General features: G+C 64.3%; 120 protein-coding genes, 1 tRNA gene, 1 pseudogene and 1 riboswitch (1 of these 123 only partly in view). Of the genes and pseudogenes, 47 read left to right on the top strand and 75 right to left on the bottom strand.

Annotation, left to right across the window (positions count from 1 at the left end; all coding sequences use genetic code 11):
* Window positions 1-20: 20 nt before the first annotated feature.
* The 13 genes from LB564_RS26635 to LB564_RS26695 all read left to right on the top strand — a co-directional run bounded on the left by LB564_RS26635 (window position 21) and on the right by LB564_RS26695 (window position 12,068).
* Window positions 21-764, top strand: coding sequence for an ATP-binding cassette domain-containing protein (locus tag LB564_RS26635; RefSeq protein ID WP_027047043.1), 744 nt, complete (start codon window positions 21-23; stop codon window positions 762-764).
* Window positions 765-825: 61 nt separating this feature from the next.
* A complete protein-coding gene (locus LB564_RS26640; RefSeq protein WP_140702014.1) occupies window positions 826-1,824 on the top strand; it encodes an ABC transporter permease in 999 nt (332 codons plus the stop codon).
* Between the two features lie 169 nt (window positions 1,825-1,993).
* Window positions 1,994-2,821 (top strand): AraC family transcriptional regulator, encoded by an 828-nt coding sequence (locus LB564_RS26645; RefSeq protein ID WP_224542163.1) that lies wholly within the window; start codon window positions 1,994-1,996, stop codon window positions 2,819-2,821.
* A gap of 114 nt (window positions 2,822-2,935) precedes the next feature.
* Window positions 2,936-3,379, top strand: coding sequence for an SRPBCC family protein (locus tag LB564_RS26650; protein ID WP_224542165.1), 444 nt, complete (start codon window positions 2,936-2,938; stop codon window positions 3,377-3,379).
* A gap of 11 nt (window positions 3,380-3,390) precedes the next feature.
* Complete coding sequence (locus LB564_RS26655; protein WP_224542168.1) at window positions 3,391-4,191, top strand: FAD binding domain-containing protein; 801 nt, start codon at window positions 3,391-3,393, stop codon at window positions 4,189-4,191.
* 55 nt (window positions 4,192-4,246) lie between these two features.
* Window positions 4,247-4,729 carry a (2Fe-2S)-binding protein gene (locus LB564_RS26660; RefSeq protein ID WP_140702018.1) on the top strand — a complete coding sequence of 161 codons (483 nt, stop codon included), beginning with the start codon at window positions 4,247-4,249 and terminating at the stop codon, window positions 4,727-4,729.
* A gap of 101 nt (window positions 4,730-4,830) precedes the next feature.
* Window positions 4,831-6,198 carry a xanthine dehydrogenase family protein molybdopterin-binding subunit gene (locus LB564_RS31565; protein WP_140702019.1) on the top strand — a complete coding sequence of 456 codons (1,368 nt, stop codon included), beginning with the start codon at window positions 4,831-4,833 and terminating at the stop codon, window positions 6,196-6,198.
* 1 nt (window position 6,199) lies between these two features.
* Window positions 6,200-7,201, top strand: a complete 1,002-nt coding sequence (locus LB564_RS31570; protein WP_135919316.1) for a xanthine dehydrogenase family protein molybdopterin-binding subunit — start codon at window positions 6,200-6,202, stop codon at window positions 7,199-7,201.
* A gap of 9 nt (window positions 7,202-7,210) precedes the next feature.
* Window positions 7,211-8,089 (top strand): AAA family ATPase, encoded by an 879-nt coding sequence (locus LB564_RS26675; RefSeq protein WP_224542170.1) that lies wholly within the window; start codon window positions 7,211-7,213, stop codon window positions 8,087-8,089.
* 199 nt (window positions 8,090-8,288) lie between these two features.
* Window positions 8,289-9,425, top strand: a complete 1,137-nt coding sequence (locus tag LB564_RS26680) for a vWA domain-containing protein (RefSeq protein WP_224542172.1) — start codon at window positions 8,289-8,291, stop codon at window positions 9,423-9,425.
* Complete coding sequence (locus LB564_RS26685; protein ID WP_224542174.1) at window positions 9,425-10,309, top strand: amidohydrolase family protein; 885 nt, start codon at window positions 9,425-9,427, stop codon at window positions 10,307-10,309. The genes LB564_RS26680 and LB564_RS26685 overlap by 1 nt, the downstream gene beginning before the upstream one ends.
* Window positions 10,310-10,443: 134 nt before the next feature.
* Window positions 10,444-10,788 carry a helix-turn-helix domain-containing protein gene (locus LB564_RS26690; protein ID WP_224542175.1) on the top strand — a complete coding sequence of 115 codons (345 nt, stop codon included), beginning with the start codon at window positions 10,444-10,446 and terminating at the stop codon, window positions 10,786-10,788.
* Window positions 10,788-12,068 carry a type II toxin-antitoxin system HipA family toxin gene (locus tag LB564_RS26695; RefSeq protein ID WP_224542177.1) on the top strand — a complete coding sequence of 427 codons (1,281 nt, stop codon included), beginning with the start codon at window positions 10,788-10,790 and terminating at the stop codon, window positions 12,066-12,068. The genes LB564_RS26690 and LB564_RS26695 overlap by 1 nt, the downstream gene beginning before the upstream one ends.
* Before the next feature lie 175 nt (window positions 12,069-12,243).
* On the opposite strand, the gene LB564_RS26700 is transcribed toward LB564_RS26695, so the two are convergent.
* The 12 genes from LB564_RS26700 to LB564_RS26755 all read right to left on the bottom strand — a co-directional run bounded on the left by LB564_RS26700 (window position 12,244) and on the right by LB564_RS26755 (window position 26,923).
* The gene (locus LB564_RS26700; RefSeq protein ID WP_224542179.1) at window positions 12,244-13,509 is read right to left on the bottom strand and encodes an ABC transporter substrate-binding protein; all 1,266 of its coding nucleotides are present in this window, start codon (window positions 13,507-13,509) and stop codon (window positions 12,244-12,246) included.
* Window positions 13,510-13,580: 71 nt separating this feature from the next.
* The gene (locus LB564_RS26705; RefSeq protein ID WP_224542181.1) at window positions 13,581-14,411 is read right to left on the bottom strand and encodes a carbohydrate ABC transporter permease; all 831 of its coding nucleotides are present in this window, start codon (window positions 14,409-14,411) and stop codon (window positions 13,581-13,583) included.
* On the bottom strand, window positions 14,408-15,331 hold the full coding sequence (locus LB564_RS26710; protein ID WP_224542183.1) for a carbohydrate ABC transporter permease: 924 nt from the start codon (window positions 15,329-15,331) through the stop codon (window positions 14,408-14,410). Before LB564_RS26710 ends, LB564_RS26705 begins: the two co-directional genes overlap by 4 nt.
* Window positions 15,324-16,481: an ABC transporter ATP-binding protein gene (locus tag LB564_RS26715; RefSeq protein ID WP_224542185.1), complete on the bottom strand. Its 1,158-nt coding sequence runs from the start codon at window positions 16,479-16,481 to the stop codon at window positions 15,324-15,326. The genes LB564_RS26710 and LB564_RS26715 overlap by 8 nt, the downstream gene beginning before the upstream one ends.
* On the bottom strand, window positions 16,478-17,314 hold the full coding sequence (locus LB564_RS26720; protein WP_224542187.1) for a metallophosphoesterase family protein: 837 nt from the start codon (window positions 17,312-17,314) through the stop codon (window positions 16,478-16,480). Before LB564_RS26720 ends, LB564_RS26715 begins: the two co-directional genes overlap by 4 nt.
* Window positions 17,315-17,554: 240 nt before the next feature.
* Window positions 17,555-17,965, bottom strand: a complete 411-nt coding sequence (locus LB564_RS26725) for a carboxymuconolactone decarboxylase family protein (protein ID WP_224542189.1) — start codon at window positions 17,963-17,965, stop codon at window positions 17,555-17,557.
* Between the two features lie 396 nt (window positions 17,966-18,361).
* A complete protein-coding gene (locus tag LB564_RS26730; RefSeq protein ID WP_224542191.1) occupies window positions 18,362-19,858 on the bottom strand; it encodes a sugar ABC transporter ATP-binding protein in 1,497 nt (498 codons plus the stop codon).
* The gene (locus LB564_RS26735; protein WP_224542193.1) at window positions 19,858-20,913 is read right to left on the bottom strand and encodes an SMP-30/gluconolactonase/LRE family protein; all 1,056 of its coding nucleotides are present in this window, start codon (window positions 20,911-20,913) and stop codon (window positions 19,858-19,860) included. The genes LB564_RS26730 and LB564_RS26735 overlap by 1 nt, the downstream gene beginning before the upstream one ends.
* Window positions 20,910-23,033, bottom strand: coding sequence for an ABC transporter permease (locus tag LB564_RS26740; RefSeq protein ID WP_224542195.1), 2,124 nt, complete (start codon window positions 23,031-23,033; stop codon window positions 20,910-20,912). Before LB564_RS26740 ends, LB564_RS26735 begins: the two co-directional genes overlap by 4 nt.
* Before the next feature lie 84 nt (window positions 23,034-23,117).
* Window positions 23,118-24,143, bottom strand: a complete 1,026-nt coding sequence (locus LB564_RS26745; protein ID WP_015317085.1) for a sugar ABC transporter substrate-binding protein — start codon at window positions 24,141-24,143, stop codon at window positions 23,118-23,120.
* An 88-nt stretch (window positions 24,144-24,231) separates the two neighbouring features.
* Window positions 24,232-25,218, bottom strand: coding sequence for an ABC transporter permease (locus LB564_RS26750; RefSeq protein ID WP_224542197.1), 987 nt, complete (start codon window positions 25,216-25,218; stop codon window positions 24,232-24,234).
* Between the two features lie 271 nt (window positions 25,219-25,489).
* Window positions 25,490-26,923 (bottom strand): DHA2 family efflux MFS transporter permease subunit, encoded by a 1,434-nt coding sequence (locus LB564_RS26755; RefSeq protein ID WP_224542199.1) that lies wholly within the window; start codon window positions 26,921-26,923, stop codon window positions 25,490-25,492.
* Window positions 26,924-27,036: 113 nt separating this feature from the next.
* On the opposite strand from LB564_RS26755, the gene LB564_RS26760 reads away from it, so the two are divergent.
* On the top strand, window positions 27,037-28,038 hold the full coding sequence (locus tag LB564_RS26760; protein WP_224542201.1) for an ornithine cyclodeaminase family protein: 1,002 nt from the start codon (window positions 27,037-27,039) through the stop codon (window positions 28,036-28,038).
* Window positions 28,035-29,552, top strand: coding sequence for a histidine ammonia-lyase (gene hutH, locus LB564_RS26765; RefSeq protein ID WP_224542203.1), 1,518 nt, complete (start codon window positions 28,035-28,037; stop codon window positions 29,550-29,552). Before LB564_RS26760 ends, hutH begins: the two co-directional genes overlap by 4 nt.
* Here the strand turns inward: hutH and LB564_RS26770 are convergent.
* The 14 genes from LB564_RS26770 to LB564_RS26835 form a co-directional block, all read right to left on the bottom strand.
* Window positions 29,517-30,317, bottom strand: a complete 801-nt coding sequence (locus tag LB564_RS26770; protein ID WP_224542205.1) for a 3-methyl-2-oxobutanoate hydroxymethyltransferase — start codon at window positions 30,315-30,317, stop codon at window positions 29,517-29,519. The genes hutH and LB564_RS26770 overlap by 36 nt on opposite strands.
* A gap of 34 nt (window positions 30,318-30,351) precedes the next feature.
* Window positions 30,352-30,666: a MocE family 2Fe-2S type ferredoxin gene (locus tag LB564_RS26775; protein ID WP_224542206.1), complete on the bottom strand. Its 315-nt coding sequence runs from the start codon at window positions 30,664-30,666 to the stop codon at window positions 30,352-30,354.
* 28 nt (window positions 30,667-30,694) lie between these two features.
* Window positions 30,695-31,843 carry a fatty acid desaturase family protein gene (locus LB564_RS26780; protein WP_263491647.1) on the bottom strand — a complete coding sequence of 383 codons (1,149 nt, stop codon included), beginning with the start codon at window positions 31,841-31,843 and terminating at the stop codon, window positions 30,695-30,697.
* Between the two features lie 16 nt (window positions 31,844-31,859).
* Window positions 31,860-33,041 carry an aldose 1-epimerase family protein gene (locus LB564_RS26785; RefSeq protein WP_224542211.1) on the bottom strand — a complete coding sequence of 394 codons (1,182 nt, stop codon included), beginning with the start codon at window positions 33,039-33,041 and terminating at the stop codon, window positions 31,860-31,862.
* A gap of 10 nt (window positions 33,042-33,051) precedes the next feature.
* On the bottom strand, window positions 33,052-33,834 hold the full coding sequence (locus LB564_RS26790) for an ATP-binding cassette domain-containing protein (protein WP_224542301.1): 783 nt from the start codon (window positions 33,832-33,834) through the stop codon (window positions 33,052-33,054).
* A gap of 2 nt (window positions 33,835-33,836) precedes the next feature.
* A complete protein-coding gene (locus LB564_RS26795; protein ID WP_224542212.1) occupies window positions 33,837-34,841 on the bottom strand; it encodes an ABC transporter permease in 1,005 nt (334 codons plus the stop codon).
* Between the two features lie 58 nt (window positions 34,842-34,899).
* Entirely contained in the window at window positions 34,900-35,844 is a 945-nt protein-coding gene (locus LB564_RS26800) for a substrate-binding domain-containing protein (RefSeq protein WP_224542214.1), read from the bottom strand.
* A gap of 56 nt (window positions 35,845-35,900) precedes the next feature.
* Entirely contained in the window at window positions 35,901-36,815 is a 915-nt protein-coding gene (locus LB564_RS26805; protein ID WP_140702061.1) for a sugar phosphate isomerase/epimerase family protein, read from the bottom strand.
* Window positions 36,816-36,870: 55 nt separating this feature from the next.
* The gene (locus LB564_RS26810; protein ID WP_224542216.1) at window positions 36,871-37,956 is read right to left on the bottom strand and encodes a Gfo/Idh/MocA family protein; all 1,086 of its coding nucleotides are present in this window, start codon (window positions 37,954-37,956) and stop codon (window positions 36,871-36,873) included.
* Window positions 37,957-37,991: 35 nt separating this feature from the next.
* Window positions 37,992-39,068, bottom strand: a complete 1,077-nt coding sequence (locus tag LB564_RS26815; protein WP_224542218.1) for an ABC transporter ATP-binding protein — start codon at window positions 39,066-39,068, stop codon at window positions 37,992-37,994.
* A gap of 3 nt (window positions 39,069-39,071) precedes the next feature.
* A complete protein-coding gene (locus tag LB564_RS26820) occupies window positions 39,072-40,163 on the bottom strand; it encodes an ABC transporter ATP-binding protein (protein WP_224542221.1) in 1,092 nt (363 codons plus the stop codon).
* Window positions 40,160-41,119, bottom strand: coding sequence for a carbohydrate ABC transporter permease (locus LB564_RS26825; protein WP_224542222.1), 960 nt, complete (start codon window positions 41,117-41,119; stop codon window positions 40,160-40,162). Before LB564_RS26825 ends, LB564_RS26820 begins: the two co-directional genes overlap by 4 nt.
* A complete protein-coding gene (locus tag LB564_RS26830) occupies window positions 41,116-41,976 on the bottom strand; it encodes a carbohydrate ABC transporter permease (RefSeq protein WP_015317068.1) in 861 nt (286 codons plus the stop codon). Before LB564_RS26830 ends, LB564_RS26825 begins: the two co-directional genes overlap by 4 nt.
* A gap of 182 nt (window positions 41,977-42,158) precedes the next feature.
* Complete coding sequence (locus LB564_RS26835) at window positions 42,159-43,772, bottom strand: extracellular solute-binding protein (protein WP_224542225.1); 1,614 nt, start codon at window positions 43,770-43,772, stop codon at window positions 42,159-42,161.
* Window positions 43,773-44,128: 356 nt separating this feature from the next.
* Between LB564_RS26835 and LB564_RS26840 the strand changes: the two genes are divergently transcribed.
* Complete coding sequence (locus LB564_RS26840) at window positions 44,129-45,157, top strand: LacI family DNA-binding transcriptional regulator (protein ID WP_224542227.1); 1,029 nt, start codon at window positions 44,129-44,131, stop codon at window positions 45,155-45,157.
* 10 nt (window positions 45,158-45,167) lie between these two features.
* Here the strand turns inward: LB564_RS26840 and LB564_RS26845 are convergent, their stop codons facing one another.
* From LB564_RS26845 to LB564_RS26920, 16 genes and pseudogenes are all read right to left on the bottom strand, one after another.
* A complete protein-coding gene (locus LB564_RS26845) occupies window positions 45,168-45,602 on the bottom strand; it encodes an aconitase X swivel domain-containing protein (protein ID WP_224542229.1) in 435 nt (144 codons plus the stop codon).
* Window positions 45,599-46,848: pseudogene (locus tag LB564_RS26850) on the bottom strand (aconitase X). The gene LB564_RS26845 and the pseudogene LB564_RS26850 overlap by 4 nt, the downstream one beginning before the upstream one ends.
* Window positions 46,849-47,141: 293 nt before the next feature.
* On the bottom strand, window positions 47,142-48,206 hold the full coding sequence (locus LB564_RS26855; RefSeq protein ID WP_224542230.1) for an ABC transporter ATP-binding protein: 1,065 nt from the start codon (window positions 48,204-48,206) through the stop codon (window positions 47,142-47,144).
* On the bottom strand, window positions 48,206-48,994 hold the full coding sequence (locus LB564_RS26860; RefSeq protein WP_224542232.1) for an ABC transporter permease: 789 nt from the start codon (window positions 48,992-48,994) through the stop codon (window positions 48,206-48,208). The genes LB564_RS26855 and LB564_RS26860 overlap by 1 nt, the downstream gene beginning before the upstream one ends.
* Window positions 48,994-49,863 (bottom strand): ABC transporter permease, encoded by an 870-nt coding sequence (locus LB564_RS26865; protein ID WP_224542233.1) that lies wholly within the window; start codon window positions 49,861-49,863, stop codon window positions 48,994-48,996. The genes LB564_RS26860 and LB564_RS26865 overlap by 1 nt, the downstream gene beginning before the upstream one ends.
* 72 nt (window positions 49,864-49,935) lie before the next feature.
* Window positions 49,936-50,997, bottom strand: a complete 1,062-nt coding sequence (locus tag LB564_RS26870; RefSeq protein WP_224542234.1) for an ABC transporter substrate-binding protein — start codon at window positions 50,995-50,997, stop codon at window positions 49,936-49,938.
* A gap of 39 nt (window positions 50,998-51,036) precedes the next feature.
* The gene (locus LB564_RS26875) at window positions 51,037-52,014 is read right to left on the bottom strand and encodes a PfkB family carbohydrate kinase (protein ID WP_224542235.1); all 978 of its coding nucleotides are present in this window, start codon (window positions 52,012-52,014) and stop codon (window positions 51,037-51,039) included.
* Window positions 52,011-53,027 carry an ADP-ribosylglycohydrolase family protein gene (locus LB564_RS26880; RefSeq protein ID WP_411910222.1) on the bottom strand — a complete coding sequence of 339 codons (1,017 nt, stop codon included), beginning with the start codon at window positions 53,025-53,027 and terminating at the stop codon, window positions 52,011-52,013. Before LB564_RS26880 ends, LB564_RS26875 begins: the two co-directional genes overlap by 4 nt.
* 36 nt (window positions 53,028-53,063) lie before the next feature.
* On the bottom strand, window positions 53,064-53,789 hold the full coding sequence (locus LB564_RS26885; RefSeq protein ID WP_224542238.1) for a GntR family transcriptional regulator: 726 nt from the start codon (window positions 53,787-53,789) through the stop codon (window positions 53,064-53,066).
* 359 nt (window positions 53,790-54,148) lie between these two features.
* A complete protein-coding gene (locus tag LB564_RS26890) occupies window positions 54,149-54,313 on the bottom strand; it encodes a DUF3309 family protein (RefSeq protein WP_224542302.1) in 165 nt (54 codons plus the stop codon).
* 230 nt (window positions 54,314-54,543) lie between these two features.
* Window positions 54,544-55,194, bottom strand: a complete 651-nt coding sequence (locus LB564_RS26895; RefSeq protein WP_411961792.1) for a hypothetical protein — start codon at window positions 55,192-55,194, stop codon at window positions 54,544-54,546.
* A gap of 403 nt (window positions 55,195-55,597) precedes the next feature.
* Window positions 55,598-56,278, bottom strand: coding sequence for a methyltransferase family protein (locus LB564_RS26900; protein WP_224542241.1), 681 nt, complete (start codon window positions 56,276-56,278; stop codon window positions 55,598-55,600).
* Window positions 56,279-56,483: 205 nt separating this feature from the next.
* Window positions 56,484-57,500: an ABC transporter substrate-binding protein gene (locus tag LB564_RS26905; RefSeq protein WP_224542242.1), complete on the bottom strand. Its 1,017-nt coding sequence runs from the start codon at window positions 57,498-57,500 to the stop codon at window positions 56,484-56,486.
* Window positions 57,493-58,260, bottom strand: a complete 768-nt coding sequence (locus tag LB564_RS26910; RefSeq protein WP_224542243.1) for an ABC transporter ATP-binding protein — start codon at window positions 58,258-58,260, stop codon at window positions 57,493-57,495. The genes LB564_RS26905 and LB564_RS26910 overlap by 8 nt, the downstream gene beginning before the upstream one ends.
* Entirely contained in the window at window positions 58,257-59,009 is a 753-nt protein-coding gene (locus LB564_RS26915) for an ABC transporter permease (RefSeq protein WP_263491674.1), read from the bottom strand. Before LB564_RS26915 ends, LB564_RS26910 begins: the two co-directional genes overlap by 4 nt.
* Window positions 59,010-59,123: 114 nt before the next feature.
* Window positions 59,124-59,732: a Ykof family thiamine-binding protein gene (locus LB564_RS26920; RefSeq protein WP_224542245.1), complete on the bottom strand. Its 609-nt coding sequence runs from the start codon at window positions 59,730-59,732 to the stop codon at window positions 59,124-59,126.
* Window positions 59,723-59,836: riboswitch (TPP riboswitch) on the bottom strand. It overlaps the preceding gene by 10 nt.
* Here LB564_RS26920 and LB564_RS26925 point away from each other — a divergent pair.
* Window positions 59,831-60,427, top strand: a complete 597-nt coding sequence (locus tag LB564_RS26925) for a hypothetical protein (RefSeq protein WP_224542246.1) — start codon at window positions 59,831-59,833, stop codon at window positions 60,425-60,427. It overlaps the preceding riboswitch by 6 nt.
* A 59-nt stretch (window positions 60,428-60,486) precedes the next feature.
* On the opposite strand, the gene LB564_RS26930 is transcribed toward LB564_RS26925, so the two are convergent.
* The 4 genes from LB564_RS26930 to LB564_RS26945 all read right to left on the bottom strand — a co-directional run bounded on the left by LB564_RS26930 (window position 60,487) and on the right by LB564_RS26945 (window position 64,074).
* The gene (locus tag LB564_RS26930; protein ID WP_224542247.1) at window positions 60,487-61,473 is read right to left on the bottom strand and encodes a formyltransferase family protein; all 987 of its coding nucleotides are present in this window, start codon (window positions 61,471-61,473) and stop codon (window positions 60,487-60,489) included.
* Window positions 61,474-61,612: 139 nt separating this feature from the next.
* The gene (locus LB564_RS26935; protein ID WP_140732131.1) at window positions 61,613-61,705 is read right to left on the bottom strand and encodes a putative RiPP precursor; all 93 of its coding nucleotides are present in this window, start codon (window positions 61,703-61,705) and stop codon (window positions 61,613-61,615) included.
* Window positions 61,706-61,858: 153 nt separating this feature from the next.
* Complete coding sequence (msrA, locus tag LB564_RS26940; RefSeq protein WP_224542249.1) at window positions 61,859-62,377, bottom strand: peptide-methionine (S)-S-oxide reductase MsrA; 519 nt, start codon at window positions 62,375-62,377, stop codon at window positions 61,859-61,861.
* Window positions 62,378-62,559: 182 nt separating this feature from the next.
* Window positions 62,560-64,074 carry a glycosyltransferase family 39 protein gene (locus tag LB564_RS26945; protein WP_224542251.1) on the bottom strand — a complete coding sequence of 505 codons (1,515 nt, stop codon included), beginning with the start codon at window positions 64,072-64,074 and terminating at the stop codon, window positions 62,560-62,562.
* Between the two features lie 229 nt (window positions 64,075-64,303).
* Here LB564_RS26945 and LB564_RS26950 point away from each other — a divergent pair, with 229 nt between their 5' ends.
* Window positions 64,304-65,011, top strand: a complete 708-nt coding sequence (locus LB564_RS26950; RefSeq protein WP_224542252.1) for a hypothetical protein — start codon at window positions 64,304-64,306, stop codon at window positions 65,009-65,011.
* A gap of 138 nt (window positions 65,012-65,149) precedes the next feature.
* Here LB564_RS26950 and LB564_RS26955 read toward each other — a convergent pair whose 3' ends face one another.
* Window positions 65,150-65,476: a hypothetical protein gene (locus tag LB564_RS26955; RefSeq protein ID WP_224542254.1), complete on the bottom strand. Its 327-nt coding sequence runs from the start codon at window positions 65,474-65,476 to the stop codon at window positions 65,150-65,152.
* Entirely contained in the window at window positions 65,469-65,873 is a 405-nt protein-coding gene (locus tag LB564_RS26960; RefSeq protein ID WP_224542256.1) for a hypothetical protein, read from the bottom strand. The genes LB564_RS26955 and LB564_RS26960 overlap by 8 nt, the downstream gene beginning before the upstream one ends.
* A 486-nt stretch (window positions 65,874-66,359) precedes the next feature.
* Here LB564_RS26960 and LB564_RS26965 point away from each other — a divergent pair, with 486 nt between their 5' ends.
* Together LB564_RS26965 and LB564_RS26970 are read left to right on the top strand one after the other, a co-directional pair.
* Window positions 66,360-66,629 carry a hypothetical protein gene (locus LB564_RS26965; RefSeq protein WP_140702114.1) on the top strand — a complete coding sequence of 90 codons (270 nt, stop codon included), beginning with the start codon at window positions 66,360-66,362 and terminating at the stop codon, window positions 66,627-66,629.
* A gap of 79 nt (window positions 66,630-66,708) precedes the next feature.
* Complete coding sequence (locus LB564_RS26970; RefSeq protein WP_015317041.1) at window positions 66,709-67,014, top strand: hypothetical protein; 306 nt, start codon at window positions 66,709-66,711, stop codon at window positions 67,012-67,014.
* A gap of 97 nt (window positions 67,015-67,111) precedes the next feature.
* Here the strand turns inward: LB564_RS26970 and LB564_RS26975 are convergent, their stop codons facing one another.
* The gene (locus tag LB564_RS26975) at window positions 67,112-67,540 is read right to left on the bottom strand and encodes a DoxX family protein (RefSeq protein ID WP_224542257.1); all 429 of its coding nucleotides are present in this window, start codon (window positions 67,538-67,540) and stop codon (window positions 67,112-67,114) included.
* A gap of 2 nt (window positions 67,541-67,542) precedes the next feature.
* On the opposite strand from LB564_RS26975, the gene LB564_RS26980 reads away from it, so the two are divergent.
* The 5 genes from LB564_RS26980 to LB564_RS27000 all read left to right on the top strand — a co-directional run bounded on the left by LB564_RS26980 (window position 67,543) and on the right by LB564_RS27000 (window position 69,633).
* Entirely contained in the window at window positions 67,543-67,782 is a 240-nt protein-coding gene (locus LB564_RS26980; RefSeq protein ID WP_140702118.1) for a hypothetical protein, read from the top strand.
* 393 nt (window positions 67,783-68,175) lie between these two features.
* On the top strand, window positions 68,176-68,355 hold the full coding sequence (locus LB564_RS26985; protein ID WP_015317039.1) for a DUF3606 domain-containing protein: 180 nt from the start codon (window positions 68,176-68,178) through the stop codon (window positions 68,353-68,355).
* A gap of 225 nt (window positions 68,356-68,580) precedes the next feature.
* The gene (locus tag LB564_RS26990) at window positions 68,581-69,024 is read left to right on the top strand and encodes a GFA family protein (RefSeq protein WP_224542259.1); all 444 of its coding nucleotides are present in this window, start codon (window positions 68,581-68,583) and stop codon (window positions 69,022-69,024) included.
* A 115-nt stretch (window positions 69,025-69,139) separates the two neighbouring features.
* A complete protein-coding gene (locus LB564_RS26995; RefSeq protein ID WP_140702122.1) occupies window positions 69,140-69,376 on the top strand; it encodes a DUF982 domain-containing protein in 237 nt (78 codons plus the stop codon).
* A gap of 11 nt (window positions 69,377-69,387) precedes the next feature.
* On the top strand, window positions 69,388-69,633 hold the full coding sequence (locus tag LB564_RS27000; RefSeq protein ID WP_140702124.1) for a DUF982 domain-containing protein: 246 nt from the start codon (window positions 69,388-69,390) through the stop codon (window positions 69,631-69,633).
* A 68-nt stretch (window positions 69,634-69,701) separates the two neighbouring features.
* Here LB564_RS27000 and LB564_RS31575 read toward each other — a convergent pair whose 3' ends face one another.
* From LB564_RS31575 to LB564_RS27010, 3 genes are all read right to left on the bottom strand, one after another.
* Complete coding sequence (locus tag LB564_RS31575; protein ID WP_263491679.1) at window positions 69,702-69,836, bottom strand: hypothetical protein; 135 nt, start codon at window positions 69,834-69,836, stop codon at window positions 69,702-69,704.
* Between the two features lie 91 nt (window positions 69,837-69,927).
* Window positions 69,928-70,224 carry a hypothetical protein gene (locus LB564_RS27005; RefSeq protein WP_224542260.1) on the bottom strand — a complete coding sequence of 99 codons (297 nt, stop codon included), beginning with the start codon at window positions 70,222-70,224 and terminating at the stop codon, window positions 69,928-69,930.
* Window positions 70,225-70,331: 107 nt separating this feature from the next.
* A complete protein-coding gene (locus LB564_RS27010; protein WP_224542262.1) occupies window positions 70,332-70,859 on the bottom strand; it encodes an MgtC/SapB family protein in 528 nt (175 codons plus the stop codon).
* Between the two features lie 151 nt (window positions 70,860-71,010).
* Here LB564_RS27010 and LB564_RS27015 point away from each other — a divergent pair, with 151 nt between their 5' ends.
* From LB564_RS27015 to LB564_RS27040, 6 genes are all read left to right on the top strand, one after another.
* On the top strand, window positions 71,011-71,913 hold the full coding sequence (locus LB564_RS27015; protein ID WP_224542263.1) for an alpha/beta fold hydrolase: 903 nt from the start codon (window positions 71,011-71,013) through the stop codon (window positions 71,911-71,913).
* Between the two features lie 336 nt (window positions 71,914-72,249).
* Window positions 72,250-72,546 carry a hypothetical protein gene (locus tag LB564_RS27020; protein WP_224542264.1) on the top strand — a complete coding sequence of 99 codons (297 nt, stop codon included), beginning with the start codon at window positions 72,250-72,252 and terminating at the stop codon, window positions 72,544-72,546.
* Between the two features lie 35 nt (window positions 72,547-72,581).
* Window positions 72,582-72,655: transfer RNA gene (locus tag LB564_RS27025), tRNA-Gln, on the top strand.
* 131 nt (window positions 72,656-72,786) lie between these two features.
* Window positions 72,787-73,032, top strand: a complete 246-nt coding sequence (locus LB564_RS27030) for a hypothetical protein (RefSeq protein WP_224542265.1) — start codon at window positions 72,787-72,789, stop codon at window positions 73,030-73,032.
* 279 nt (window positions 73,033-73,311) lie between these two features.
* A complete protein-coding gene (locus LB564_RS27035) occupies window positions 73,312-73,602 on the top strand; it encodes a hypothetical protein (RefSeq protein ID WP_224542266.1) in 291 nt (96 codons plus the stop codon).
* A gap of 123 nt (window positions 73,603-73,725) precedes the next feature.
* Entirely contained in the window at window positions 73,726-73,932 is a 207-nt protein-coding gene (locus LB564_RS27040) for a hypothetical protein (RefSeq protein WP_140702136.1), read from the top strand.
* 26 nt (window positions 73,933-73,958) lie between these two features.
* Here LB564_RS27040 and LB564_RS27045 read toward each other — a convergent pair whose 3' ends face one another.
* Entirely contained in the window at window positions 73,959-75,047 is a 1,089-nt protein-coding gene (locus LB564_RS27045) for a sensor histidine kinase (protein ID WP_224542267.1), read from the bottom strand.
* 77 nt (window positions 75,048-75,124) lie between these two features.
* Entirely contained in the window at window positions 75,125-75,370 is a 246-nt protein-coding gene (locus LB564_RS27050; RefSeq protein ID WP_140702140.1) for a hypothetical protein, read from the bottom strand.
* Between the two features lie 266 nt (window positions 75,371-75,636).
* Between LB564_RS27050 and LB564_RS27055 the strand changes: the two genes are divergently transcribed.
* Window positions 75,637-75,939 carry a hypothetical protein gene (locus LB564_RS27055; protein ID WP_140702142.1) on the top strand — a complete coding sequence of 101 codons (303 nt, stop codon included), beginning with the start codon at window positions 75,637-75,639 and terminating at the stop codon, window positions 75,937-75,939.
* 322 nt (window positions 75,940-76,261) lie between these two features.
* Here the strand turns inward: LB564_RS27055 and LB564_RS27060 are convergent, their stop codons facing one another.
* The 8 genes from LB564_RS27060 to LB564_RS27095 all read right to left on the bottom strand — a co-directional run bounded on the left by LB564_RS27060 (window position 76,262) and on the right by LB564_RS27095 (window position 84,459).
* Window positions 76,262-78,256, bottom strand: coding sequence for an AI-2E family transporter (locus LB564_RS27060; RefSeq protein ID WP_411910230.1), 1,995 nt, complete (start codon window positions 78,254-78,256; stop codon window positions 76,262-76,264).
* A 94-nt stretch (window positions 78,257-78,350) separates the two neighbouring features.
* Entirely contained in the window at window positions 78,351-79,430 is a 1,080-nt protein-coding gene (locus LB564_RS27065; protein ID WP_224542269.1) for a D-alanine--D-alanine ligase family protein, read from the bottom strand.
* 22 nt (window positions 79,431-79,452) lie between these two features.
* Window positions 79,453-80,070, bottom strand: coding sequence for a C39 family peptidase (locus tag LB564_RS27070; RefSeq protein ID WP_224542270.1), 618 nt, complete (start codon window positions 80,068-80,070; stop codon window positions 79,453-79,455).
* Window positions 80,071-80,171: 101 nt separating this feature from the next.
* Window positions 80,172-80,711, bottom strand: a complete 540-nt coding sequence (locus tag LB564_RS27075) for a GNAT family N-acetyltransferase (protein WP_224542271.1) — start codon at window positions 80,709-80,711, stop codon at window positions 80,172-80,174.
* Between the two features lie 187 nt (window positions 80,712-80,898).
* Window positions 80,899-81,615, bottom strand: a complete 717-nt coding sequence (locus tag LB564_RS27080) for an outer membrane protein (protein ID WP_224542272.1) — start codon at window positions 81,613-81,615, stop codon at window positions 80,899-80,901.
* Between the two features lie 234 nt (window positions 81,616-81,849).
* Window positions 81,850-82,554 carry an outer membrane protein gene (locus LB564_RS27085; protein ID WP_224542273.1) on the bottom strand — a complete coding sequence of 235 codons (705 nt, stop codon included), beginning with the start codon at window positions 82,552-82,554 and terminating at the stop codon, window positions 81,850-81,852.
* 219 nt (window positions 82,555-82,773) lie between these two features.
* Window positions 82,774-83,733 (bottom strand): AraC family transcriptional regulator, encoded by a 960-nt coding sequence (locus LB564_RS27090; RefSeq protein WP_224542274.1) that lies wholly within the window; start codon window positions 83,731-83,733, stop codon window positions 82,774-82,776.
* Between the two features lie 297 nt (window positions 83,734-84,030).
* Window positions 84,031-84,459, bottom strand: a complete 429-nt coding sequence (locus LB564_RS27095; protein WP_224542275.1) for a VOC family protein — start codon at window positions 84,457-84,459, stop codon at window positions 84,031-84,033.
* Between the two features lie 169 nt (window positions 84,460-84,628).
* Between LB564_RS27095 and LB564_RS27100 the strand changes: the two genes are divergently transcribed.
* On the top strand, window positions 84,629-84,883 hold the full coding sequence (locus LB564_RS27100; protein WP_224542276.1) for a hypothetical protein: 255 nt from the start codon (window positions 84,629-84,631) through the stop codon (window positions 84,881-84,883).
* A 15-nt stretch (window positions 84,884-84,898) separates the two neighbouring features.
* Here the strand turns inward: LB564_RS27100 and LB564_RS27105 are convergent, their stop codons facing one another.
* The 3 genes from LB564_RS27105 to LB564_RS27115 all read right to left on the bottom strand — a co-directional run bounded on the left by LB564_RS27105 (window position 84,899) and on the right by LB564_RS27115 (window position 87,454).
* A complete protein-coding gene (locus tag LB564_RS27105) occupies window positions 84,899-86,086 on the bottom strand; it encodes a PLP-dependent aminotransferase family protein (RefSeq protein ID WP_224542303.1) in 1,188 nt (395 codons plus the stop codon).
* A 132-nt stretch (window positions 86,087-86,218) separates the two neighbouring features.
* Window positions 86,219-86,707, bottom strand: coding sequence for a GNAT family N-acetyltransferase (locus tag LB564_RS27110; protein ID WP_224542277.1), 489 nt, complete (start codon window positions 86,705-86,707; stop codon window positions 86,219-86,221).
* Window positions 86,708-86,962: 255 nt separating this feature from the next.
* A complete protein-coding gene (locus LB564_RS27115) occupies window positions 86,963-87,454 on the bottom strand; it encodes a hypothetical protein (protein WP_224542278.1) in 492 nt (163 codons plus the stop codon).
* Between the two features lie 104 nt (window positions 87,455-87,558).
* Between LB564_RS27115 and LB564_RS27120 the strand changes: the two genes are divergently transcribed.
* Entirely contained in the window at window positions 87,559-88,158 is a 600-nt protein-coding gene (locus LB564_RS27120) for a DUF922 domain-containing Zn-dependent protease (RefSeq protein ID WP_224542304.1), read from the top strand.
* Between the two features lie 300 nt (window positions 88,159-88,458).
* On the opposite strand, the gene LB564_RS27125 is transcribed toward LB564_RS27120, so the two are convergent.
* A complete protein-coding gene (locus LB564_RS27125; RefSeq protein ID WP_224542279.1) occupies window positions 88,459-89,994 on the bottom strand; it encodes an acid phosphatase in 1,536 nt (511 codons plus the stop codon).
* Between the two features lie 183 nt (window positions 89,995-90,177).
* Here LB564_RS27125 and LB564_RS27130 point away from each other — a divergent pair, with 183 nt between their 5' ends.
* Complete coding sequence (locus LB564_RS27130; protein WP_224542280.1) at window positions 90,178-91,425, top strand: cytochrome-c peroxidase; 1,248 nt, start codon at window positions 90,178-90,180, stop codon at window positions 91,423-91,425.
* Window positions 91,426-91,625: 200 nt separating this feature from the next.
* Here the strand turns inward: LB564_RS27130 and LB564_RS27135 are convergent, their stop codons facing one another.
* From LB564_RS27135 to LB564_RS27145, 3 genes are all read right to left on the bottom strand, one after another.
* Window positions 91,626-91,913, bottom strand: a complete 288-nt coding sequence (locus LB564_RS27135) for a GIY-YIG nuclease family protein (RefSeq protein WP_224542281.1) — start codon at window positions 91,911-91,913, stop codon at window positions 91,626-91,628.
* 185 nt (window positions 91,914-92,098) lie between these two features.
* The gene (locus tag LB564_RS27140) at window positions 92,099-92,803 is read right to left on the bottom strand and encodes an SDR family oxidoreductase (RefSeq protein WP_224542282.1); all 705 of its coding nucleotides are present in this window, start codon (window positions 92,801-92,803) and stop codon (window positions 92,099-92,101) included.
* A gap of 310 nt (window positions 92,804-93,113) precedes the next feature.
* The gene (locus LB564_RS27145; RefSeq protein WP_224542283.1) at window positions 93,114-93,731 is read right to left on the bottom strand and encodes a helix-turn-helix domain-containing protein; all 618 of its coding nucleotides are present in this window, start codon (window positions 93,729-93,731) and stop codon (window positions 93,114-93,116) included.
* A gap of 132 nt (window positions 93,732-93,863) precedes the next feature.
* Here LB564_RS27145 and LB564_RS27150 point away from each other — a divergent pair, with 132 nt between their 5' ends.
* The 3 genes from LB564_RS27150 to LB564_RS27160 all read left to right on the top strand — a co-directional run bounded on the left by LB564_RS27150 (window position 93,864) and on the right by LB564_RS27160 (window position 97,992).
* Window positions 93,864-94,997 carry an NAD(P)/FAD-dependent oxidoreductase gene (locus tag LB564_RS27150; RefSeq protein ID WP_224542284.1) on the top strand — a complete coding sequence of 378 codons (1,134 nt, stop codon included), beginning with the start codon at window positions 93,864-93,866 and terminating at the stop codon, window positions 94,995-94,997.
* Window positions 94,998-95,041: 44 nt separating this feature from the next.
* A complete protein-coding gene (locus LB564_RS27155; RefSeq protein ID WP_224542285.1) occupies window positions 95,042-96,655 on the top strand; it encodes an ABC transporter substrate-binding protein in 1,614 nt (537 codons plus the stop codon).
* 236 nt (window positions 96,656-96,891) lie between these two features.
* Window positions 96,892-97,992 carry a serine hydrolase domain-containing protein gene (locus LB564_RS27160; RefSeq protein ID WP_224542286.1) on the top strand — a complete coding sequence of 367 codons (1,101 nt, stop codon included), beginning with the start codon at window positions 96,892-96,894 and terminating at the stop codon, window positions 97,990-97,992.
* A 9-nt stretch (window positions 97,993-98,001) separates the two neighbouring features.
* Here the strand turns inward: LB564_RS27160 and LB564_RS27165 are convergent, their stop codons facing one another.
* The gene (locus LB564_RS27165) at window positions 98,002-98,433 is read right to left on the bottom strand and encodes a MarR family winged helix-turn-helix transcriptional regulator (RefSeq protein ID WP_224542287.1); all 432 of its coding nucleotides are present in this window, start codon (window positions 98,431-98,433) and stop codon (window positions 98,002-98,004) included.
* Between the two features lie 157 nt (window positions 98,434-98,590).
* On the opposite strand from LB564_RS27165, the gene LB564_RS27170 reads away from it, so the two are divergent.
* A complete protein-coding gene (locus tag LB564_RS27170) occupies window positions 98,591-99,406 on the top strand; it encodes a p-hydroxycinnamoyl CoA hydratase/lyase (protein ID WP_224542288.1) in 816 nt (271 codons plus the stop codon).
* Between the two features lie 26 nt (window positions 99,407-99,432).
* Window positions 99,433-100,953, top strand: a complete 1,521-nt coding sequence (locus tag LB564_RS27175) for an AMP-binding protein (RefSeq protein WP_411910231.1) — start codon at window positions 99,433-99,435, stop codon at window positions 100,951-100,953.
* Between the two features lie 18 nt (window positions 100,954-100,971).
* On the opposite strand, the gene LB564_RS27180 is transcribed toward LB564_RS27175, so the two are convergent.
* Window positions 100,972-101,691, bottom strand: a complete 720-nt coding sequence (locus tag LB564_RS27180; RefSeq protein WP_224542290.1) for a 3-keto-5-aminohexanoate cleavage protein — start codon at window positions 101,689-101,691, stop codon at window positions 100,972-100,974.
* A 211-nt stretch (window positions 101,692-101,902) separates the two neighbouring features.
* Here LB564_RS27180 and LB564_RS27185 point away from each other — a divergent pair, with 211 nt between their 5' ends.
* The gene (locus LB564_RS27185) at window positions 101,903-102,097 is read left to right on the top strand and encodes a hypothetical protein (protein WP_181173788.1); all 195 of its coding nucleotides are present in this window, start codon (window positions 101,903-101,905) and stop codon (window positions 102,095-102,097) included.
* A 100-nt stretch (window positions 102,098-102,197) separates the two neighbouring features.
* On the opposite strand, the gene LB564_RS27190 is transcribed toward LB564_RS27185, so the two are convergent.
* Window positions 102,198-104,303, bottom strand: coding sequence for an EAL domain-containing protein (locus LB564_RS27190; RefSeq protein WP_224542291.1), 2,106 nt, complete (start codon window positions 104,301-104,303; stop codon window positions 102,198-102,200).
* Between the two features lie 215 nt (window positions 104,304-104,518).
* On the opposite strand from LB564_RS27190, the gene LB564_RS27195 reads away from it, so the two are divergent.
* Window positions 104,519-104,968: an ester cyclase gene (locus LB564_RS27195; RefSeq protein WP_140708586.1), complete on the top strand. Its 450-nt coding sequence runs from the start codon at window positions 104,519-104,521 to the stop codon at window positions 104,966-104,968.
* A 60-nt stretch (window positions 104,969-105,028) separates the two neighbouring features.
* Here LB564_RS27195 and LB564_RS27200 read toward each other — a convergent pair whose 3' ends face one another.
* Window positions 105,029-105,565, bottom strand: coding sequence for a hypothetical protein (locus LB564_RS27200; protein ID WP_224542292.1), 537 nt, complete (start codon window positions 105,563-105,565; stop codon window positions 105,029-105,031).
* Window positions 105,566-105,677: 112 nt separating this feature from the next.
* Complete coding sequence (locus LB564_RS27205; protein ID WP_140708588.1) at window positions 105,678-106,004, bottom strand: DUF1330 domain-containing protein; 327 nt, start codon at window positions 106,002-106,004, stop codon at window positions 105,678-105,680.
* Window positions 106,005-106,180: 176 nt separating this feature from the next.
* Here LB564_RS27205 and LB564_RS27210 point away from each other — a divergent pair, with 176 nt between their 5' ends.
* A complete protein-coding gene (locus LB564_RS27210) occupies window positions 106,181-106,873 on the top strand; it encodes a winged helix-turn-helix transcriptional regulator (RefSeq protein ID WP_224542293.1) in 693 nt (230 codons plus the stop codon).
* A 35-nt stretch (window positions 106,874-106,908) separates the two neighbouring features.
* On the opposite strand, the gene LB564_RS27215 is transcribed toward LB564_RS27210, so the two are convergent.
* Window positions 106,909-107,307 carry a type II toxin-antitoxin system HigA family antitoxin gene (locus LB564_RS27215; protein WP_140708592.1) on the bottom strand — a complete coding sequence of 133 codons (399 nt, stop codon included), beginning with the start codon at window positions 107,305-107,307 and terminating at the stop codon, window positions 106,909-106,911.
* Between the two features lie 155 nt (window positions 107,308-107,462).
* Between LB564_RS27215 and ada the strand changes: the two genes are divergently transcribed.
* From ada to LB564_RS27235, 4 genes are all read left to right on the top strand, one after another.
* The gene (gene ada / locus LB564_RS27220; RefSeq protein ID WP_224542305.1) at window positions 107,463-108,575 is read left to right on the top strand and encodes a bifunctional DNA-binding transcriptional regulator/O6-methylguanine-DNA methyltransferase Ada; all 1,113 of its coding nucleotides are present in this window, start codon (window positions 107,463-107,465) and stop codon (window positions 108,573-108,575) included.
* A gap of 13 nt (window positions 108,576-108,588) precedes the next feature.
* Window positions 108,589-108,807: a hypothetical protein gene (locus LB564_RS27225; RefSeq protein WP_224542294.1), complete on the top strand. Its 219-nt coding sequence runs from the start codon at window positions 108,589-108,591 to the stop codon at window positions 108,805-108,807.
* A gap of 124 nt (window positions 108,808-108,931) precedes the next feature.
* Window positions 108,932-109,480, top strand: a complete 549-nt coding sequence (locus LB564_RS27230; RefSeq protein ID WP_224542295.1) for a methylated-DNA--[protein]-cysteine S-methyltransferase — start codon at window positions 108,932-108,934, stop codon at window positions 109,478-109,480.
* Window positions 109,477-109,823: the start of a 2OG-Fe(II) oxygenase gene (locus tag LB564_RS27235; protein ID WP_224542296.1), read on the top strand. It continues 397 nt past the right edge of the window; only the first 347 of its 744 coding nucleotides appear in the window; it begins with the start codon at window positions 109,477-109,479; its stop codon lies beyond the right edge, outside the window. Before LB564_RS27230 ends, LB564_RS27235 begins: the two co-directional genes overlap by 4 nt.

Below are 109,823 nucleotides of genomic sequence, written 5' to 3' on the forward strand. Positions count from 1 at the left end.
GCATGGGGAGGCAATGGCTGGTGGCGGTTCTCGAACTCACCAACATCTCGAAGCATTTTGGCGCCATCCAGGCTGTCAACGACGTGTCGCTGTCGATCGAACCCGGCCAGGTCGTCGGGCTGATGGGCGACAATGGCGCGGGCAAGTCGACGCTGGTCAAGATGATCGCCGGTAATTTCCACCCGAGCCATGGCACCATGCGCATGGACGACAAGGAATTGATCCTGAACAAGCCGGCGGAAGCCCGCCAGCACGGCATCGAGATCGTCCACCAGGATCTTGCGCTCTGCAACAATCTGACGGCCGCCGCCAATGTCTATCTCGGCCGCGAGCTGCGGCGCGGCGTCGGCCCATTCCGCATCCTCGACTATGCCGCCATGTACAAGCGGGCCGGCCAGCTCTTCGCCGAGCTGAAGTCCGAGACCCGCCCGCGCGATCTCGTCAAGCAGATGTCGGGTGGCCAGCGTCAGGCGGTTGCGATCGCCCGCACCATGCTGTCGCAGGCCAAGATCGTTCTGATGGACGAACCGACGGCGGCGATCTCGGTGAGGCAAGTGGCCGAAGTGCTCAACCTGATCCGCCATCTGCGCGACCAAGGCATAGCGGTGGTGCTGATCAGCCACCGCATGCCCGACGTGTTCGACGTCGCCGACCGCGTCATCGTCATGCGGCGGGGACGCAAGGTCGCCGACAAGGCAATCGCCTCGAGCTCGCCCGAGGAGGTCACCGGGCTCATCACCGGCGCCATCGAGCAGGTCTCGTGAGCGCGGCTAATCCGGATTTCACCAGGCTGGCGTGCCTCGCCGCCGGCAGGAAAGGTCGATAATGGCAGTCACCCTTGATCAGACGATCGCGCAGAAGCAGCATACTTTCCTGTCGCGGCTGTTCTCCACCCAGACCTTCTGGGTGGTGATCGCCGTCATCCTCGCCTGCATCTTCCTGTCGTTCGCCACCGACGCCTTCGCAACATCGAAGAACCTCTACAACATCACCCGCAACGTCACCTTCGTCGCCATCGTCGCGCTCGGCATGACTTTCGTCATCATCACCGGCGGTATCGACCTGTCGGTCGGCTCGGTGCTGTGCCTGTCGTCGATGGTGCTGGCGGTGACCATGCACGCCGGTTACTCGATCGAAATCGGCATCCTGGCCTCGATCGCCACCGCGCTCGCCATCGGCGCCTTCAACGGCATATTTATCGCCTATCTCGGCTTTCCACCCTTCGTGGTGACGCTCGGCATGCTGTCGATCGCGCGCAGCCTTGCCATGGTCGCTTCCAACAACACCGTCGTCTTCCAGTTCGGACCGGATCACCAGAAGCTTCTCGCACTCGGCGGCGGCGCCTGGGTGTTCGGCATCGCCAATCCGGTGCTCTACATGATCATCCTGGCGCTGATCACCGGCTTCATCCTGCGCTGGACCAAGTTCGGCCGGCACATCTTCGCCATTGGCGGCAATGAGCACGCGGCGACGCTGACCGGCGTCCCGGTGAAGCAGATCAAGGTCGCCGTCTACATGATCTCGGCGCTGTCGGCCGGCATTGCCGGCATCATCCAGACCGGTTGGCTCGGCGCCGTCACCACCAATCTCGGCAACGGCATGGAACTGCAGGTGATCGCCGCCACCGTCATCGGCGGCGCCGACCTCGCCGGCGGCGTCGGCACCGCCTTCGGCGCCATTGTCGGCGCGGCGTTGATCGAGGTGATCCGCAACAGCCTCGGCCTGCTCGGCATCAACGCCTTCTGGCAAGGGACTTTCATCGGCGGCGCCATCCTGCTGGCGGTATTGTTCGACCGCATCCGCAATTTCAGGCGCAGCGACTGAGAGCCCGAAGCGCTATTCGTTCTGGTTCCTATCGCTCAGTCTGAAAATCGGCTGAAGCCGAGAGCCCTGGGGACCGGCCAACGGCCTACACCTTGACGGATGCCGAAAACCGGCCGCACAATCCCCCTGCAGGCGAAGGGAGGCCAGTCGCTTGCGGGAGGATATACCCATGACGGAAGCGATCAGGCTCTACTGGGGCCGGTTCGGACATGTTTCTGTCCTGAATGTCGCGAGCGACTTCGTCACCCACGCCCATGTCGAGGCGCATCTGATCATCTGGCTCGAAGGCACCGCCGGCGAGATGACCATCGGCCGCGAGACCGTCCGGCTCGGCCCAGGTACCGCCGCCGGCATCAATTCGCTGCAGCCGCATAGCCACGTCCTGTCCCAGGACGGCCGGCCGGGTCTGTTCCTGGCCTTCTACATCGACCCGGACTGGGCCCGCCGCCGCCGCGACTTGCCATCCAGCGCGCCGTTGTTTTCGCAGGCGGCGATCGCGCTCGAGCCGTGGCTGCACCAGGCCGCGGCCAGCCTGCTCGACCATCTCACCGACAATGAAAGCGTCGACGACATCGCCAATTACGAGATCGAGCGCTTTATCGACTCCGTGCTCGATGCCGCCGACGCCTCGGCCCCGCAGGAGGCGCGCGGCCGCATCAACACCATGCAGGATTTCCGCGTCCGCAAGGCGATCCAATTGATGAAGGCCAATGTCTGCGAGCGCATCTCGTTCGACGATGTGGCGCGTGCCGTCGGCCTGTCCAGGCCGCATTTCTTCGCTTTGTTCAAGGAACAGACCAATCTGACGCCCAACGTCTACTGGAACACGCTGCGCATGGAGGAAGCGGTGCGGCAGTTGCAGTGGTCGCGGGAGCCGTTGATCTCGGTCGCCTGCAATCTCGGCTTCACCACGCAGGGCAATTTCTCGCGCTTCTTCCGCGACCATGTCGGCGTGCCGCCGACGCTCTACCGCGAGGCCGCGCGGGCAATGGCCTGAACCGGCGGCCCCTGTTTTTCAGACTGGTTGATATACGCTCAAGACGCATTGATAAGCGCCGCCCGCTCTGCCGCCCTACCCTTGCCGCAACGATCATTGGCAAGGGAACATCATATGCCCAAAGTCACCATCTCCAGCGTCATCGACGCGCCGGTCGAAAAGGTCTGGGCGCGCATACGCGACTTCAACGACCTGCCGGGATGGCATCCACGCATGGTCGAAAGCCACATCGAGGACGGCAAGGACGCCAGCACGATCGGCTGCGTGCGCAACTTCCAGCTCGCCAGTGGCGCGCGGCTGCGTGAACAACTGCTCGACTTTTCCGATGACGATTTCCTCGTCAGCTATTCCATCCTGGAAACGCCGCAGCCGCTCACCAATCACAAGGCGACGCTGCAACTGCGGCGCGTCACCGACGGCGACCGCACCTTTGCCGAATGGACCGCCAGCTTCGACGCCGCCCCCGAGGAGGCGGACAAGCTGGCCGAAGGCATGGGAACCAATGTTTTTCAAGGCGGCTTCAATGCCCTGAAAAACCATTTCGCCGGCCAGAGCTGAAGGAGCGGGCCATGGCGCTGGCACTGCAGACTTTTGCCACGGTAAAGGACGCCAATGGCGCGCTGAAGGCCGCCGGCACGCGCTATCTCGGCGGCGGTACACTCGTGGTCCGCGCGGCCAATGAAGGCGACGTCTCGGTCTCCGGGCTTGTCAGGTCGACCGACCCGGCCCTCTCGGCCATCGACGTCGGCGGCGGCAAGGTCCGCATCGGCGCTTCGGTGACCATGGCGGAGATCGCCCGCCATCCGGAGCTCGGCGCCCTTGCCAAGGCCGCGCGCGCCGTCGGCGGCCCGGCGATCCGCAACATGGCGACCGTCGGCGGCAATCTGTTCGCGCCAGCGCCCTATGGCGATTTCGCCGTCGCCCTGCTGGCGCTCGATGCAGCGGTCGGCACCGATGACGGCGAACGCCCCATCGAGACCTTCCTGGCCGGACGGGGCGACAGTCGCGCCATCGTCACATCGGTGAGCTTGACGCTTCCGAGGGCCGACAGCTTCCGCTTCCTCAAAGTGTCGCGGGTCAAGCCCAAGGGCGTCTCGGTGCTGAGCATCGCCGTCGTTCTGGAACAGGCTGGAGACGGGACCGTGTCCTCGGCGCGGATCGCGCTCGGCTGCATGGCCGATCGGCCGGTGCGCGCCAAGGCAGCGGAAAAAGCCCTGATCGGCAGGACGCTCGACCCGGATGGCATAGCACCGGCGCTGGCCGCCGCGGGTGAAGGCACCGCGCCGATCACCGATCCAATCGCCAGCGCCTGGTATCGTGCCGAAGTGCTGCCGGTCCATCTTGGCCGGCTGCTGCTTGGGTTGGCCTGAAAACACGTCGGGGGGCGCGCGCTTGCCCCGCGGGGCAGGCGCGCAAGGAGGAAGAATGGCAAAGGTCCCGGTTCAATTCACGCTCAACGGCTCTGAAAAGGCCGAATTCATCGACAGCGGCACGACACTGCTCAACGCCTTGCGCGACAAGATCGGCGACACCTCGCCGAAGGGTGGCTGCCACCAGGGAACGTGCGGCGCCTGCTCCGTCATCATCGACGGCGAACTCAGGCTGTCTTGCCTGACATTGGCCGAGACCTGCAATGGCGCCGCCATCACCACCACATCGGGCCTTGCCGAAGGCGGCGTCCTGCACCCGCTGCAACGCGCTTTTCTCGATGCATTCGCCACGCAATGCGGCTTCTGCACGCCGGGCATGATCATGGCGGCCAAGGTACTGCTCGACCATACGCCCAATCCCAGCCGCGACGAGGTCGTCGAGGCGCTGTCGGGCAACATCTGCCGTTGCACCGGTTACGAGCCGATCATCCAGGCGGTGCTCACCGCCGCCCGTGCCAACTCGCAGAACGCGGCCTAGAGCCGGATGATTTCTGGTCGAACAGACCTGAAATCTGAATCCGGCTCTAAATCAAAACGATAGAGCATGATTTCGGCATCATGCTCTGAAGGACCAAAACAATGGAACTGCGCAAGAGCTACTTCGCCGATGTCCGCAAGGACGATCTGCACGAGATCGGCCAGGCCCGGCCACGCTCGGATTCGCCTGGCCATGTCACCGGCAAGACCGCCTTTTTCGCCGACCGCAATTTCCCCGGCATGCTGCACCTGAAGATGGTGCGCAGTCCGCACCACCATGCCCGCATCCGCTCGATCGACACATCGGAGGCCGAAAAACATCCGGGCGTGGTCAAGGTGCTGACGGCCAAGGACGTGCCGCACAATGTCTACACCATCCTGATCCTGATCCAGGTCGGGCCCGAGGATGAGACGGTGCTGGCCGACGGCAAGGTGCGCTGGAGGGGCGAGGCCGTGGTGGCGGTGCTGGCCGAAACCGAGCGGGCCGCCCAGGAAGCCGCCGCCAAGGTCAAGGTCGACTACGAAGTGCTGCCGGCGGTCTTCGACATGGAGGAGGCGCTGAAGCCCGGCGCGCCGATCGTCAACGAATATCACGGCCAGAATTATTACCTCTATGACAGCGGCGAGTGCCGCAAGGTGCGCTTCGGCGATGTCGAGGCGGGCTTTGCCGAGGCCGATCACGTGCTGGAGCAAAGCTATCAATCTTCCCCCATCGAGCACGCGCCGACCGAGACCACCGGCTGTATCGTGGTGCCAGAGGGCAATGACCGCTTCACCTGCCACACCAACACGCAGGCGATGTTCTTCACCTTGGACAACACTTCGATCATCCTGCAGATGCCGGGCTCGAAGCTGCATTTCGTCGGCGGCACGGTTGGCGGCGGTTTCGGCGGCAAGGTCGATGTCATCGTCGAGCCGATCGCTATCCTCGGCGCGAAATTAACCGGACGACCGGTCTGTTTTGTCTACAGCCGCGAGGAGGAGATGCAGATTTCGTCGCCGCGCGCGGCCGAAAAGGTCGTCATCAAGGACGGCGTCATGAAGGACGGCCGCATCGTCGCCCGAAAGGTCACCGGCTATACCGATGCCGGCGCCTATTCGCGCCATTCGCCCTATGGCGCGCAGAAGGGCGCGGGCCATTATCCCGGCCCCTACACCATCCCCAATGTCTGGATCGACACCTACTGCGTCTACACCAACCGCACGCCATCCTCGGCCATGCGCGGCTTCGGCGTCACCATCGGCGACTTCGCGCTGGAGGTGCAGATGGACAAGCTGGCGCGGCTGATCGGCATGGACCCGCTCGAATTCCGCTTCATCAACGCCTATCGCGACGGCGACATGAAGGCGCATCGCCAGCCGACGGAGGGGGCAGCGCTGATCGAGTGCATGCAGGAAGCCTCGCGCGCCGCCAACTGGCCGGTGGCTGAGAAATACATGGCGATGTCCTCCTACGTGAAGGGAACCTGAGATGGCGATCAGGCGCGGACGCGGCGTTGCCGCGATCAACTATCCCACCGGCATGAACCTCGGCGGCGACCCGACCCAGGCGCTGGTGCATTCGACCCCGACCGGCAATTTCATGGTGACGCTGTCCAGTGTGGATCTCGGCCAGGGCATGAAGCAGATCATGGCGCAGATCTGCGCCGAGACGATCGGCGTGCCGACCGACCGTGTCGTCGTCGACACCGCCGACACCGATACCGGCCCGCACTGCATGGGCACTTTCGCCTCGCGCGGCACCCACCGCGCCGGCAATGCCGTCATCCAGGCCGCCAAGGAAGCGCGCCAGGTCATGCTGGAAGTGGCGGCCGAAGAGCTGGAAGTGAACGCCTCCGACCTCGAAACCGACGGCCAGGGCAACATACTGGTCAAGGGTGCGCCGCAAAAGTCGATCTCGATCTTCGACGTCGCGCTGTCGGCGCATTTCAAGCGCGGCCGCTCCATATCAGGGCGCGGCATGTTCCTGATCCCGCGCTCCTATCCGGAGAAGGAAACCGGTGCGATGAAGCCGTCGACCTGCTACGCGCATGCCTGCACGGTGGCGGAAGTCGAGGTCGACGACGAGACCGGCGAAGTGACCGTGCTCACCGTGAAGAACGTCTTCGAGATCGGCCGCGCGCTGAACCCGAAAATGGTCGAGCAACAGCTCGTCGGCGGCTCCTGGATGGGCATCAGCCACGCTCTCTACGAGACGACCGAGCCTTACTATCCCAACCGCGACCATGGCGGCACCGACTTCAACCAGTACCTGATGCCCGGCCCCGGCGACCTCGCCGAAACCGAAATCATCGTGCTGGAGCGGCCTTCGGCCGATGGACCGTATGGCGCCAAGGGTCCGGGCGAAATGTGCGCCAACCCGCAGATCCCCGCCGTCGCCAACGCCGTCTTCGACGCCGTCGGCGTGCGCATCGACACGCTGCCGATCACGCCCGAGCGTATTTTGCGCGCGCTGAAGGCGCAAGCGAACTGAGTGGCCGAAATGCCTGATGTCAACGAGGCTGTCGCGACGTCACCAGAGGCGGTGGCGCAGCATCTTGCCGCCTCGCGCTATCTCGCCGACGACAGCCTCGCCACCGCCATCTTTCTCGCCATCCGGCTGGGCAAGCCGCTGCTGCTCGAAGGCGCGCCGGGCGTCGGCAAGACGGAAGCGGCCAAGGCGATCGCCCAACTGCTCGGCCGCGATCTGGTGCGGCTGCAATGCTATGAAGGCATCGACGCCGCACACGCGCTCTACGAATGGAATTATCAGCGCCAGCTGCTCGCCATCCGCCACGCCGGCGAGCACGAGATCGACATCTATGATGACCGTTTCCTGATTGCCCGGCCGCTGCTGCAGGTGCTGAAGGCGCCGCGGCAGCGCGTGCTGCTGGTCGACGAGATCGACCGCTCGGACCATGAATTCGAGGCGCTGCTTCTCGAATTCCTCTCCGATTTCCAGATCAGCATTCCCGAGCGCGGCACGATCCGCGCCGAGGCACAGCCGATCGTCATCCTGACGTCGAACCGCACCCGCGAACTTGCCGAGGCGCTGCGCCGCCGCTGCGTCTATCACTGGATCGGCTATCCCGACGCCGAACGCGAGGCCGCGATCATCATGCTGCGCGCCGGCGATGTGGCTGAAGACACCGCGCGTGCCGTGGCGGCGGCGGTACAGACCATCCGTGCCCGCCCGCTGGCCAAGCCGCCAGGTATCGCCGAGGCGGTCGAATGGGCCAATGCCGCGACCATCCTCGAAAAAGGCGGCAGCCCCTGGCCGGAAGCCTTCCGCCGCGCCATCGGCGTGCTGATCAAGGACGAGGAAGACCTGTCCTACATCGCGCCGGAGCTTGGCCGGATTGTGGAGGAGGCGCTGGGGTGATGCGCGACCTCATTGGGCAACGCTTGCGGGACAGCGCCCCCCTCTGTCCTGCCGGACATCTCCCCCTCAAGGGGGGAGATCGGCTGTCATCCCGGCTTTCGCTAATTCGCGACATCGCGGAACCAGGCGAAGCATCGAAGCTGCCAATCTCCCCCCTAGAGGGGGAGATGTCCGGCAGGACAGAGGGGGGCGCCACGAAATGATGCGGGAAACAAGCTTGCCCCGCGCCGCGGCTCCCTTCCTCGGCTTCGCCCGGCTGCTACGCAACTATGGCTTCGCCGTCGCCCCCGAACAAGTCACCGGCTTCATGCAAGCCGTGACCCTGCTCGGCCCCCGCTCAATGGCCGATATCCGCGAGGCCGCCCTTGCCACGCTGGCGCCGCCGCCGGATCGCCGCGACGAGTTCGAGGCCCATTTCCAAAGCTATTTCCATGGCAACACGTCAGCCGTGGTCGAAGGCGAAGCCGACGAGGAAACCCGCATCAAGGATGATGGCGGCGCCGACGATGAGCGGATCGACGCCGAGCACAGTCAAGAAGGTGGCGAACTGTCCTCGGCGCTGGAGCAGTTGAGCACCCGCGACTTCCGGCGCGACGACGACAGGCTGACCGCCTTTCGCCGCCACCTGTCATCCGCCCTGCCCGCCCGCCGCTCCTTTCGTACCGTGCGCACTCATTCGCGCGGCAAGCTCGACCTGCGCCGCTCGCTGCGCGAAATCGTCAGCGCCGATGGCGATGTCCCCTCGCCGCTGCTGCGCCGCCGCCAGACCGTGCCGCGCAAGCTGCTGATCCTCATCGACGTCTCGGGCTCGATGAAGCTGCACACAGCGGACTATCTCAAGTTGGCGCATGCCGCCGTGCAGGGTGCTGACCGGGCGGAAATCTTCACCTTCGGCACGCGGCTGACACGCATCACCACGGCGTTGCGCGTCCGCGACCGGGAGCAGGCGCTGGCGCGCGCGGCCGCGCAGGTCGACGACTGGGACGGCGGCACCCGCATGGGACCGACACTGCTCGCCTTCCTCTCGGTGCCGCGCTTCTCGTCCTTCGCGCGCGGCGCCGCTGTCGTCATCCTGTCGGACGCCCTGGAGCGTGGCGGCCATGCCGAACTGGAAACGGCCATCCGCCGGCTGAGCGCCCGCGCCTTCCGGCTGTCGCTGGCGACCCCTTTGGCCGGCGACCCACGCTTCCGGCCGGAAACCGCCGCGCTCAGCGCCATCCTGCCAGTGCTCGACGATCTGGTCGACGGCTCGTCACTTGCCGGTCTCACCGATTTCATCCTGTCGCTTGCCCGCCCTGCCCCGGCGGCTGCGACACTCTGGAAAAGGGTATCCTGATGCAGAAAGCCATCGACGCGCATTTCCACATCTGGCGCCAGCAGGACCAGCCCTGGCTGGTCGGGCCGATGGTGCCGCGCATCTTCGGCCCCTACGAGCCGATCCGCCGCGATTATCCGATCGAGGAGTTTCTCGCCGACCAGCAAGGTTCTGGCGTCGAGAAGGCCGTCTATGTCCAGACCAATTGGGCCAAGGAGGATTTCGAGAAGGAAGTCGCCTTCCTGCAGAAGACGGCTGACGAAACCGGCTGGCCGCACGCCATTGTCGGCTATGCCGACATGACGGTCGACGATGTCAGGCCGCAGATCGATCGGCTGATGAAATACAGGCTGCTGCGCGGCGTGCGCATGCAACTGCACTGGCACGAGACGCCAGCCTTCCGCTTCGCTGCCTCGGCCGATCAGGTCATCGACCCCAGGGTACGCGCCAATGTCGCGCGGCTGAAGGATTACAACCTGTCCTTCGACCTGCAGCTCTTCCCTGCCCAGATGAAGGACGGGCTGACGCTGGTCGGCGAAAACCCGCAAACCAATTTCATTCTCACCCATGCCGGCATGCTGACCGGCATGGAACCGGAAACCACCGAGGCCTGGAAGGCCGGCCTGCGCATGCTGTCAGCCGCGCCCAATTTCCATGCCAAGCTCTCCGGTCTGGGCACTTTCGTCCACCGCAACGACCCGGCGCTGATCGCCTATATCGTCGACAACGCAATCGAAATATTGGGCGCCGACCACCTGATGTTCGGTTCGAATTTCCCGATCGAGAAGCTGTGGACCAGCCACGCCGAGTTGATCAAGGCGCACCGCGATGCCGTGACCAGACATGGCGCGGCCGCCGAGGCGGATATCTTCTGGAACACGGCTGAGCGGATCTACCGGCCCTGAACCGGGCTTACGGCTTTCGCTGAAGTGCGGAATTCCGCTCTTATTTCCATACAAAGCGGAATTCCGCTTGACATCTTTCTGATGATAAAATATGCGTAATTCCGCTTCTTTTCACATCAAGAGCGGAAAAGCGCATGCCCCAGTCGATTTTTCAATCCCTTGGAGCTCAAATCAAGGAAGCCAGGCAGCGTCGGCAATTAACACAACCAGCTCTTGCCGAACGACTGGGGCGGGACCGTGCACGTATTTCCGAGCTGGAACGCGATCTTGCCAAAGAGCGCATCGGACGAGACAGGCTCTCCCTGCTGGTCGATATCTGTGACGCTCTTGACCTGACGCCATTGCTTGTACCCAATTCCAAGCTTGCCGCCGCACGCGAATTGATTTCCTCCAAGAGGGTGGAGCGGGAGACATCATCCGGCCAATCCACCGCTTTCGAAGACGTGTTCGTCGACCTGTCCGATGACGGGGACAAGTAATGGAGCCAGCCGCGGTTCTGGGTGTGTATCTTTTGGATCGGCACGGCAAAAGAATCCGCGTGGGAACCCTGACGCGCGACCGCGACAGAGCCACCACCTTCGTGGTCGACGAGGCCTATCTGAGAAATCCGGATCGACCCATTCTCAGCCTCGCCTGGGTGGTGCCGGGTGACGAAGAAGCCACACGGGCACGGCTTGCGGCGCGCGGCGACAAGATAGGCCTTCACGGCTATTTGCCCCCGTGGTTTTCCGGACTGCTCCCCGAAGGGGCCCTACGCGACCTGGTTATGACTGAGATGGGACCAGGAAATCATGACCAATTCGATTTGCTGACACGACTTGGTGCGGATTTGCCAGGCGCGGTTCTAGCCACGCCGGAAACTGGGCCATCCGCTTCGGCCGGGCCGCTTCGTCTCGAAAATGCTCAAGGCATTGATCTCGTGCGCCCAGAGGGTGTTGTGAAATTCTCACTCGCTGGCGTGCAGCTGAAATTCGGCGCCCTGGCTATAGGCGACCGTCTCGCTGTCCCGGCGAGGGCCGGAGAAAGTCGCTGTATATTGAAGGTGCCTACCCCTCGATATCCTGGTTTGCCAGAGGCGGAATTTGCCGCCATGACCCTTTCCCGGATGATTGGCGTCAACACAGCGGATTGTCGCCTCATCCCAACCAGCACCATCGAATCCATTCCGGCGTCCTTTCTCGAAGGCGGCAAGCAGGCCTTCGTTGCCGATCGTTTCGACCGGCCAGGTGAAGAACAGCGCATCCATATGGAAGATGCGGCCCAGATCGTTGGGGCCACTGGAGAGCGCAAATATACGATGGCCACCTACGAAACCATCCTCAACATGATCCGCCGCTTCAGCACCGACTGGCGGGCCGACGTTATGGAGGGATTTCGCCGGATCGTTGCCGACGTCCTGATCGGAAACGGAGACGATCATCTCAAGAACTGGTCATTCTGGTTTCCCGACAATCGCGAGATAAGACTTTCGCCGGCTTACGATATTGTTCCGACCATTTTCTATGCACCCAATGACGATCTGGCACTTTGGTTTGCAGGGACACACGCATTCGCGAATGTCACCTTCAAACGGTTTCGGCGTGTTGCCGAATTCCTGAAGCTCGACCCCGACTGGATCGAGAGGGACATGAAAGCTGTCGTCAAGAAAGCTCTCGAGCTATGGCCCAGAGCATGTTTTGATCTCCTGGAGGAAACGCGGGCCAATCAAATCGTCAACCGCTTGGACACACTTGCCCTGGTGCAGGAGACAAGACGGTAGGCGCCAAATCAGCTTTTCATCTCGAATTCAGGATCGACCAGGATCTGCATCAGCCTCACCAACTGGTTGCCCTGCCATGCCAGTCCTATAATCGGCACCAGTTCGCCATACTCACGTCGGTCATGCGCTTGGGTACAGCCGCGCCGCACTGGCGCGGCCGTACCATGCCATCCCCTCACTGCGTCGGCAGCATGCCTTCGACGTCGCTTGCCGCGTCGGCGAGCGCTTCCTTGGGCGTTGCCGACTGGTCGACGATCCGCGACAGGTTGTCGACGATGGTCTGCGTCACCTTCACACCGTTGGTGCCCGGGAAGGCATACCACGGAACCATCAGCGGCATCTGGCTGAGCCCGGCCTGGAACAGCGGGTTCTTCTTGTAGAAATCGCCGAGATATTCCGGCGACTTCGCCGCCAGTTCATTGTTGGGGACATAGCCCGTGCCGGGCACAACGACAGACGCGCCATAAGGACCGGCGGCGAACTTCGCGAACTTCCAGGCGGCGTCCTGCTTGGCGGCGTCCTTGGTCAGGATGACCACGGCGTTGCCGCCGGTCGGCAGATGGCCGTTGACCGGGTCGATCAGCGGGATCTTGGCCGTGCGCAGCGTGAACTTGTCGCCGACATTCTTGATGGTGTTGACCAGCGCGCCGGTGGTCTGGAATTCGAAGCCGACCTTGCCGGCCGCGAAAGCCTGCTCGCCAGCCGGCTTGGTGAAGACCGGCATGCCGCCCTCCTTCACCATCCGCTCCAGGATCTCCATCGCTTTCTCGCCTTCCGGCCCGTTGAAGGCTACCTTGCTTTCATCCTCGTTCAGCATCTTGCCGCCGGCGCCGAACAGCAGCGCCGAAAACATCCAATCGTCGCCCTGCCACCGGAAGTCGATGCCGTCGACGCCATTGCCGAGCGCCTTGATCTTGCCGCCGAGCGCGATCACCTCGTCCCAAGTCTTGGGCGGATTGTCCGGGTCGCCGCCGGCGGCCTTCACCAGGTCGGCATTGTAATACATGATCGGGTTCGAGGTGGCGAAGGCAAGGCCGACCTGCTTGCCGTTGACCTGCGCCAGCTTCAGGATCGTGTCGGAGAAGCCGAGTTCCGCCATGTTGCCTTCCTTCTTGACCAGCGGGCCAAGGTCAACGGCAACATCGCGCTCGTTGAGCATGCGCAGGCGGTTGAGGCCGATGAAGGTGATGTCGGGCATCTCGTCGGTGCCGGCCTGGCGAAGGATGGTCTGGATGCCCTCCTCATAGGTCGCCGACGGGCTGGCGAACTGGATCTTGATGTCGGGGTTTTCTTCCATGAACTTCTTCGAGATCGTGTCCATCACGTTCTTGAAGAAGCCGGGCATGGGATAGTGGACCGTCAGCGTCGTCTCGGCATAGGCCGGAAGGGCCGCCGTAAGCGACACCGCCGCCGCGGCGAAAATCCTGGAAAAATGCTTCATTGCTCGTGCTCCTTTTTGGCCAGTCGGTTGTTGGCCCAATCAGTTGTTGGCCCAGTCAGTTGTTGGCAAGCTCAGCCTTTGAGGCCGGTCATGGTGATGCCCTCGACGAAGCGCTTCTGTGCGAACAGGAAGGCGACGACGAGTGGAAGGGTGATGATCATCGTGGCGGCCATCAGCGCGCCGTAGTCGTCGCCGGCCTCGGCGGCGCGGAAATACATCAGGCCGAGCGGCGGCGTGGCGTAGGCCTGCTTGCTGACCACGATCAGCGGCCAGTAGAGATCGTTCCAGTGCGCGACCACCGAGAAGATCGCGAAGGCGGTGACCGCCGGCCAGGCGTTGGGAACGATGACGCGGGCGACGATGCCGAGTTCGGACATGCCGTCGAGCCGCGCCGCGTGGATGAGATCGTCCGGCATGGCGCGGAAGAACTGCAGGAACATGAAGATCGCGAACACCGAAATGGTGAAGGGCGCGACCAGCGAGGTATAGCTGTTCAAGAGCGACATGCGGTCGAAGGCGACATAGAGCGGCAGCGCGGTGGCGTGGATCGGCACCAGCAGGCCGAGCATGACCAGCACCATCATCAATCGCGCGGCGCGGAATTTCAGCTTGGCCATGGCGTAGGCGCAGGGGATGGCGACCAGCACCTGAAAGAAAAAGATCAGGCCGCACACGATGACGCCGTTCCACAGCAATGTTGCCATCGGCACCTTGGCAAACGCCTTGGCAAAATTCTCGGCGAAGTAGAAGTGCTCGGGGATGAGCGACAGCGACGAGGTGAAGATGTCGCTCTGCGTCTTGCCCGCCGTGGAGATCATGAAGATGTAGGGCGCGAGGATCATCAGCGCGCCGAGCGAAAGCAGGGCGAAGCGGATGATGCGGCCGGCAGGCAGGCTGGTCATGTGTAATGCACCCGCCGGTCGAGCACGCGGTATTGGAGAAGCATCAGCACGACCAGGATCGCCAGGAAGACGACCGTCATCGCCGAGGCATAGCCGACGCGCAGATAGACGAAGCCTTCCTGGTAGATGGTGAACAGCAGCACTTCGGAGGCCTTGTTGGGGCCGCCATCGGTCAGCATCTTCACCGTCTCGAAAACCTTAACCGCATTGGTGATGCTGATGGTGACGACGAACAACGTCGTCGGCCCGAGCATCGGCCAGGTGACCAGGAAGAACCGGTCGAGCGCCGATTTCGCCCCGTCGACATGAGCGGCGGCGTAAAGTTCGCGCGGGATCGCCGTCAGGCCGGCCAGGAACAGCACCATGTTGAAACCGACCGACTGCCAGACGCCGATGATCGACAGGCTGTAAAGCACGGTGTTCGAGGCGCCGAGCCAGTTCGGGCCGGGAATGCCGACCAGCGCAAGCAACTCGTTGATCGGCCCGATCGTCGGATGGAAGAGATATTGCCAGACGGTCGCCATGGCGACGATCAGCGACGCCACCGGCAGGAAATAGACGGTGCGGAAGAAGCCGCGCGCACGCGGTTCGCCTTCGATCAGCAGGGCGACGCCGAGACCGAGGATGATCGAGACCGGTGCGACGATCGCCGTATAGACCGATGTGTTCCACAATGATTTGCGAAAGGTTCGATCGGTGATCAGATGGGCGTAGTTCTCGAAGCCGACCAGGCGGAATTTGCCGTAGCCGAGTTCGAAATCGGTGAAGCCGAGGAAGATGACGGCAGCCACCGGCAGCAGCACGAACAGCAGCAACAGCACGATCGCCGGAGCCGCCAGCAACCAGGCGGTACGGTCCTCGCTGCGCCGATGAAATGCCGCGGCAATCGAGACATTGCCCGCCAGCGCGATGCTAGACATAGGCCGGCTCCTGCCGTGCCGGCGCGGCACTTGCCGTACGCAGCCGCCGTCCCTCCGGCCCGAAGACCATGGCCTGTTCAGGGGACAGAAGGATACCCACCGGCATTCCCGCAATCAGGTCCCTCGCCTCATGCGGTGCGAGCTTGGCGATGACGGTGTCGCCGGACGCGTCGAGCCGGCAATGGGCAATGACTTCCGACCCGAGGAATTCGAGGCGCTCCAGCCGCCCGGCAAGACCGCTCCGCCCGCTGGGCGACAGCTTGACGAATTCAGGCCGGATGCCGAGGCTGACCGGGCCATTCGCCACCTTCTCCAGCAGGGCAAGCCGGATGCCTTGGAAATCGACACGGCCGGCGTCGGCGAGCGCGGGCAGGATGTTGATCCTCGGCTGGCCGACGAAACGGGCGACCTCGATATGGGCGGGATCGTTGTAGATCGCCTCGGGCGCGGCGAGTTGCAGCAGATTGCCGCCGATCATGACGGCCACGCGGTCGGCCATCGACAGCGCTTCGGCCTGGTCATGCGTCACATAGAGCGTCGGCACGCCGGCGCGGCGGTGCAGTTCGACGATCTCGCCGCGCGCATGGACGCGCAGATTGGCATCGAGGTTGGAAAGCGGTTCGTCCATCAGGAAGATCGAGGGATGGCGCACCATGGCACGGGCCAAGGCCACGCGCTGCCGCTGCCCACCCGACATCTGACCAGGCTTCCGGTCGAGCAGATGGTCGATCTTGAGCACGGTCGCCATCTCGCGCACGTCCCGCGAAATGCCGGCGCGGATCTCTTTCTGTCCTGGCAGGAACGAACCGACCAGCGGCAGGCGCTGCGTCCGGCTCAACCGCTTCATGGCCAAGGGAACCGCGATGTTCTGGCCGGCCGTCAGATGCGGATAGAGCGCGTAGGACTGGAACACCATGGCGATGTTGCGGTCGGCCGCCGCGACCGCCGACATGTCCCTGCCGCCGACGAAGATCTCGCCGCTGTCGGCATGATCGAGCCCGGCGAGAATGCGCAGCAAGGTGCTCTTGCCGCAGCCCGAGGGACCGACCAGGGCGATGAACTCGCCCGCTTCGACATCGAGGCTGACACCGTTCAGAATGGCGTTGCCACCGAAGGACTTCTTCAAGTCGCGAAGCGAGAGCGCGCTCATGATGCGACTTTCTTGCGGACCTTGTGCGCCTCGTGCGGGTAAACCTCCTCGACCACGTCATCGAGGACATGCACGGTCATGCCGGGGATGGCGACGATCTCGCTGGTGACGGTGTCGCCGAATTCATGCGCGACTGCGCCAAGCAGCCGCTCGCCCGGCATGTCGCGCTCCATGTCGCCGACGACAAAGGCCGCCGACGGACCCCAGACCAGCGAAGTGTTTCGGTATTTGCCTTGCCATGCCCGGTGCAGGTGCCCGCTGGCGAACAGCGCGACATCGTGGTCCGCGATCAGGTCGTAGAGACGTCGGCGCTGTGCCGGGCGGATGCTCCAGTAACCGGTGTCGCCCTCGCCCGGCTCATCGATGAACAGCGGCTTATGGGCGAAAATAGCGATGCGTCGGCCGCCACGGCTTTCCAGCGCCGCGCGCAGCCATTCGAACAGGCTTTCGTCCTCGGCATCGTCAAAGCCCATCAACAGGCTGTCGAGCCCTATGAATCGCCAGTTTCCGGCGTCCTCCATCCAATAATCGGGACCGACCAGCCGGCGCCAGCGCTCAAGACGTTCCGCATTGACCGGCTGCAGCGAGCCGGGCAGATGGCCGACATCGTGATTGCCGGGCACGAGCAGCATCGGGACCGAGATTTCCCGCATCAGATCCATGCAGAAGCTGATGTCGTCGTCCTTGTCGGCGCCGTCGACGCTCAGATCGCCGGTATGGACGACGAGGTCAGCGCCGCTCTGCTCGATCCAGGCCGCGAGCGGCTGCCAATTGCCGTTGAAATGCGGCTTGGTCGGGCTGAAATGGGTATCGGTGATCTGGACGATTTTCATGCCGGCTCCACTGCGAGAGCCGGCTGCCGGAGAACCACCGGCGCGCAACTTCGCGTGGGGTCTCCTTAGTGCCGTTACATGTCACTTCCTTAACAGGCTGGGGACAAATGTTCGCGCCGCGCCGATGGGCCGGCTGGCCGCCGGTGCGGTTCAGCGTTTGATAGAATTTCCGAACCGCTCCAATCCTTCGTTTTTACGCAATTCGGATGGAAAGCCGTATGCGCCTTCCCGGAAATGGCTCTAGCTTTTCACCTCGAATTGCGGGTCGACCGGGATCTGCATCGCCGTCACCAGATGGTTGGTGTGGCCGGCGAGGCCGATGATCGACGCCAGCTCGCCGTGCTGCGCGTCGGTCATTCCCTTGGCACGGGCGGCGGCCGTGTGCGAGTGCACGCAATAGGAGCAGCCATTGGCCGTCGACACCGCGATGTAGATCATTTCCTTGGTCAGCGGATCGATCGCGCTGTCGGCGACCATCACCACCTTCAACTGTTCCCAGATCCGCTTCAGCGCCGCCGGATCATTGGCCAGCCCACGCCAGAAATTGTTGACGAAATCCGATTTGCGCGTTGCCCTGATGTCGTCGAACACCGCCTTCACCGCCGGGATTTTTTCGACCTCGGCATCGCTGAGGAGTCTTGTGGTGGCCATGATCTGGTCCTTTCGTTTGGATGAATTAGGTCGTTGAATCAAGTTTCGAGCAAATATGGCTAACCGACTTTTTTGCCTCAGTTTTTGGCGCTCAACGGCGCAGGACATTGAAGGTCGGCCGAAGTACCCAAACTTCGTCATCCCTGGGCGGAGCAGGCGCGAAGCGCCGTCGCGAAGACCCTGGGATCCATTCCGTGACTTTCACCGTAGAGCGCGGCGGAGCCAAATCCTGCACCGCAGCAGCACATCTAAGTCCCGGCATGGATCCCTTGGGCTGCAGGGCAGCTCCAGGGGGCTGCGCCGCGTCTCTTCGCTCCTTGCTACGCCCCAGGATGACGAAGGGGTGGGCGTTTTCGCCAATTGCCAACGTGCATGTACCGCCAAGCCTCAGCGAATCTAATGCACCGCCGCATACATGATCTTCTCCTCCGTCGCCTCCGCCGGTGAAAACTCCTCGACGATCCGGCCTTGCCGGCAGACAAGAATGCGGTCCGACAGGTTCATGATCTCCGGCAGATAGGACGAGATCACCACCACGGCCAGGCCCTCGTCGGCCAGCCGGTTGATGATCTGGTGTATCTCGGCGATCGCGCCGACATCGACGCCGCGCGTCGGCTCGTCGAAGATGACGATGCGCGGCTGCTGCACCAGCCCCTTGCCGATCACCACCTTCTGCTGATTGCCGCCGGAGAGTTCGACGACGCGCGCATTGTCGTTGATCGCCTTGATGTTGAGTGTTTTCGTCCATTCCGCCGAAAGCTGCCGCATCTCCTGCTGGTTGATCGCCCAGGCCTTTTCACGGCCCGCCGCCAGCAGCCCGCCGAACAGGTTCTCGGCAATCCCCATCGTTTCGAAGATGCCCTCGCTCTTGCGATCCTCGGTGACATAGACGATGCCGTCGGCCACGGCTTCGCTCGGCACGAGATAGCGCACCGGCCTGTCGTTCAGTTCGATCGCGCCACCGCGAAGGAAGTCGCGTTTGTAGATTCCTGACACGATCTTGAAGGTCTCGGTGCGGCCGGAACCGATCAGCCCGAACACACCGGTGATCTGGCCCTCGAAGATCGAGAACGAAGTGTTGCGCACGACATTGCTCATCGAAATGTCCTGCACCGAGAGCACTTTCTTGCCGGCCTTGCGCAGCCTGGCCTCGTCACGCTGGCGATAGATCTGGCCCGACAGCGTGCGTCCGACCATGGCGGCGACAATTCTGTCGCGGTCGAAGGCCGAGGTGTCGTCGGTGATGACCAGTTCGCCGTCGCGCAGGATGGTGATGCGATCGGCGATGGCGAGCGCCTCTTCCAGCGCGTGGCTGATGAAGACGATCGACACGCCGCTCGCCTTCAGCCTCCGGATCAGCGCGAAGAAGTGGCGCTTTTCCTCCGGTGTCAGCGTCGCTGTCGGTTCGTCGAAGATGATGATCTCGGCATTGTGGTGCACGGCGCGCGCGATCTCGACCATCTGCCGCTTGGCGGCGCCCAGTGTTGCCACCATGGCGTTGGGATCGACGGGAAAATTCAGCGACTGCAGGAACTGCTGTGCTGAAATATACGTGCCGCGCAGCCGGTTGAGGAATTTTTCAGTACCGAGATAGAGGTTCTGCGCCACCGTCATCGACGGCACCAGGCTGGTCTCCTGGAACACCATGGCAATGCCCGCCTCGAGCGCGGCATGCGGTGAGGCGTAGGCAATCTCCTGGCTCTTGTGAAACATCTTGCCCGAGGTGGCGTCGACCACGCCGGCGATGATCTTGGTCAGTGTCGATTTTCCCGCACCGTTCTCGCCGAGCAGCGCATGGATTTCGCCCTTGCGCAGCTCGAAGGTGACGTTTTTCACCGCCGGCACGCCGCGGTAATTCTTGGTGACGTTCTCGAGGCGAACGATCGGTTCCATCAGAAACCTCCCGAGGCAAGGTCGACGGCCAGCACGCAATCGCCGCCCTTCGAAGCGATCAACAGCCTGCCATCCCATTCCGCCACGCTACAGATGCCGTGGCGCGTGCCGTTGGCGCGGCTGTGCAAGCTGAATTGCGGCTGCATGTTTTGATCGAGCCTGACCACCAGCCCGTAGGAGCGGCTCGGCGACCACGGCTTGTGGATGCCCATGGTGCGGATGCCGCCGCATTGCAGCGGTTCGAGGAAGCTGCGGTTGGACGCCAGCGCCGGCGCGATCCAGTAGGCCGGCGGCACCTGTCCGATCATGTCCTGGCGATAGTGCGTCTCCTGCAGCACGAATTCGATCAGCCGGTTGCGCGGCGCGAACAGGGTAAGCCATGCGCCGCCATCGGCGGCAGGCGCGAGCCGCGCGGGATAGCCGGGCAGATGCGTCAGCACGGTCGAGCGATTGCCGATCGTGCCATCGAAACGGACAAGCTGATGGCGCCAGCTCTCGCTCACCAGCACGTCTCCGCCGAGGGCATGGAGCCCATAAGGGAACGCGATGTCGCCCGCCAGCCTGCGGAACTCGCCGCCTGCCGCATCCCGCTCCCAAAGCGAACCGGACGCGCCCTTCTTCATCAGATCGGCCGCCCATTGCGAAGGCGCGTGCTCGGCCGACCCGTTGGCCAGCCATAGCGTGCCGTCCTCGGCATAGGCGAGCGCGGTGATGCAGCTGACACCAGCCGGCAGCGAAATCTCCTTGCCTGATATCAGCAGCTTGCCGGTTTCCAGCCCCACCGTCAGTTCACCCGACGGCGACAGAGCCAGCGCGGTGATTGGGGAAGGAAAGGTTTCGACAAGCTTGGGCTCGGTGCCGGCGGCAATCGCGTGGATGGCGTTGCCGCTGGAGGCCAGAAGGCGACCATCGGCAACCAGCAGATTGTCCGGCTCGGTCAGTTCGACGAATACAGGCGCATCATCCAGCCGCGTATTGGGCCGAAAGGCGCCGTCGAGCGGCGGGATGGTGACCGCCTTGCCGCGAAACAGGTCAAGCACAGGATCGAGGATCACAGCTTCGCCCCCCAGTAGGAAGCGGGGCTGGTCCAGTTCGGGTCGGCCCCCGATATCTTGTAGCGGCCGACGCGGTTGTTGAGGATGCCGCCGACGAACAGATATCCCTTGTGTTCGCGCATCGAGGTGACCATCGGGTGCGCGCCGCCTGTCAGGTCGCCCATCGCCTCGACGATGCCGCCCTTCTCGTTGAACTTCACCACGCCCCCGGTGTTGATGTTGGGGAACAGCCATTCGTCCTGCGGCAGCCGGCGCGTCATGCGCTTGCGCATGTCGGGGTGGCGCAGCGAGAGGTCGAAGCTCGGCGTGCGCATGCCCAGCCACGCCATCCAGTAATTGCCGTCGGAGGCGCGGTTGATGTTGTCGGGATAGCCCGGCATGTCGCGGATGACGCATTCGGCGGTGCCCGCCTTCGGTCCTTCCAGCCAGTAGCGATGCACGCGGCAGGCCCAGCTTTCGGCGAAGAACAGCGACTTGCCGTCATGCGCCATGCACACGCCGTTGGTGTAGCGGTAGCCGTCGAGCAGCGTCCTGGTCGAGCCGTCGCGGGGGTCGTAGACCAGCAGTCGGCCGGTAGCGCGGTTCTCGATCGAGTCCAGCGCCCAGTCGTGCGCGTCATAGCGCTTGGTCGAGTCGGTGAAATAGATGCGCCCATCGGGCGCGATGTCGCAATCATTGGGATCGCGCAGCCGCGCATCGTCGACGATCGAGGTCCAGGAGCGCGACGTCTCGGCCGACAGGCGCTTTACTTCCCGTTCCGGCGACACCGAATAGAGTCCCATGGCGCCGACGCAACTGATCAGGTTGCCCGATTTGTCAAACGCCAGCCCCAGCGGGAAGCCGCCAATGTGGGCAAAGACCTCCGACCTGACATAATCCGGCGCGAAGAAGCGGACGATCTCGCCATGGCGCGTGCCGCAATAGAGATTGTCGTCGCGGTCGAGGATGACGTCTTCCGGCCCCTCCAGTTCGCCAAGCCCGATATGGTCGGCGGCGGACAACCGGTTGTCGAGTGCGTAAGGCGTGCCGGAGCCCGGCACCGCGGATTGTGTCTCGCCCATCTTGAGATAGACTGGCGCGACATAGACCTCGTTCAGCACCTTGTGGCGGTTCTTCAGCCAGCGGATATCGATGGTCACCGCAACCGCCAGCATGATGCCAAGCACCATCTGGTTGGTGCCCGTGCCGTAGCCGAGCCGGATCAGTCCATTGGTCATGGTCAAGACGATGATGGCGCCCATCAGGCCCTTGACCACCGAGCCGCGCCCGCCGCCGAGGCTGACGCCGCCGACCACCGCCGCCGTCAGCGCCATGATTTCGAGATTGAGGCCTGTGCCCGGCCCTGCTCCGCTCAGCCGGCAGGCGATGAGAAAGCCGCCGATCGAGGCGCAGAAACCGGAAAAGACATAGGTCATGAACACGGTGCGGCGCACGCGGATGCCGGCATTGTGCGCCGAGCGCCTGGAGCCGCCGACCGCCAGCACATGCCAGCCCGGCCGCGAGCGCGTCAGCGCGATATGGGTGACGATGGCCAGGATGATCGCCAGCCAGACCGAGACCGAGAGCCCCCAGAAGGTGCTGTCGCCGATGAAATCGAGCACGTCGGACGTAGCGGTCGAAAGCTGCACGTCGGCGGCATAGGTGGTGACCAGGATGTCGAACAGCGCCCGCCCGAAGATGAAGGTCACCAGCGTGGTGAGGAAGGCGCGCAGCCTGAGATAGCCGACGAGGTAGCCGTTGATGGCGCCGAAGACGAGACCCATGGCGAGCGACGCGGCCAGCGCCAGCCAGATCGACTGTTCGAGAATGAAGAAGACATAGACGGCGGAAAAACAGGACAGCGCGAAGATCGAGCCGACCGAGAGATCGATACCGCCGCCCAGCATCACCACGGTCATGCCTGTGACCACCATCGAGAACTCGCCGAGCTGGCGGGTCGATTCCTGCAGGGAAGAGAGCTTGAAGAAGCCCGGAATGATCGAGCCGAATGTCGCCAATGTCACCACCAGCGCCAGGAAAGGAATGGCGTTGTCGGTCCACCGCTTGGTCAGGATCTCGCCGACCAGATGGTCGGGCACGAGATTGTAGCGCCAGGACTGGAGGCGTTCGCGAAAGGTCATCAGGTCACTGCGGCAAGAGAAACGAGAGAAAGAGGTGGCCGGACGATCCGGCCACCTCGTTGATGTCTTCAGGAGACGATCGGCTTATTTCGCCGCCGCTTCGGCTTGCAGCGCCTTCAGGTCCCAGCAGCTGTCGGGCTTGAGGTCGGCCTTGGTTGTCGCCTTCTCCAGCGTGTAGATGTAGGTGTGCGAGGTGCCGGCCGGCTGGCCGCTCTGCAGCAGGAATTTGATGATGGCGTTCATGTCGCCCGACTGGCGAGCAAGATCGGTCATCACCACGGCGCCATAGGTGCCGTCGTTCAGCTTGTCGCAATCGGCAGCCTTTTCGCCGCCGCCGGTGGTGACCAGGAAGACCTTGCCGTCGAGCTTGGCGTCGCGGATCGCGGCCGATGCGCCGGTCGCGTCACCATCCCAGAAGTCGATGATCGAGCAGATGTCGGGATTCTGCTGCAGCATAGTCGTGGTCACGTTGCGCGAGGTCGTCGCATCCCAGTTGGAGTCGGGCTTGGCCACGACCTTGAAGTCGGGATGCTTGTCCAGCACCTTCATGATGCCGGCATATTGGTAAAGGCTGGAAGAGTTGGCCTGGTCGCCCTGCACCAGCCCGATCTTCTTGGACGAGTTCTCACCGCAGCCCTTGATCGCGGCTTCCGCCTCGAGTTGCCCGAGCCGGTCCCAGTCGCTGCCGACGAAGGCATCGGCCGGGAAATTCGCCGGATTGTCGACCAGGATCACATAGGTGCCGGCGGCTTGTGCCTTCTTCATCAACTTGGAATAGGAGTTGAGGTCCGGCGCATGGATGATCAGCACGTCTGGTCTGGTGTCGGACGAGATCGCATCGGTGATCGCCTGCGCGCCGGCGTCGACCACCCAGTTCGGATCGCGCGTCTCGAACGTGCCGCCCCAGGCCTCGACTTCCTTCTTCAGGTAATGCGCCCAACCCTGCGCCAGGTCGAAGCCCATGGCCAGCGGCACCAGCATGACGCGCTTGCCCTTGAGTGCCTGCGCGTAAGCCGCCGGACCCGGATCGTCGGCGGCGAAGGTCGGCGCCACGAAGGCGGTGACGGCAAGGGCCGTGGCCGCCGCCATGAGTGTTCTGATCAGTTTCATTATCTCATCCTCTGGTTCGGTTTCATTGCCGGCCGATCGCCCCGATCGCACCGGGTACCCCAGAGCAAGATGGGCTAGCCCATCTGCCCTAAATGTCGCCCTGCTGCGCGGTCTGTTCGTCGCGCGGATTGATGATGCCGTCGACGATGATGGCGCCGAGCAGGATCGCCGCCTTGATCAGGTTCTGGTAGAGCAGCGGAATGTCGATGATGGTCATGGCGTTGAGCAGGATGCCGATCAGTGCCGCGCCCACCAGCACGTTGCGCACCCCGCCTCGCCCGCCTGACAGGCCGATGCCGCCGATAACCGCCACCAGCACGATGTCGTAGAGCAGCGTCGAGTTGACGACCCGCGTGTTGATCGAATGCAGGCTGGCCGCCGTCAAAAGGCCGGCGATCAGCGCCACGAAGGCGGAGAGCACATAGCGCAGCACCAGCATGGGCCGCACCGGAATGCCGATGTTGCGGGCGGCCACCGGATTGTCGCCGGCGAAATAGATATAGCGGCCCCATTTGGTGTAGCGCAGGAACAGGAAGAACAGGAAGGCGAGCCCCGTGAACACGAACACCTCGATCGGGATGTCGAGGAAGCGCAGACCGCCGAGCAGCTCCACCCAATGGCCCTGCGGCACCGGCACCGCGTCCTGCGTGATCAATTGCGAGCGGACATAGCCGAAGACGAAAGAGCCGGTCGCCAGCGTGACGAAGATCGCCGGCACATCGGCATAGGCGACCAAAAAGCCGTTGAGCAGGCCGATGGCGAGCACGCCCGCCAGAACATAGGCGAAGGCCAGCCCGTCGGAAGTGCCGGTGTTGAGCAGTTGCAGATACCAGGCTACCGACATCGCCATGATCGCCACCGCCGACAGGTCGATGCCGCGGCCGATGATGACGACAGCCATGCCGAGCGCCAGTATGCCCAACACCGAGACCGAGCGGACGATGGCGACGAGATTGTTGGGATCGATGAAGCCAGGCAGGCCGATGGCCGCGGCGACGAACAGCACCACCGCTATGGCAAAGACAATGCCTTCCTGATTCAGGCTCCTGAAGTTCAGCCAGCCGGCCATGTTCATTGTCTGCTTTCACCCCGATGGCAGCGCTGCCACCCCAGGAAAGAAAGCTAATCGGCTCAACGCCGGTTCGTCAAATGAATCCGCGCTCGGAACAAGGTCTGGCGGCGAGATTCTTGGAGTGGACGCATTGATTGGCAAAACTGGCGCAATGCCCGGAAACTCCAGCGCTTTTGGCATTCGTTTGCGTCATTGTCCGCACCCGCGAATGCGCCATACCAAGGCGAAAGGCGAAGACGGAATTTAACCCCGCGATGGGCGGGAAAATTCGATTTCAGTTCCCGGCAAAATGGCCTGAGACCTCGGCGCCGGCGGTCCTCGGCAACACCAGGAAACGGAACGCCGCCACCAGCCCGATGGCGCCGATCACCAGGAAGGCTGCTCGAAAATCGACGAGATCGAGCGCCGGCCGATCCCTTGCGATCTGCGACAGGTTCAAGATCGCCGCCGCCACCGCGACGCCGAACAGCATCGCCACCTGCTGCAGCATCGACGACAGCGTCGCCGCCGAACTGCGCTGCCCGGCGGCGATATCGGCGAAGGCCAGCGTGTTGAGCGCGGTGAACTGCATCGAGCGCGTCAGGCCGGCAATCAGCATCAGGGCCACCACCAAGGCCTGCGGCGTCTGCGGCGAGATCGCCGCGCACGCCATGATCGATGCGGATGCGATGATGCCGTTGACGACCATAACCGAGCGAAAGCCGAAGCGGCGCAGCGTTGGCGTCGTCACCGTCTTCATGCCGAGATTGCCGAGGAAATAGGCCAGGATCATCATGCCGGCATCGACCGGCGAGAGGCCGAAACCGACCTGGAACAGCAGCGGCAGGAGGAACGGCGTGGCGTTGATCGCCACCCGGAAGATGGTGCCGGCGGCAAGCGTCGAGACGGCGAAGGTCTGCACCTTGAACGAGGAGAGATCGAGCAGCGGATGCGGCGCGCGCCTGAGATGGCGCACCGCCAGCCAGCCGATGAGCATGCCCGCAGCGATCAGCCCCACCGTCGGCAAGGCGCCATCCTCGGGGTGCGCGATGCGTTCGAGGCCATAGAGCAGGCAGGCGAGCCCGAGCGAGGTCAGGAAGAACCCCGGCCAGTCGAGCGGTTTGGGATCGGCTTCACGATCACCGGGGATGAAGCGGGCGACCAGCGCCAGCCCGATCAGCCCAAGCGGAATGTTGATGAAGAAGTTCCAGTGCCAGGACAGGTAGGTGGTGATGAAACCACCAAGCACCGGGCCGACGACAGGCGCAAACAGCGCCGGCCAGGTGATCAGCGCCGTGGCGTTGAGCAATTCGGATTTGGACGCGTTGCGCAGAACGAGAATTCGGCCGACCGGCGTCATCAGCGCGCTGCCCAGGCCCTGCACGGCGCGGGCAACGACGAACTGGGTCAGGTCTTGCGAAAAGCCGCAGGCGAGTGACGCCAGCGTGAACAGCGCGATGGCCACGAGGAAGATGTTGCGCGCGCCGAAGCGGTCGGCGAGCCAGCCCGACAGCGGCACGAACACCGCCATGGTCAGCATGTAGACGGTGATGCCGATGCTCATCGCCACCGCCGGCACGCCGAAGGAAGCGCCCATCTGCGGCAGCGAGGTCGAGATGATCGTCGAATCCAGCAGCTGCATGAAGAAGGCGATGGCGACGATCAACGCCACACGCCGCGAATTCCCGGCTGGTTCGGCTGAAGCTTCGGTCTCGGAAATGGCAGTCATGACGGACCGCTTGAACAGCATTTGGCCGACGGCGTCCAGATAACAGCCAACAAACTTTCGTGTCGCGTCGCGGCCTGTTATGGAGGAGCGGGGTGGCCGAGGAACGCAGACGCATGAAGCCTATCTATATCGACTACCTCAATGCCCTCGACATCGAAGCCCTTGCCATGACCGATGCCGAGATCGTCGGCGCCGTCGAGGCCGGGCTCATCGCGCAAGGCAAGGGCCAGACGGTGATCGAGCCGCGTGTCCACCTCGAACCCGACCCGTCCTTCCACGGCCATTTCAATGTTCTGCGTGGCTACGTCGCGCCGCTCGACACGGCGGGCGTAAAAATCGTCGGCGACTATGTCGACAACTATCTGCACGGCCTGCCCTCGGAATTCGGCATCCTCAATCTGTTCGATCCGCGCACCGGCACGCCGCGCGCCATCCTCGACGCCACCGTCATCACCGACATGCGCACCGGCGCCGTCACCGCCATCGGCGCCAAGCACCTGGCGCGCAAGAAATCCAAGGTGCTCGCCCATATCGGCGCACGCGGCACCGCGTACTGGAATGTTCGCCTGCTCGACCATCTCTTCGATTTCGACGAAATCCGCGTCCATTCGCGCCGGCCGGAAAGCCGCGACGGCTTTGCCGCGAAGCTCGCCGCCGATCTCGGCAAGCCTGTCAACGCGGTCGCCGACTGGGAGAGCTGCGTCAAGGGCGCCGACATTGTCGTCGAGGCCTCGCGCCTGCCCGAGCCGCAACCCCTGCTCAAGACCGAATGGATCAAGCCCGGCGCCTTGGTGGTGCCCTATGGTACGATGAGCGCGGTGGAGCTGTCGCTGACCGACATCATGCAGAAGGTGGTCGTCGACGACTGGGGCCAGTGCAAGGGTGGCAAGTTCGGCTCGTTGCGTGCCCATGTCGAGACGGGGCGGCTGAGCGAGACGACGCTGCATGCCGAACTCGGCCAGATCGCCGCCGGCCTGAGGCCGGGACGGCAGAGTGACGACGAAACCATCCTGTTCTGGCACCGGGGCATGTCGCTGTCCGACATCGCGCTCGGCAAGGCGATGCTGGCCAAGGCGCAAGCGCAAGGCATCGGCCAGAGGCTGCGTTTCGCATGAGCGCGCTCGTCCTCACCGGGACCGGCGTCAGCGTCGGCGTCGTCGCCGCCGTCGCCCGCGAGGCGCGCAAGGTGGAAATCGGAGCCGAAATCATCGGCAGGCTGGAGAAGGCGCGAAAGGTGCTCGACCAGGCCGCAGCCTCCGGCCAGCAGATCTACGGTCTGAACACCGGGCTCGGCGCCAATCTCGGCACATCGGTCGAGGGAGACGCCAGCGCCTTCCAGCGCCAGTTGCTCGAAGGCCGCAGCGGCGCGGTCGGCGAAGCGCTGCCGGTCGAGGCCGTGCGGGCAACCATGCTCGCCCGCCTGACAATGCTTTCGGCGGGCGGCTCCGGCCTGTCGCCCGCCGTTTTTGTCGCTTTGGTCGATGTGCTCAACGCCGGTGTTCATCCTGTGATGCCGTCGCTGGGGTCGATCGGCGCCGGCGACCTGGTGCTGATGACCGCGATCGCCCGCCTGCTGATCGGCGAAGGCGAAGCCGATTACCAGGGCAGGCGCATGCCGGCGGCCAAGGCGCTGATGATGGCCCGCCTCGCTCCGATCGGCCTGGCGCCCAAGGACGGGCTGTCGCTGATCAACGCTTCCGCTGTCTCCACCGGCGGCGGCGCGCTTGTGGTTACGGACGCGCTGTCGGCCCTTGACCAGCAGCAGCAGGCCGGCGCGCTGACCATGGAAGGGTTTGGCGCCAACCGCACCATCCTCGATCCCCGCCTGCACATGGCGCGGCCCGCTGCCGGTCAGCAGGAAGCCGCCAAGGCGCTGCACGATCTTCTCGCCCGCGACGAAGCACCGGCGCCCACCACCATACAGGATCCGCTGTCGATCCGCTGCATGCCCTCGATCAATGGCGCGCTGATCGAGGCGATCGGCCAGGCAAAACGCGCCGTCGAGATCGAACTCAATGCCGCCGCCGACAACCCGTTGGTTCTGGGCGATGACGAGCTGGTGCTGTCGACCGGCAACTTCCACACCGCTTCGCTGGCGCTTGCCTTCGAGACGCTAAGCCTGGCCATCGCCCAGTGCGCCGCCGCCAGTGCGGCCCGCTTCATCCAGCTCACCGGCTCGGGCCGCAACGGCCTGCCGAAATATCTGTCGCCGGTCGGCGGCGCCTCGGCCGGTTTCGTGCCGCTGCAGAAGACGGTGACGTCGATCCTGGCCGCCATCCGCCACAAGGCCAATCCGGTGATGCTCGATTTCCTGCCCGTCTCGGAAGGCGTCGAGGATCACGCCACGCAGACGCCGCTGGCGGTTTCGAAATGCGCTGACATGATTGCGCTGTGGCGGCGGCTGATCGCCTTCGAGCTGATGGCCGCCGCCCAGGCCGTCGACCTGCGTGAAGGGTTGACGCTGGCGCCGCGCACGTCAGCCGTCCACACGGCGATACGCGCGCTCGTCCCTTCCCTGAAGGAGGACCGGCCGCTCGGCATCGATGCGGAAGCACTCCACGCAGCGCTCGCCGGCAATGCGTGGCGGCCGGCTCTAGCTCCGGCCGACCTTGTCGAGAAACAGGCGTAGCTCGGTCGGGTCCATGTGCACGATGTGCCTGTCCTCGGGATAGGCGCCGCTGTTGACGTCGGCGACATATTCGGAGAACGCCGCCACCCGTTCCGCCTGCAGCCGGTCATACTCGGCGGCGAAGTTGCGGTAGACCTTGGAGTGGCGGGGCATGTGGCCTCTGTTCTGGCCAAGGATGTCGTCGGCGAACAAATATTGCGCGTCGCAACCGGTGCCCGCGCCCATCGACAGCATGATCAACGACGTCCGCTCCGAGATCGCCTTCGCCACTTCGACCGGCACAACTTCTATTTCGGCGCCGATGGCGCCCACGGCCTCCAACTGCTTTACCGCCTCGAACACCTGCATGGCCGCGTCTGCGGACTTGCCGACCGCCTTGAACCCGCCTGTCCAGGTCGCTCGGGACGGAATGAGGCCGACATGACCGATGACCGGAATGGCGTCGTCCGCCATGCGCTTGATCGTGGCATAGCCCGCGCTGCAATAGACCGCATCGGCGCCAGCCTTGTAGAGCCGGAAAGCCCAACGCAGGAAATCGTCCGACGTGCCGATCTCGTAGAAATTGTCGCCCGGCATGGTGAACAGGCTGGGTGCCGCATCGCGGTATTGCGGGTTGAGCACCAGCTCGGGCGGCACCGAGACAATGTCGACCCCTGCCCGATCGGCGGCTTCCGCCTCATCGAGCGTCAGCACGCGCAGCATGGTCAGCTGCCGCTTGCCCTTCATGGCGCGCAGATCGGCGACTGTCGGTCTTTTTCGGCTCATCGAACTCTTGTCCCTGGTTGTGGATGGCGGCTCTTCAGCCGATCTCGATCATCACCTTGCCAGCCTCGATCCGGACTGGATAGGTCTTGAGGTTGACGCAGACCGGCGCGCCCTTGGCCTGCCCGGTCTTGTAGTTGAAGCGGCCATTGTGCTTGGGGCATTCGATGATGTCGTCCATGACCAGCCCGTCGGCCAGATGCGCCTTTTCATGCGTGCAGAAACCGTCGGTGGCGAAGAACTCGTCATCCGGCGAGCGATAGATCGCGAAGGTCCGCCCATCATGGTCGAAGCGGATGACATCCTCTTCCTCGACATCGCCCACGGCGCACGCTTCAACCCAATCGGCCATCTCAATCTCCTGCGGACATTACCGATCGCTATTCGGCCGCCGCCGACATATCGACCTCGTGGAATTCGCCGCGATAGGGCCTGGCCGTCGGCGGCAGTTCGCGCTTGAGGTAATAATCCTCGTATTTTAGCTGCCTTAGCAGCACCGGCCAGACCTCGCGATAGGCATGCCACATCGACGGATTCGGCTCCGGCAGATCGTGCTTGATCAGCTCGTGCAGCCTGGGCAGCGCGTGATAGGGCACCATCGGGAACATGTGGTGCTCCACATGGTAGTTCATGTTCCAGTAAATGAACCGGCTGATCGGGTTCATGTAGACGGTGCGCGTGTTGAGCCGGTGGTCGACGACATTGTCGGCCAGGCCGATATGCTGCAGCAGGCCGGTCGTCACCATGTGCCAGGTGCCGTAGAGGCGCGGCAGGCCGATCAGCACCAGCGGTATCCACGACCGCAACGCGATCGCGAGAGCGATCGTCGCGACATAGATGGCGACATGCCAGCGGGCCGCGACGACCGCCTTATGTAGTTCCATCTCGGGGATATAGCTCTTCTCTTCGTCCGACAGCGTGCCAAAGGCCTGGCGCGCCAGCGTCGGCAGCGAATAACGGAAGTCGAGAATGCCGGTGAAGGCCAGTCCCGCCTTCAACAGGTCCGGCGGCCGCATGACGGCGATCTCGGCGTCGCGGCCGACGATGATGGTGTCGGTGTGGTGGCGGGCATGGCTCCAGCGCCATTGCACGGGATTGCGCATCAGCATGAAGGAGGCGATGTGGTAGACGACATCGTTCATCCAGCGCGTGCGGAACGCAGTACCATGGCCGCATTCGTGCCAGCGCGAGTCGCTCGACGAGCCGTAGAGCACGCCATAGACCAGCAGGAACGGCACCACCCACCAAGTGCCCCAGAACCAGACGATGCCGGCGGCCGAACCCAGGATCGCGACAATCCAGATCACCGTATCGCGGATCGCCGGCCCGTCGGAACGCTGCATCAGTTCCTTCATCGCCTTGCGCGGCACATCGGTGTGATACCACTCGGCCGAAGCAAGCCCGGTCTCGATCGCCGCCCTGGTGCTCTCGCCGACAAGGCTGTAGTCGCGCTTTTTTGCCGTCGTCACATTGACCTCCAGTCCCTGCGCAGCGCTGGCAATCCGGTCCGCCGGCCGGAGGGCTTGCATTGGATAAATGTCGCGCTCATGTCCTGCCGGCCAGTCTTGGAAAATTTCCGGAAGGCCGAGGATAATCCTGCTCGGGCTGTCGGGCGATAGCCGAGACCCTGGCTTCGGCCGCTGCGATCTCACCGGCGCCGTCGAGGACGCTGAACACCGCGTCATAGGCCCGGCTTTCGCCATGCTCCAGCCAGATCATCTCGCCGCGCTCGCGGGCGGCGAGATCGCCCAGTACATGGTGGGTCGAAGGCTCGATCCCCAGCGCGTACTGCCCGGCCTGGAAATTCTGCCACTGATAGGCGCACGGCAACTGGTCCTTGCGCGTCACCAGCTCGAGACCGAGCCCGATGCGGTCGTTGACGACGGCCACCGGCACCTCGCCATTGGCATCGGCGGCCATCTCATGCTGCCAGACCTGCTCGCTGAAGCCCGCCTGCGGCGCAGGCGCCGTGCGGTAGCCGACCTTCTGCGCCGCGTAGCGCGCGCCGGCATGGCCCGCCCAGACGACATCGCGGATCGGCGCCAGATAGCGTGAGCCCTCATCCAGCAGGGGATGGCTGACATTGACATGGTAAAAATACATGTGTGGCGTGCGGTTGAAGCCGTGATTGACGACACGGTCGGAAAGCCGGATCTCGTTGCCGCCGACGTCGGCCTCGATGCGGCGGATGAGATGCAGGTCCTCTGCGAACACCGCCGACTGCTGGACGAGGCCTTCGGCCCATAGCACGCAACGGTCGCCGTCCCAGCGCTCGCCATAGCCCGTGAGCCGCGCCGGGATGGTGCCGACGCGGCCATGCAGCGAGTGGAGCACCGACTTCTTGCCCGGATAGTTATAGTTCTCGGCCGGGACTTCTTCCCGCCCCAGAATATGGTCGAGGCCGCAGGTGACCAGCAGCCCCGAGAAGGACCGCGCCCAGGCCAGCCCGCTCTCCCCTTCATAGTCATGCAGGCCGGGGTTGCGAAAACCGCTCGGCGAATGCCAGCCGATCGCCTGGCCCTTGAAGTCGCAATCGGCGATGTCCAGCGCCCGGTCGACCAGCGCGGTGAAGCGCAGGCCCGAGCCGGTGCGGAATTCGAGCATGCGAATGCCGCGCTCCACGCCGTCGCCGAGCGTCATCAGCCGCACGCCGGCGAATTGCGACAGCTGGCCCGACCGCTCGGCCACCTGCCGGCGCGACAGCGTCTTGCCGTAGAGCTCTACCATGCGACGCCCTTCACTTTGTCCTCGCCTCCTTGAGCAAGGCCGACATGTCGGCGCCGGTGATGATGCTTTCCACGGTCAACAGGTCGGTATCGGCGACCGTCTGTTCGGCGACGATTTCGCCGCGCCGCATGACGATGATGCGGTCGGCGACCTGGAACACGTGGTGTATGTTGTGGGTGATGAGCAGCACCGAATGGCCGGCATCGCGCACCTCCTTGACGAAGCGCAGCACGCCATGGGTTTCCTCGACGCCGAGATTGTTGGTCGGTTCGTCGAGGATGATGACCTTGGCGGCGAACTGCATGGCGCGCGAGATGGCGATCGACTGCCGCTCGCCGCCCGAAAGTGTGCTGACCAGCGCGTCGGCGTCGAGCTTTTTCGAGATGCCGACGCGCTTCAGCAGCGCCGAGGCGGCCTTGCGCAGCTTGGCGAGGTCGAGCGGCGCGAACACGCCGAGCCAGCCGAAATTGACCGGCTCGCGACCGAGAAAAAGATTGCGCGCGATGCTGAGGTCGGGCGCCAGCGAGGTGTCCTGGTGGATGGTCTCGATGCCGAGGTCCATCGCATCCCTGGTCGAGCGGATCGAGACCTTCTCGCCGCGCACATAGATGGCGCCGCGATCGACGGGGAAGACACCCGAGATCGCCTTGATCAGCGTCGATTTGCCGGCGCCATTGTCGCCGAGCAGCGCCACCACCTCGCCTTCCCGCAGTGTCAGTGAGGCGTTCTTCAGCGCCCGCACGCTGCCGAAGGATTTTTGTAGGTTCTGCAGCCGAAGGACTTCTTGCATAATCGTCAGCCCCTTGCGGCGTTCTTCTGCAGCAAAGCGTGCAGGATGAGCATGGCGAGGATGATGAGGCCGACGAAGATGTTGTAGGCGAGCCCCGGCACGCCGATCAGCACGATGCCGTTGCGGATGGCGCGCAGCATCAGCGCGCCGACGATCGTGCCGAGGATGGTGCCGCGTCCACCGGTCAGCGCCGTGCCGCCGACCACCACCATGGCGATCACCTCCAGCTCGTAGCCTGTGCCGGCCACCGGCGAGGCGGCGGAGATACGGAAGGCGCTGATCATGCCGGCTAGGCCGGCCAGCACGGAGGTCGCGATGAACAGCCAGATCTTGACGCTATCGGCCGGCACGCCGCGCGCCACCGCCGCGTTGCGATTGGAACCGATGGCGCTGATCCAGTTGCCGAGCTTCGCGTAGCGCAGGATGTAGATGGCAAACAGCGAAAGGCCGATGAACCACCACAGCGAGGTGTAGAAGCGGAACGAACCTATGTTGAAGCTGCCCGCCAGCAGTGTCACGAAAAATCCAGGCTGGTCCCAGGATTTCAGCGGAAACCCCTGCGTGATGTAAAGCGCCGCGCCACGAACGACGAGCAGCATCGACAGTGTCACCAGGAAGGACGAGATGCCGATCTTGGTGACGATCAGCCCGTTGATCGCGCCGATCGCGATGCACAGCACAAGCCCGGCCAGCAGCGCCACGCCGATATCCACACCGCCATTCTGCACCAGCAGCATCACCACCACCGGCGCCAGTCCAAACACCGCGCCGACGGAAAGGTCGAATTCGCCCGCCGTCAAAAGCAATGTCATGCCGAGCGCGATGATGCCGAGCTCGGGCAGGAACGCCATCATGTTGGAGATGTTGAGCGGCGACAGGAAATTGGCGTCGGCGACAGCAAACACCGCCAGCAAAACGATGAGGATGACGAAGGAGGAGAATTGCGGCGAGCGCAACAGGCGGGACCTGCCTCTCGCCCCCGGCGCGTCGTCTTCTGCGGCAATTGTCATGACTGCTTGGACCATGCTTGAAAAGACGCCCGCCGCTTTCGGCGGGCGCCGGTTTTTCTCACTTCTTGTCGTAGAGCTTCAGGATCGGGTCGACGCTGGAGGCGTCGTAGAGACCGAACGTGTGGATGTCGTAGCCGATCGGTTCGCCGGAGGCCGCAAGCCCGAGCAGCGCCACCGGCATGAAGCCCTGCGCCGACGGGTACTGCCAGGCGGCTGCGTTGACGAAGCCATCCTTGACGGCTTGCGCCGTCTCCTTGGAATTGCCCCAGCCGACAACGGGGATCTTGCCCGCCGGCACGCCGGCGCCGTCGAAGACGCGCTTGACGCTGGCCGCCACGGAATCGCCGAGCGCGATGATCGCCGGCGGATTGTTGGCGACCATGTAGTCGGTCATCTTGGCGATGATGCCGGCCGGATCGGTGCCGCAATCGACCACGTCATATTTGATGTCAAGCGGATCGAAAACGCTGGCAATGCCTTCGGTCTCGAGCTGCTGGTAGCTGGCGCCGGGCACCTCGACCGGCAGGAACACCTTGTCGCCCTGCTTCACCATCTTGTGGTCGACGAGGTATTTCGCCCAGATGGCGCCCGCTTCCTTGAGATCGGCCCCGACATAGGCCTGGCGCCCTGTCGCCGGATCGTCGGTGTTGAAGAACACGATCGGGATGCCGGCCGCCTTGGCCGCCTTGACCTCCTCCGTCCACAGGCCCGGCTGTGCCGAGGTGGTGGCGATACCGTCGGGCTTGGCGGCAAGCGCCGAGTTGAAGGCTTCCTTCTGTGCCGCCATGTCGCCGCCGCTGAAGGAGATCTTGCAGGTCACCTTGAGCTGGTCGCAGGCCTTGGTCGCGCCGGCATTCCAGTCGATCCAGAACGCATCCGACGGGCCGCCATGCGACAAGAGATAAAAGGTCTTCTGGCCGTCCTGCGCCTGCGCAGCCGTGCCAAGGACGACGCCGGCGAGCACTGTCGCCGCGGCAGCCAGTTTCCAAGTGAATTTCAACATTCTTTCCTCCCTTGTTTGAAGCCGCGCCGCCATGCACCGGGCGGCGCGGCCAGCGGTCACAGGCCGTTGGCGCGGAACTTCCCGTCGAGGAATGTCTTGGCGCGCGGCACGTCGTCCTCCGACAGATGCTCAATGATCACCGGGATGTTCGGATGCTTTTCGGCGAGACGCTGCAGATAGAGGTCGTAGTTCAGCGAACCGAGGCCAGGCGCCGGCAGCTCGATCTCGCCAACGCCGCGGAAGGTGTGGCTTTCCATCGCGTCGGCGTCGCCGATATCGGCATGCTTCTCCGACTTGTCGTCGCCCGAGCGCTTGACGTCCTTGGCGTGCGCTATTCTGATCTTGTCGGTCAGCGTGTCGAACACCTGGTTCAGGATCTGGTCCATCCGGTCGATATTGTGGGTCTCGAAGTAGTTGGTCGGATCCATCAGCAGGCCGAGGCCGGGATGGTCGACCTGCGCGAACATCCTGACCGTCTCCTCGACCGAGCCGACGACGTTGTTGACATAGGTTTCGAGCAGGAAGACCGAGCCGTGGTCGTAGGCCGTCTGGGCGAGGTCGGCGATCACCTTGCGGCATTCCTCGAACCCTTCCTCGGTCTTGTTCTTGGGGTGATGCACCCAGTCCGATTCGGTGTTGTAGGTGCCGGTTTCCGAGATCACGTAAGGCGAGCCGAAATGACGGGCGTTGCGGATGATCTCCTTGAGATAGCCGACGCGCTTGTCGCGCTCGGCTTTGTCGGGATGAATGATATTGGTGTAGCCCGACACGCAGCAGACCGGCAGGTTGTGGTCGCGGAAGACGTCGCGCACGGTCTTGGCCTTGTCCTTGGTGATCTGGCCGGCCGAAAGGTCGACATCCCTGAAATGCAGGTCGAGCTGCACCGTGTTGAAACCGAGCCCGCGGATCTTCTTCGCCGTCTCTTCGAGGCCGTACGGGAAATAGCCCGTGAAAATACCTGCCTGCATCATGATGTGAATTCCTCCCAGTAAGCGATTCAGTTGTCTGGTGTTTCGGTTGCGATGATCAGATAGCGATTTCGGAAAGCTTGACGGTGCGGCCCGATGCCATCGAGCGGTAGCCCGCTTCCACCAGCGCCATGGTCTTGACGTTGTCGGCGACGGTGAGCGCCGGCGGCGTGCCGGTGTTCACCGCATGCTGCAACTGCTCCATCACCCCGATGAAGGCATGCGGGAACCACATCGTCTCCCAACTCGGGCTGACCCACTCGCCGCCGGTCGTCTCCGCCGAGGCGTAAGTCAGTGTCGAGGCGGCACCCGTCGGCCAGCCGATCGTGCCCTTGGCGACGCCCTTGGTGCCGTCGACACGCCAGTTGATGTGCTGGTCGTCGCGATAGCCCTCCTGGCGCGGACCGGACCAGACGTCCTCCAGCGACAGGGCGAGCACACCGGAGGGGAAACGCAGTGTCGAGACGGTGATGCCGTCGGAATGGTGGAATGTGGTGCGCGGATCCTTGCGCGTCAGCGTCGTGATCTCGTCGGGATCGCCGAACAGGAAGCGCAGCACGTCGAGGTGATGCACGCTCATATTGGCGAGCGTCAGCCGGTCGTAGCTCTGAAGGAAAGTCTGCCAATGCGGGATGGCATGCATGTCGATCTGCGCGAAGACGATATCGCCCAGCGCGCCGCTGTCGATGATCTGCTTCAACACGCGCATCGACTGGTCGTAGCGCATGTTCTGGTTGACCGAGAGGATCTTGCCGGCCTTCGCCGCCTCGTCGCGCAGCTTGACCGCTTCCTCGACCGACAGCGCCAGGGGTTTCTGGGCCAGGATCCCCTTGATGTGCTTTTGCTTCAATGCATGCCGGATCAGCGCCGGCTGTTGGTCAGGCGGAAAAGCAAGGTCGATGATCTCGACATTTGCGTCTTCGATCAGCTGTTCGGGCGTGTCGTGGACGGTCGGAATGCTCCAACGGTCGGCGACCTTTTGCGCATTCGCCTTTGTGCGCGAAGCGATCGCCACCACCGGGAAGCCGGCCTCCTTGTAGGCGGCCAGATGGCACTCGGCCATGATCATGCCGGCGCCGACGCAGCCGATCCTGTATTCCTTCGTGCGGACCTTCACGTCCGGCTCGAAGCCCTTGCCTGTCATGCCTTCCTCCCGAAATTCTGTCCTCGCGGCCGCATTCATCTTGCCAACGCGCCTCCGCCCTGTCCGAAATAATGCACGCGTGCCGGCTCGCAGGATATCGCCACCATCGCGTCGGGCCTGATATGGGGCTGGCCGCGCAGCAGCGCCTTCAGCCGCGCCTGCCCGGCGGCGAGCGTCACCACGGTATAGCCGCCAAGCGGCTCGACCTCGAACACCCGCGCCGGACGGCCCGCCCCCCCGTCCGCCGTCTCGTTGTCGCTCCAGGGGCTGACCTTGATATCCTCCGGCCTCAGCCCGATCTCGACAGCATCAATCGGGGCAGCCCTGTCGGCAACGCGGATCGTGCCTTCAGCGGCTTCGACGCCGCCCTCGCCGCGAACGGATTTGAGGATGTTCATGACAGGCGAACCCAGCAGCCGCGCCACATAGGTGCTGGTTGGACGGTCATAGATCTCGGCCGGCGCACCGATCTGCCTGATCCTGCCACTCTCCAGTATGGCGATGCGGTCGGCGATCGACATCGCCTCTTCCTGATCGTGGGTGACATAGATCAGCGTCTTGCCGAGCTCGCGCTGGATGCGCTTCAGCTCGACGCGTGTCTCCTCGCGCAGGCGCGCGTCGAGCGCCGAGATGGGGTCGTCCATCAGATAGGCATTGGGGTCGCGCACCAGCGCGCGTGCGATCGCCACGCGCTGCCGCTCGCCGCCCGAAAGCTGCGCCGGCGGCTTGTGCAGGATATGACCGATATGCAGCTTGGCCGCGACATCGGCGACGCGCTTCTTGATATCGAATTCGGCGACTTTCCGCTCGACCAGCGGGAAGCGGACATTGTCGAGCGCGCTCATATGCGGGAAGAGCGCCAGGTTCTGGAACACCATCGCCACGTTGCGTTCGGCCGGCGAAACCGTGTTGACCGGCTTGCCGCCGATGAGGATTTCGCCGGAATCAGGCGTTTCCAGCCCGAGCACCAGCCGCAGGATCGTCGATTTGCCCGACAGCGGCGGCCCGAAGAAGCAGAAGAACTCGTTGTCGTTGACCGTGAACGAGGCGTCGTCGACGGCAAGCGTGCCGCCATAGCGTTTCGTGACATTGCGGAAGACGATATCAGCCATGGCTCAACCCGCCCTCATCGCAAGACCGCTGGCGGCGTCGAAGACGCGCACCGATGACGCCGCGGGCGCGACGATTGCGGTTTGCCCGATCGACAAGCCGACATCATTGTCGAACACCGCTTTCACGGCGCCCTCACCCTGGCCGAGATGAACGATGGTGCGCGCGCCGATGCGTTCGACGAAGGTGACAGGCATGGCAAGCCCGCGCCCGTCCTGCGCCAGGGCCACCTGTTCCGGCCGGAAGCCGTAGAGCACCTCGCCGCGCGCACCGCGCAGGCTGGCCGCCAGCTCATCCGGCAATGGCGGCGTGACGCCCAGCGGCCCGAGATCGACGACCAGCCCCCGGTCGCTCTCCGCCGGCCTGCCCTTGAGCAGGTTCATGCCCGGCGCGCCGATGAAGCGGGCGACGAAGACATTGGCCGGGTTGTTGTAGACTTCGAGCGGCATGCCGACCTGCTGCAGCACGCCATGGTCCATGACCGCGATGCGGTCGGCCATGGTCATGGCTTCGAGCTGGTCGTGGGTGACGTAGACCATGGTCTGCCTGAACTGGCGCTGCAGCTGTTTCAGCTCCGTGCGCATGACCGCCCGGAAGGCCGCGTCGACATTGGACAGCGGCTCGTCGAGCAGGAAGATCGCCGGCTCCATGATCGCCGAGCGCCCTATCGCCACGCGTTGCAGGATGTTGACCGACAGCCTGTCCGCCTTGCGGTCGAGCAGCGGCGTCAGTTGCAACAGCTCGGCGATGGCGCCGACGCGGCGGTCGATCTCGGCCTTGGCGGCGCCCCGCATCCTCGGCCCATAGGCGAGGTTCTGGCGAACCGTCATATGGGTGAAGATCGCATAGTTCTGGAACACGAAGCCGACGCCGCGCCGGCCCATCGGCACCCCGGCCATGTCGCGCTCGCCGAACAGGATCTTGCCGCCGGTCGGCTCCTCCATGCCGGCGATCATGTTCATGGTCGTCGACTTGCCGCAGCCCGAAGGCCCGAGAAGCGCCATGAACTCGCCGTCCGATATGTCGAGGTCCATGGTCTTCAGTGCAGTGAAGTCGCCGAATGTCTTGGTGAGGTGCTTGAGTTGGATCGTGCTCATGCCGGCACCTGCCTTGCCCGCGCCATGCGCTTCATGGCGAACACGGCAACGATGGAGAGCACCACCAGAATGGCCAGCGCGATCGCCGCGACATAGCCCCAGATCAGGTCCTGGGTGGTGACCTTGTAGATGTAGACGGAGATGGTTTCGGTGGCGACGCCGGGCCCGCCGCCGGTCATGATGTAGAGCGTGTCGAAGATCTTGAAGTTCTCGATCACCCGGATCGCCAGCGCGATGATGATGATGGTCTTCATCTTCGGCAGCACGATGGTGGTAAAGCGCTGCCAGGGATTGGCGCCGAGTAGCGTCGCCGCCTTGATCTGGTCCTGCGGCACGCCAACCAGGCCGGCCAGCAGGATGAGGAACATCAACGGTGTCCACTGCCAGATATCGGCGATCATCACCGCCATCAGCGCCAGCGTCGGGTCCGACAGCCAGGCGATGGTGACCTGCGTGCCCGTGATTGCGGACAGGATGTCGTTCACCGGGCCGCCCGACTGGAACAGCATGAAGAACATGTAGCCGGCCACCGCCGGCACCACCATCATCGGCATCAGCAGGATCGAATAGAAGATGCGCTTGCCGGGAAAATCGTCGGCGAAAAGCGTTGCCAGTGCGAGACCCAGCAGGAACTCCGCCGGCACGCAGACGACCATGACGATGACGGTGCGCTTCAGCGCGCTCCAGAAGCGGCCGTCGGCGGCGAGATCGGTATAGTTGGCAAAGCTGTTCCACATCTCCCAGGCGTTCCACCAGCCGAGGCCCGAAAGCGGCGACCAGTCGGTGACGCTGATGTAGAGCTGCATCAGCAGCGGAAAGGCGGAGATGAACAGGACGAGGATCTGCGCCGGCAAGGTCAGCCGAAAGCCGAGCCGCGCCCCCTCGTCGCGCGGGGTCGGTTTCGCACGCGCGGCGCCCATTTCGTCCTCCGAAACAGCCACGGTCACAGCGCTCATTGCTTGAGCGCCCCAAAGGTCAGCCCGCGCACCAGATGGCGCTGGATGGCAATGCCCATGATGACCGGCGGCACGGCGGCGATCAGCCCGAGTGCTGCCTTGGCGCCATAGAGCTGGCCGGTCATCGACGACGACAGCGAGGCCATGTAGACCGGAATGGTGACCCATTCGCGCGTCGTCAGAAGCAGCGCGATCAGATAATCCGACCAGTTGAGGATGAAGACGAAGAGGGCAGCACTTGCGAGCGGCGCGCGCATCATCGGCAGCGTGATGCGGGTGAAGACACGCAGCCGCGAACAGCCCTCGACCAGAGCGGCTTCCTCGATCTCGCGCGGCATGTCGTCGAAGAAGGTCTTCATCAGCCAGAAGGCGAACGGCAAGGTGACGATGCCATAGATCAGCGCCAGGCCCCACCAGCTGTCGGTGAAGTTGAGGAAGGCCCACATGATCATAACGGGGATCATGACGGCCATCGGCGGGAACAGCCTGAGCTGGATCAGCGCCAGCGGCAGGTTCTGTCCCGAGCCGAAGCGCGACAGGCCGTAAGCGGCGGCCGTGCCGGCCGACATGGCGATCGCGGTGCCGAACACGGCCGACAGCAGCGACGACAGGATCGGCTTCAGCGCGGTGCGGTCGAGCGCCACGATCAGATTGTTGGTCGACTCGCCGAACACGAACTGGAAATTGCTGAGCGTCGGGTTCTTCGGCCACCATGTCAGGTCCGCGCCCGTCGCCGACCATTCGGCGATCGGCTTGAAGGCCATCGACACCATCCACAGGATCGGCACCAGCGTCACCGCCATCGCCGCGAGGATCGCGGCGTAGCGGAATATCTCGAAGGGGACGGAACGCTTCATCTGGCTGCTTTTGCTGGTGGCGTTAGATCAAGATGACATTTCGTTGAATCGTCATCCTGATCTAACTCTTTGTTGGAGCATGATCTTTCCCGAAAACCGGGTCCCACTTTTCGGGATCATGCTCTATTGCGGAGGGGAAGAGCTTTCGCCCCTCCCCTCCGGCCCTGATCCAGGGAGACGGATCAGCTGATCGGATCGAGGACGGTCGGCCAGGCCTCCTTGTTGGTCCTGATGGCTTCGAGCAATTTGTCCTCGCCGATGCGCCGGGCGATCTTCTTCCACTCGGCCTCGGTGTCGGCCATCGCCTGCTCCGATGTCTTGGCCTTGGTCAGCGAGGCCATGAGGTTTTCGTCCAGCGCGTTGTGGAAGGCGGTGGCGCCGGGATAGTTGATGGTCGGCACCGTGCGGGCGACCGTCTCGCGCACGACGTCCATGTGGTAGGCATGGTAGGTCTGGCGCACCAGCGGATCGGAGAAATCCGAAAGCCGGAACGGATCGAGATAGCCGCCCGGGTTGGCGCTCATCCAGGCGTAGATGCGCGCCGAGCCCAGCCATTGCAGCAGGAGATAGGCCACCTCCTGGTTTTTCGACTGCGACGAGACCATGCCGGTCAGCGAGAACCACAGCACCGAGCGGCTGATCAACTTGCCGTCGATCTCACGGCCGGGTGGCAGCATGGTGCCGATCTTGCCGGTGACCTTGGAGTCCTTGTTGCCGGCATTGTCGAGGAATTTCGGCAGATTGGAGAAGGCGCAGGTCATCGCAGCACCCCCCTTGGCGAAATTGCCATACTGCTCAGGCCAGCCCCACGAGATCGCGTCCGGCGAATGATGGGCGAGCGATTCGACATATTCGTTGGTGGCGGCGATGCCGTGCTCGGAATTGATCAGCGGCTTGCCGTCATCGCCGAACAGGAACTGGTTGGGCGAGGCCATCGAGACATAGCGCTGATACCAGTTGGTATAGCCCCAGCCCTGGTTGCGCAGGTCGGTCGAGCCGAACAGGCCCTTGTCGGGACGCTGGAAGAAGGCCGCGACATCGCCGTGCTGCTTCCAGGTTTTCGGCGGCGCCAGATCGTAGCCGTATTTGTCCTTGAAAGCCTTCTTCTCGACCTCGTCGCCGAACAGGTCTGTGCGGTAGACCCAGGTCTGGAAGTCGCCGTCCAGCGACACGCCATAGTTCGAGCCGCGATATTTGTTGAGCAGCGACACGCCCTTGGCGCCGTCGACATAGCCGGTCTTGGGATCGTCCCATTCGGGTTTGTACTGGGCGACGAAATCGTCGAGCTTGGCGATGCCGCCGGTCTCGGCGAGATCGCCAAGGCGGTTCCACTCGGTCGAATAGATGTCATAGGCTCCACCCTTGGTGGAGATGTCCTGCATCGTCTTGGTGAATTCCTGGCCGTTCGGCAGGCCGACGATCTCGATCGGGATGCCTGTCTCCTTTTCCCACAGCTCCTTGATCGACGGCGCACCGGCCGGAAAAGGCTGGGTGAGCTGGCCGATCGAACCGTCCGACAGACCGAGCACGATCTTGGCCGGCGCCTTGCCGGCGCCCTTCAGCGCCTTGGCGGCCTCGACGGCGCGGCCTTCCGGCGTGTCGGGGCCGTATTGATAACGCTCGGCGCCGTCGAAGCCGGTCGGCCCGCCGATCATGCCGGGCGCCAGTGCGTCGGCGGCATAAGCGCGGCCGGGACGAATGAATTGTGGCGCGATACCTGTCGCGGCGACGAACACCGCGGCCTTTCCTCCGGACGCCAGCAGCCGGCGCCGCGAGATGCGGATCAGATCAGACATGGAATTCCTCCCTCAGGGCCAACGTTTCCTCCACCGGCCCATGAGGGATATTGACGGCAGTATCGGAAGGCTGTCAACATCATAAATAATCAAAACACCTCATAAGATCGCAGCAGGGCGGGAAAATGCGTCATATCAGGGTTCATAGAACACTCCAGCTGCCTCGATTTGATGGGAAATGGCCTTTCCTGTCCCGGCATGGTCGCAGCAGGCGAGATGATTTAGCCCGGCGGCTTGCGCATCGGCCAAGGCCGGATACATCATTTCCCATCAGAATCGCGGATAGCGAGGCATTGGCGCCATCAGGCCGGCAGCCGGCATTGCGTGATCCCGATGTGTTGAGGAGTTGAAAGACGGTGCGTTCCACCCTGACCGACATCGCCCGGGAAGCCGGCGTCTCCGCCGCCACCGTCGACCGCGTGCTCAACAACCGGCCCGGTGTGCGGGCACGCACGCGCGAGGTCGTGCTCGAAATGGCGCAGCGCCTCGGCTACATCGCCGAGAGCCCAAACGGAGCGCCGCCCAGGCCCCTGCCCGGCGAGATCATCCGGCTTGACTTCGCGCTGCCGGCGGGCACCAATTCCTTCATCAAGATGCTGCACCGCCACATCGAGGCGCAGGCCTTGGCGCGCCCCGATCTCGACGTCCACATCGCCACCATAGAAGGCTTCAATCCCGACCGGCTCGCCCGCCTGCTGCAGGATCTGCGCGGCCAGACGCAAGGCGTCGGCGTCATCGCGCTCGACCATCCAACGGTGCGCGAGGCGATCCGCTCGCTGTCGGCCAACGACGTCAAGGTGGTGACCATCGCCTCCGACATCCTGCATGTGCCAAGGGTTGCCTATATCGGCATCGACAACCGCGCCGCCGGGCGGCTGGCCGGCTATCTGCTCAACCGTTTCATGGGGCCGGAGCGCCCCGGCAAGGTGGCGCTGTTCGCCGGCTCGCTGTCCTATCGCGGCCACGAGGAACGCGAGATGGGCTTCCGGCACATATTGACCGAGGAGTCGCCCAATCTCGAGATCGTCGAGATGCGCGAGATGCTCGACGACCGCGAAAAGGCCTATTCGGAGGCCTCAGCCCTTCTGGAGCGGCATCCCGACCTTGCCGCGATCTACAATGTCGGCGCCGGCAACACCGGCATTGCCCGCGCGCTCAAGGAGCGCGGTCGTGCGCAATCGATGGTCTTCCTCGGCCACGAAGTGACTGAAGGCACCAAGGACCTTTTGCTCGACGGCACGCTCGACGCGGTCATCGACCAGAACCCGCGCGTCGAGGCCCGCGAGGCGCTCAACATCCTGACCCATGCCGTCCGGGGCTTGCCCTATGAATTGCACCAGCCGAGGCTGCAGGTGATCTTCAAGGAGAACATCCCGGAGATTTGACGGGCAATCCTCAGATTCTGCGCACGCTCGCCCCACCGTCCTCGCGAATGCCAATTGCAATGCGTTCGCCGGAGACAATGCCCGCAATGTCACACACCACGAGCGGCATGTGGATGTCGTAGAGAAACTCGGCGACGATAGCGCCCACCGCCAGGATCGGGTCCGGCCGCTCCAGAAGAATACCCGCTGGCGCCGTGCTCCGGCGGATCGTTTCGGCTAGAACCGAGGACGATGAGGACGACCCGCGCCCGCTCGGCATGACCAGGATTTTGCCGGCGACATTCTGGCCGCGGCCCGGATGCGAATGGTCGATGATTTCGCCCGTCTCCGCATCGATGCCGCCCCAGAAGCTGAGCGGTTGCGAAAACACCAGCGCCTCGGCCTCTGCGGCACCAGCCAGTTGGAAGCTGCCGGCTCTTTCAAACGCTGCCACCGATTGCGTCATGACGCACCCCGCACGACATGTCCCACCGCCGCGGAGCGGATGCAGTCCCTCATCTCGGCGAAGGCGACGGTCACGCCAATATTGCCCGGCGCGTAATGCGCCCATTTGCCGGAATTGGTCATCACCACGCCGTCGAGGCGGTCGAGGATCGCGGTGACATAGGTGCAGGTGTCGGCGACCGCGATCAGGCCGAATGCCTCCATGCCGTCGAGCGCCCCCTCCTCCTGCAAGCGCGCCAACGTCGCGCGCCCGGTGTTGACGTAGATCGGGATGCCCCGGCCAGGTGCTGCCTCGCGCAGCAGCGGCAGCAGGCGCATCCACTCGTCATGCGAGAAATGCGGCGTCCGAGTGACACCGCCGAGAGCGGCGCGCCATCCGGCACGCCAGACAATCTGGACAGCGCTTGATCGATGTCCGCCCGGGTGACGCGGATGGTCTCCTCAGGCGCATGGCCTTGGAACGCCTCGTCGAGCGTTCCCGCCTCCGGTGTGATGCCGACCGCATGAAACAGCGCCACCGCGCCTGTCGTAGCAGCGGCGGCGCCCAGCGCTTTCAGTTGATCCTCGTCGCGCGCCTTCGGCAGGCCTGATATCACCGGAATGCGATCGCCGCTGGCTTGCCCGATGATCAGCCCGACGCCGACGAACAGGCTGTCGCTCGGCACCCCGTCGGCAATGTCCAGTTCGAACAGGATGCGGCCGCGCCGGTTCTCGCCGAGATGCAGGCCCCAGGCTGGCGCGCGCCCGGTCATGGCGCAGCACAGGTCGATGAAATCGCCATAGCGATTGGTGCGCGCGCCGATCACCGAATTGGCGAACACGATGGCGTTGGACTCGCCCCAGGCGATCTGCTGGCCGAAGCCGGGCCGGAACCGCGTCTGGTAGGGCGCGCAGGTGAAGGTCGCCTGGCAGCCAAGCTCCAGATGCGCCTTCATCAGCCGCCGCGCCGGCACTTCCTCCGCCGCCGGCATCTTCACCATGCCGGGATGGATGAGGTCGAACGATCCGACATTGAGCGTCGTCGGCACTTGAACACGGCCGCCGCCCTCGACCAGCCGTTCGACGAAATCGAGCCCTGCCTTGCCGTGATAGAGGCAACCGTCGATATGGGCGGCCGAAATGTCGAGCAGGCTGGTTGCGCCGATGGCGTTGGAGAAGGCGACGAGGATTTTCATGGCGGCGGCGGAGGATGGGCCCTGCTCGCCGTCGAGCATGGATTGGTCGCGGGCACTTAATTCCAAAGTCATAGGCATCCCAACCACTTACTCGATCGTATGGCGGGACAGCGCCCCCCTCTGCCCTGCCGGGCATCTCCCCCACATGGGGGGAGATCGGCAGCTTCGGTCGTCGCGCTCATTCTTGCAATGCAGAAGATTTGCGAAGACGGCGACGACAGCCAATCTCCCCCCTCGTGGGGGTTGAGGAGTGGTTCGCGAAGCGGACGCAAAGCCAATTGCTTGGCTTTGCGAACGACGAACGTCCGGCAGGACAGAGGGGGGGCCAAGGAACGCCGACTGTCCCGGCTATCGACCCGTACCACCTACCCCGCCGCGATCAACACCGTGCTTTCCGGCGACCAGCGCAGCACGACGTCCTGCCCCTCGGCCAGCCTGTCAGCGCCGGTATTCTGCACGATGACCTTCAGAGTCTGGCCGGCGCGGGCGACGAAATAGGTGCTATTGTTGCCGGCGAAGATGCGTTTGGAGACCTGCCCGCGCAGCACATTCGCATCGCCATCCGCAGTGCCGGCATCGGTGGCAATCCGGATGCGCTCAGGCCGCACGGCACAGCTTGCCTTGGCGCCGGCTGCAAGCCGGTCGCCCACCCCGGCGGCAATCGCCGTGCCGTCCGCCAGGCGGATGCCGTTGCCGGTCGCGTCACCGCGAAAGATGTTGGCGTCGCCGAGGAAGGTCGCGGCGAATTCGCTCCTCGGCCGGTCGTAAATCTCTTCCGGCGGCCCTTCCTGCACCAGCCTGCCGTCACGCAAGATGCCGATGCGGTCGCTCATCGTCAGCGCTTCCTCCTGGTCGTGGGTGACGAAGATGGTGGTGATGCCGATCTCGCGCTGGATGCGCTTCAACTCGATCTGCATGTCGACACGCAGCGCCTTGTCGAGCGCGCCGAGCGGCTCGTCAAGCAAGAGCACGCGCGGCTTGGTAACGATGGCGCGGGCGAGTGCCACGCGCTGACGCTGGCCGCCGGAGAGCTGATGCGGTCGCCGCCCACCGAGCTTGCCCAACTGCACCAGGTCGAGCGCGCGCTGCACTTCCATCGCAATGACAGCCTTGGCCTCGCCGCGCACCGACAGCCCGAAGGCGACATTGTCGGCGACGCTCATATTTGGAAACAGCGCATAATTCTGGAACACCATGCCGATCCGGCGCTTCTCGACCGGCACCCGCTCGACGCTCTCGCCGCCGATGGCAATGCGGCCGCTGTCGGGAAAGTCGAAGCCGGCTATCTGGCGCAGCAGCGTGGTCTTGCCGCTGCCCGATGGCCCGAGCAGCGCATAAAAGCCACCGTCGGCGAAATCGATGGAGACATCGTCCAGCGCCTTGTGGGCGCCAAAACTGCGCGAGACGTTGGATACCTGCACACCGGCCATTATTTCTCTCCGCCGAATTTGAAGAACCGCGCCGTGAGCAGCATCAGCGCCATCGACACCACGATGATGATGGTCGAGACCGCGTTGATCTCGGGCGTGAAGCCTTTGCGGATCGCGGCGTAGATTTCGACCGGCAGCGTCGTCTGTCCCGGCGTTGCCAGGAAATAGGAGACGACGAACTGGTCGAACGACACGGCAAAGGCAAACAGCCCGCCGGCAATGACGCCGGGCATGATCCACGGCAGCGTCACTTGCCTTGTCACCTGCCACTGGTTGGCGCCGAGCGAGCGCGCCGCCTCTTCCAATTCGGGCGCAAAGGTCTGCAGCCGCGCCGAGACGACGACGATGACATAGGGCAGCGCCAGCGCGACATGCCCGAGCAGGATGGCGAACAGGCCGCGCCCGATGCCGACGCCGAAGAAGAAGATCAGCATCGCCGTGCCGGTGATCAGCCACGGGATCGCGATCGGCGGAAACAGCAGCGCCTGCAGGAATTTCTTGCCACGAAACTCGTAACGAAAGAGCGCCAGCGACGCGGCCGAGCCGAGCACGGTTGAAATGATCGTGGTGATGACCGCGATCTCGATGCTGTTCCAGGTCGCCGCGATCAGCTGGTCGTTCTGCCACAGCGAGGCGTACCACTCGGTGGTCCAGTCGAAAGGCAATTGGTAGAAGGGCGAGACGTTGAACGACATCAGCGCCATGATGATGATGGGCAGATAGAGGAAGGCGAGCAGCAGCCCGATGTAGATCCGGCCGAGCCATTCCAGGAAGCGTGTCGTAGCCATCACGCCGCCCTCCGCAGCACCGGCGAAGCTACCGCCAGGATGACCAGAACGACGGCGAGCAGGATGAAGGACAGTGCTGCCCCGAGCGGCCAGTTGAACACGGCGACGAACTGGTCCTCGATCACCGTGCCATAGAACGTGCCGGTGCGGCCGCCGAGAATGCGTGGCTCCATGAACGAGCCGACGACCGGCACGAAGATCAGCGCGGCGCCCGCCACCAACCCCGGCAGCGACAGCGGAATGATCACCCGCTTCAGCACCTGCAGCCGCGAAGCGCCGAGCGAACGCCCGGCCTCGATCAGCGAGTCGTCGATGGCCTGCAAAGTGAGATAGCAGGTCAGCACCATGTAAGGCACGTAGGAATGCACCAGCCCGATGATGACCGCCGGATAGGAATACATGAGATCGATGTTGATCTTGAACGGCAGCACGGCGTTGAGGCCCGTGTCGAGGATGCCGCCCTCGCGCAGAACCATCGCCCAGGAGAAGATGCGCACCAGCCCATTCGACCAGAACGGCAGGATGACCAGCAGGAAGATCGCCTCGCGGCTGCGGCCCTTCAGCACCTTGGCCAGCACATAGGCTGCCGGGTAGCCGATGACGATGCACCACAGCGTCACTTCGAGGCCAAGGCGCAGCGAAGCCAGCAGCAGGGTCAGATAGAGGCTCTGCGAAAAGAAGGCGGCGTAATTGCCCAGCGTGAAGGCCCACGGCTTTCCCGTCAGCGGCAGGTCGGTCATGAAGGAGAAAAAGACCATGGCCGAGAGCGGCAGGAAGATCGCCACCGTCAGCCAGAGATAGGCCGGCGCCAAAAGCGGCAAAGCCGATCTCAACCCGCTACGCGCCGCGACCGCACCCTGTGCCGCCATGCTACCCCTCCTCCCCGGGATTGAAGACCAGTCGGCAGCCGGCGCGAACCGCCGGCTAGCCGGGACATGAACTTACTTCACGTCGACCTTGAGTTGCTGCCAGAGCGCCAGATAGGCCTCGCGCTGCGCGTCGGTGATCGGCGCCTGGAACTGGATGCGCTTGGCCACCTCGGGATCACCCATGACCTTGCGGTTGAAGGCATCCTCGGGCAGCGCTTCGACCGCCTTGGTGTTGGCGGACACCGGCGCGCCGACCTTGGTGACCCATTCGACGTAGAACTTCGGATCGATCATATAGTTGATGAAGGCCTCCGCACCGGCGACGTTCTTGGAGCCGACGGGAATGGAGAAGGCATCGAGCCAGGCGACGGCGCCCTCCTGCGGGATGACCAGCGAGACCGGCAGCTTGAAATGGGTCTTGGCGCGGTCGGCCGAGCCGCTCCAATAGGTGCCGATGTCGATCTGGTTGGAGGCGACCATCTGGTTCCAGTCGTTCTCCGAACTCCAGAAGGTCTTGATCTGCGGCATCAACGATGTGAGCTTGGTCTTCACCGCGTCCATATCCTTGATGTCGTTGATGTTCTGGCCGGTGGCGATGGCGCCGAACTGAACCGCCTCGACGGCATCGTCACGGATGACGACGCGGCCCTTATGCGCGGGATCCCACATCTCGGCGATCGATGTCGGCGGTTTGTCGAAGGATTTCTCGTTGATGGCGAGCGCGGTCAGGCCCCACACCCACGGCACGCCGTAGACCTTGCCGTCATGGTCAAGCATCGGCGATCCGGCCTTGTCCTTGCTGATGTCGGCATAGTTCGCCAGCTTGGAGGTATCGATCGGCTGGATCAGCTTTTCCGCCATCGCCTGGTCGTTGAAGGCGGCGTTGATCATGACGACGTCGTAGAGGCCGGGATTGGTCCGGATCTTGGTCAGCATTTCCTGTTCGGAATTGAAGAAGTCGTTGATGACCTTGTTGCCGGTCGCCTTTTCGAAAGCTTCGACGGCCCACGGCTCGTCGGCGCCATAGCCTTTCCAGTTGAGCACGTGCACCTCGCCGGCTTGGGCGGTGAAGGCGAGTGCGGAGGTGAAGACGGCGGTCGCCGTCAAGAGAGCAGTCAAGTCAGGCATGCGCATGGTTCGTTCCTCTCTGTGTTTGCCCGCTTCCGGGGCTTGTCAGGCTGTCTGATGGGCCTTCCATGTCTGGCCTGGCGCGCCGGTCGACGCGGCCTGGTCCAGGAAAGTCTGGATTTCCTCGTCGGTCGGAGCCGACGAGCCGCCGTGGCGGGTGACCGAAATGGCCGCCGCCGCATTGGCATGGGTCGCCGCCTCGAAGGGAGGCGCGCCACGGGCCAACGCGCTGACGAAGGCGCCGATATGCGTGTCGCCCGCGCCATTGGTATCGATGGCCGTCACCTCGAAGCCGGCAACCGTCTGTGCCGTGCCGTCTGCCAGCCGGACGAGGCATCCGTCCGCGCCCGCCCGGATGACGACGCCATCGGCGCTCGGGCAATGATCCGTCAGAAGCCGAGCGGCGAGCGCCTCTGCCTCGCCGGGGCCGGCAATCCCGGCCGCCTCCGTCGTGTTGCAGCTCAGCCATGTCGTGCGGGCAAGCACACGATCGAGAATGGCACGTGGAATGTCCGCTATGACCGGCGTCGGATCGAAGACGAAGGGAATGTCCGTCGGCAGCGCCTCGATCCATCCGGTCAGTGCATCGCGGCTCCCGGGATAGCTCAGCGTGTAGCCCGACGTGAACACCCAGTCATCAGGGCCGATCACCACCGGCGCCATCATGTCGGGGCTGAGAACGCTCTCGGCGCCTGGCCAGGACACGAAAGTGCGTTCCGCGTCGCTCGAGATCATGGCGACGCAATTGCCGCTGTCCATCAGGGGGGACGGCGGCGTCAACACCTCGATGCCCTCGGCGGCGAAGGCGGCACGCAGGAAGTCGCCATTCGGGCCGCTGCCGAGCTGGCCGCCAAACACCACCTTCATACCGGTGCGGGCCGCGGCGACCATCATGTTGAAGCCGCCGCCGGCAAGCTGCGCATACCCAGACGCCGTTTTCTCGGTGCCGGACGCCGGCAAGGCGTCGATGCGGTAGACATAGTCGACCACCGCGCTGCCGACATGGACGAGACGCCCACTCATGCCGCGTCCTTGCCGGACCCGGCCTTGCCGACGCGACCGTTCGACATCCGCGCCGCGACAAGATCGGCGGCCAGCGCCCGAACCTGCGCCATGTCGATACCCCTGAGGCCGGTGATGCGATCCTGTGGCAGGCGCGAAAATCCGGTGCAGGCGCCGGCCATGCCGGCCGCGATGGCACCGATCGTGTCGGTGTCGCCGCCGAGATTGGCGCTGATGATTGCCGCCTGCCATGGATCGCCGTCCGCGACTTCCAGCACGGCAAAGGCAGCCGGCACCGATTCCTGGCTGGCGACACCGGTGCCGACCAGATCGGTAATCAACCGGATCGCGTCCCTCTTCACCTTGCCGCGAACCAGATCCCGCGCCCAGACGATGCGCGCGGCGATGTCGCCGCCGGTCACCCAGTTTCCGTGCGTCGCCCCTCGACGCGCCGCCGCGACCGCGCTATCGGACGCCGCATGCCAATCGCCGCCGGCAACGCCACGGCTGACGGCGGCCGCGACCGCGGCGGCGGAGGCGATCGCGATCGAGGTGTTGTGGGTCGCCCGGCAGGTTTCGGCCACCTTGGCCACGAACGCGTCCAGCGGCTGCAGCGGCATCATGATGCCGACCGGCGCGATGCGCATGGCGGCGCCATTGGTGTCGCCGCTACGGCCCGCCTCTTGTGCCGGCACACCATTGTTGATGGCGTCGATGGCACGCTTGGTCGATGGCCCCAGGAGATCGTAGCTGCCGCGCGCCTTGACCTCACGCTCCCAGTCGAGCAGCGCGTTCACCCAGCGCGCATGGTCGAAGCTGTCGCCGGACTCAATCAGGATGCGGCCAAGCAGCAATGCCTGCTCGGTATCGTCGGTGATTGTGCCGGCCAGCAGCCCCTTCGACACCGGATGGTCGGCGAAAGGCGCGACGAAATCCTCGACATGGCCATGGAGTTCGGCAATGCGGGCCGGCGACAGAAGCTGCGTCGGCATGCCGAGCGCATCGCCCAGCGCCCCGCCGACGAGTGCGCCCATCGCGCGGTCCATCTCAAACTCAATGTCCGGCATCGCTCAGAACCTCATATGCAGCGCGAAATGCGCGGGGTTGAGCAGGCTGGTGACATATTCGATCGGCCGCTCATCGGCCGCACGCGTCAGTCGGCGGCCGCGCAGGAACGGCGTGCCCTGCGGGCAGCCGAGGATGGCGGCGTCATCTGCGTTCAGCATCTCGATGTCGACCCACTCCTCGCCATGGTCCGGTATCAACCCCGCTCCGCGCAACGTCTGGTGGAGCGAGCCCTCGCGCAGGCCACGCAGCGGCACATCCTCCAGTTCCGGCGACAGCGGCAGGCGGCTGCGCTCGATGGAGATCGCATGACCGTCATTGGCATTGGTGCGCACCCGGTCGACGGCGATAAAGAACGGGCTTTCGACATCCAGCAAGGTCGCCAGCCCGGGATCCTCGATGACCTCCAGCCGTAGTGTCCGCGTCTCGGCATTGGCGCCGGCATTGGCGAGCGCCCGCGACCAGCCGATGGCGTCATCGACCGGCTTGCCATCGAAAGTGACGAAGGAGCCGATGCCGACCTTGGTTGTGATCAGCCCGCGACTGGAGAGTTCCTCAAGCCCCTTGCGGACGGTGTTGCGGCTGACGGAGAAACGCTGGACGAGTTCATTTTCGCTTTGCAGCCTGTCGCCGAAACCGAGAACGCCGGAGCGGATCTCATGTTCGAGGACGGTCGCGATCTGCTCGGGCTTGCCCGTGCCGGGAGACAGTTGAACCGCGCGCCGCTTCATATGCGTACCTGTTCAGTGAACCTGTATAATCCTGTTCAATATCCTGGCATGCGAATTCTGTCAACGATCCGTGTGGAAGATGTCACGGCAAGCCCTCGGTACCCGCCGACGGCGAGCTACGTCGAAGCCATAGCTTTTAACGAAAAAAGAAAGCCCGCTCCGGAAACCGGGGCGGGCCTTGGAGGAGGATGAAGGGGTGGGACCCTCTCCTCTTGTTTCCACGGGGGGTGTGGACCGCAATCACCATACGTTGAGTCCGCTCATGTGTCGGATCACAAGCCGGCTTGCCTGCATCACAATCCGGTGCTCGACGGGATGAGCACGGTCACGCGATTGCGATTGCCACCGTGATCGAGCCGCTAAATGCGTCCCATGACGACAAGGATGATGACGATGATCAACACGAGGCCGAGACCGCCACCACCATAATAACCTGTTCCGTAGAACGGGCCGCCGCCGAGACCGCTGAAGCCGCCGAGCAACGCGAGGATTAGAATAATGATAAGTATCGTGCCGAGACCCATGGCTTTCCCTGCTCCTGAATGCGCGCTTTCGCGCTGTTTCAACATCGCGCCATTCGGATGTTGCAACGTATGAACGTTTTAGGAAGGCTGGCGTTCCGCCGACCATTGCGCCTACGGAACAGCCAGCCGGCAAAGCAGAAAGCCCGCCTGGACGGCGGGCTTTCCGACCGGCCGGAGGCCAGGAGAGTGCGGCCAAAGCCTCACGGCTGGTTCCGCAACCTCCTTCAGCCTCAGCGGCGGGCGATCAGCAGGCAGAGCTGCCGCAGGTCGCGATCATAGCTTCCTTCGCTGCCGAGCACGTCGACGCAGCGCTTCTTCATCCTCGACAGCTGGCTGCCCGACATCTGGGCCACCACACCCGGCACGTTCGGATGGCTGGGGTTCGAGGGGTTGCTCGGATTCGACGGGTTGCTGGGATTGGTTCCGCCACCGATGCCCACACCGACACCGACGCCAATACCGCCTGTGCCGCCGACATTGGCGCCAAGCCCCGCGTTGATGCCGCCTGCCCCCCCAACATTGGCGCCGAGCCCGGCATTGATGCCGCCTGAACCGCCGACATTGGCGCCCGCACCGGCATTGATGCCGTTGCTGCCGCCGACCGAAGCGCCGAGCCCGGCGCTGACGCCGCTCGAGCCACCGACACGGGCGCCCGCTCCGGCATTGACGCCGCCGCTGCCGCCCACCGACGCACCGGCGCCGGCGTTGATGCCGCCACCGCCGCCGACCGATGCGCCAACACCGGCATTGACGCCGCCGCTACCGCCAACCGAGGCGCCGACACCGACACCAAGGCCCGCTGTGTTTGCCGGCCCGGAAAGAACCAAGACCATTGCACTACCTGCCAACACACTGGCGACTGTTTTGATCGAAAAAGCCATAACACTCTCCTGTTGTAGTTGCGCTAAGGCAGTCGGCACGCGCCGATTGCAGACTCAACTACGCAACAGGTCAGCTTCAGTTTCAAACCAGGATGTGACAGTGATATTAATGGTATTTATTGTAGAAACCGAAAAATGATAACAGTCGTAAATATAAAATATGTTTGTAAAAAATATTTTTTAACAACACCCGATATTATCGACATATCGGATAATTAGAGGAGAAAAACGGTTTTTTGCCCGATGGCGAAACTTGCCGGATTCGCGTCATTGCTGACAGGCGGCTCCATCAAGATACCCGTATCTCAAATGACGTCGGAAACGTCATGACGTCCGGCTGGTAAGCGCTGTCGACCAATCACGGGCAAGTGGCGTTAGCAGCGGCGCCTTGGCGATGTCGACCTCAGAATAGCCGGTAAAACAGCCTGTAGCGCACGCGTTCCATGTAGGCGCGATACTCCGGCGCGGCCGCCAAAAGCGCCTCTTCGCGCAAAATGCGGTAAAGCTGCAGATAGGTGATCACTGCATAGACCGCGAGATTGTGGAACGAAAAGGCCGACAGGAGGTAGAGCACATGGCCGGCGAGATAGCCGGCATAGATGGGGTGCCGCACCAGCCGGTAGGCGCCGCCCGTCATCACGCCCCGATTGGCGGGCAGGATGGCGAAGGAGCGCCCCAGCGAGATCTTGCCCCAGATAACGAACAGCAGTGCGATGATCTGTAACGGCGCGGCGACATAGAGGGGGATAAGTGCAATGCCTGGCTGGAGGCTGATCAACGCAACGCCAAAACTGGCCGTCACCGAGACAATAACCGTAAGCGGATTCCAGTCACGCTCCACAGGACGACGCGACAGAAGCAGCCAGGTGAAGGTGAGTATCTCGGAAATCGCCACCAGCGCGGCATTGAGCCGGGTCGGATCCTCCAAGAGTTGAGAAACGCCGCGATAGACGAACAGCCCCGCGCACGCCAGGGCGCAGAGACGAAAGAAGCCTTCGCGAAGGTCGACCAGGATCTCGCGCTTGCGGGCAGCGGACAAAAACCTGTTATCGGCCGCACGCGAAAGCGCTTCACTTTTTGACATGAGCAAGGCAAGCATCCCGGTGGTCCCTCGAGGTGACCTTGGCACGGAACCATTGCCGTGCCGTTAACCGAGAAGATCACATCGGTCCTAAACCAGATCGAAATTGCCGGAAATCAAGGGCTGTAGCCGCGGTCTGCCCACCGCGACTTGGCCAGATCCCTCGCGCCGGCATCGGACGATCCTGTTCGCGGTTCCGCATCGATGCCTAGTTGAGATATTGATTGCTGAAATACGCCGCGAATTCAGGACGGTGCGAGACAATCTTGCCGTCGGCGTCATGCAGGATGCCGGCGGCGAAAAGGTAGGAGCCGATGGCTTCCATCTTGGCCGGATCCATGGTGCCGATGGCGCCATCTTGTCCGCGCAGATAGTGGCCTCCGATCAGTGCTTTCAGCGAGGCGTGAATCAAGGCCGGATTGGTCAAGGCATCCTTGTTGGCGGCGATCAGCAGCGTGGCGGCGTCATCTGGATGATCGACCGCAAATTGGTAGCCGCGCCGCGTTGCCTGGACGAAGAACGATGCCAGTTCGGGATTTGCCTGGAGATACGCTTCGCTCGAAGAGATGAGCGTCGTGTGCTCGTCCGGCACGCCGTGGTCGGCATAGACGAAGCCGCGCTGCTTGACGCCTTTGAGTTCGGCTTCGACGCCCTCCCAGGTCGACACTTCGAGCGTGAAGTCGACCGATCCGTTGGCCAGCGCCTCGTAGGCGGACGTGCCAAGCGTCACCGTCTCGAAATTGCCCTTGCCGCCATCGTGGCGAATGATGGTCGAAATCAGCGCCTTCTCCCAGGCACTGCCGAACCCGCCATAGGTCAGGCCATCCAGATCCCTAGGGCTTTTGATCTCGCCCCGCGCCGCATTGAACACCAGCCGGCCAGTCTCTGACTGCACCACGGCATAGACGGCCTTCAAGTCGGCGCCAGCGGTCTTCTGGGTGAAGAGGCTGATGGTGCCGTTGATGCCGAAATCGGCGACGCGGTTGGCGACAAGCGTACCGGCGCCGGTATCGCTGTAAGGCAGGATGTCGACCTCGAGGCCGGCCTCGCGATAAAATCCCTTATCTCGGGCGACGAACAGCCCGATGTGGTTGGTGTTGACCGTCCAGTCGAGGGCGACGGTGACCTTCCGCGTTGCCGCGAAGGAGCGGCTCGATCCGCTGATCAGCGGTATGCTACCGGCAAGAGTGAGCAGCAGAGCTTGCCTGCGCGTCAAGTCAGTCATGGTCATGTCCTTTGGAGGGCTGGAGGTTGAGCAGGATATCGAGAATCTCGGCCTCGAGGGCCCCTGCCTGCCTGGTCGCGGTGCCGGTCCGATCGCGCGGGCGCGGCAGCGGCACCCTGATCTCGCGCACGACACGCGCCGGCCGCGCGGAGAACACATAGATGCGGTCGGACAGGAACACGGCTTCGCGCACATCATGGGTAATCAGCAATGCCGTCCAGCGATGATGCCGCCACATCTGTTCGAGCCAGCGCTGCATGGCCGCGCGGGTCAGCGCATCGAGCGCGCCGAACGGCTCGTCGAGCAAAAGCATGTCGCGCTCCTGCACCACGGTGCGCAGCAGCGCCGCGCGCTGGCGCATGCCGCCTGAAAGCTGCGCCGGAAAATGCCGCTCGAAGCCGGCAAGCCCGAACTCGGCAAACAGCGGCGCGACCCGCGCCCGTGCCGCCTTGCGGCCGACGCCTTGCACTTCGAGCCCGAGCGTCGTGTTGTCGAGGATGCGCCGCCACGGCATCAGCGCGTCGCGCTGCGGCATGAAGGCGAAATGCCGGCCATGATCGTCCAGCGGCGCGCCGTCGAAGATCATCTCCCCCTCGCCGTGCTCGGCGCCGGTCAAAAGCTGGAACAGCGTCGATTTGCCGGCGCCCGATGGCCCAAGGATCGAGACGAACTCGCCGGCATCCACGCTGAGCGAAATGTCGGCGAGCACGTCGAGCCCGCCAAACGCCTTGCGCATATGCCGCAATTCGAGCCGGCTCATGCCTGCGGCCCTTTTCCCGCGGCTTGCCTGCCAGCGGCTCGTTCCCAGGGCATGGCAAGACGCTGCAGCAGCACCGTCAGTCCGAACAGGACGAGAGTAAGTGCGGCGCTGACACCGACGGCGGCCAGCACCAGGTCGGGACGGAAATTGTTCTTGGCGTTGAGCATATAGATGCCCAGCCCTTTGGCCGCGCCCGCATATTCGGCGAAGATGGCGCCGACGACGGCATAGGTGATGGAAATCCTGAGGCCAGCGAAGAAATAGGGCAGTGCCGAAGGCAACCGAGCCAGCATGAAGACCCGCCAGCGCCCCGCGCCCATGGCGCGCAGCATCTGTCCGATCTCGGCCTCGGTCGCTTCGTAGCCCTGCACCAGGGCCACCAGCATCGGGAAGAAGGTGACCAGTGCCACCAGCACGATCTTGGGCGTAAGCCCGAAACCGAACCACAGCACCACCAAGGGCGCGATCGCCACCAGCGGCAAGGTCTGGCTGACGATGAAGACGGGAAACAGCGCGCGCCGCAAAGGCTGGAAGAAGTCGACCAGCATCGACAGCGCGAAGGCGGCGCCAAGAGAAAAGGCAAAGCCGATCAGCGTCGCCCGGATGGTGGGGATGGCGTTGTCGACCAGAGCCTCGCGATTGAGGATCGCCTGTTCGAAGACGCGCGAGGGTGCAGGAAGAATGGTCGGCTTGATACCGGAATAATTCGCGTACAGCTCCCACGCCACGAGCAGCAACCCGACCGACATCACGGCCGGTGCCGCCTTGGCGAAGAAACCCGCAAAGTGGCGCGGGCGGTTGAATGACGATGAAGCCACGAGAGGTGAGACCCTTGACGGCCGTCGCGCACCAGCGCGAGCGGATCAGACAGCGGTGGGACTGTTGGCCGAGACCGTGACGTCGAGGGTTACGTGGCCTGCGCCTGGCCCGAAGCGGCAGAAAGCTTCATCGAGTGCCGAGAAGATCGCGCCGGCATCGCCGCGCAGCTTGGTGCAGAAATTCTTGGAGCGATCGTAGACGCCGGACTGCTTCAGGAAATCGATACAGCCATAGATCTCGTCCATGTGGTCGTCCGTGCCCATCACATAGAGAGAGAACTGCGCCGCCGCCCGCTGGCCAGTGGCGGGCGCGCCGCGCACGGCGGTGATGGCGGCTTGCTTGCGCGGACCAAGTGGCCCGGCAGGTCCGCCTGTCGCGTCGGAACGGCAGATCGGATCGTCCGGCTCACCCGGGCAGCCACGCGAAATGGTGGCCGACAGCACGCAATGTTTGCCGCTGCGGGAGGCGGCCACGAAAAGATCGCGCAGCGCCGGGAACAACACCTCGGGAGGGCCCACCAGCAAGGTCGAGATGTCGTCGGTCTCGATCCTGAGCCTGTCGCGCCATGGATCGAGCGCGCCGAGCGCACCCAGGATGACGCCGACGAAATCGTCGGCCATGGGATATAGGGAAACCTGTGCGCCTGAAAACATCGCCCGCCTCGCTCCGCTGGTATTACCCAGATCAGCTTCTAGGGTCTGTGGGCTTGCCGCCCCCGTCTCAGCCCCGACCGTACGGAGCACCCCTGTGGATGGCCGCGTTAAAGCACCATTCGATCGGTTGGGGAAGCGGTTTTTCGGCAGGTCGCGCCAAAAGCATTGCGCCAGCGCGAAGGCGGTCGGGCATTGCGGCGCGGAATTTGTCTGGAACCTTCACCGCGCCGAGAGGTTGTCCCAACAGTCGCCGGACGCGATTCCAGGAAAAGTGTGAAGCGGTTTTCCGTCGGGATTTGCGTCAAACCAGAGAGATCGGCGGTTCATCGTTTCGGCGGAACCGGGCACCGATCCAGGCGACCAGTTTACAGAAATGGAGACAGACCATGTTCATGAAAATCCTCACGGCTTCGGCCTTCACCATTGCCCTGGCAACATCCGCCATGGCGCAAAGCAACAGCGCGGCCGGCGCGGATGGGTCCAGCGGCAGCGGCAAGTCGGTCACGGTGGACCCAAGCACGCCGGCCTCGCCCAATACGATCGATTCGGGCGCAACCAACAGCACGACCACCACGCCAGGCGACATGAATTCCAATGCGGACCGGAATTGCCCGACCAATCCCCAGGGCGCGCAGATGGATGCCAATGGCAACGCCACCGCCCCGACCGTGAACGACAACAACTGCGGCAAGTAGTTTTCGATCGCGGCATGAAAACCGCGGACGCAGGTCCGCGGTTTTCATGTGCATTTGGTCTAGGGGCCGTCCGGCGACACCTCGCGCGGCGATTGGCTATCCACCGCGCCAAAGACCCTTATATCAGGCCGTGGGTTTCCAGCTTGCGAGCGCGCGAACACCGCGTGCATTTTCATCAGCCGCTTGAGCAGGCGACCATGGATGAGGTACCGGACCCGGCCATCGGCGAGATCGAACTCGATCCTGCCCCATCGCCTTACCGGGCCCTTTCCAGTTGGCGGGCCAAGTCGATTGACCTCGAAGGCCAGCCTGACCCTGCGGCCGGCGACATCCATATAGATACCGGGATTGGCACCCAGGACATGCCACAGCCGGGCAACGTGCTCGATCAACATGTCGGATGAGATCATCGTGTGGTGCCGCTCTAGTCGCGCCCAGACGAAATCACCGGCTGGCTGAGGCAGCCCAGACACCAGACCCCTGCAATAGGCTGGCGCCACCTCGCGCACCAACCCGCGCATCGCGGTCGCCACGCTGTGGACCATATCGCGCCGCGATGCCCAGTCCGCTTCGGAGAACGGCACCTGCCCGAGGATGTCGCCGTCGTCAAAATTGGCGGTCATCTTGTGCAATGTCACCCCGCCATGGACGGCATGCTGGCCGTCCGCGACCAGGCGATGGAGAGGATGCGGACCCCGGTAATTGGGTAGCAGCGCCGGATGAAAATTGAGCCCACCCTTGGGAAAGAGGTCGAGCACCTGCTGTGGGATCAAGGTCGGGAAAGCGTAGCAGATCAGCACATCCGCGGCGATGCCGGGCAATTGCCGGGCGAGCTCGTTCCACTCGTAAGGCCGGCCGAATTCGATCACCTTGACCGGCGTGTTGCCAAGATAGCGCCTGAGGAGAGACCAGCGCTTCAGCCTGCGCCGAAAATTGCCGATGCTCAAGCCTCTGCGCTGAAAACCAGGCACGATGATTGCGCCGATACGGTTGCCCGCCTCGATCCAACCGGACAGCAGCGGCCCGGTGTAGGCAGTAACGTCCATTATGAAAACGGCATTGAGTTGGCCGACACGGGCCTCAGGCTGGGAAGACATCATCTGTCAGGCGCCTGACGAAGCAAGACATCGCTTGCCGCCACGCGCCCTCACGCACCCGTCCTGGCAGGACCAAAAGGCCAGTCGGTCAGCCCGGCTTGGGAGAGAGCGGCCCGGCCGCGGCGACACTGGAGAGTCTTTCCCGCTTCACCAGCACGGGCTTTTCGTAGATCTTCCGCATGCTCACCCCCTGAAAATCAAATCAACCCGCACAGTTGGTCAGCAACGCAGCGAGCTGTCAACCACTGGGCAGTGGTCAACGCCGCTATCCCCATGGTCTTATGGCAATTGGCGGGCGTTTATATCAGCCGCCGCCAAAAATCGACACGTGAACTTACGAAACGGCTTTTTCACGAACCGGCAGCTTCCAGCCCGGCCTGACGAAATGGCAGGTGTAGCCGTTGGGATATTTCTCCAGATAGTCCTGATGCTCGGGCTCGGCCTCCCAGAACGCTCCGACCGGTGCGAGCTCGGTGACAACCTTGCCGGGCCACAGGCCGGAAGCATCGACATCGGCGATGGTGTCCTCCGCCACGCGCTTCTGCTCCTCGCTTGTGTAGTAGATCGCCGAGCGATAGCTCATCCCGACATCGTTGCCTTGGCGGTTGCGCGTCGTCGGATCGTGGATCTGGAAGAAGAATTCCAAAAGCTGGCGGAAGCTGATTTTTGCCGGATCGAAGCTGATCTCGATGGCTTCGGCATGCGTGCCATGATTGCGATAGGTGGCGTTCGGCACGTCGCCGCCACTGTAGCCGACACGCGTGGCGAGGACGCCCGGCATGCGCCGGATCAGATCCTGCATGCCCCAGAAGCAGCCGCCGGCAAGCACTGCGCGTTCACTGGAAGTCGCCATGTAACGTCTCCTCAAAGGCAATTCCGGAGAAAGTATAGCAGCTTTCCCCTGGGGAATTGCGCGGCAACAATTTGGACAGCCCATAAATGGGCATTGTCGCCTGCTTCGTCCAGTCGGAAGAATGGCCATTCGGTTGGGCCCGTGAAAGACGCCGCGTAGGCAACGGGATTGCGTGACGCCGCTCAGACGCGCGGATGCCTGGTCCGACTGCTGGCGGCGACCGGCAGATATTGGATACCGGGCGGAATGGCCGCAAAGCTGATCGCCACCGGCGGCGCCTCGCGCGACCAGTTGAAGAGAACGGTCTTGACCGGGATGTTGTCCAGCCATGGCCGCAGCAGTGACGGCACGTTGCGACCCGGCCAAACCATCAGCATGCCATGGTCGCGCAGCCGCTGCCTCGTGATCCAGGGCGCGAATCGCATATCGAGATCGGTGAAGATAGACGGCTTGTCATAGGCGTTGAGGCCCGCCAGCATGGCAAGATTGGTGTCGCCACCGACGATGTCGAGCCGGCCCGGCGCCGCCGCGTGCCAGATTGCCTCGGCCTCGTCCGAAATCGGCCGCGCTGGCCAGCAGACGGCGTCCATCCGCCCGCGCACATTGCAGTCCGTCCAGCGGATGGCGGCATAAGCGCCCGACATGGTCCCGATGCAGATCAAGGCGCAGATCGCCAACCTTTGCATCTCGACGGCGCCGAGCCGGTGACCGAGAAAGGCGAGCGCGACGACGCCGACGAGATTGTACATCGGCGCTCCCCAGGCCTCGCCGGTGCCGGTGAACAACGAGGCGACCATGATCAGCGCCGCCGGCCCAAGCCCCATCCAGCAGAGATAGACGAGCATGCGGCGCTCGACGGGCGCTTGCGGGACAGGTGAGCGCCGCAACAGCCCCGATAGCGCCAGGACCAGGAGAAAGCCGGAAAGCCCGGCCAGCTGGACCCCGATATAGTAGAGCCGCGCACGGTGTTCGCTCACCCATGCGTCGCGGCCGGCGAAATAGGTGAAGGGCAGGAAATCCATACGGTAGAGTGCAACGGCCAGCGGCGCGGCGACGGCGAGAAAAACCGCCAGGCCGAGCCACGGCCAGGGTGTCGCCAGCCGGCTGCGCGCACGTGGATCGTACAGCAGCCAGAGAGCGCCGAAGGCAAGCAGCAGGCCGGTGGAGAACTTGGCGTAGAGCCCGGCGCCGGACACCAGTCCGAGCGCCAGCCACCAGCCCGGCCCACCGCCGCGGCCGGCGCGCCACAGCAGCCAGCAGATCGCCGCCCAGAACGGCATCTGCGCATAGTCGTGATTGAATTGCGGCGTCGGCCAGCCGAAGAAATAGACCGACGGCATCAAAAGCACGGCGGCCAGCGCGCGGCGCTGCCCGAGCATATCGCGGGCCAGCAGATAGACCAGGACGAAAGTGGCCGAGATCATCAGTTGCGCCAGCATATACTGAGGCCAGCGGAACGATCCGGTCAGGAGATGGCTGGCCTCGAGCAGCCAGCCGGGGAGCTGCGGGTGCTTGTAGGTCAAAAGCACCCATTCGCGGCCCCACATGAAGCCTTCCACGACATCGCCGGGCGGCGCGGGATCGATGAGTGCCGGCACCACGGTCCAGCACAGGGTCTGCACCAGGCACAAAAGCGCCAACACATGCCAGGGGCGACGAAACAGGGCGGACCAGACCGACGCCGAATCCAGACCCACGGCGGGCAATCCTGCCGGCGCCCAACCATCCATGGAGTCGTCAATTCCCGTCATGCGGCGCTTAAACCACACCACCCGGTTTGCCGAACAGCCCCAACGTCAAAGCTTACAAAAAAGTATACTTGCCGGCCATTGCAACACCAAGATTGAGCGGGAAATTCGGCGCCTCGCCGCCCTTCCCGGGCAGAATAGCCCGCACGGCTGATCCAGCCTCGACATCCGGACATCAATGCGTCACCAGCATGCCATCATTCATCACCGCGCGCTCGACTTCTGGCTGGCGCGCGCGGCGGTCCTCGTCATCATCTGCCTGCAGCTTCTGGTGATCAACGATCTCTCGTTCGGCCCCCGCTGGCTGGCGCCGGCGCTGGAGGCCGCCCTGCTCGTGCCGCTGTCCGTGGCCACCGCCTGGACGCAGGTCGCCACCCAGAAAGCGGTCGAGGAGGAGCACTGGTACCTGGTCGGCCGGTTTCGCGTCATGATCCGCAGGACGGCCCTGGTGATGACCGGCGTCGTCAGCGTCATGAATTGCGGTTCGCTGGTGTTCCTCGTGCGCGCATTGCTGGCGGGCCATGCCGGCTCCAGCGGCCAGACGCTGCTGATCGACGCGCTCAACATCTGGGTCACCAATGTCATCGTCTTTGCCTTGTGGTTCTGGAGCACCGACCGCGGCGGGCCGCCGACCTGCGGCCTCGTCAACCGCGCTCATTCCGATTTCCTGTTTCCACAAATGACCTTGAACGACCGTGAGATCCGCGACTGGCTGCCTGGCTTCGTCGACTATTTCTTCCTCGCCTTCACCAACGCGACGGCATTTTCACCGACCGACACCTTGCCGCTTTCCCGGCGCGCCAAGCTTTTGATGATGGCGGAGGCGATGATCTCGCTGCTGACGATCGCGCTGGTCGCGGCCCGCGCCGTCAACATCCTGGCCTGATGGGGAACAGGGCCTCGTTTGCGTGAAAACCATGAGCGGCCCGAAAACGAAAAAAGCCCACCCCGGCGTGAGCCAGGGCGGGCTTTGGTGCGATCGAGCCGTCAAGTGCCGGTTCACGAAACAGGGCAAGGCCCGGCTTCAGTCCTCCGGGACGGACCTGAATTTCCGCACGATCGCCTCGAACAAAATGTCCGAAAGCGTGTCCAGTTGGTTGATGGCGGCATCGATGTCCTTGGGCAGCACCGAAAGCACGATCTTCAGATACTGGTCCGGCTTGTCGGCCCGCACCTCGGCCAGCACGCCGGCGCCATGCACGCGAAAGTCGGCGCGGACGGCGGCGAGGAAATCGTCACCCAGTGTCTTCTTCGTCCGCGCGCGGGGTTTGCGCGGCGGCGCGGGGGTGGCGGCGGCTTTGCGCCTCGGCGGCCTTGCCTTGCGGCGCGCCGGCCCGGTTTCGTCAGTCATGGCTCCGCGCCCCGGCATTGGTATCACCGGCATTGACATCACCGGCGGCCTTCGGCGCTGCCTGCCTGGCACGCCTGGCCGGCTTTTTCGAGCGGGCGGATTTCTTCCTGGCCTTCCCGCCGCGCTTCGGCGTCGCGGCCCGTATGGGCTTTGCCACAGCAACAGGCCTGGCAGCCTTGAGCCGGGCCATGGCGAGGCCTATGAGCTGTCCGCCGATACCAGCCTGCGGAAAGCTGAAGCAGCCCGCCTCGTCCCGCACCATGCCGATCAGCACGGCGGGCGCGACCAGCTCGACGCGCCCAAGGCGCGCGACCGGCGCCGCGCCCTCGAATTCGCCGACGGCGCTGACGATCTCGCGGCCGTCATCGCCGGTGATGATGGTGGCATAGCGGGGCATGGGATTTCTCGCGTCTCGCGGCGGCAGCGCTCTACGGCGCCCCCCTCTGTCCCGCTGGACATCTCCCCCTCTTGGGGGGAGATTAAGCACTCGCCGGCTTTCGCCAATTTCCAACGTCTGCTGGAGTGGCGGAGCGCCAAAGCTGCAAATCTCCCCCCAAGAGGGGGAGATGGCCGGCAGGCCAGAGGGGGGCGCTGTCCCGCCAGCATTCAAGATTGGCAACAACCAATGACGCCCCACAGGGATGGCGCCAAAAACAAAAACCCGCCTGGCGGCGGGTTGGTGGCGCAAATCAGCACCATGGATGGATTTATAGCATCGTTGCCCTCACCCAGTCAACGATCTTATAGGAAAAAATTCACATTTCGCCAAGGAGCACCATCCCCGCCCTCCACAATCATCCGGCTTTTCAGGAGCCTGCTCCTGTGAAATCATCGGCGGCAGCTCATGGAATGATTCCCGTCGCACGGCCTTTTGGAGAGGACGATGGACAGACCAGCCATGGCATCCGTCTTCAGGATGCGGCATGCTCCGGCCACGATTTCCGGTGTGCGCAGCACTGGCCAGGGCCAGGCGGACCCCGTCATCCGTGTGCACTCGCTTGGCGAGGCGATCCGCTTCGTCGCCAGCGCCTACCCCAATTACGACATCAGCGCCGCGGCCATAGACTGCGGCGATCCATCGATCCCGCGCCTAGGCGGCCCGGAGGTCAGGGCGCTATGGCGCGAATATGGCGAGCGCCTGACGCAGGAATAGGCGCGGTCGGCCGAATGGCCTCCTGGGATCGGAAACGCCGCTGACGCGTTTCCACTGCGATCAACCGAGGGAGCAATCCATGAACGTCGCCAACCTGCAACTCGAAGGCCTGCTGATGGCCGTCGCCTCGATCAACCACGTCCTAGTCAAAAAGGGCGTGCTGACATCGGAAGAGATCGACATTGCGCTGCGCAAGGCCGAGGCCTCGGAAACCGGTGAGGAGCGATCGGATGGCATGTCGGCGTCGAACCGCGACGCCGTCAATTTTCCGATCCGGCTGCTGGAACTCGCCAACCAGTGCCAGCCGGAAGCCGACATGCCGTCCTTCTCGAAGCTGGCCCGCATGGTCGGCCAGATGAAGGAGCCCTACAACGACCAGATGTGAGACGCTACCCCGGGCGGGCGGCTTACGCCCTGCCCCGGGCGGGCGGCTCAAGCCCTGCCCCGGGCGGGCTCCTCAAGCCCTGCCCCGGGCGGGCTCCTTACGCCCTGCCCGGCCATCCCAGGTTCAGCGCCAGTATCTTTCCCGGCCCGTGCACGGCGGCGAACAGCAATCCGGCAATGAAGGAAAAATGGTCGATGAAGAAGCCGAACTCGGCCTGGTTGCCGGCCCAGTGGCTGGGGCCGTGGAAGGCAAGGGCCAGGAACAGCACATAGGCGGCCGCGACCAGGGCGGCCTGCGAGAAGAAGGCGCCGCTCAGCAAACACAGCACCAGCGCGATTTCCAGGATCGCCGCGCACCAGGCGAGGAAAAGCGGAAACGGAAAGCCGGCGGCCGCGATATAGCCGGCCGTGGCCTCCATGCCCATGAACTTGAAGGTTACCGCCATCAGGAACACGCCGGCGAAGATCAGGCGGGCAATGAGAAGGGCCGCGGTGTGCCACGGCGATTGTGCGATTTGCGACGTCATGCTTGTTCTCCAGCTTCATCTGCCCCAAGGACGCGCCGCCCAGCGCCGATCCGACATGTCGGGCGAAAATTCTTTCCCATCGCTCGAAGCTGGGACAAGACATGGCCAAGGCCTTGACCGTCGGCGCGCCGCAACTGGAGCTGGTCCGGGAGATCGCGCTTTCCCGGCAACCACCTTTAGAAATCCTCATGATCGCGAAACTTGTCGGTAACCTCAGGCGTGGTATTGTTAGCCGGGGCTAATGCACAGCTGTGTCTGGTGATGGGTAGGCAGGAATGGGCGCAAGCGTCAGGTTGGGGACGAGATCCTATCTCGTCCGGTCACCGGTACTGGAATGCAGCGGTTGCGGCGGCACCGGGCAGGTTTTCCAATGCCCGCGCTGGACAAGTTCCAACGGGCTTTGCTGCCCTGCGGGCACGCATCACCGTGGCTGTCCCGGCGCCAGCGCGCCTTGCGCCGAATGCGGCGACACCGATAGCGCCGAGCCGGTCCAGCCGTCGGCCTGATCGGCGGCCGGCCTTGTCGGGCCTGTCGGGGCATGCCATGGAACCAGCAGCGTCGATCGTTGTTATGTCTGATCGCGGCATCGCGTGCCGGACAGGCACGCGACCATGCGGCTGAAAGAGAGGCCCGATATGCCCGACGACAAATCCAAGACCAAACAGGACCGCAAGCTGGTCTCGAGCGAGGAGACCTACGAGGTCGCCGCCTTCGCGCGCAAATACGGCATTCCGCAAAGCGAGGCGCAGACCATCATCAAGCGCTACGGCCCGTCGCGCAAGAAGCTCGACAACCACATGGCCGCGCGCGGGTAGACGGGCCGCGCGGCAACCATTTCGCTGGGATGGGCGTTGAAGGGTGATGCTGCGGGCCGCGTCAACCGGGCCCGGCGGTACGGTGAACAGGATGTCTTTTTCCCGGTTTCTCATCCTGGCCAACGAAATGGCAGACGAGCACCTGTCCCGCCCGGCCCGCGGCATGCCAAACTGGTGACGCCATGGCAATGGCGGAGCCGAACTGGCGAACGGAGGGCCTCGACCATGTCCGAGACAACACGCAGGACCGGCAGCTGCCTGTGCGGCGGCGTGCATTTCGTCGTCACCGGCCAGCCGTCGCGGGTCGGTCTCTGCCATTGCAAGGACTGCCGCAAGGCGGGCGGTTCGGTCTATTCGGCCTTTGCCATCTGGCCGCGCGATGTCTTCGAGACGACGGGCGAGGTCGCCAGCTACGGCACGCGCAGCTTTTGCCCGACCTGCGGCAGCCGCGTCGCCTGGGTCGGCGAGGACGAGGTCGAGGTTATGCTCGGCAGCCTCGACATCGCACCGACGGATCTGACGCCGCGCTATGAATTGTGGGTCGGACGGCGCGAAACCTGGCTCCATGCCTTGCCCGCTGCCGAACAGTTCGAGCATGATCGGCCGCGGGCCGAAGGCACCGATCCGGCCACGCCAAGACCGCTGTCCGACGCCGTCGCGCACGACTGAAAACAAGATTGAAAATTGATCTCGCCGGCTGGGAACCCTGCCCTGTGGGCCACGTTGTCAGGCGCTTCCTCTGTGCATGTCACCATCTCGACATGCATGATTCTTGGAGACGACCGTGAACGACAAGATGTTTCCCCGACCGATCCGCCTGAAATTCGCCCCCGAGCGGGAGCGCGTGGTGCGCAGCGCCTGGGAGGGGCTGGAATGCCTTGGCGACTGGCCCGCTGGCCATGGCCGGCAATACCGCGCGGCCCTGCGCTCCTGCCGCGATGCGCTGGATGGCTGGACGCCGGCGGAAAAGGCGATGCGGGCGATGATCGACGCCGCGCGCGAAGCGCGCATCCTCCAGTAGCGGGACACGACATGGGCGATCTGATGCTGTCGACACCGCTGCGGGTCAAGCCGCATGGCTCGGACACGATCCGTGAGGTGGCCACGCTTCAGGACGCCAGCGAAATCCTGATCGACTGGCCGCAGGCCAAGCGTGGCCCTTTCTACCAGACCGCGCGCGAAAAGGTCGAGGCGGCGCTGCAAAACAATGAAGGCGCGGCCCAGGCGCAGGAGGCCTTCACCGCGCTCTGCGATCACGCCGGCCTGCTGGTGCGCTAACAGCTGTCAGCCATACCAAACGAAAAGCAGGCGAAACTCGCCTGCTTTTCGTCGTGACGCCGCTTCGATCATTGCGTGGGCAGATCGCTGTCCACGATCGGATGCGAGGCCTCGAAGCCAAAATTCCTCGGTGCCATCAGCATCAGGACGATCACGATGGCAATAGAGGCAAGCAACGTCGCGGTATTGGCAATATCTTTCACGGCCCCATCCTTTCAGATCCAGTTCGTCGGCAGAAACGTTTCCTGATCTTCGAGGTTCCGCTGACGCAGCGACAATGTCGCCTGACCGTCTCTATTGCTTGGGCGGCTGAGCCGGCACTTCGCCCGGCTTGATGACCGGCGTCTTGCCTTCGTCGGGGGCCGGCGCGGCCATGCCCTGGTCGCCGGTGGCCGGCGGCTTCAGCACGCCGCCGCAATCGCTGAGCTTTTCGCTGAGGTCGCCGCCGCCGGACGGCTGCTTGGCGCCCTGATCGGTTTGTGCCCGGCACTTGTCGGCCTGCTGGTTCGGCGCCTGCTGACCCGTCTGTGCCGCCGCCGGCACAGCCAGGGCCAGCATCGCGGCGCATGATGCAATGGCGAGAGGGTTCATCTCGGCCTCCTTCGTTGAAGCCGCCCGCGGCGGCCTTCCCTTCACGGGGACAACGCCCGTGAGCCCAAAAGGTTGGCGATGGATCTGGCCTGGGTTTGTCGAGAGGCTTACTCGCGGGGCCGGGCCGCGGCGGCCGGAGCGGCTTTCTTCTCGTCCTCCCCCGCAAGGCCGGCCCTGGGTTCGAGCCGGTGCAGAAGCCCCGCCACGACAAGCACGATCAGCGTGGCGAACCCGGCCACCTGCCACAGGCCAAGGCCGCAGGCGACGCCGATCGCGCCCGCCAGCCACATCCCGGCGCCGGTCGTCAGCCCATGAACCTCGCCGCGCGAAAACAGGATCGAGCCGGCGGCGAGGAAGGCAACGCCCGCCGTCACCGCCTCGACGACGCGGATCGGATCGACCTTGACGGAATCCTGCGCGAACATCGGCGCATGGATGATCTCGACCGTCAGTATGCCGAAGGTGGCGGCGGCGACGCAGATCAGGATATGCGTGCGCAGCCCGGCCGGCCGATTGCGCCATTCGCGCTCGAAGCCGATGACCGCCCCGTAAAGCGTCGCCAGCAACAGCCGCGCCGCGACGACCGGAAACGAGGTGTAGGTGGGATGGCCGAATTCCTCGACGAGCTGTTCCATGATGTCCCTTTGACGATGAGAGACTTTCCAACGTAGGCGGTGGACCCGTGGTTCCCCAGGATCGCCGTGGGCCGGCGCGAAGGCCGGCGCTTGCGCAAAAGAACTGCAACCAACCCCGTTCTCCAGCCGTTGCCCGTGCCGGAGGCCAGCCATGTTCGAGCATTTCCAGCCTATCGACATCGATCTCGGCGATACTGGCATCTTCGTGCGCCGCGCCGGTGATGGACCCCCGGTGCTATTGCTGCATGGCTTTCCGCAAACCCACCTGATGTGGCGCGATATCGCGCCGGTGCTCGCCGATCGTTTCACTGTCCTATGCGCCGACCTGCGCGGCTATGGCCGCAGCACCTGTCCGCCATCGAGCGCCGATCATGCGCCCTATGCCAAGCGGGCCATGGCCTCCGACATGGTGGCGATGATGGCCAGGCTCGGCTTCACCAGCTTCATGGTCGCCGGCCATGACCGGGGCGGCCGTGTCGCCTACCGCATGGCGCTCGACCACCCCGGCCGCGTCGCGAAACTCGCCGTGCTCGACATCGTGCCGACGGCGGACGCCTGGGACCGGGCCGACGCCCGGCTGGCCCTTGGCTACTGGCCGTGGTCGCTGCTGGCGCAGCCCGAACCCTTGCCGGAAACGATCCTGGCGAGCGCGGCCGAAGCCATCGTCGACAATGCGCTGGGCGGCTGGGGTTCAGCGCCCGATGTCTTCCCAGCCGCCATCCGCCAGGCCTATGTCGATGCCTTGCGCGACCCCGCCCATATCCACGCGATCTGTGAGGAATACCGGGCGGCGGCAACGCTCGACCGCGCGCACGACCAAGCCGACAAGACCGCCGGCCGGCGCATCGCCTGCCCGGTGCTGGCACTGTGGAGCGGGCAAGGCGCGCTCGCCGAATGGTATGCCGATGAAGGCGGACCGCTGGCGCTATGGCGAAGCTGGGCCGACGACGTGCGTGGCCGCGCTATGGCGGGCGGCCATTTCTTCCCCGAGGAAGCGCCGGGGCAAACGGCTGGCGCGCTGATCGATTTCTTCGGCGAGGCCGGTGCCGGCTAGCACCGCCGCTCAGCGGCCGGACGTGCGCGGCGTAGCCTCGCCGTCGGGTTGATCGGGCCGGAAAGGATCGGGTCTTTGCGGACACGCCTCGAAGTGGTGGTCGCGGCCGCCGCAGAACGAACAGCACATCGCTTCGCGGCCCTCATTGCCGGGCCACCATTGTGGTGTTTCGTAAGGCTTCCTACCATCCATGCCCAGCAATGCGCGACGCCCGATTTGGTTGCGCTCCGCCGGCGTCGCGGAACCAACGGACTTCAAAAGGGTTGTGTGCCACAATGCAAGCGGCCATTTCAGGAAGAATCCGGACCGCCGCGTGCGCAATCGAAGAGAACCGTCATGTCCGCTCGTGCCCTGACCATGCTGATGACCGTGAGCACCGTGCTGGCGACGACCGCTCTGGCCGACGCCCGGCCAGACAGCCGCGCCATGGGCTGCGCCGAGATCCACGCCATGATCCAGGGCCGTCGCGCCGTGGTCCTGACCACCGGCCCCAACACCTATGACCGCTATGTCAGGCAGTTCGGCAATGAGTGCGACTGGCCCGAAGTGCCGATGTCGGCCTACATCCCGTCCCGCGACGGCGACTGCCCGGTCTATCGCTGCGAAGAGCCGGTCAACAATTTCCCGAATTGACCGCAAGCTGCCTGGGCGCCATAAGGTGCCGGCTTTCCCGCTTCGTCTAATGGTAGGACAGCGCCCTTTGAAGGCGTGAATCGTGGTTCGAGCCCATGAGCGGGAACCAAGCAGCTGCGAGCGAACCGTGTAATCCTGCCGGGCGGAAGGTGGCTTCCGCCTTGGACCTCGATCGCAATTGACGGCCAGGTAACGCTGCGTTAACCTCTATTTTAGGTAAATCTAAAATAGAGGTTTCTAATGAAGATGATTTTCATTTGCCTTGCGCTTGTCCTCGCCAGTTCGAGTGTCGCCTCGACGCATGAAAAGAAGGCGACCGTGGCCGCCGCGAACGGATGTGCTGGCCTGTCGATCAAGGCGGCAGTGGCCGCGAAATTGGACTGCACTGCCACCGGAACAGCAACATCGACCCAGACCGACGGTACGAATGCCAAGCCGCGCCTTGGCTACCAAAACCCTTGGACTATCTCCTCGTTCGGCCTTTGACGTTTCCAGCATTTTGTCTGCCAAAGGCACGGTGACCGGGCCCGGCCCAGGGTAAGCGTAAGTGGCGCTGTCTGATCTCGCCCTGGCTATTCCCGCACGGCCAGAGCTTCTCAACGATCAGACCAAACGATTGGGGCTGCTTCACTGATCGGACCAAGCAGCTCGATCGCGGCCGTCGAATGCCTTTGAAGGAAGCGCAGCCGAGTATTGCGAGGGATGGTGCAGTCTTGAAACCTTGCGGCCTGTTGAACGTTAACTGTCGGCCCACAGGAGAATTCCATGGATCCGGCAACCGCGGCGGTAATGGTCATGCTTTCATGCAACGCATTCCAGTGTCGGCCCATGGATTCGCGCCCGGTCGTCTATGCCTCGATCGAGAAATGTCAGGCGGCCCTCCAGGCCAGATTGGCACCGTGGCCGAACGGCGAAATGGTCGGCCGATGCAAGCAGGTCGACCGGACGGCGACCGGATCGATCCCGCCTGAAGGATATGCCGTGGTTCAAGTCACGCGTGGAGTGGGCAGCGACGCGGCCACCACCACCTATTTCGTTCAGAGAGCCAGGGACTAGACGCTCCGCCGCTTGGCGAGCCGGCTGGACGTCGGCTGGCTCCCCGGCGTGACTCGCCTCCTGAAACCATTTCGGCGACCCCGCGTTGACGACCGGGGCACCGCCAGACACAGGAGACATTCCATGACCGTCAACTGCCGCATATCCATCGACAACCGGCCGGACGCCACCAACGTCACCTTCCAGGCGGTGCCGCGCATTGGCGAAAGTGTTTCGCTGTCGGTCGACGGAAGCCCCCAGGACCTGCGGGTCTCGCGCGTCGTGCATGTCCCCAACGGTGGACTGGAAGGTGCCGCGATCATCGTCGAGGTGACGACCAACATCCTCTAGGTGCTGTTTCGGTCGACCCAGGAGGCTTACGCCCCAGTCGTTTTCTGTATGCCGAAACCCGGCGAAACGTCGTCGGCCTCGCTGCCGGTCTGCGGCACGATAATGGATGCCAAGGGCGCGCTCAGCCGCCATTCAAGATGGCCGGGCGACCGTTCCAGCGTGGCCGAGCCGCCCAGCGACTGCGGCGTCACGCGTTGCAGCACGACGGTGCCGAACCCCTTGCGCGTGGTCTCGTCGCGCCTGTCGTCGGGATGCGGCGTCGATGTCTCCTTCCAGATCAACTGAAATTCGCGCGCCGAGCCGATGGTCCAGGTGATCTCCACCCGCCCGCTATCGCTGCCGAGCGCGCCATATTTGGAGGAGTTCGTGCCAAGTTCGTGGAAGGCCATGCCGAGATTCTGCACCGCGTTCGACTGCAGCGTCAGCACCGGCCCGGAGAGCAGGATCTGCTCCTCGCGGCCAAAGGGCTTGAGATGTTCCTGGATCAGGTCGAACAGGCTCGCCCCCGCCCATTCCGTGGTGACCAGCAGATCATGCGAGCGCGACAGCGCCATGATGCGGGCGCGGATGAGTTCCTCGAATTCCCTAGGATCGTTCGAACGCTTGCTGGTCTCCCTGACCATCGACAGGATGACGGCGAACTGGTTCTTGACGCGATGGTTGACCTCGCGCATCAGCAGCCTGATCCGGCGCTCGCTCTCCTTGGCGGCGGAGATGTCGCGGGCGATCTTGGAGGCGCCGATGATCTCGCCATGGGCGTTCCTGATCGGCGAGACCGTCAGCGAGACGGAAATCAGGGTGCCGTCCTTGCGCCTTCGCACCGTCTCGTAGCTCGCCACGCGGTCGCCGCTGCGGACCTTGGCGATGATCTCGGTCTCCTCGCTCTTGAGATGATCGGGAATGAGCATGAGGATGGACTGACCGACCGCTTCCTCGGCGCTGTAGCCGAACATGCGTTCAGCCGCCAGGTTCCACGTCTTTATGACGCTGTTCAGATCCTTGCTGATGATGGCGTCGAATGAGGAATCGACGATAGCGCCCAACCGGGCATCGGCGCTCGCGCTCAACCGCCCCTGCTCTTCATTGTCGGCGGCCGGCACCAGCAAGTCCTTCATGATCACCTAGCTAGCGTGCAAAAGAATCAAGGCAAGTGCCTGGGAGACCCAAGCATGCGGGGACATAGGTAAAAGCGTCAGTCGGCCGTCCCGCCGTCGGACGTCCCCGCATTGCCGGTTGGGGCAATCACGCCGAACTCCTGCGACTTGATGCCTTGCTCCGCTGCCAGGAAGCCCTCCGAGGCCAGGCCACGGCGCAACAATTCCCTGACGGCGGCGGAACGGCTCGGCATCCGCTTATCGAAGCGCCAGTTTTCCAACGCCGTCAATTCGTCGGCGGTGAGCATGATCTGCAACCGCTCCGGACGTTCCAGCTCAGCCATGTGGGCTTCCTTGCTAGAGCCAAGGATGGGGGGAATTAGTATTTACCTCGCTCAACTAACAAATAGGGTTTGGCGCATATTGCGTCAAGGCCGGCCAGTAGGGGGTTGACGCATCCAACCCATGATGTGGATTAGACGCAGGCTCCCCACTTGCACACCTATACTAACTAACTGATTTCATTCAAACAATTTGATATTTTGCTTGTCATACGCCCGCGCCGGGCGCATGCTGCGCTATCAATGGAAACCCTCCACGGGAGGCTTCAATGCGGTACGATTACTCTTCGCGGATGCTCGACGACGTCTATTCGGCGGTTCAGAGGGCCTTCAAGACGGCAGGCATCGTCAACATCAGCGCGGTGGCGGAACAGGTCAGGGTGAGAAACCTGGCCGAGAACGTCGCCCTCGAGGATGTTGAATACCTGGTGCTGCAGGCTGCTCAACGGCTTGGCGCGGCGATCGAATTCGACACTTTTGGCTTGGTTTCGAGCGGAAACAGGCTCGCCGACAATGGCGAGGACAGCCCTATCGTCCCGCTCAATCTTCATCGATCAGCCTCGATGCAATAGCCAAACGTCCGCGGACGGCCACGGCCGCGCGGCCCGTGGAACAAGCATGGCCTTCGGAGATTATCGCGGCACCCGATTGAGGAGGATGTTGTGAAAGCCTTGCGCAGTCTACTCGCCGAATTGTCCTCCAACTGGCTCCAGCGCCGCAAGACGCGAACGCCGGTCGCCGGCAATCCGGTCAAACCTGTTTCCCGCGTTGCTCGCCAACCCGCAAAGATCCGGCCGGCACACAAGCCAAGGCCGCCCTTTTCCCGCGATGTCGCTTCGAATATGTGACGCCCGGGAAAACGACGGGCCGACATCACCGAATATCAACAGCACCTTAGCTCGCGGCGGCGGCCGGGGCCTTTCTGGGGGTGGCCCGCTGGCGTCGCATGCGGCGCTTGGCGACGAGCTTGAGGGCGACCGGCGGCTCGGTCGACAGCGCCCCCGTCACGGCATCCACCATGCCATGCGCCACGAAATCCGCGTTGATGTCCTGGGCCAGCTTGACGGCCGCGGCCTTGTCCTCGCTGCCGGTCTCCGACCAGAACACGATTCCCACGCGCAGCGCTGCCTTCATACGCTTCAGCCGGCGAACCAGGAACCGCGCGTGCTTGATGGAATCAAGGTTCAGGAAGCCGACCACGACGGTGTCCACCGCGTCGAGTTCGAGGCGGCGGATACCGGCCGGTTCCATATCGGCAAAGCCTGCCTTCAACACCGTCGCGCCCTGGACTTCCACGACCTGCGCCAGCATTGCCGCGGCGGCATCGTCAAGTTCGCCGCGCCCGCCGGCGCAAAGCACCGATAGGCCGGTGCCATCGGGCAGATCGGGCTCCTCCTCCCCGGCGGCGTCACCCTGGTCGTCCGCCTCCGCGGCCGCGAGCGTGCCGTCCTCCTCGTCCGCTTCCTCCCGCGCACTGTCGTCGAGATTTGCCACCAGCGCCTGGGCACTCGCCGCCAGTTGCCGCCTCTGCTGATCGCCCATGACGCCGCGCGCGCGATCCCGCTCGCCCAGCAGGAGCGCCGGAATGGCCACCTTGTCATAGAAGTCGACCAGATATTTCTCCTCCAGCATCTCCTCGGCATGGTCGGTGGCTTCGTCCGGATCACCGGCTAGGAGCCGCTGGTAAAGGCGCGCATGCGGTTCCAGCACGGGCTGGTTGCCGAACAGCACGTCGAGGAATTCAAACTGCGGCACGTGTCTGCCCAGCACCACCAGGCAAACGGTGAGCGGCGTCGACAGGACCAGGCCGAGCGGACCCCACAGCCACGTCCAGAAGATGGCCGCGACGATGATCGCCAGGGATGACAGCCCCGTTCGCGAGCCGTAGAGCCAGGGCTCGACGACGTTGCCGGTTATCAGTTCCATCACCACGAACAGGGCGGCTGTCCACAGCACGAGCGACCAGCCAGGCGCCACGGCCAGCGCCAGGAACAGCGGCAGCAGCATGCCGATGGCGGGCCCGATGTAAGGAACGAAACGCAGCGCCAGCGCGAGCAATCCCCACAGCAAGGCGTTTGGAATGCCGAGGATCCACAGCCCGATCGCTATCGGTATGGCGTAGAGGATGTTGACGACCAGTTGCATGAGCAGGTAGCGGCCCACCCGTTTACCGGCATCCTGCAGCGCCTCGGTGGTGCGGTGAAGATCGCCGTAGCCGACAAGCCTGATGAAGCGGTCGCGCAAATCCTCTCGCTCCAGCAGCATGAAGATGACGACGACGATGATCAGACCGGCGGATCCGAGCGGACTGATCAGCGGCCCGATTATGTTCTGCAGGACTTCGAGCGGCCGTTCGCGCGAGACGATCTCGACAGGCACCGGCTCGCGCGGCGGCTTGTCCGGAGCGGCGGCCGGCAGCGTGGCGTCCTGCCGGTTGATCTCCTGCCCGACGCGCTCGACCACGCCGCCCAGCCTGGCAAGGATCCCTCCCCCGACGCCGGTTTCCTTGAGCGAGCGGATCTTGGTGAGAATGTTGGTCTGGTAGACCGGAATGTTCTGCGCCAGTTCGCTGACCTGCGTGGCGACAATGAAGCTGAACAGGCCAAGTGCGGCGAAAGCGCCGACCACGCTGGCGATGACGGCGGCAAGCCGGGGGACGCCGACCCGCTTGAGCGCCGACACCAGCGGCGCCAGCGCGAAGGTCAGCAGCAGGGCGATCGCGATCGGCAGGAACACCTCGCGCCCGAAATACAGCGCCGCCACCGTCGTGACGATGGTCGCCACATTGGGCAATGCCGTTCGCGGGTGGGGCGCGATCGCCGTAAGAGCGTCCGGAGACGCCGTGCCGTTTCGACGATTGGCCACGCTATGCCTCCCTGCCAGCCCCATGATCGGGCATATAGAGCCGGGGAGCAACATTAGCCAGAGGTGAAACACACGCTGTCCAAAGAGCGGTCTATCCGGTAGCGACCGCTGACCAGGATCAGCGCGCGTCGTGCCGCGCCAATGCATGCTCGATCAGGATATCGATAACCTGGCTGTAGCCGATGCCGATCGCGGCAAGCGCCTTGGCGTACATCGAGATGTCGGTGAAGCCGGGCAGCGTGTTGACCTCGTTGACCAGCAGCGAACCGTCGGCGCGCAGGAAGAAGTCGACGCGCGCCATGGCCTCGCAGCCGAGCGCCCGAAAAGCCTGTCCGGCCATCTCCCTGGCTCTGTCGGCGACATCGGCGGGGACATTGGCGGGCACTTTGACCAGGGCGCCGTCGGCGTCGAGATATTTGGCCTCATAGGTGTAGAAGCCATGCTTGCCGGCCGGGATGATCTCGCCGGGCAGCGACACGGTGAGCGAGCCGTCCGCCCGCTCGAGCACCGAGCACTCGATCTCGCGGCCTTCGACGAACTCCTCGATCAGCGCCTTGCCGTCATAGCGGAAAGCCGTTTCGACGGCCCCATCGAAGCCATCCAGGTCATTGACCTTGCTCACCCCGAAGGACGAGCCCTGGCGGGCCGGCTTGGCGAAGAAAGGCAGCCCCAGCGCCCCGGCGATCTCCTGGAACGAGCCGACATCGCCACGATGGACGGTGACCGAGCGGGCGACCGCAAGGCCAGAATCGCGCAGCAGCCGCTTGCCGACATCCTTGTCCATGGCGGCGGCCGAAGCGAGGATGCCGCAGCCGACATAGGCGACATCGGCAACCTCGGCATAGCCCTGCACCGAGCCGTCCTCGCCGAACGGACCGTGCAGCACGGGAAAGACGACATCGACCGGCGACAGGTCGGCCCGCGCGGCGCCGTGCGAGGCCGAGACCAGCCGGCCCTTACCGCCAGGCAGCAGGGCGACCTCCACGCCATCCTCCGAGACCGGAGCCCCTGTCCCGTCGCCGACGGCCTCCGACGATTGTTGCAGCAGCCATCTGCCATCCCTGGAAATGGCGATCGCCACCACCTCGTAGCGCGTCCGGTCGATCGCCTTCAGCACATTGGCGGCCGAAAGCCGCGACACGTCGTGCTCGGCCGAACGCCCGCCATAAAGGATGGCAACCCTGATCTTTCCGGTCATCGAAATCCCTCAACTGTCGAAATCAAATAGCCACGGCAATGCCGCGATTGGCAAAGAAACGATCGAAATCGGACGGCGCCAACACTGCGTTCGCCTGTGTGGCGGCGGTATGACCGGATGGGTTGTGGAAGCGATAGCCTTCGTCCGACGCCGCCGTCACCAGCACCAGGTGGCCGCCCTTCGACGGCGGCTCGCGCTCCGGCCAGCGGATCGAACTGCTGACCGACGCGATGAAGAAGCGCGACCGGGAAAGGATCGCCGGAACGTCGCCTGTCGCGACATTGGTCATCACCTCGGCCTCCAGGCCGAATTCCTGCTTCACGAAGGGGACGAAGGGCGCGTAGATCAGCCCCTTGATCGAGCTTTCATTGACGACATAGCCGCCATATCCGGTGCACCGCCTTGCCAACTCGATCGTCGGCACGATCTCACCACGCGCCGCCAGGATCATCTTGAGACACGCCATGCCGCAGATATTGGCCGCCCAGAGCGCGTATTCGTCCAGCGTATCCGCACCTGAACACTGCCATAGCGGGTCGCGCCTGAGCGCGGCCTCCGCGCCTTCGGCGAGCACCGCCAGCGTCATGTCGGGTGTTTCCCACTGGCTGAAAAACGGCACGGCTTCAGGCAATGGACTCATGCAATCTCGTATCCCTCTCGAATCTCGTATACGAGGATACAAAAGAGGCCGCATGAAGGCGACATCGAATGCGCGGCTGTGGTGCGCCAAGGCCCGCTGCGTCACACCAAACCAGCGGACTCCAGCACATACAGATTGGTCGGCGCGTCATGCAGCATCACCTCGCGCTCGAAACGGAAGCCGTTCTTCTCCAGGGCACGCCGCGAGGCGACATTGGCCGTGCGAACCAGCCCGATCACCCGCGTGGCGTGGAGATCGTCGAAAGCCAGGGACAGCGCCTCGCGGATCAGCTCCGTGGCAAAACCCTGCCCCCAGCTTTCCGGCCGCAAATGATAGGAGAGGTTGAGGCCATCGAAGGCCTGCGAAACCGTCAACCCGCCAAAACCGATCGGCTCGCCACCCGCCTCGATGGTCCAGCGCCCGAAGCCATGCTCGCGCCAATGGCCGATGTCGCGCAGCAGCCGGTCGGCGCTTTGCTGGGCGGTGTCGGGGGTGGGGTCGGGCCGATGCGCGACCAGTTCGGGGCGGGCAAACAGCCGCGTCACGAAATCGAGATCCGCCGCCATCGGCTGCCGCAGCAGCAAGCGGGCGGTGCGGCGGCTGCCGGTTGGCCGCGCGTCGCCGCCATGGTTCTCGGGCATGGGCTGCCTTCAGGTGCTGGGCCGAAATGACGGCGGGACCGGATCGCGCCCAGCTATGCAGCCAATTGCGATACGATCATGGCAGCGCCTGCGACCGGGTCGCCGGCTCACTTCGTATTGATCACCGATGCCGGCCCCCGAATGCGAATTCCCGACGCTACGCCAATGGCGAAAAGACGGGCATTGTTCAGAATTTGTAGGAAACACCGAGCCGGATATCGTTCGTCTTCAGGTCGATCTCATCATGCAACGGAATACCACCGGGAATCGCTATGCGTGTTGATGGGTGGCGGCCGAAATCGGCGAAGCGGTATTCGCCCCGAACCACCCAATTGTCGGTGACGGCGTATTCGGCACCCGCGCCCAGCGTATAGCCGCCGACGGTGTCCTCGACATCGGCATAGGCGGCACCGCCTGGAAGGGCGACGGTGGTGTGCTTGTACTTCGCCATCGCCAGGCCGCCGGTGACGAAAGGCAGCCAGCGATCCATCGCATAGCCGGCCCTCAGGCGAACCGACCCGACCGCTTTCAGTTCGAGCACGCCGCCGAATCCGGGGTCGTCGACGCCCAGAGCCTGATAGTTCGTCGTGTCCTTGACGCTGGCGAAGCTGTAGTCGCCCTCGATGCCGAGGACCAGGCCGCCATCGAACTGCTTGTTGTAGCCGAGGTAAAGGCCTCCGAAACCGCCGGACGGGCCGTAGCCCCAGCCGTAATCGTCGAAGGCGCCGGGCGCGAAGGTCTGCCCGACCCTGGCGTCGCTCCAGGCGTATCCGGTCTGTGCGCCGACATAGCCGCCGGACCAGTCATAGCTGGCCGCGACCGGCAAGGGCCCGCTGGCGTCGGCCGCGCACGCCATGCCCGCCGGCACCAGGCCAAGGATCGTCGCCAGAAGAATCGTTTTCACCGTTTGCCACCCCCAAGAGATGCCGTGTCTCGCCCGAAAAAATGCTCCAGATGGATCAACTGCCGCCCTGCCACCCGTTTTGCATTGTTCGCCGGCAGCGTCTTGGGCTGAGCCGCACCGGAATTGTCCTGGAAAGCACCGTGGTATTTGCGCTCCCGGTGTGGCCGTCGCGCATCGGCGGCGGCACAGCCAAAACCCCGGCGCGAGACGCCGGGGTTTGTTCGAACCGGCCGGTCAGAACTTGTAGCTGAGCCCAACGCGGATATCGTGTGTCTGCAGATCGACCTTCGTCTCCGTGGGGAAGCCGGCGGCGACGGAGAGCTCCTGGCTGCCGAAATCGGAGTAGCGATATTCGGCCCGCGCGATCCATTTGTCGGTGAAGGCATGCTCGACGCCGGCGCCGACGGTCCAACCGACATGGCTGTCGTCGTGGAGCGTGATTTCACCCGCGGCGCCGCCGGCGCTGACGGCAATCAATTCATACTTGGCCGCGGCGACGCCGGCCGTGACGTAGGGCAAGGTCCGGTCGAAGGCATAGCCCGCCCGCAGCCGCGCCGACCCCGACCATTTGAGTTCGCTCTTGAGCAGCGTGTTGACGCCACCGCCGCCGGCGTCGATCGGCGTCAATCCATCTATGTTGGAGTAGGCAATGTCGGCCTCGGCGCCGATCACGAATTGGCTCTCCATCTGGTAATTGGCGCCGATATGGACGCCGCCGATAAAGCCGTCCGGATCCAGCGAAGCGTTGAGGTCGCTGGCCCCGCCGAGGCCGCCGCCGGCGATGAAGAGATTGGACTTGCCGGCGGCGTAACCGGCGTCGACGCCGGCATAGAGGCCGGACCAGTCGTAACCAGCCGGCGCGGCTTCACCGATATCGGCCGCGAACGCCACGCCGGCCGGCGCGAGAATGATGGCTGTAGCCAGAAGAAGAGTTTTCATTGTTGTCTGCCGCCCCAATTTGTCGTTCTCCGCCGCGTTGATGCCGGCGGAGACCCAGCTGTTGTCGAGAACCCGGTGTTCGCATTGTTCGCCGTTCCGCGTCTTGGGCTGGGCCGCACTCGAATTGTCCGGGAAAGCGCGGCGGTGCTTTCCCGGTCAGTGTGGCCATCCGGCCGCACGCCATTTGGGGATGCCGGGGGGAATCGTTGTCGGGTGAAACTACCTGGCGCTGCTCGGCGTCGAGCCGAAGCGGCGGCGGAAGCATCGGTTGAAATAGGAGACGTCGGAAAAGCCGCTCAAGAGCGCGATCTCGCTGACCCGCATGCGGTCGTTGCGCCGGTCGCGCAGCATGCGATGGGCTCTCTGCAGGCGCAGTTCGAGAATATGCTCGGCGAAACTGGAGCCGGTTTCCTGCAGGAGATCGTGGACATAGCGCGCGGAAAGCCGCAATTGCCGGGCGATGTGCTGGGCCGAGACGCCGGGATCGGCGAAGTTGTCCCGCATCTTCTGCAGGATGGCCTGCAGCCTGGCCGCGCGCAGGCCGCGCACGCCGGCCAGCTCAGCAATGTCGCCCTTGGCGCCTGTCGCCAGGCCGATCAGGTCGACGATCGTCTCGGTGGCGTGGGCGACAAGATCGGGCGAGACCAAGGCCGGTCCCGCTTCGAGGAAGCCGCAATAGCGCTTGAGCATGTCGAGCGCTTCATTGTCGGCGCCGATGGTCAGCGCCAGGCGGTCGTCGCCATGGGGAAAGGCGTTTTCCAGGATTTCGCGGGGCACCACGACATTGGTCCAGACATTGCGGTCGCCGCCGGTCATTTCCAGCGCCTCCGAGGCCGAGACCAGCGCGCCCTCGCCCCTGCCGATGCTGTAGTCGCGGCCGGTCTGCACGCCGCTCAGCCTGGTGTCGCCGTCATTGACCAGCAGCAGATAGCCGTCGCGCCCGTCATCGGCGATGTTGCGTGTCTTGCGGCTGGCATGCTTGATCGTCCCTGCCATCCGCCCGAGCACCAGCGGCCCGATGGCGGTGGCTTCGATGTCCGCCTGGAACGGCACATTGCCGGAGATGGCGTATTCGACCGACCATATCTCCGCGACATGGATGTCCTGCCAGAGCGCGAAACGCGCCCGGTCGTCGAGATGCGGCGGCAGATCGAGCGATGAGAAGACGTTCTTTTTCAACGAGCAACCGGCCTTTCCCGCGCACGCGTCTTCCCTGAAGCCGCACCGTATGGGACCGATTCGCCTCTTGTCCAGAGCCGGCGCCATCCCTTGCCCTGCAGGACAATCCCAGTGCCGCCGAGGTCAAGAATCCGGCCGGATTCGCCGGCCCTGGCGTTCGAATTTCCAAAAATGCCTGGAAAATGCGGCGTGGGAATCACCCCAGGCTCGCCCTGGCGCTGCAACTTGCAACACCGTCACGGGCTCGGGTGTGTTGAGATTCAGCTCAGGCCGGCCTCACCTGAATATCGATACACCCTAGAAGGTGATCTTCACGGAGGCCGCGCTGCGGTGGGCCGGGCCGTGGTGGACGGCCTCGATGTTGTTGCCGTCGGGGTCGAGCAGGAAGGCGGCATAATAGCCGGGATGATAGGGCCGTTCGCCCGGCGCGCCATTGTCCGTGCCGCCGGCCGCCAGCCCGGCCTTGTGGAAGGCATCGACCATGGCGTGGTCCCTGGCCTGGAAAGCCAGATGATGACGGCCGGTCAGCTTGCCCAATGCGGCCCGGCTGTCGGCGCTGGAGATGAACAATTCGTCGGCCCAGAAATAATCCTCGCCGGTGCCGCCGATCGGGATGCCAAGCACCTGGAACAGCGCCTCGTAGAAACGCCGGCTGGCGGGGAGATCCCTGACCACGAGCTGGAGGTGGTCGATGAGCCGGCCGCGATGCAATTCCTGGGTTTCCATGAAGCTCCTCCTCGCAAGCTCCTCCTCGCAAGGCCTCGAATTTAGGCGCCGGCGGCAAGGCGTCAACGCGGGACGCGTGCATCTGCTGACAACCAGCGACAATTTTTCGGGTCGGATGGAACTTTTCGGCTGAACGCAAGTTTGGTGCCGCGGCGGGAGGGAATTGCCATTGGATTGTTTTGAGAAGCTGGAAGCGCTGGTCGACGGCGCCGATGCCGGTGCCATCGAGGAAGCGAACGCGTTGCTGGCAAGGTTCAGGGACAGGTCCGAACAAACGAAGCTGGCCATTGAGGAGTTCATGCTGGACTTCAAGACCTTGGTCTTCGTCGTCGAAACCGGCGAGGAAGGTTTCCAAAAATCGATCCGCAAGCTCGCCCGCGCCAGGCTCGCGAAGCTCAAGCATCTGGTCAGCCAGACGGCGTGAAGGTCTGGTTGCGGCCTATCCCTTCAGGACGGCCGCCAGCCGGGGAATGCCCTCGCTCACGGCGCGGCGGTCGGCCAGCGTGAAGGACAGCCGCAGCGTGTTGCGTCCGGTGCCGTCGGCATAGAAGGCATTGCCGGGCACGAAGGCGACCCGCGCCTCCTTCACCGACCGCGCCAGGAGTTCGGTGGCGTCGGCGCCTTCCGGCAGCGTCACCCAGACGAACATGCCGCCTTCCGGGCGGCTCCAGGTCACGCCCTTGGGCATGTGGGCTTCAAGCGCGCCGAGCAACCCGTCGCGGCGCTCGCGATAGGCGCCGATCAGCTTGTCCACCTGCCCGTCGAACACGGATTCAGCGACGCGGTGCATCACCATCTGGTTGACCGACGGGCTGTGCAGGTCCGAGGCCTGCTTCATCAGCACCAGTTTTTCGACCACATGGCGCGGCGCGCAGACCCAGCCGACACGCATGCCCGGCGACAGGATTTTCGAGAACGAGCCGCAATAGAGCGTGCGCGCCTTGTCAATGCCGCCGGACCTGATGCAGTCGAGCGCCAGGATCGGCGGCACGGCCTCGCCGTCATAGCGCAGGGCGCGATAGGCGGCGTCCTCGATGACGGCGATGTCGAGTTCGCCGGCAAGGTCGAGCACCGCCTCGCGCTGCTTCTTGTCCAGCGTGTTGCCGGTCGGATTGGCGAAGTCGGGCACCAGATAGGCGAATTTCACCCGCCCGCCCCCTCTTGAAGAACTGGTGTGGGCGGCGGCGGCCCCGCGATAGGCCTCGGGCGTCATGTTGCCGCCCTCGGGCCGCAGCCGGTCGTAGCGCGGCTCATAGGCGTTGAAGGCCTGCAACGCGCCGAGATAGGTCGGCCATGTCACCAGCGCGGTGTCACCCGGCGACAGGAACAGTTTGCCCAGATAATCCAGCGCCTGCTGCGAGCCCGACGTGATGAAGATGTTGGCCTCGTCGCAGGCGATGCCGAGCTTGCCCATCTGCCCGGCAAGCCATTTGCGCAGCGGCGCATAGCCTTCCGAGACCTGGTACTGCAGCGCCGCTCCGGCTTCCGCGCCGCTGAGCACATCGGCATAGGCATCGCGGATGGCATCGGCCGGGAACAGTGCCGGATCGGGAATGCCGCCGGCGAAGGAGATGATGTCGGGCTGGTCGAGCAGCTTCAGCAGCTCGCGGATTTCCGACGCCTTCATGCGCGACGAGCGCGAGGCCAACAGGTTCAAAAGGGTCACGACACGCCTCCCCGGACGTTTCTTATATAGGTCAACTTAGCTGACCTATATCCGCCCTTGCCGGCAAATTGAATAGGGCCTGGAAGGCTTCCGCTATACGCCAGCCGCCGCCGGCGTCCGTGTCTGAAGGCTCTTCTTGTAACCGATATGGCTGGCCGTGAAGCCGAGCCCTTCATAGAAACGGTGCGCATCCGCCCGGCCCTTGTCCGTCGTGAGCTGCACCAGGCCGCAGCCGCGCGCCTTGCATTGCCCGATCGCCCATTCGACCATCTTCCTGCCGATGCCGTCGGAGCGCCTGCCATCGGCGACACGAACCGCCTCGATCTGCCCCCGCCACGCGCCCTTGCGCGACAGCCCGGCGAGGAAGGTGATCTGCAACGTGCCGATCACCGCGCCGCCATCGACGGCCACCGCCAGCAATTGGTTGGGATCGGCGTCGATGGCCGCGAAGGCATCGACATAGCCTTGCGCCAGCGGCAAGGAAGCATCCTCGCGGCCAGCACCCAGCGGATCGTCGGCCAGCATGGCGACAATGGCCGGTAGGTCGGCGGCGACAGCCTTGCGGAATTGGATGTTGGTCATGGGCGTTGGAATACGGCCGGGTGGTGATGCCGGCAAGGGTGGATGCGCGGCCCAATCACCAAACGCCAGCGCCGCCCCTCATCTGCCTGCCGGCATCTTCTTCCCGTATAGGGACGGGGAGAAGGACGCTGTGGCATCCCTCGGCGCCTATTTCCCAGCGCCGGCAATTGGCGAAATCGCCGGCGACTGCGTCTTTCTCCCCGTTCCTATACGGGGAGAAATGTCCGGCAGGACAATGAGGGGCGGCGCCGAGGCTCAATCCCCGTCCGCCGGCTTGGCCTTGCCGCACTGCGCCAGCACCTTGCCGATCGCCGCGCTCGACCCCTTCAGCGGAAAACCGATCTCGCCATATTTGGCCGAACTGACCGACAGGTCGCCCTTCGAGCGTAAGAGGTCGAGCAGCGGATCGGCTTTCGCCAGATTGACCACGAAATATCCGTACATTTCCTCGAGCTGCAGCGTCCTGGTCAACGTCTTGCCGTCGGCCTTGAAGTCGAAAACGCCGCTGGCTCCCGGCTCCAGTTGCTGGCCGCTGGCGCCCAGATCGTAGCTCAGCACCGGTTTGTCGTAACAATTCAGCATCAGATACGCGTCGCCCTTCGGCCCGCCGCAGACGGAAGCGGTGAGCACGCTGCCGCCCTCGTCTTCTTCCATCTTCGCGCTCCAGCCGCCGCAGGACGCGGCGAAGGCCGATTGCGTGGCCAGCAATGCCGCCAACGCACCGGCGGCAACGAGATACCTTGTCATGACTTCCCCCTCCGACATTTGCAGCACCCGCCGCCAGCATATAGGAAAAGCCATTGAATGGCATTGCATCTACGGCAAGGCCGCGCGTCCCGGAGAGAGCGGTGTTGAAAGCCTGTATTCGCCTGTGTCTTCCGGCAGCCGCCCTGATGGCCTTGCCGCTCACCGCCCATGCCGAATGGAAGCCGGTCGAGAAGGTCGAGACCTACGCCATATCAGGCCAGTCCGGGCTGGAGCTCTACCGGTCGATCGGCGAGAACGGGCCGAATGTCGGTATCACCCGCGCCATCGCCTACACCAACTTCAAGCTGACCTGGGGTGTCAGGGACTACAAGCCCAGGGGCAAGGACTGCGTGCTGACGGCGGGGAATCCCAAACTCATCATCACCTACACCTTGCCAAGCCCTTCCGAGCCGCTGCCGCCAGCCCTTCAGAAGAAATGGGAGGTGTTCATCGCCGGCGTCAGCGCCCATGAGAAGGTGCATGGCGCCAGCATGATCCAGATGGTCCATGACATCGAAGCCGCGACAGACGGCCTGACCGTCACTGACGATCCCAAATGCAGCAAGACCAGGGCCGAGGTGGTCCGTCGGCTCGACGCGATCTCGAAGACGAGGATACAGGGCAGCCGCGATTTCGACCGCGTCGAGTTCGGCCAGGGCGGCAATTTGCAGAAACTGGTTTTCGCTTTGGTGAATGGCGGCTGAGCGCCAGCCTCACCCCTCCCAACACTAGGCAAGGAAAGGCGCCAAACTCGGCAAACGCGCGCCTTTCCTCTCCCCCGTCGATCGGGGGAGAGGTGGCTCGGCGAAGCCGAGACGGAGTGGGGGTCGACCTGGTTCGGCCGCTGTGTTTCAAGCCCGGGTGATATCTCGCTGTGACTGAGGCCTGGGTGTCAGCGGCAGCGCGTTCGAGAACCGCCTTCCTCCACTCCGTCGCTGCTTCGCAGCGCCACCTCTCCCCCTCCGGAGGGAGAGAAAGGCACCAAGGTCGGTGAACCAGCGCACCTACCGGCTGAGATCGAGCGCCGCCGACAAATCCCCCATCGGCGGCTCGCCATTGGCGGCCAGCGCCTTGTCGCGGGCGACGATGCCTGAAAGCACCGGCAGGTCGTAGCGCGCGGTGATGAAGCGCAGGATCGACGTCGTGTCGTATTGCGTGTGGTCGACCGTGCCCATCCTGGCATAGGGCGAGACGATGAAGGCCGGGATGCGGTTGCCCGGGCCCCAGCGGTCGGCCTTGGGCGGCGCGACGTGATCCCAGAAGCCGCCATTCTCGTCATAGGTGACGACCACCAGCATGTGGCCCCATTGCGGGCTCTTCTCCAGATGCGAAACGAGGTCGGCCAGATGCTGGTCGCCCGAGGTCACGTCGGCATAGCCCGAGTGCTCGTTGAGATTGCCTTGCGGCTTGTAGAAGGCGACTTGCGGCAGCTTGCCGTCGTCGATCGCCTTGATGAATTCCGCGCCGTCCATGCCGCCGTCCCTGAGATGCTCGGTGCGAGCCGCGGTGCCCGGCGCGTAAGCGGCGAAATAGTTGAAGGGCTGGTGGTGGAACTGGAAGTTCGGCACCGGCGTGGCGTTCTTGCCGTCCAGCGTTGCCTGCCAGGCGCCGGCGTACCAGGCCCAGCTCACACCCCTCAGCGACAGGAGATCACCGATGGTGACGTCGTGCTGCGGCGGCAGCGTGGTGGGCGCGGCCGGATCGGCCAACGCCTTGTCGCCGCCCTCGGCCGGCTTGTTGGCGCTCGGCTCGTAAGGCGGCTGCATGGTGTTGACGGCGTGGAAGTCGGGCGTGATGGCGCCGTCATTGACGAATTTCGGCACGCCGCCAAGCGCCGAGGCCGGCGAATTGTCGGCCACCTTCAAGGTCGTGCCGTCGGCCTCGACCACGGCGATCTGGCCCTTGATCGGGCTGGTGTCGGCATGCGGATAGACCGGCACGCAGGCGCAGGCGAGCTGGAAATGGTTGAGGAAGGAGCCGCCGAAGGCGCCCTGGAAGAAATTGTCGGCCAGCACGTATTTCTTCGCCACCTGCCACATCGGCAGGTTCGAGCCGTCATAATGGCCCATGACCAGGCCGCCGGAATCGGCCCAGGCGACGAACTTGTCGTTCTTCCCGCCGTCGATCTGCATCTGCTCCTGGTAGAAGCGGTGCCACAGATCGTGGGTGATGACGTTGGTGCCCTCGTGAAAACCCTTGGGATCGTCGATGGCGAAGGCGGCGTTGGCGAGATGCGCGGTCTCGGCCTCCGTCACCACGGGCGTGACGCCCTTGCCGGTCAGCCCACCCCAGGCCGGCGGCAGTTCGGTCAGCGGCTTGCCGTCACGGTCGAGCTGGCGCGCCTGATCGGCCGAGACACTGGCCAGACCATTGGCGCCGGGGAAGCCGCCGTAGAGATTATCGAAGCTGCGGTTCTCGGCATAGATGACGACGACGGTGTCGATCTTGTCGAAGCCCGGAGGCGCGGCATGGGCTGCCGCGAGGGGAAGCAGGGCCGAACCGGCCAGGCAGAAGGAATTGAGAAGCTTGAGCCTCGTCATGGAAAGACCTCGTGGCTTGACTGTGGCTGGAGGGGCGCGGGAACCATGGCGGCAGCTAACGTGGATGCCTTGTCACCTTTGTGACATCGGCCGCCAAGGCGAACACGGTTTCGTGAGCGCCGGGGCCGGTCATCAATCCGTTGCACTGCGTTCTTATTGCCGGGCCAAAGCGGACCACGCCCCATGACGACCAGACGATGGAAAAGCCTGACAATCGCGATCGCCGCGATCTCGACCCTTGGCTTTGCCGCGCCCGCCAATACGGCGGATGGCGTCCATCCCGGCCCCCTGTCGCGCGCCGACGCCTTCGCCCGGGCTCAGGCACTCACCGCGCTTGGCAAGAAAATGTTCTTCGACCCGGCCCTTTCCGCCTCGGGCAAGCAGGCCTGCTCGTCCTGCCATGACCCGCGCCACGCTTTCGGGCCAGCCTCGGCGGCACCGGTCGAGATGGGCGGCCCAAACCTCGACCAGCCCGGCGTGCGCGCCGTGCCGTCGCTGCGATATCTCCAGGCCGCGCCCGCCTTCACCGAACATTTCTACGATTCCGAGGACGAGGGCGACGAGAGCGTCGACAACGGCCCGACCGGCGGCCTGACCTGGGACGGCCGCGTCGACTACGGCAAGGACCAGGCGAAAATCCCCCTGCTCTCGCCTTTCGAGATGGCCAACAAGGATGCCGGGGCGGTCACCGCCGCCTTGCGCAAGTCAGCCTATGCCGGCGACTTCAAAGCAACCTTCGGCAACGACGTCTTCGACCGCCCGGGCGACGCCATCGACGCCGCCGCCGAAGCGCTCGGCACGTTCGAGCAGAGCGCGGCCGACTTCTACCCATACTCCAGCCGCTACGATGCCTTCCTCGCCGGCAAGGCGACATTGTCGACGCGGGAACTGCATGGCCGCGAACTGTTCGAGGACGAGAAAAAAGGCAATTGCGCCTCCTGCCATCTCAGCGAACCCGCCAATGACGGAGAGCCGCCGCAGTTCACCGATTTCGGCCTGATCGCCATCGCCGTGCCGCGCAACCCGGCCATCCCGGCCAATGCCGACCCCGCCTATGCCGATCTCGGCCTGTGCGGCCCGCTGCGCACCGATTTCCATGGCCGGCCGGAGTATTGCGGCCTGTTCAAGACGCCGACGCTGCGCAACGTGGCGCTGCGCCAGAGTTTTTTCCACAATGGCGAGTTCCACACGTTGCGCGACGCCGTCGCCTTCTACGCCAGCCGCGACACCGACCCCGGCCGCTGGTACCCGAAAAATGCCGACGGCACGGTGAGGAAATATGACGATCTGCCAAAGGCTTACTGGGGAAACCTGAATCAGGATCCGCCCTTCGACGGCAAGAAACCCGGCGACAAGCCGGCGCTTGATGACGCCGAGATCGACGACATCGTCGCGTTTCTGCAGACGCTGACGGATGCGGATCAGCGGTGATGAGATAAGCTGGGAAGCCTTGCCGAAAGGTCGCCTGCTGGCTTGACGATTAGCCGAGGCTCTCCTCTTCCTTCGTCATCCTAGGGCGGAGCAAGGAGCGCAGCGACGCGGCGCAGACCCTAGGATCCATGCCGCGACGCTTGTGACGGATAAAACGGTGCCGAACCTTGCGCACGCCTGCGACGAAGCGCTGCCGTGCGCTACCATCCCGTTCCGCGAAACAGCTCGAACCATTCGGGATTGGCCTTCTCGATGAGTTCGATCTTCCATTGTCGCGGCCATCGCTTCAGCGACTTCTCACGCTGGATGGCATCACGAACGTCGAAATGTTCCTCATACCAAACCAGGCGTAGCGCACCATAGCGACCGGTGAAGCGCGAGCCTTCGCCGGATTTGTGCTCCGGCATCCGGCGTCCAAGATCGTTGATGACACCGATATAGATGGTGCCACCCTTCTGGCTGGCGGTCATGTAGACATAGCCGGTCATACGCTGACGGTAACCGCCAACGCGTCTTGCGACAATTCTCGTTCGCTGTATTTTCTGGCCATGTCGCGGCATGGATCCTAGGGTCTGCGCCGCGTCGCTTCGCTCCTTGCTCCGCCCTAGGATGACGAAGCGAGGAAGGGCTTCGGCTAATTTCAGAGGTCTGAAACGGCCACCAGCCAACGCCCTCACAGCGCCCGGATCACGCCCCCATCCACGCGGATATTCTGCCCCGTAATATACCCTGCCCCATCCGACGCCAGAAAGGCGATCGTCGCGGCAATCTCCTCCGACGTCCCATAGCGCTGCATCGGCACGTTGTCGCGGCGCTCCTCGGTCGCCGGCAGGCTGTCGATCCAGCCGGGCAGCACATTGTTCATGCGCACATTGTCGGCAGCATAGGTGTTGGAAAAAATCTTGGTATAGGCGGCAAGGCCGGCGCGAAACACGGCCGAGGTCGGGAACATCGCGTTCGGCTCGGCCACCCAGGCCGTCGAGATGTTGATGATGGCGCCGCCCTTCTGCTTGATCATTTGCGGCGCCACGATGCGCACCGGCCGGATGACGTTCATCAAATAGACGTCCATGCCGGTGTGCCACTGCTCGTCCGTGATCTCCAGGATCGGCGCGCGCGGCCCGTGGCCGCCGCTGTTGACCAGCACGTCGATGCGGCCCCACTTTTCGAGCGTCGCGTCGGCAAGCCGCTGCAGATCGTCATTCGACTGGTTGGAGCCAGTGACGCCGATTCCGCCAAGCTCCCTGGCCAGCGCCTCGCCCTTGCCCGACGAAGACAGGATGGCGACCTTGAAGCCGTCCGCCGCCAGCCGCTTTGCCGCCGCCGCCCCCATGCCGCTGCCGCCGGCGACGATGACTGCTGTTTTTTCTGAGCTCATGGATTTTCCTCATCGGGGTTGGCGATTGCAGCGGTCCTATAGCCGGTTTCGCCAGCCAGTTCGAACCAGAAAGACTGAACCGACCTGCAAAAAACTTGGGCGGGCAGCGCTGCCCCTCACCTGCCTGCCGGCATCCTCTCCCCGTATAGTGACGGGGAGAGGCGCTGTCTTCGGCGGCTTCGCCAATCCCGCGCGGCCGGAAAGAGCGCCCGCGCTGAAGCTGCCCTTTCTCCCCGTCACTATACGGGGAGAAATGCCCGGCAGGGCAATGAGGGGCGGCGCCAACCACGGCAATCGAAACGAGACGCCCCTACCCCTCCACCGTCTCCAGCACGCTCAGCAGCGTGCCTTCCATGTCGGGCTCGTCGCCGGAGCAGACGCACAGCATTTCGGCGTCGCCCTCGCCGACCGAGAGGTAGGCGTGGCCCATGGTGGAATCGATGTAGACGCTCTCGCCCTCTTTCAGCCGCACCGGCGCGTACTGGTCGGTGTGCAACTCGATCTCGCCCTTGAGCACGATCAGGAATTCCTCGCCGGCATGCCGGGTCAGCGGGCCGAACTGCTGCGGCGTGCGGGCGCGCGCATAGGCGTGGATGGGCACCATGCGCTTGTGCACCAGGTCGGTGGCGAGATACCGATAATCGTAGTTGCGGGTCAGCTGGCGCAGCGTGTTGGACTGCGAGGTGACCGAGCGGCGGGTGCGCGCCGCCGGCTGCTTGCGGTCGCCGCTGAGCAGTTCCGTCACATGGATGCCGAGGCCCTCGCAGATCTGCAGCAGTTTGTCGTAGCTCAGCGACATCTGGTCGTTCTCGACCTTGGACAGGGTCGACACCGCGACGCCGGTGAGAGAGCTGACCTCCTGCAAGGTCCAGCCATGGGTTTTTCTCAAGGCCCGCAGACAATCACCGAGGTTCGGTTGCTCCGACATTGCCAGCTCCATGGCGGCGATCGCGCCGTTCTCCACCTAGGTAGTCGAACTCTCCGTCGTCATCAACAACACCAACAATTTTCTTATACGCTAAATGTTGACTGGATACGAAAATATTTTTACGACTGATGGATGCAGTCAAAGTCCTCCCAGAAAATCGTCGTCATCGGCGGCGGCATTGCCGGCCTCTCGTTGGCCGCCGCCGTCGCCGGCTGGGCTGACGTCACCCTCATCGAGCGCGAACCGCATCTGGGCTATCACGCCAGCGGCCGCTCCGCCGCTTTGTTCACCGAGACCTATGGCAACCGGCTGGTGCGCGCACTGACGCTGGCCAGCCGGCAGGCCATCGTCGAGGGCGGCTTCGTCGCCCACCGGCGCGGCGCGCTGCATGTCGGCTGGACCGGCGACGACGCTGCCATCGACCGGCTGGCCGGCGAATTGCAGGCTCTGGTGCCCAGCGTGCGGCGCCTGTCGGCGGCCGAGTTGCACGCGCTGGTTCCGGTCATTGCTGGGGAAACCACCTGCGGCGGCGTCCATGAGCCGGGCGCGGTCGATGTCGACACGGGCAAGATGCTGGCGACCTGCGCGTCAAAGCTGAAGGCCAGCGGCGGCATCATCCGTACCGGCGAGGAAGTCCGCGCTATCTCGGCCCACGGCGGCGCTTTTCGGGTCGAAACCAGCGCAGGTGTCTACCCGGCCGACATCGTCGTCAACGCCGCGGGCGCCTGGGTCGATGTCGTCGCCGGGATGGCGGGGCTCTCCGGCCTCGGCTTCCAGCCGAAACGGCGCACCGCTTTCCTGTTCGATCCACCCGTGGGCATCGACATTGCCGGCTGGCCGCTGGTGGTCGACCTGCACGAACAATTCTATTTCAAGCCCGATGCCGGCAGGCTGATCGGCTCGCTCGCCGACGAGACGGACTCCGAGCCTTGCGATGCGTATCCGGAAGACATCGACGTCGCCATCGCCGTCGACCGCATCGAACAGGCGACGTCGATGCGCATCGGCCGTCCGTCGACGCCATGGGCGGGCCTGCGTACCTTCGCGCCCGACCGCACGCCGGTCGCCGGCTTCGACCCGCGCCTGCCCGGCTTCTTCTGGCTCGGCGGCCAGGGCGGCTACGGTTTTCAGGTGTCGCTGACACTGGCCAGGCTGAGCGCGGCGCTGATGCGCGGACAGTCCTTGCCCGGCGATGTCACCGCGCTCGGCGTCACTGCCGCGGCGCTGGCGCCCGACCGTTTCCTTGCCCCGGCGGCGACGCCATGAAGTTTCCTCCCTCAACCCCGAATGTGTCATCAGGAGCGTTTGCGATGAAGTCCCTGCGCGCAGTGCTTGCCCCATCCCTTCTGGCCTCGACCCTTATCGCCTCATCCGTCCTTCTCGGCGGGCAGGCCCATGCCAAGACGCTGGTCTATTGTTCGGAAGCAAACCCCGAGACCTTCAACCCGGCGATCGGCATAGCCGATTCCACCATGGACGCCGCCGCCAAGACGATCTTCAACCGGCTGGTCGAGTTCAAGCCGGGCACGACCGAGGTCGGGCCGGCGCTGGCGGAAAGCTGGGATGTGTCGCCTGACGGCAAGACCTACACCTTCCATCTCAGGCACGGCGTGAAATTCCAGTCGAACGAGCATTTTGCGCCTTCGCGCGACTTCGACGCCGATGACGTGCTCTACACATTCAACCGCCAGCGCGACGCCAACAATCCCTATCACAAGCTGGGTGGCGGCTCTTACGAGTACTTCAACGCGCTGGGCATGGGCACGCTGATCGACAAGATAGACAAGGTCGACGACTACACGGTGCGCTTCACGCTGACGGCTCCCAACGTCACCTTCCTGGCCGGGCTGGCGCTCGACTATCTCTCCATCCTGTCGCTGGAGCAGACCGAAAAGATGGTGGCGGCCGGCACGCCGGAATTGATCGACGGCGCCCCGGTCGGCACCGGCCCGTTCGTGCTCCAGGCCTATGTGCCCGACAGCCAGGTCCGCTACGCCGCCAACAAGGATTACTGGCGCGGCGCGCCGAAGATCGACACGCTGGTCTTTGCCATCACGCCCGAGCCGACCACCCGCGTCGAGCGCATCAAGGCCAATGAATGCCAGGTCGCCGCCCCGCCGCCGCCAAGTGCCGTCGCCGACCTGCGCGGCGACCCCGACATCACGGTTCTCGATCTCAAGGGCCAGAACATCGGCATCCTCGGTTTCAATGTCGAACATCAGCCGCTGGGCGATGTGCGCGTGCGCACCGCACTTGCCAAGGCCATCGACCGCAAGGCGATCGTCGAAGCGGTCTATGCCGGCGCCGGCACGGTGGCTGGCAGCGTCGTGCCGCCGGCGCAGCTCGGCGCGGTGACCGATGCCGGCATCGACTACGATCCCGATGGCGCCAAAAAACTGCTGAAGGACGCCGGCCACGAAAACGGCCTCAAGATCAGCCTGTGGGCGATGCCGGTGTCGCGCCCTTACAACCCCAACGCCAAGCGCATGGCCGAAATGATCCAGGCCGACTGGGCCAAGGTCGGCGTGCAATCGGAAATCGTCAGCTTCGAATGGGGCGAATATCTCAAGCGCACCGCGGCGGGCGAGCAGGACACGTTCCTGCTCGGCGGCAGCAGCGACAATGGCGACCCCGACAACATGCTGAGCTATCTGCTCTCCTGCGACGGCGTGAAGGGCGGCTCCAACCGCTCGCGCTGGTGCGACAAGGATTTCGAGAAGCTTCTGGACGAAGGCCGCGTCGCCGCCGACCCGAAGGAGCGCGCCGCGATCTACGGCAAGGCGCAGGCGATCCTGAAGGCCGAGGTGCCGGTGGCGCCGATCGCCCATTCGATGGTGGCGATCCCGATCCGCAAGAGCGTGCTCAACTACGCGCTAGACCCCTTCGGCCGGCAGAATTTCGCCGCCGTCGATATGGCCGAGTGAGGCGGGGCACCCCCTCATCCGGCCGCTACGCGGCCACCTTTTCCCCGGTGGAGAAGAGATCTTCGAGCGCCGAATTCCTCTTTCAGCGGCTCCGACAGATGAGCCTGATGAAGCGTGGCGCCCTCTTCTCCCCGACGGGGAGAAGGTGGCCCGAAGGGCCGGATGAGGGGGCATCTCCAAGGGCACAACGCCAGCCGATTTTGCGAAAATCCCGTGCTCCACAAAAGCGAGACCACATGCCAAAAGACCTGAACGCCCTCCTCGCCTCTTACCTCGCCGATGGCGCTGTAGGCGCCTCACTGGCCTATACGCGCAAGGGCGAGACGCCGACCGCCCTCACCGCTGGCCTCGCCGACAGCGCGCATGGCACCCCTGTCACGCCGGACCGGCTGTTCAAGATCGGCAGCTGCACCAAGACCTTCGTCGCCGCGGCCCTGATCAAGCTCGCCGAGACCGGCAAGCTCGATCTCGGTGCGCCGATCTCCGCCTGGTTCCCGGATCTGCCGGGCGCCAAGGATATTTCGGTGGGCCAGCTGATCAACCATCGCAACGGCCTGCCGGAATTCGAATATTACATCCCCATGGACCCGAGCCGGCAATGGACGCCGCGACAGCTGGTCGACATCGCCTTCGCTTCCGACAAGCAGAAGGCGCCGGGCGGACCCGCGGTCTACAACAACACCGGCTATGTCCTGGCAGGCATGGTGATCGAGGCCGTCACCGGCCAGCCGCTGGGCGCCTACGTCAGGAGCGCGATCCTCGAACCGCTCGGCCTGAAAAACACCTGGTCGCCGGCGACCGAGGCATTTCCCGAGAAATCGATGGTGCGCGGCTATTACCACCGGCCACCGCCCGCGCCCAACGCGCCCACCGACATCGCCTCGGGCGGCGAGATGTGGCGCATGGACGGCGTGCTGCCCTATTCCGACGCATTGCAGGATTCTTCCGATTCCTTCCCGTTCGGCGCCGCCTATGGCTGCGGCGACATGGTATCGACGCCATCCGACATGGTGGGCTTCATGCGCGGCCTGTTCTCCGGCAAGCTGTTGTACCAGCCTTTCTTCGCCGAGATGTTCGAACAGCGCGTGCCAGCGAGTTTTCCAGGCACGCGCATGCGCGAGACGGGTGCTGGCATGTTCCAGAGCGCCTATGCCGGCCGCGCCTTCTACGGCCACCAGGGCAGCATCCCGGGCTATGTCGCCGTCATGCTGCATGATCCCCTGACGGACCTCACCATCGCCATGACCAGCAATGTCGGCTCCGGCAACCGCCTGTCCTTCCAGGCCAGCGGCCTGCACCCGGTGGTCGATCAGGCGATCGAGAACATTCTCGACTGATCAAGATCTTTAGCCCTGCTCCGTCCAGATCAGGCGCAGCAGGCGGAGCAGCGTTGCTCGCTCCTTGGCTGTCAGCCGTTGCAGGAACCGGTCTTCGTGCCGGCGCACCTGTTGTCGCCATCCGGGCATGGCCTTGCGCGCGGCCGGTGTCAGCGTCAGCACCCGCACGCGCTTGTCGTCCGCGTGGTCGTCGCGCTCCACCAGCCCTCGCTCTTCAAGGTCGGCCAGCAGCGGCGCCATGTTGGCGCTCTTCATGCCGAGCTGGCGGCAGAGTTCCGCGGCACGGATGCCGGGCTGTTCGTCGATCAGCGCCAGCATGCCGTAGGTAACCGGGCGCAGCGCCGCATCGGCCAGCTCGACGGCGAAATCACTCAAGGCCAAGGTCGAGGCACGCCTGAGATTGTAGCCGATCTGCGCGTCGAGCGCGTCTCTTGCCGACACGTGCGGGGCGCCGGGAGCAGCGTGAGCTTCTTTATCATCCATGCTGAACCGATCGCCGCGACCAAGGTCCTTGTCAAGCGAAAAAGGCTATGCGACATAGCAAACTAGATAGCTATGCAACATAGCAATTTCCGAACGGAATGGGAGGACGCAGACCATGACCGAAGAGCCCGTTGCCTTCGATGTCGAGAACGGTATCGCCTGGGTGCGCTTCAACCGGCCGGATAAGCGCAATTGCATGAACCCGGCGCTCAACCGGCGCATGATGGAGGTTCTGGACGCGCTCGAATTCCGCGACGATGTCGGCGTGCTGGTGCTGTCGGGAGAAGGCAGCGCCTGGTCGGCGGGCATGGACCTCAAGGAGTATTTTCGCGAGACCGAAGCCAAGGGCCTCGGCGCCATCCGCAAGGCGCAGGCGGAAGCCTATGGCTGGTGGCGGCGCCTGCGCTGGTACGGCAAGCCGACCATCGCCATGGTAAATGGCTGGTGCTTCGGCGGCGGCTATGGCCCGCTCTTCGCCTGCGATCTCGCCTTTGCCGCCGACGAGGCGCAATTCGCTTTGTCGGAGATCAACTGGGGCATCCTGCCCGGCGGCGGCGCCACCAAGGTGGTGGTCGACCTCCTGTCGATGCGCGACGCCATGTATCACGCGCTGACCGGCGAACTCATCGACGGCAGGAAAGCCGCCGCCTGGAAGCTGGTCAATGAAAGCCTGCCGCTGGCCGACCTGAAGACGCGCGTCACCGAGGTTGCGAACGTCCTTTTGAAGAAGAACCCGATTGCCCTGAAAGCGACCAAGGACGCGATCCGCCGCGTCGCCGAGATGACTTATGACAATGCCGAGGACTATCTCGTGCGGGCGCAGGAAGCGGCCAACTTCCATGACAATGACGGCCGCAAGGAAGGCATCCGCCAGTTCATCGACGAAAAGAGCTACAAGCCGGGTCTCGGCGCCTACGACAAGGCGAGATGACGCGGTAAGACGCAATCTGGGAGGAGATGCGAATGCCGGCCCCGACGACATCGGATCCCATCGCCCTGCATGCCGGAGGCCAGCCGGACCGTCTCGCCTGTGTCGACCTGGCAACCGGCCGGCGCTGGACTTATGCGGCGCTCGACGAGGCCATCCAGCGCGCCGTCGGCGTCCTCGAAACCGCTTGGGACGTCGAACAGGGCCAACGCATCGCCACGCTTGCCCGCAACAGCGCCGATCTCCTGATCCTGCAGCAGGCCGCGATGCGGCTCGGTGCCATCTTCGTGCCGCTCAACTGGCGCCTCGCCGGTGCCGAACGGCGGGCGATCCTGGCCGATTGCGGTCCGGCGCTGCTGCTGCATGACGCGGCCCTTGGATTGGCGCCAACCGACGGCTGCATGTCGGTGGACATCGCTGCCTTCGCAAGGGCGGTCGAGGCCCAGGCGCCGGCGCCGCGCCGCGTCTTGCCGGCCAGCGATGCGCCGTCGATCATCCTCTACACGTCGGGCACGTCGGGCCAGCCCAAAGGTGTCGTCGTCACCGAGAGCAACGCCTTGGCCACGGCAGTCAATTTCGGCGTGCTCGGGCGCGTCGGCAATGCCAGCGTCTTCCTCTGCGATGCGCCGATGTTCCATGTCATCGGCCTCGTCACCAGCCTGCGTCCGCCGCTGCTGCAGGGCGGCACGGTGCTGATCTCGCCCGGCTTCGATGCCGATGTGACCAACCGCCGGCTGGCCGATCCCTCACTCGGCGTCACCCATTATTTCTGCGTGCCGCAGATGGCCCGGATGCTGCGGGAACATCCCGACTTCGCGCCGTCGCGCTGGACGTCCCTCACCGCCATCTTCACCGGCGGCGCGCCGAACCCGGCCATCGATGTCAACTGGTGGCTGGCGCAAGGCATCCGCATGGTCGACGGCTTCGGCATGACCGAAGCCGGCACCGTGCTTGGCATGCCGGTCGAGGCCGGGCGGATCGCCAGCAAGGCCGGCTCGGCCGGCCTGCCGGCGCCGACGATCGGCCTGCGCATAGTCGACGACGACGGCCAGGAGGTCGCGGCCGGCGAACCGGGCGAGATATGGCTGTCCGGCCCCTCGATCACGCCGGGCTACTGGAACCGGCCGGAAGAGACGGCGCGCGCCTTCACCAGCGATGGCTGGTTCCGCACCGGCGACATCGCCCGGCGCGATGACGAAGGCTTCGTCACCCTCGTGGACCGTCGCAAGGACATGTTCATCTCCGGTGGCGAGAACGTCTATCCCGTCGAAATCGAGATGGTGCTGCTCGAGCATCCCGACATCGCCGAAGCCGCCGTGATCGGCGTCGCCGACGAGCGCTGGGGCGAAGTCGGTCGCGCCTTCGTCGTGGTCAAACCCGGCCGGATCGTGGATCCGGCCGCCCTGGCAAGCCATTGCGGCGACCGCATCGCCCGCTACAAGGTGCCGAAGCAGTTCCTGCTCGCCGAGGCGCTGCCGCGCACCGCGTCCGGCAAGATCCAGAAACATATTTTGCGTGGCTGGACAGCACCGGACGTGCAGCGAGTCTGACCCGAGCCGAGGTTCAGCTTAACTCGCGGAGCGGAAGATTGCTGTCGCCTCGGCAACGATCCGCGCATTGTCCTTTGCCACCGTTCCATCGGCAAGCGTCTTGCCGTCCTCAAGCCCGACCCGCGTCGACCAGCGCTTTTGCCGCGCAAGGTCCACGAACGGCCAGACGGTGCCGTCGACGCCATGCAGCAGGATCGGCCGCCGCACCCCGGCGCGCTCGAGCACGGCGGCGATGCCGTGCGCCTCGTCGAGGGCGACGGGCAGGTCTGGTATGTCGATCTCGATCAGGATGCGCAGCACGCGGGCGCGATCGGCGAGCCCCACGAAGCGCTCCGCATCTTGCGTCGTGGCAAGCCCGGCCTCGATGCCGACGCCCTGCTCGCGCAACAGCGCCATCACGGCGGGCGCGTCGGCTTCCGAAAGATTGACCGAGGCATAGTCGGGCAGTTCGCGCCAGGCGGCGATCGCCGCGCGGGTCCGTTCCACATCGTTCTCGATCCAGGCGCCGGTCGACACGCCGATCAATGTCCCCGGGCAGGCCTGCCGTACGGCAAGGACCGTCGCATCCACCGCCGCCAGGCTTTCGCGACCGTCCTCGCCGCGCGGATGGATGTGCAGTTCGGCGGCACCCGCGCCGACGCAGGAAGCGGCATCCGCGGTCATCGCGTGCGCCGTCAGCGGCAGGCTGGGATGGAAATCGCGCGGCCGCGCGCCGTTGATGCAGGCCTGGACGATCATCGATTTCACCTCGGACAAAGGAGCGCAGTCTAGGCACACCGCCACACCGCGCAAAGCCCGTGGCGCCCTCACTCCTGACAAACGGGCACCGCCACCGGCTGCCCGTCTCCAGTGCGTTCGCCGGCATTTGAATAAAAGGCGCTTGTGGATATTTACCCCACATTGCGCCAGGCCGGCCAAGATACATTAGGGCGGGATCATGGAGGGACCATTGACCAGCGATTTTTCAGCCGCCCGTCTCCATCTCGAACGCGCCTATCACTATCTGCGCGGCAATGACGAGACGAGCCGCGCCACATGCGAGGCCCTCGACCTGTTGATCGAGATGGTGGCGGAAGCACAACACAGGAAGCCGGAACCCGGGGTGCTGGAATTTCCCCGAGCGGCGGCGCGTCGGCACGGCTGACAAAACGCGTCGCGTTTAGCGGATTCAGCCCGCGCGCATCGAATCTTCGCCTTCACGCATATCGCTGTCCAGGTCGCTTAGCGACATGCGTTTTGTCCAATCAGGACGCCGTGCGTCTCGATGCGCCGCCGGCCAATCCCGCCGCGCGCGCCACGATCCCCTCCAGCGGTTCGGGCCGGTGCAGCAGAAATCCCTGGCCGAACTCGACGCCCATATCGTCCAGCATGGCCACGATGTCCTGCCGCTCTATTTTCTCGGCCACCACGGCGCAGCCGAGGCTGCGGGCGATGCTGGTGATGGCCAGCACAATCTCGCGGTCGAAGCGGCTTTCGGCGATGTTCTCGATGAAGGAGCCGTCGATCTTGATGGCATCGACCGGAAAGCGCCTGAGATATTCGAACGAGCTCATGCCGGCGCCGAAATCGTCGAGGCTGACCTTGCAGCGCCGCTCGCGCGCCCTGCGCACGAAGGTTTCGGCGGCATCGAAATTGGTGACGGCGGCGGTTTCAGTGATCTCGAAGCCGATGCCCGAATGCGGCGCCCCGGTTTCCTCGATGATGCTGTCGACGAAGTCCCACAGTCCGGGATCGCTCAGCGTCTGCGCCGACAGGTTGAAGCCGAGCGTGATGGCGCCGGATTTCATCGCCGCGCCGTGCCGTGACAGCGCCGTGCGTATGATCCAGCGGTCCAGCCGCGCGGCAACACCGAAGCGCTCGGCCGCCGGAATGAATTCGCCGGGCGGGATCAGCCGGCCGCCCTTTGCGGCCAGCCGCGCCAGCACCTCGACGTGGCGGCTCTCTTCCCAGGGCCTGCCCAGCCGGTGGATCTCCTGGCCGAACAGTTTCAGCCTGCCGTCTTCCATGGCGTCCACCGTGTCGGCGGCCAGCCGTGCGGCGTTGAGGCCGCCCGAACCGGCGGCGGTCTCGGCCGAAAACAGCGCGAAGCGATCGCGCCCGGCGGCCTTCGCCGCGTAGCAGGCATCGTCGGCGCAAGCCAATGCGTCGGCAACCGTGGTGAGAGGGTCGTGGATGATGGCGATGCCGATGCTGGCCGCCAGTCGCCGCGACGTCGCGGCGAGGCCGAGATCGGCGTCGCGCACGGCCGTCAGGATCGCGCCTGCCAGTTGCTCGGCCTGATCGACATCGCAATCGGGCACCATCAGCGCGAACTCGTCGCCGCCGAGCCGCGCCGCATGCGCCGATGGCGGCAGGCAGCGGCCAATGCCCGCCGCGACGCCCTTCAGCGCCAGATCGCCGGCGGCATGGCCGGCGAAGTCGTTGAGCGCCTTGAAATAATCGAGGTCGACATAGAACACCGCCAGCGGCACGCGCGTGGCGATATGGTCAGCGAGCAGCCTGTCGAAGGCGGCGCGGTTCCAAAGGCCGGTCAGCGCATCGTGGCGGGCGGCGAAGGCAAGCTCCTGTTCGCGCAGTCTGTCCTCGGTGATGTCGCGCACGGTGCCCAGGACCTGGCCGGTGGCACCGGCGGCGGCGACGAAGCGCAGCAGCGATTCGACATGGCGGATCTGGCCGTCACGCTTGATAATCCGGTACTGCGCGGCGATGACGCCGTCGGTTTCCAACGGCACCTTGTGGGCGCTTTCGGCGGCGTCCTTGTCGTCGGGATGCAAGTAGCTGTGCCAGAGATCCGCCGTCACCTCGTCGGTCACCGCGACGAGGCCGAATATCTCTCTTGTGCGCGAGTCCCAATAGCTCTTGTTGGTAGCGATGTCGTAGTGCCAGATGCCGGTGCCGCTGGCGGCGAGCGCCAGTCGAAAGCGGATGTTGACCTGTTCGAGCGCGGCTTCGGCCGCCTTCTGCTTGGAGATGTCGGTCTGCACGCCCATCAGCCTGAGCGGCTTGCCGTCAGCGTCGCTCTCGACGATGCCGCCTCGGTCGAGCACCCACACCCAGTGGCCCTGCTTGTGCTTCAGCCGGAGTTCGGTCTCGATGTAGTCGGTCAGCCCGGCAATGTGGCGGTCGCCGCTTGCCAGCGCCCGCTCGCGGTCATCGGGATGGGTCAGTTGCAGCCACAGGTCGCTGGTGGCGGCAAGCTCGTTCTCGTCGTAGCCAAGCATCCGCGCCCAGGTCGCGGAGTAGAAACAATCGCCGGTGCGGAGATCCCAGTCCCAGACGCCAAGATGGGCACGCTCCAGGGCCTTGGCCCAGAACGCTCCATTGCGATTTTTCCTACCCTGACGCGCCATCGTCCGTTTCGCCTGCCCCATCCCGCGGGCAATCTGCGGCAAAACCAGAGAAGAAACAGTTACTGGGACGCCGGGGCCGGCGTGCTGGCTTTCCTCGCCTGCCATGCCGCCTTTCGATTGGCCGGCAAGAACCGGAGTTTTGCGCGCGTCCGATCGTCGTAGGGATGGCCAGGGATCATCGACCCCGGTGATCCAGACAAGAAGAGGACCTCCCTATGACCAAGCAGGAAGACAACAAGGCCGTCGTCGTCAGATGGTTCACCGACTTCTGGGGTGAAACCTGCGACCTCTCGGTCGTCGACGCGGTCGCCGCGCCCGACATGCTGCTGAAATATTCGCTGCACGAGCCACGCCGGGGCCGCGACGACATCAAGGCCTTCATGACCGATTTCCGCGCCGCCTTCCCGGACCTCAACTTCTGGGCCACCGCCGACCTCATCGCCGAGGGCGACTATGTCGTCGGCCAGTGGGAGGGCGGCGGCACGCATACCGGCCCGGCCTTCGGCGATTTCCTGACCGGCTCGCTGCCCGCCGCCACCGGCCGCACCATGCGCTTCACCGGCACCACGGTGCTGAAGGTGATCGACGGCAGGATCGTCGAGGAAATCGGCCTCGACGATGGCGTCGCCGCCCTCACCCAGCTCGGCCTGATCAAGGCGGCCTGACAAACTTAGCCGAAATCGAGGCTTTGGCCAGGCGGCATTGCCGCCGCCTGGCCATGCCGGTTACTGGCTCGGCGCCATCGCGTGTTCGCACGACACCTTGGGATTCATGTCGGCGAAGGTGCCGGTCGGGTTGCCTTTCCAGGCCCAGACATGCAGCTCGTAGAACTCTCCCAGGCCATAGCGGTTGGGCGCGCTGTTGAAGTTGAACAGCTGTCCCTCCAGCGACGCCGGCCCCTTCGAGGTGATGTATTCGACCGCCACCAGCTTCAGCGTGCCGTCGGCCATCGGCTCGTACATCACCGCTTCTGGACGGGCGATGTCGATCCTGTCGTCCTTCAGATACCCGCCATTGACATAGTGGATGCCCATCGCGCCGCCGGTGATGCCGCTGGCGCAGGGGATGGGCGCATAGCCTTCCGCCGTCGCCGCATTGACGTCGAGAAACCGGCTGTTGGCGGCCCGCACCTTTTCGGCCAGCGGATTGGCATCCGGCGCACCCGCGGCCGCCTCCTGATGTGCTTGGGCGAAGGTCGTGCAGACGGCCAGCATGGCCCCCGCCATGAGAAACCCGTTGCGAAAGTTTGATTTCATATCCATTCCATTCCTGTTGAAAAAGCACGGCTGGCCGACCGCCGGAAATACGGCGGCGCGACAGGCAAGCGCCGTGGCTGTTGCTGCTTGAAGATCCCGAAAACGCGGCGAATGCCGGTCATCCCTTCGGCAGATACGGGATCGTCCCCGCAAGATCGGTGTCGTCGATCAGCTGGAAACGGCTGTCGCTGCCGCCCTGGCGAGCCGAGACGAAAGGCGCGTAGGCCGGATCGCTGGTGAAGGCGCGCGCCGCCGCTTCCGACGGGAACGCCATCAAGGCGATCAGCGTGGTGTCGAGCGGCTGGCCTTCGAGCGTCTTCACATTGCCGCTGCGCGACAGATATCTGCCGCCATGCTTGTGGACGAGTTCGTGCACCGACGCGGCATAGGCCGGCACCCATTTCGGGTCCTTCATCTTGATGTCCGCGATAACGTAAGCAGTCATTGTCGTCTCCTGGTTGCGGCTCACAGGGGTATCCCGTGCAGCCGGCCAGAGGGCTCGCATGGCGGGGCCCGAGCGAACCAGTCCGCGAACTGTACCGGGCCGGTACAGTTTCTGTACTCGCCGCTTCAATCACGAAGGACTAATGTTGGCCGCAGGTTCGAGGGAGAGGCACGGTCATGACCCAGCACGGATACAAACAGTTCTGCCCGCTATCGATGGCCGCCGAGGTGCTGTGCACCCGCTGGACGATGGTGCTGATGCGCGAGCTGGTTGCCGGTTCGACCCGTTTCAACGACCTGCGCCGCGGCGTGCCGAAAATGTCGCCGACCCTTCTGTCGCAACGGCTGAAGGAGCTCGAACTGGCGGGGATCGTCGAGCGCAAGGAGGTCCAGGGCGAGAAAGGGATTTTGGAATACCGGCTGACCGAGGCCGGCCGGGATCTGCGCCCGGTCGTCGAGGCGATGGGGTTCTGGGGCCAGAAATGGGTCGAGTCCCGGCTGTCGCTGAAGAATCTCGATCCGTCGCTGCTGATGTGGGACATGCGGCGCAATCTGAACCCCTCGCCGCTGCCGGAAGGACGCACGGTGATACAGTTCCTGTATCAGGAACTTCCGGCCTCCAAGCGCTCCCGGTGGCTGATTGTCGAAAAGCACGGCGAGGTCGACCTGTGCTGGTACGATCCAGGCTTCGACGTCGACCTCTATGTCTCGACCGACCTGCACACGATGACGGCGATCTGGATGGGATTGCTCACCGTCGAGAAGGCCGGCGCGAAGGTCGTCCTGACCGGCGACCAGGCCATCGGCAGGCAAATGCAGACCTGGCTCGGCCTCAGCCCCTTCGCGGTGGAACCCAAGCGCGCGGCGTAGGAGCCAATGCTGTCGGCAAGCGGGTGGACAACGCTTTAGGCGCGCTTGCCGCCCCTGTCCTTTGCGAGGTGATAGGGTCGCACGAGGATTTCGGCGGGAATGTTCCATTCCTTGTTCAGTTTGAAGATCATGTCGAGGGTAAGGGCGCGCTTTCTGTTCAGCACCTCGGTTGCCCGAGGCGATGATCCGATCACCTCGGCCAAAGCCTTTCGCGACAGGTTGAACAATTGCATGTGCGAATGAATGGCTTCGACGGGATCGGGTGCCTGAATCGGGTAGTGCTTATCCTCGTAAGCCTCGATCAGGGTTGCGAGGACGTCGAAGCGATCACCGTCGAGAGAGCCGACCTCCGGCTCATTCTCGAAGTATTTGGTGATTTCGGCGATCGCCCAATCGTAATCGGCTTCGGTCTTAATGGGTCGAATGTTTTCCATCACACCTTCTCCGGATCAATCTTGTCATACTCTTTATAAGCCTGCGTGTCGCTCTCGGCCGGATGGATCCATCTTGCCCTCAATCACGCTTCCTCCTCCTGACACTTGTCAGGAAACGGGTGGCGCGGCTGGCCCTGCGCGGCTTCAATGCGCTTATGTTCATTACCCTGGCCAAACATCTGCAACCCGCGACACTGCTGGTCGCTGACGATCCGCGCTGGGCGCGCATCGTGGCGCGCGACAAGTCGGCCGACGGCGCATTCTGGTATTCGGTGGCAACGACCGGCGTCTATTGCCGGCCGTCCTGCCCGTCGCGGCGCGCCAACCCCGCCAACGTCCAGTTGCACGACACTTTACACCAGGCCAGGGCGACAGGCTTTCGCCCATGCCGGCGCTGCAATCCGGACGGCCCTTCGCTCGAGGCCGCCAACGCCGCGATGGTGGCGGATGCCTGCCGCAGGATCGAGGACAGCGAGGCCGAACCCTCGCTCGCCGAACTGGCCGATGCCGCCGGCCGCAGCCCCGGCTATTTCCACCGCGTTTTCAAGGCGGTCACCGGGCTGACGCCGAAAGACTACGCCGCCGCCCGGCGTGCCGCACGGGTCCGCCAGGGCTTGGAGAACGGCGTCAGCGTGACTTCGGCGATCTACGATGCCGGCTTCAATTCGAGCGGGCGTTTCTACGAGAAATCCACCGGCATGCTCGGCATGACGCCGACGCGCTACCGTGCCGGCGGCGCCAACGAGGAAATCCGCTTCGCCGTCGGCGAATCCTCGCTCGGTACCATCCTGGTCGCATCGAGCCGCAAGGGCGTCGCCTCGATCCTGCTCGGCCAGGATCCCGACACGCTGGTGCGCGACCTGCAGGACCGTTTCCCCAAGGCGCGGCTGGTCGGCGGCGACCGCGACTATGAGGCGCTCGTCGCCCGCGTCGTCGGTTTCGTCGAGGCGCCGGCGCTCGGTCTCGACCTGCCGCTCGACGTGCGCGGCACTGCGTTCCAGCAGCGCGTCTGGCAGGCCTTGCGCGACATCCCCGCTGGCCGCACCGTCTCCTATGCCGAGATCGCCGGCCGTATCGGCGCGCCCAAGGCGACCCGCGCCGTCGCCGCCGCCTGCGCCGCCAACGCCCTTGCGGTCGCCATTCCCTGCCACCGGGTGATCCGTAGGGATGGCGCCCTGTCGGGCTATGCCTGGGGCGCGGAGCGCAAGCGAGCGCTGCTCGACCGCGAGGCGGCATCCGCCAAGGCCGACCGGTCCTCGCGGGCCTGACGGAGGACCGGCGATGCGCACCATGGCAAGGTCCTCCACCGCCGGTGCGAATGTCCAGATCGCCAATAACGGGGCCGTAGATGCGAAGTCGCTGGTGTTGGCTTCCATCGGCGAATTGGTCGATGGTGGCAAGGCAGAGTGGAGCGGCACCGCTACGGGTGAGATCGAGCTGCGGTTGTTGAGCGGCGAGGTCTTTTTGCTAGGCGAGGTCACCGTCACGCGTGTCGTGTAGGCACACTCGGTGCCTGTGCATCCTTCATCCTCGAACGCGGCAAATTTGAATTTGAAAGCAAGCACCGGAGTGAGGACCAGCCGGCATGGGGCTAGGGTTCAGACACACAGAAGGAGTGAAGGCAATGAACCACATGCAAACCCATAGGCCGGCGGCCACCAGCGCCGCCCTCGAGACCATCACCTACGCCATCGGCCAGTCCGCGCTTGGAAACATCCTCGTGGCGCGCAGCCATCTCGGCATCTGCGCCATGCTGATCGGCTCCGACGCCGAAACATTGGAACAGGATCTCGCCAACCGCTTCCCCGGCAGCGTCCTGATCGAGGACGAAGCCGGCCTGTGCGAGGATCTCGCGGCGATCGCGCGCTTCATTGAAACGCCCGGCGCCGGTCTGGACCTGCCGCTCGACACGCGCCACGGCACGCCCTTCCAGCAGCGCGTGTGGGAGGCGCTGCGCACCCTACCGTGCGGCGTCACGGTCACCTACACCGCCCTTGCCCGGCGCCTCGGCATGCGGGACGGTGCCCGTGCCGTGGCGACGGCCTGCGCCGCCAACGCCATCGCGCTCGGCATTCCCTGCCACCGCGTGCTGCGCGCCGACGGTTCGCTGTCCGGCTACCGCTGGGGCATCGAGCGCAAGCGCGCCTTGCTGGAAAGGGAGGCGGCGATATGAACGCCGACGCCAGGGTTGCCGCATCGCTGGTCGAAGCCGCGCGGACACGCATCGCCACTTACGACTGGTCGGCGCTCACCGCCGAACTTGACGGCTTCGGCTGCGCGGTGATGGAAAAGCTGCTCTCGCCTGAAGAGTGCCGGCAGATCGCCGGCCTCTACACGGAGGAAAAACATTTCCGCAGTCACATCCACATGGCCAGGCACGGTTTCGGCAAGGGCGAATACCGCTATTTCCGCTATCCCCTGCCCGACCTCGTCGGCGGCCTGCGCGGCGCGCTCTATCCCAGGCTGGCCGAAATCGCCAACCGGTGGAACGAGCGCATGGGGATCGCCATGCGCTA

Source organism: Mesorhizobium sp. ES1-6 (genome assembly GCF_020164775.1).
Taxonomy (GTDB): Bacteria; Pseudomonadota; Alphaproteobacteria; order Rhizobiales; family Rhizobiaceae; genus Mesorhizobium.

What these genes read in the sequence shown, in the direction of transcription:
- LB564_RS26640 (WP_140702014.1), top strand. Translation starts at nt 826, where the DNA reads ATGGCAGTCACCCTTGATCAGACGATCGCGCAGAAGCAGCATACTTTC.
- LB564_RS26645 (WP_224542163.1), top strand. Translation starts at nt 1,994, where the DNA reads ATGACGGAAGCGATCAGGCTCTACTGGGGCCGGTTCGGACATGTTTCT.
- LB564_RS26650 (WP_224542165.1), top strand. Translation starts at nt 2,936, where the DNA reads ATGCCCAAAGTCACCATCTCCAGCGTCATCGACGCGCCGGTCGAAAAG.
- LB564_RS26655 (WP_224542168.1), top strand. Translation starts at nt 3,391, where the DNA reads ATGGCGCTGGCACTGCAGACTTTTGCCACGGTAAAGGACGCCAATGGC.
- LB564_RS26660 (WP_140702018.1), top strand. Translation starts at nt 4,247, where the DNA reads ATGGCAAAGGTCCCGGTTCAATTCACGCTCAACGGCTCTGAAAAGGCC.
- LB564_RS31565 (WP_140702019.1), top strand. Translation starts at nt 4,831, where the DNA reads ATGGAACTGCGCAAGAGCTACTTCGCCGATGTCCGCAAGGACGATCTG.
- LB564_RS31570 (WP_135919316.1), top strand. Translation starts at nt 6,200, where the DNA reads ATGGCGATCAGGCGCGGACGCGGCGTTGCCGCGATCAACTATCCCACC.
- LB564_RS26675 (WP_224542170.1), top strand. Translation starts at nt 7,211, where the DNA reads ATGCCTGATGTCAACGAGGCTGTCGCGACGTCACCAGAGGCGGTGGCG.
- LB564_RS26680 (WP_224542172.1), top strand. Translation starts at nt 8,289, where the DNA reads ATGATGCGGGAAACAAGCTTGCCCCGCGCCGCGGCTCCCTTCCTCGGC.
- LB564_RS26685 (WP_224542174.1), top strand. Translation starts at nt 9,425, where the DNA reads ATGCAGAAAGCCATCGACGCGCATTTCCACATCTGGCGCCAGCAGGAC.
- LB564_RS26690 (WP_224542175.1), top strand. Translation starts at nt 10,444, where the DNA reads ATGCCCCAGTCGATTTTTCAATCCCTTGGAGCTCAAATCAAGGAAGCC.
- LB564_RS26695 (WP_224542177.1), top strand. Translation starts at nt 10,788, where the DNA reads ATGGAGCCAGCCGCGGTTCTGGGTGTGTATCTTTTGGATCGGCACGGC.
- LB564_RS26700 (WP_224542179.1), bottom strand. Translation starts at nt 13,509, where the DNA reads ATGAAGCATTTTTCCAGGATTTTCGCCGCGGCGGCGGTGTCGCTTACG.
- LB564_RS26705 (WP_224542181.1), bottom strand. Translation starts at nt 14,411, where the DNA reads ATGACCAGCCTGCCTGCCGGCCGCATCATCCGCTTCGCCCTGCTTTCG.
- LB564_RS26710 (WP_224542183.1), bottom strand. Translation starts at nt 15,331, where the DNA reads ATGTCTAGCATCGCGCTGGCGGGCAATGTCTCGATTGCCGCGGCATTT.
- LB564_RS26715 (WP_224542185.1), bottom strand. Translation starts at nt 16,481, where the DNA reads ATGAGCGCGCTCTCGCTTCGCGACTTGAAGAAGTCCTTCGGTGGCAAC.
- LB564_RS26720 (WP_224542187.1), bottom strand. Translation starts at nt 17,314, where the DNA reads ATGAAAATCGTCCAGATCACCGATACCCATTTCAGCCCGACCAAGCCG.
- LB564_RS26725 (WP_224542189.1), bottom strand. Translation starts at nt 17,965, where the DNA reads ATGGCCACCACAAGACTCCTCAGCGATGCCGAGGTCGAAAAAATCCCG.
- LB564_RS26730 (WP_224542191.1), bottom strand. Translation starts at nt 19,858, where the DNA reads ATGGAACCGATCGTTCGCCTCGAGAACGTCACCAAGAATTACCGCGGC.
- LB564_RS26740 (WP_224542195.1), bottom strand. Translation starts at nt 23,033, where the DNA reads ATGACCTTTCGCGAACGCCTCCAGTCCTGGCGCTACAATCTCGTGCCC.
- LB564_RS26745 (WP_015317085.1), bottom strand. Translation starts at nt 24,143, where the DNA reads ATGAAACTGATCAGAACACTCATGGCGGCGGCCACGGCCCTTGCCGTC.
- LB564_RS26750 (WP_224542197.1), bottom strand. Translation starts at nt 25,218, where the DNA reads ATGAACATGGCCGGCTGGCTGAACTTCAGGAGCCTGAATCAGGAAGGC.
- LB564_RS26755 (WP_224542199.1), bottom strand. Translation starts at nt 26,923, where the DNA reads ATGACTGCCATTTCCGAGACCGAAGCTTCAGCCGAACCAGCCGGGAAT.
- LB564_RS26760 (WP_224542201.1), top strand. Translation starts at nt 27,037, where the DNA reads ATGAAGCCTATCTATATCGACTACCTCAATGCCCTCGACATCGAAGCC.
- hutH (WP_224542203.1), top strand. Translation starts at nt 28,035, where the DNA reads ATGAGCGCGCTCGTCCTCACCGGGACCGGCGTCAGCGTCGGCGTCGTC.
- LB564_RS26770 (WP_224542205.1), bottom strand. Translation starts at nt 30,317, where the DNA reads ATGAGCCGAAAAAGACCGACAGTCGCCGATCTGCGCGCCATGAAGGGC.
- LB564_RS26775 (WP_224542206.1), bottom strand. Translation starts at nt 30,666, where the DNA reads ATGGCCGATTGGGTTGAAGCGTGCGCCGTGGGCGATGTCGAGGAAGAG.
- LB564_RS26780 (WP_263491647.1), bottom strand. Translation starts at nt 31,843, where the DNA reads ATGCAAGCCCTCCGGCCGGCGGACCGGATTGCCAGCGCTGCGCAGGGA.
- LB564_RS26785 (WP_224542211.1), bottom strand. Translation starts at nt 33,041, where the DNA reads ATGGTAGAGCTCTACGGCAAGACGCTGTCGCGCCGGCAGGTGGCCGAG.
- LB564_RS26795 (WP_224542212.1), bottom strand. Translation starts at nt 34,841, where the DNA reads ATGACAATTGCCGCAGAAGACGACGCGCCGGGGGCGAGAGGCAGGTCC.
- LB564_RS26800 (WP_224542214.1), bottom strand. Translation starts at nt 35,844, where the DNA reads ATGTTGAAATTCACTTGGAAACTGGCTGCCGCGGCGACAGTGCTCGCC.
- LB564_RS26805 (WP_140702061.1), bottom strand. Translation starts at nt 36,815, where the DNA reads ATGATGCAGGCAGGTATTTTCACGGGCTATTTCCCGTACGGCCTCGAA.
- LB564_RS26810 (WP_224542216.1), bottom strand. Translation starts at nt 37,956, where the DNA reads ATGACAGGCAAGGGCTTCGAGCCGGACGTGAAGGTCCGCACGAAGGAA.
- LB564_RS26815 (WP_224542218.1), bottom strand. Translation starts at nt 39,068, where the DNA reads ATGGCTGATATCGTCTTCCGCAATGTCACGAAACGCTATGGCGGCACG.
- LB564_RS26820 (WP_224542221.1), bottom strand. Translation starts at nt 40,163, where the DNA reads ATGAGCACGATCCAACTCAAGCACCTCACCAAGACATTCGGCGACTTC.
- LB564_RS26825 (WP_224542222.1), bottom strand. Translation starts at nt 41,119, where the DNA reads ATGAGCGCTGTGACCGTGGCTGTTTCGGAGGACGAAATGGGCGCCGCG.
- LB564_RS26830 (WP_015317068.1), bottom strand. Translation starts at nt 41,976, where the DNA reads ATGAAGCGTTCCGTCCCCTTCGAGATATTCCGCTACGCCGCGATCCTC.
- LB564_RS26835 (WP_224542225.1), bottom strand. Translation starts at nt 43,772, where the DNA reads ATGTCTGATCTGATCCGCATCTCGCGGCGCCGGCTGCTGGCGTCCGGA.
- LB564_RS26845 (WP_224542229.1), bottom strand. Translation starts at nt 45,602, where the DNA reads ATGACGCAATCGGTGGCAGCGTTTGAAAGAGCCGGCAGCTTCCAACTG.
- LB564_RS26855 (WP_224542230.1), bottom strand. Translation starts at nt 48,206, where the DNA reads ATGGCCGGTGTGCAGGTATCCAACGTCTCGCGCAGTTTTGGCGCCCAC.
- LB564_RS26860 (WP_224542232.1), bottom strand. Translation starts at nt 48,994, where the DNA reads ATGGCTACGACACGCTTCCTGGAATGGCTCGGCCGGATCTACATCGGG.
- LB564_RS26865 (WP_224542233.1), bottom strand. Translation starts at nt 49,863, where the DNA reads ATGGCGGCACAGGGTGCGGTCGCGGCGCGTAGCGGGTTGAGATCGGCT.
- LB564_RS26870 (WP_224542234.1), bottom strand. Translation starts at nt 50,997, where the DNA reads ATGCGCATGCCTGACTTGACTGCTCTCTTGACGGCGACCGCCGTCTTC.
- LB564_RS26875 (WP_224542235.1), bottom strand. Translation starts at nt 52,014, where the DNA reads ATGAGTGGGCGTCTCGTCCATGTCGGCAGCGCGGTGGTCGACTATGTC.
- LB564_RS26880 (WP_411910222.1), bottom strand. Translation starts at nt 53,027, where the DNA reads ATGGGCGCACTCGTCGGCGGGGCGCTGGGCGATGCGCTCGGCATGCCG.
- LB564_RS26885 (WP_224542238.1), bottom strand. Translation starts at nt 53,789, where the DNA reads ATGAAGCGGCGCGCGGTTCAACTGTCTCCCGGCACGGGCAAGCCCGAG.
- LB564_RS26890 (WP_224542302.1), bottom strand. Translation starts at nt 54,313, where the DNA reads ATGGGTCTCGGCACGATACTTATCATTATTCTAATCCTCGCGTTGCTC.
- LB564_RS26895 (WP_411961792.1), bottom strand. Translation starts at nt 55,194, where the DNA reads ATGGCTTTTTCGATCAAAACAGTCGCCAGTGTGTTGGCAGGTAGTGCA.
- LB564_RS26900 (WP_224542241.1), bottom strand. Translation starts at nt 56,278, where the DNA reads ATGTCAAAAAGTGAAGCGCTTTCGCGTGCGGCCGATAACAGGTTTTTG.
- LB564_RS26905 (WP_224542242.1), bottom strand. Translation starts at nt 57,500, where the DNA reads ATGACTGACTTGACGCGCAGGCAAGCTCTGCTGCTCACTCTTGCCGGT.
- LB564_RS26910 (WP_224542243.1), bottom strand. Translation starts at nt 58,260, where the DNA reads ATGAGCCGGCTCGAATTGCGGCATATGCGCAAGGCGTTTGGCGGGCTC.
- LB564_RS26915 (WP_263491674.1), bottom strand. Translation starts at nt 59,009, where the DNA reads ATGTCGGTCGGGTTGCTGCTCGTGGCGTGGGAGCTGTACGCGAATTAT.
- LB564_RS26920 (WP_224542245.1), bottom strand. Translation starts at nt 59,732, where the DNA reads ATGTTTTCAGGCGCACAGGTTTCCCTATATCCCATGGCCGACGATTTC.
- LB564_RS26925 (WP_224542246.1), top strand. Translation starts at nt 59,831, where the DNA reads ATGGCCGCGTTAAAGCACCATTCGATCGGTTGGGGAAGCGGTTTTTCG.
- LB564_RS26930 (WP_224542247.1), bottom strand. Translation starts at nt 61,473, where the DNA reads ATGGACGTTACTGCCTACACCGGGCCGCTGCTGTCCGGTTGGATCGAG.
- LB564_RS26935 (WP_140732131.1), bottom strand. Translation starts at nt 61,705, where the DNA reads ATGCGGAAGATCTACGAAAAGCCCGTGCTGGTGAAGCGGGAAAGACTC.
- msrA (WP_224542249.1), bottom strand. Translation starts at nt 62,377, where the DNA reads ATGGCGACTTCCAGTGAACGCGCAGTGCTTGCCGGCGGCTGCTTCTGG.
- LB564_RS26950 (WP_224542252.1), top strand. Translation starts at nt 64,304, where the DNA reads ATGCGTCACCAGCATGCCATCATTCATCACCGCGCGCTCGACTTCTGG.
- LB564_RS26955 (WP_224542254.1), bottom strand. Translation starts at nt 65,476, where the DNA reads ATGACTGACGAAACCGGGCCGGCGCGCCGCAAGGCAAGGCCGCCGAGG.
- LB564_RS26960 (WP_224542256.1), bottom strand. Translation starts at nt 65,873, where the DNA reads ATGCCCCGCTATGCCACCATCATCACCGGCGATGACGGCCGCGAGATC.
- LB564_RS26965 (WP_140702114.1), top strand. Translation starts at nt 66,360, where the DNA reads ATGGACAGACCAGCCATGGCATCCGTCTTCAGGATGCGGCATGCTCCG.
- LB564_RS26970 (WP_015317041.1), top strand. Translation starts at nt 66,709, where the DNA reads ATGAACGTCGCCAACCTGCAACTCGAAGGCCTGCTGATGGCCGTCGCC.
- LB564_RS26975 (WP_224542257.1), bottom strand. Translation starts at nt 67,540, where the DNA reads ATGACGTCGCAAATCGCACAATCGCCGTGGCACACCGCGGCCCTTCTC.
- LB564_RS26985 (WP_015317039.1), top strand. Translation starts at nt 68,176, where the DNA reads ATGCCCGACGACAAATCCAAGACCAAACAGGACCGCAAGCTGGTCTCG.
- LB564_RS26990 (WP_224542259.1), top strand. Translation starts at nt 68,581, where the DNA reads ATGTCCGAGACAACACGCAGGACCGGCAGCTGCCTGTGCGGCGGCGTG.
- LB564_RS27000 (WP_140702124.1), top strand. Translation starts at nt 69,388, where the DNA reads ATGGGCGATCTGATGCTGTCGACACCGCTGCGGGTCAAGCCGCATGGC.
- LB564_RS27005 (WP_224542260.1), bottom strand. Translation starts at nt 70,224, where the DNA reads ATGAACCCTCTCGCCATTGCATCATGCGCCGCGATGCTGGCCCTGGCT.
- LB564_RS27010 (WP_224542262.1), bottom strand. Translation starts at nt 70,859, where the DNA reads ATGGAACAGCTCGTCGAGGAATTCGGCCATCCCACCTACACCTCGTTT.
- LB564_RS27015 (WP_224542263.1), top strand. Translation starts at nt 71,011, where the DNA reads ATGTTCGAGCATTTCCAGCCTATCGACATCGATCTCGGCGATACTGGC.
- LB564_RS27020 (WP_224542264.1), top strand. Translation starts at nt 72,250, where the DNA reads ATGTCCGCTCGTGCCCTGACCATGCTGATGACCGTGAGCACCGTGCTG.
- LB564_RS27030 (WP_224542265.1), top strand. Translation starts at nt 72,787, where the DNA reads ATGAAGATGATTTTCATTTGCCTTGCGCTTGTCCTCGCCAGTTCGAGT.
- LB564_RS27035 (WP_224542266.1), top strand. Translation starts at nt 73,312, where the DNA reads ATGGATCCGGCAACCGCGGCGGTAATGGTCATGCTTTCATGCAACGCA.
- LB564_RS27040 (WP_140702136.1), top strand. Translation starts at nt 73,726, where the DNA reads ATGACCGTCAACTGCCGCATATCCATCGACAACCGGCCGGACGCCACC.
- LB564_RS27045 (WP_224542267.1), bottom strand. Translation starts at nt 75,047, where the DNA reads ATGAAGGACTTGCTGGTGCCGGCCGCCGACAATGAAGAGCAGGGGCGG.
- LB564_RS27050 (WP_140702140.1), bottom strand. Translation starts at nt 75,370, where the DNA reads ATGGCTGAGCTGGAACGTCCGGAGCGGTTGCAGATCATGCTCACCGCC.
- LB564_RS27055 (WP_140702142.1), top strand. Translation starts at nt 75,637, where the DNA reads ATGCGGTACGATTACTCTTCGCGGATGCTCGACGACGTCTATTCGGCG.
- LB564_RS27060 (WP_411910230.1), bottom strand. Translation starts at nt 78,256, where the DNA reads ATGGGGCTGGCAGGGAGGCATAGCGTGGCCAATCGTCGAAACGGCACG.
- LB564_RS27065 (WP_224542269.1), bottom strand. Translation starts at nt 79,430, where the DNA reads ATGACCGGAAAGATCAGGGTTGCCATCCTTTATGGCGGGCGTTCGGCC.
- LB564_RS27070 (WP_224542270.1), bottom strand. Translation starts at nt 80,070, where the DNA reads ATGAGTCCATTGCCTGAAGCCGTGCCGTTTTTCAGCCAGTGGGAAACA.
- LB564_RS27075 (WP_224542271.1), bottom strand. Translation starts at nt 80,711, where the DNA reads ATGCCCGAGAACCATGGCGGCGACGCGCGGCCAACCGGCAGCCGCCGC.
- LB564_RS27085 (WP_224542273.1), bottom strand. Translation starts at nt 82,554, where the DNA reads ATGAAAACTCTTCTTCTGGCTACAGCCATCATTCTCGCGCCGGCCGGC.
- LB564_RS27095 (WP_224542275.1), bottom strand. Translation starts at nt 84,459, where the DNA reads ATGGAAACCCAGGAATTGCATCGCGGCCGGCTCATCGACCACCTCCAG.
- LB564_RS27105 (WP_224542303.1), bottom strand. Translation starts at nt 86,086, where the DNA reads ATGAAGGCGTCGGAAATCCGCGAGCTGCTGAAGCTGCTCGACCAGCCC.
- LB564_RS27110 (WP_224542277.1), bottom strand. Translation starts at nt 86,707, where the DNA reads ATGACCAACATCCAATTCCGCAAGGCTGTCGCCGCCGACCTACCGGCC.
- LB564_RS27115 (WP_224542278.1), bottom strand. Translation starts at nt 87,454, where the DNA reads ATGACAAGGTATCTCGTTGCCGCCGGTGCGTTGGCGGCATTGCTGGCC.
- LB564_RS27125 (WP_224542279.1), bottom strand. Translation starts at nt 89,994, where the DNA reads ATGACGAGGCTCAAGCTTCTCAATTCCTTCTGCCTGGCCGGTTCGGCC.
- LB564_RS27130 (WP_224542280.1), top strand. Translation starts at nt 90,178, where the DNA reads ATGACGACCAGACGATGGAAAAGCCTGACAATCGCGATCGCCGCGATC.
- LB564_RS27135 (WP_224542281.1), bottom strand. Translation starts at nt 91,913, where the DNA reads ATGACCGGCTATGTCTACATGACCGCCAGCCAGAAGGGTGGCACCATC.
- LB564_RS27140 (WP_224542282.1), bottom strand. Translation starts at nt 92,803, where the DNA reads ATGAGCTCAGAAAAAACAGCAGTCATCGTCGCCGGCGGCAGCGGCATG.
- LB564_RS27145 (WP_224542283.1), bottom strand. Translation starts at nt 93,731, where the DNA reads ATGTCGGAGCAACCGAACCTCGGTGATTGTCTGCGGGCCTTGAGAAAA.
- LB564_RS27150 (WP_224542284.1), top strand. Translation starts at nt 93,864, where the DNA reads ATGCAGTCAAAGTCCTCCCAGAAAATCGTCGTCATCGGCGGCGGCATT.
- LB564_RS27155 (WP_224542285.1), top strand. Translation starts at nt 95,042, where the DNA reads ATGAAGTCCCTGCGCGCAGTGCTTGCCCCATCCCTTCTGGCCTCGACC.
- LB564_RS27160 (WP_224542286.1), top strand. Translation starts at nt 96,892, where the DNA reads ATGCCAAAAGACCTGAACGCCCTCCTCGCCTCTTACCTCGCCGATGGC.
- LB564_RS27170 (WP_224542288.1), top strand. Translation starts at nt 98,591, where the DNA reads ATGACCGAAGAGCCCGTTGCCTTCGATGTCGAGAACGGTATCGCCTGG.
- LB564_RS27175 (WP_411910231.1), top strand. Translation starts at nt 99,433, where the DNA reads ATGCGAATGCCGGCCCCGACGACATCGGATCCCATCGCCCTGCATGCC.
- LB564_RS27180 (WP_224542290.1), bottom strand. Translation starts at nt 101,691, where the DNA reads ATGATCGTCCAGGCCTGCATCAACGGCGCGCGGCCGCGCGATTTCCAT.
- LB564_RS27190 (WP_224542291.1), bottom strand. Translation starts at nt 104,303, where the DNA reads ATGGCGCGTCAGGGTAGGAAAAATCGCAATGGAGCGTTCTGGGCCAAG.
- LB564_RS27195 (WP_140708586.1), top strand. Translation starts at nt 104,519, where the DNA reads ATGACCAAGCAGGAAGACAACAAGGCCGTCGTCGTCAGATGGTTCACC.
- LB564_RS27200 (WP_224542292.1), bottom strand. Translation starts at nt 105,565, where the DNA reads ATGGATATGAAATCAAACTTTCGCAACGGGTTTCTCATGGCGGGGGCC.
- LB564_RS27205 (WP_140708588.1), bottom strand. Translation starts at nt 106,004, where the DNA reads ATGACTGCTTACGTTATCGCGGACATCAAGATGAAGGACCCGAAATGG.
- LB564_RS27210 (WP_224542293.1), top strand. Translation starts at nt 106,181, where the DNA reads ATGACCCAGCACGGATACAAACAGTTCTGCCCGCTATCGATGGCCGCC.
- LB564_RS27215 (WP_140708592.1), bottom strand. Translation starts at nt 107,307, where the DNA reads ATGGAAAACATTCGACCCATTAAGACCGAAGCCGATTACGATTGGGCG.
- ada (WP_224542305.1), top strand. Translation starts at nt 107,463, where the DNA reads ATGTTCATTACCCTGGCCAAACATCTGCAACCCGCGACACTGCTGGTC.
- LB564_RS27225 (WP_224542294.1), top strand. Translation starts at nt 108,589, where the DNA reads ATGCGCACCATGGCAAGGTCCTCCACCGCCGGTGCGAATGTCCAGATC.
- LB564_RS27230 (WP_224542295.1), top strand. Translation starts at nt 108,932, where the DNA reads ATGAACCACATGCAAACCCATAGGCCGGCGGCCACCAGCGCCGCCCTC.